Here is a 115,343-nt window from a genome sequence, read left to right on the forward strand (position 1 = left end):
TCAATCGCCGGGAACTTCGCCAGGTAGGTCGCGTAGAGCTCGCGGCCGAAACGATCGATGTCATGCGGCCATGCGGCAACCAGGCTGACGGGATTGTCGCTCAGGAACGACAGCGCGATGATCAGCCGCCCGTCGTCGACCAGAAGCCGGCTCGCCGGCTTCTGGAGGGTGACGTTGCGGCCCTTGAGATCGGTCAGCGACAGCCCAGCATGCGCCGAACTCGCGACGCCTACCACGATTAGCATGGCAAGGAGGCTAAACATGCCAAGCATGTAGCGTCTCGTCGAATGGACCAATCTCGTCACCGCATTCATCTCCATCACCATTTATAGGCAAGCGTTGCCATGACGGTCCGACCGGTGCCGTAGAAGCATTGCGCGGCGGAGGCGCAAGCAGCGACATATTCCTTGTTGAACAGGTTCGTCACGTTGACCGCAGCTGTCAGGCCATTGAAATCAGGATTGTTCTGGCCGAAGTCGTAATGTACTGCCGCGTCGAACAGCGTGTAGCCAGGCACCTTCATCGCGTCGGTATTCGTGGCGTCGCCGTAAGTGCCGCCTATATAGCGCGCGCCACCGCCAAAACCGAGGCCGGCAAGCGGGCCATCGCTCAGCGTATAGTCGGCCCAAAGGTTTGCCATGTGCTCCGGCGCGCCAACGGGGGCGTTGCCTTCCACATTCGCGACGTTGCTCTTCGTGACCTTGATGTCGTTGTAGGAGTAAGACGCGATCAGGTTAAGGTTATCCGTCACCGCGAACTTCGCTCCCAGTTCGACGCCGCGCGAACGGACCTCACCGGTCTGCGTCTGGCACACCGTTGCACTGCAGCCCATGCTCGTTCCGGTGCCCGGATGGGCGGTGTCCGTCGTCAGCACGTTCTGCTGGGTCAGGTCGTAGAGCGCAACGGTAAAGAGCGCGTCCATGTTCTGCGGCTGATACTTGATGCCGACCTCATACTGCTGGCCCGTCGTCGGCTTGAAGTTGACGCCGCCGTAGCCGGTCCCGGTGGTCGGGTCGAAGGAGGTGGAATAGCTGGCGTAAGGAGCGATGCCGTTATCGAACTCGTAGAGAAGACCGGCTTTCCAGGTGAAGGCGCTGTCGGTCGTCTCGGAATTGCTTGTGACATTCGAGGTGAGATTGGTCGTCGCATTGTCGATGCTGGCCCAATCCTGGCGGCCGGCGAGAACGAAGGACCAATTGTCCAGCTTCATCTGATCCTGAATATAGACGCCGGTCTGCCGGCGCGTCTGGTCCTGATGCCCGGTGAACTTGACGTTCGGAGCGGCCTCGTACACGGGGTTGAGGTAGTTCAGATAGGTGGTTGCGCCGTTTCCATAGGTCGCGCTCGCGTCCACCTGCTGGTAATCGAGGCCGAACAGGACGGTGTGCTCCAGCGCGCCCGTATTGAAATCCGCCTGCGCCTGGTTGTCGACGGCCAGCGCGTTGAACTGTTCGACATAATGGGTCGACTGGCGCGAAAGGCACAGATAGCTCACGCCGCCGCAGCTCGCGGCACTTGCCCATGGGGCGCCCGGCGCGACCGAGTAGGCCTTGAACTCGCTCTCATCATGCATGAAGCGCAGGTTCTGCCGAACCGTCCAGGTATCGTTCAGGTGCTGCTCGAACTCGTATCCCAGCGTCGCCTGCGTGCGCTCGAACTGGTTGTAGTTCGGATTGCCGCTGAAGAAATCATAGGGGATCTGGCCGTTCGGGTTCGTCTGCAGGGTGCCGAGCGCCGGCATCCAGTTCGTCAGCGCAGCGTTCGGATCGCGTGTATAGCTCGCCTTCAGGGTCAAGGTCGTGTCGTTGTCGGGCGCCCAGGTAACCGATGGAGCCAGCGCGACGCGCGAGCTGTCGGAATAGTCGAAGCCGAGATCGTATTGGGTGGCGATGCCGGTGAGCCGGTAGAGAAGCTGGTCATTGCCTTCAACCGGCCCGGTGAAATCGAAAGCCGCTTCAGCGCGACCATTATTGCCGAAGCGCGTCAGCACCTCGTGAGAGGCTTCCGCTTCCGGCTCCTTGCTGACCAGATTGACGAGGCCGCCGGGATTGCCGGAGCCGTAGAGCACCGATGCCGGTCCGCGGGTGATATCGATACGCTGCAGGAAATATGGATCGACCGACGGCACATTGTAATTGAGCCCCGTCGGCAGCCTCAGACCATCCCAATAATGGATGTAGTTTGCTGCTCCCCCGAAACCTCCGAAGCCGCGGATGAAGACGCTGTCGAACCGGTCGCCGGGTCGCGAGCCCGTCGTGACGCCCGGCTCATAGCGCAGTGCCGCTGCCACGCTGGTCGCGCCGCGCTTCTCGATGTCTTCTTGCGTCACCACGGAGACTGACTGAGGCGTCTCGATGAGCGGTGTATCGGTCTTTGTACCCGAGCGCGAACGCTTGGCGATCGGACCCTTGTCCTTCGCGCCATCGGCCGTGATGGTGATCTTCTGCAGATCGGTCGCCGTCTGTTCTTGCGCCACGGCGGTGGCCGCTCCGAGAATGGCGGGCGTGACGACCGCTGCGCGGAGGAGAATTCGAATAGAAACCATTATGTCCCTCAGTCACCCACGAGGCATCTGCTGTCCAGTCCAACGACCGGAAACACACACTCGTTTAAAATATGATGGAATTAATCATGTTTATTCTCTATACGGCGAAGGGGATGTCCGGCCACCGCGAACTTGTTTGAAAAAGCCTCAATCTCGTTTGCAGAACACACGGTGGCGGTGCGGCATCAAAAAACGGGACTGGTTCGATGAATTCGCTCGTCAAGGCGCAGGATTTTTTTGATCACTTGCAGAAGGAGAACCAATCCTTCCGCCTGCTCGCATCCAACCGGCAGGGCGAGGATACGCTTCTGCGCGGTCGCTTCCAAAAGACACAGATCCGCAGCGGGCTCACCGTTCACTATTCCGACGTCACCAATCTTTGCGACCTGCGCACCGAAACCGAAGCGCCGCCGCATCTTGGCATCAAGCTGTTCTTCCAGGGCGGCGTCAGCGCCAGTATCGGCGACAAGGATATTCCGATGGCGCAGCAGCAATCCGGTTCGGGACGCTGGGTGCCTTCCGCCACGCTGTTCTATCAGAAAGAACGCGAGGTCTTTCGCCGGCGCGCGGCGATCGGCGATCGGGTGAGGAAGCTAACCATCAAGATCTTCCCGGAATGGCTGGAATCAGGGGATGTGCTTGGCGGGTCCGGCGCCGATGCGCTGAGGCAATTCACCGCGACCACACTTGCGGCCCAATCCTGGAAGCCGAGCGCTTCGCTGATCGCGCTTGCGGAACAGGTGATCAACCCAGCCGGTGTCGAGACCTATCTATCGCGCCTCTATATGGAAAGCCGCATCCTGCAGATCATCGCCGATGCTTTCTCCCAGGTCACGAATACCGGCCATGCCCAGCCCGAGCCTCACAGCCTCAGCCCCGTCGAACGCCAGCGCCTGAAACGCGCGGAAGAGTTGCTTGCGGTCGATGGTCCCCCACCTTCCGTCGATGCGCTGGCTGCCGAGGTCGGCGTCGGCGTCAACACGTTGCAACGCCTGTTTCACACCGCCTATGGGACGACGGTGTTTCACTATATACGCAAGATCAAACTTGATCAGGCGCGCGTGGCGCTGGAAACCGGCAAGCTGACCATCGCGCAGGCAGCATTCGTCGCCGGCTATTCAAGCGCCGCGAATTTCGCCACGGCCTTCCGCAAGGTCTTCGGATTTTCGCCGAAGGATGCGCGCTCGAGATAGGCTTGGCGACAGTCAGGCTCTCTGCGGCTGGCGCGTGTCCTGCGCCTCAAGATAACGATAGCGTGCGCCAGGATGGGGCGCCTCTAATCGCGGGCCATGGCCGAACAGCTTTTCGCGCAATGTGCCCTGACGATAATCCCTCTTGTAGACCCCGCGTTTTTGCAATTCCGGCACGAGCAGATCGACTGCGTCCTCGAAGCTCTCGGGCGTGATGGCATAGGCGAGATTGAACCCGTCGACATCGGTATCCTCGACCCATTCCTGCAGCAGGTCGGCGACCGTCTGCGGCGAGCCGACGAAAACAGGGCCGAAGCCGCCGACGCCGACCCAGTCGGCCATTTCGCGCACCGACCAGACCTTGTCGGGGTCGATCGTCGTGAATGTTTCGACAGCCGATTGCACCGCGTTGGTGTGGCGGTGGCGTAGTGGCTCATCGGGTGAGAACTGGCCGAAATCGATCCCAGTCCAGCCTGAGATCAACGTCTGCGCGCCTTCGAAAGAGGCGTAGCGGCGATAGTCATCGAACTTCTTTTTCGCTTCCGCATCGGTCTCGCCGAGGATCACGGTCTGCAGATTGAAGGCGAGGATCTCGCGTGGATTGCGGCCGGCGCGCTCGGCTGCCTCCCGGACATTGGCGACATAACGCTTTAGTACCGGCTTTGAGGGAGCGGCGACGAAGATGCACTCTGCATGTTCCCCCGCGAAATCCTTGCCGCGGCTGGACGCGCCGGCCTGGTAGAGGACCGGCGTGCGCTGTGGGGAGGGTTCGCTGAGGTGGATGCCCGGCACCGTGAAATGCTTGCCGGAATGACCGATCGGGTGGACCTTCTCCGGATGCGTGAAGATGCCGGCGGCGCGATCGCGAACGACGGCGTCATCTTCCCAGCTGCCCTCCCAGAGCTTGTAACAAACCTCCAGATATTCTTCCGCCAGATCATAGCGGTCGTCATGCTTGGTTTGAGCGGATTGACCGATGTTGAGTGCACCGCTGTTGAGGTAGGAGGTGACGATGTTCCACCCGACGCGGCCTTTTGTGAGATGGTCGAGCGTCGATATGCGGCGGGCGAAGGTGTAGGGATGTTCGAAGGAGAGCGACGCCGTCAGTCCGAAGCCGAGGTTTTCAGTCACATAGGCCATGGTCGGGATCAGCTGCAGCGGGTCGTTGACCGGCACCTGCGCGGAATGGCGCAGTGCCGCGTCGACATTACCGTGAAGCACATCATAGACGCCGAGGACGTCTGCGATAAACAGGCCATCGAACTTGCCGCGCTCCAGCGTTTTCGCCAGATGCACCCAGTAGTCCATGTCCTTGTAGGTCCAGGACTTATCGCGCGGATGTCGCCAGAGACCTGGTGACTGGTGTCCGACGCAGTTCATGTCGAAGGCGTTCAACCTGATTTCACGGCTCATGTCATTCTTCCTGCGTATTGTCTGGGCGCCCGCCGATCAGGCGCCGCCGGTCTTTCGGTTGATGAAGCTGAAGGCGAGCACGGCGAAGATGAGCGTGCCGGTGCCAACCTGCTGCCAGTAGAAATTCAGCCCGGTGAGGAGCAGCCCGTTGGCGACGATGCTCAGCAGCAGCACGCCAAGCACCGTGCCGGCAATATTGGGCCGGCCGAGCGGCGAAAGCGTTGTACCGATGAAGGTCGCTCCGATCGCGTTCAAGAGAAACGCGTTGCCGGAGGAGGGGATGTAGACGGTGACAGTCGCCGTCAGGATCAGGCCGGCAATGGCGGCGACAATCGCGGTCAGGATGAACGTCACGGCGACATGCCGGCCAAGGCCGATGCCGGAATAGCGCACGACGCTCGGCTGGATGCCGATCGCCAGCACCACGCGGCCAAAGCGTGTGCGGGCGAAGATGAACGCGGCGGCGGAAATGACAAGGATCGCGATCAACAGCGGCAGCGGAAAGCCTGATATCGTGCCGTGGCCGATGAAGCGGAAGGTGTCGGGCACGCCCGATGGCGGCAGATAGACCGGGTTGCCGCCATTGGTCAGCAGTTGCTGCACGCTGCGACCGATGAACAGCGTGCCGAGCGTTGCCAGAAACGGCGAGACGCCGATGCCTGAGATCAGCACCGCGTTGAAGGCGCCGACGATCGCGCCGGCGGCGATGCCGCCAAGCAGACCGATCGCAACCGGCTGTCCGGCAAGGACCAGCGAGACGAAGGCAAAGCTCGCGAAATCGACTGCCGTGCCAACCGAGAGATCGATACCGCCGGCCGATACCGCAAAGGTCATGGCCACGGAGACGATCGCAAGCAACGTGAAGCTATTGACGAGAAGGCTCTGCAGATTGCCTGCAGTCAGAAATGTCGGCGTCGCCGCGGAGAAGGCGGCAAAGACCGCGATGAGCGCCAGGATCAGCCCGTATCGCGCGAGACCGGAGAGCACACGGTGGTGCCAGGGCGCGACGGGAGCATGGGAGGCCGAAAGCGACATGGTCAAATCTCCCGCTTGCGAAGCAATGTGGTTGCCGAGACGACGATGAGGATGAGAATTCCCTGGACGCCGCTGACCAGCGTGCTGGAAAGGTTGAGGAGCTGGAAGCCGTTGACAAGGAAGCCGACGAGGAGTGCAGAGAGCAGCGTGCCAGTTATCGTCGGCACAAGTCTGCGGGAGAACACCGCGCCTAGAAGCGCCGTGACGACAACAGGAAGCAGCATCTCGCTGGAGCCTGTCGTGCTGCCGCTCAGATAAGACACCGACAGAATGCCGGCGATACCGCCGCACAGGCCACTCGCCAGGAAGGCTCCTGCCAGCAGGCGCTTCAGCGGCAAGCCGGCAGCGCGCGCAGCATCGGGGAATTCGCCGATCGCATAGAGCCGGAGGCCAAGCGGTGTGTATTGCACGATCGCGGTCACCACGGCGGTGAAGCCGAGGAGCACATAGGCAAGCACAGGAATTCCGAAGGCATCAGAGGCAGATAGTGCGGTCAGGAAATCGGTGGACGCTGGAACGACCGTATTCTGCGTGAGCACCAATTCGAGGCCCGCCACGACGTTCATTACGGCAAGCGTCGCAAGCAGCGGCACGATGCCGGCGAAGACGACGGCGGCCGCATTGACTGCGCCGATCGCCAGCCCCGTCAGCAGGCTTGCGGCAACCGCCGCCGGATCGCCGTAGCCAAGCTGCGTTACCGTCGCGTAGACGGCGGCGCTGAGGCCCATATTCGCGGCGAGTGAGAGGTCGATACCGCCGGTGACGACATTGGCGCCGCCGGCGACAAGCACGATGGTCAGGCCGATCGCCAGCACGCCCGAGATGGCGGACTGGCCGAGCACGTTGCCGATATTGCCGATGCTCAGGAAGTAGGGTGCGGTGAGCGAAAAAACGGTGAGGATGACCGCGAAGGCGATCAGCGAACCGAAGCGCAGCGATGCCGCCGCCAGATTGCGGGCGGAGCGCTCCTTGCTGTGTTCCGCTTTAAAGTCGGCCAGATCGCCGATGTGGATATCAGCCGACATGGCGCAATCTTTCCGAGGCGCCGGTCGATTCCGCCAGCACTTCATCCGTTGTGGTTTCCGAAGAGATGAATTCGCGCGTCACGCGGCCGCGAAACAGCACCAGGATCCGGTCAGTGATCCCAATCAGTTCCGGCAGGTCGGAGGAGAGAACGATGATGCCGGCGCCGCGTTCGGCAAGCTCGCCGATCAGCGTGTAGATCTCGACCTTGGAGCCGATGTCGACACCGACGGTCGGCTCGTCGAGCAGGTAGATTTCCGAGTGGCGGCTCAGCCACTTGGCTATCGCCACCTTCTGCTGGTTTCCGCCCGATAGCGTGCGCACCAGCGCATCGCGGCCAGCGGTCTTGATCTGCAGGCGCTTGATGAGATGGTCGCTGTCGCGCCTCTCGCGCTTGCCGTTCAGGACACCCAGATTGGTGTAGCGATCAAGGCTCGCGAGCGTGATGTTTTCCGCAACGCTCAGATCGAGCGCGACGCCGTGGCCGCGGCGATCTTCCGGCACCAGGGCGATCTGCCTGACGACGGCGGCCTGTGGCGTGCACGCTCTATCTGCCGCGCCCGCGACCTCGATGTGACCGGACTGCGCACGCTCCAGCCCGAAAAGCGTGCGCACGAGATCCTTGGCGCCCGAGCCGAGCAAGCCGGTAATTCCAAGCACCTCGCCGCGTTGGACGGTGAAACTGACGTCTGAAAAGCGGTTCGCGGCGGTCAGACCCTCGACCTTGAGGAGTTCTTCGCCGAATTCTACCCGTCGCTTGGGAAACATGTCGGCGATATCGCGCTCGACCATCAGTCGCGCGATGTCGTTGGCCGATGTCTCGGCAATCGGTGTGGAGGCCACGTCGATGCCGTTGCGGAGCACGGTGACGTGGTCGCAGAGCTCTTCGATTTCGTTCAGATAATGCGAGATGTAGATGATGGTGACGCCTTCGTCGCGCAGGCGACGGATCAGGCGGAAAAGGATATCGGCCTCGCGCCGCACAAGCGCCGCGGTCGGCTCGTCGAAAACCAGCACCTTGGGATGATCAAGCAATGCGCGGGTAATCTGGACGATCTGCTTTTCGGCGGTCGACAGCTCCCCGATCAGGGCGTGCGTGGGCAACTTGATCCCGAAATAATCGGCGAGCGTCTCGTTTGCCTGCCGCTGCATCTTACGGCGATCGAGGAATGGTGTTCCCGGAAGTCGTGGCTCGCGACCCAGAAACAGCGCCTCGCCGACGGTGAAGGTCGGAACGAGCAGGCGGTCCTGGTGGATGAAGTGGATGCCGTGGGTTTCGGCTAGATGCGGCGTCAGATGACCGATCCTCTGGCCCTCGATCTCGATCGTGCCTTCGTCTCGTTGGTGCAGGCCGGCGAGGATTTTGATCAGCGTCGATTTCCCCGCGCCGTTTTGCCCCACGAGGCCGTGGATCGTGCCGTGCTTGATCGCCAGCGATGCGCCGGCCAGCGCCTGCGCGCCGCCGAAGCGCTTCACGACGCGGTCGAAGCGGATGATGTCGTCAGGCCGCTTGGCGGGCTGCGGAGGAAGTATTGCCGTCATGTCGGAAACCCCAGTGGAGACGAGGGTGACGCGGCGGTGCCGCATCACCCGTCCGCAATTCAGCCGATGCCAAGCTTCTTGGTGACGTCTTTGACGTTCGCCTTGTTGGCGAGCAACGCCGGAACATAGGTCTCGCGTGGCAGCGTCTGGCCGGCCAGCAGCTTGGCGACATTGCGGATTGCCGTACGGCCGATCTCGGCGGGCTGTTGCGCAGCGTTGGCGCCGGCCGGTGAGTTCGGGTCTGCGACGAGCTGCAGGACCTCGGGGCTTCCATCCACGCCGTAGGTACGGATTTCGGTGCGCCCGGCAGCGGACAGCGCCTGGGTGGCGCCAAGCTGGGGAATATCCCAGGCCGACCAGATGGCCTTGATCGAACCCTTTTCCGGGTACTTGTTGAGGATTGCGGTGATCTGGGTGAAGGCGTCCTGAACTGTGTTCGGGATCACGTCGCGCAGTTCCGGCTGGATGATCTTCACTTTCGGGAAGTACTTCACCACGTTGACCAGCTGGTCGTAGCGGATCGCGCAGGGCGTCACGCCGTAAAAACCGTTGAAGACGACGATGTTGCCCTCGGCGCCGATATCGGAGACCAGCTGCAGTGCCAGATCCTTGCCGATGCCCCAGTTGTCCGACGTCGTGTTGTTGATCGAATTGGTCGAGCCGACATCGACGGTGAGAACCGGAATGCCGGCGTCGCGCGCCTTCTTCAACCAGGGATCGATGACGCTGAGCGTGCCGAGAATCTGGACGATCGCATCGGGCTTCTGCGCCACCAGCGTCTGCAACTGAGCGACCAGCTTTCCGTCGTTGCGGCCGGCATCCACCGCGATCGGCTCGCCGCCAAGGCGCTTCACTTCCTCGATCTGGGCGTTATAGGCCTGCAGGTCGAAATAGTGGTCGGTACCCGTGGCGCTGATGGCGATGCGCTTGCCCTTCAGGGAAAGGCCTTCTTCGTCTGCCGCGGCTGCGGTGCCGGCGCTTGCGAGAAGGCTGGTGCCGGCGAAGGTCGCGCCTGCCACGGCGGCGAACTTCAGGATTTCGCGACGGCCGAGGCCGGCATTGGTGTGTTCAGTCATTTTGTTGTCCCTCAATAATCAATATCCATAGAATATGTAGATTAAATGGAATTGAGAGAAACGCTTTTCCAAAAGCCGAGGTCAGGAGGAAATGAACCAGAGGGAAGAAGGGCTACGGATAGGCGTTTTCGACGGCAGCGTTCAGGTTGACCAAAGCGAGATACAGCGTGGAAATTGGCGGGCGAATCCGGATCGGCCGCCGGCGGTTTCGAGGCGCTCGGAAGCTCAGCCGCCGTACTCGATGATCTCAAGGCCAGCATTGTAGTCGGTCGCATAGACAAGGCCTGAGGCATCGACGAAGACGTCGGCGGACTGGATGACTTGTGGACGCCCTGGGCGCTTGTCGGTCATGATTTTCGGCGCGGCGGGCACGAGCGCGCCGGTCTCGACGGGGCGATAAGGATCGGAGATATCGAAGGCGCGGATGCCGGCATTCTGCCAGGTCGCGAAGATGAGCGTCTCGGACACGAACGAACCATGGCGGTTCTCATGAAGATTATGCGGCCCGAAATGGCCGCCCTTCTTGGTGTAGTCGACTTCATCAGGGATGGGGAAGGTGGAGATGCTGACCGGGTTGGAAGGCTCGCGGACATCGAAGATCCAGGTGTGTTTGCGGCCGTCCTCTTCACCATCGGCCACAGCCTCGTCGGCGACGACGAGCAGGTTGCGCCCCGGCAACGGTAAAGGCGAGTGGGTGCCGCCGCCATAGGGCGGAGACCAGTTGCGGTGCGCGATTAACTTCGGCGCGGCGTGGTCGGATATGTCAAGCAGCGTCAACCCGCCATCGCGCCAGCAGGCATAAGCCGTGTTGCCGGAAACCAGCGCGTGATGCAGCGCATAACGTTTGCCCTCGGGTGCCGTGGAGGTTTCGCCGGCCGCGCGGTTCATGCCCGGGAGCCACCAGCGCCCGACAATTTCGGGGCGTGTCGGATCGGCGAGATCGATGGTCACGAAAATGTAGTCTGAGAAGCCGTCGAGGAGCGCCGATGCATAGGCGTAGCGGCCGCCGACGTACCAGAGGCGATGGAAACCGACGCCCTCGACATCCAGTTGACCGATCCTGCGCGGCGTGTGCGGCGTCGAGATATCGTAGACAGTCATGCCGGCTGTCCAGGAGCGGTTTTTCTTGCGGCCGGCAACGGTCTCGCCGATTGATTTGGTGTAATAGTCCTTCTCGCTGGAAAACGTCTCGACATCGGCGAAGAGATCGAGTGCGTTGATAACGAGCAGCAGATCGTCATGCGTCTGCAGATGAATGTTCCAGGTGTTTGCGGGAGCTGGGATATAGGTAACCGCGCCGGGCCGCTTGGGATCGCGTACATCGACGATCGAGAAGCCCTGCGACCAGGGATGGGCGACATAGGCATGTCCCCGATGCACCATCAGCTGCAATCCGTCGCCACGTCCACCAATGTCGGAATGCCCGATCAGCTTCATGTTGCGGGCGAAATCAGGGCGTGGGAGGTCGAGGCTGTCAGCCATGTGGTCACCTGTAAAATGTGAATTGAAAATAAAAAAGCGCCGTCTCGATGGGCGGCGCTCGATTGTTTCGGATGCTTAGTTTAGCGGCTGGATCCACGGAGCGGTCGCGGCATCACTCTTCAGGAAGGCGGGGAACTTCTGCTGCAGGTCTTCGATCCTGGTGATCTTGTTGCTGATGAGATCGTCGCGGGTCACCAGCGTCGGCTTCAGGAGCACGGAGCGGCCCGGGAACTGGCCGGCGATATCCAGCGATACGGCGCGGACCGAGACTTCGCCGACGACGGCGGCGTTGGTGGCGGCGGTGGCAACCCATGCGCTGTCGGGTTCGATCATCAGCTGGATATCGGCCGTCGAGGTGTCGACGCCGTAGATCTTCACCTTGTCGGCGACGCCGAGCTCGTCGATCGCCAGCTTTGCGCCCTTGGCGAACTCGTCCCAGGGCGTGAAGATCACCGAGATGTCGGGGTTGGCGCGAAGTACCGCCTTCGTCTGGTCGGCCACGGAGGCCGGAACCGTATCGTTGACCACGCCCCACACGGCTTTTTCCGTCAGATTATGCTTGGCGACGAAATCCTTCCACACGGCATAGCGGCGATCCAGCGGCGCGAAGCCGGCGACATAGACGGCGCCGCCGACGAAGCCGTCGCCCTTGTCCTTGACCGCCTGCTCGAGCACGAGGCTCGCCATGTCCTTGTCGCTTTGCTCGATCTGCGGGATCGCCGGGTTGTCGAGGTTGACGTCGTAAGCCACGACCTTGATGCCGGCATCGAGAGCCTTCTGCGCGACGTCCTTCAGCACCTCGGGACGGCCATTGTTGATGATGATGCCATCGACGCCGAGGTTGATCGCTTGCTCGATCAGCGTGCGTTCCGTGTCGTTGTCGTTGCGGGCCTGGGAGATCGTCGTCTTGATCCCGAGCGCGTCGGCCTGCCGCTTGACGCCCGCCTCGAAGGCCTGCAGCCAATCGCCCCCGCCGAGATAGCTGACAACGGCGATATTGACCTGGCGCTTGTCGAACGGCGCCGGCGCGCCTTCGATGCCGGTTGCGAGGCTGGAGCTTGCAAGCAGCACGCCCGCGATGAGCGCGGCGGCAAAGGATTTCAGTGTGGTCTTCATAAGTCAGCCTCTCCTTGGGCTATGGCGTGTGATAGTTTTCGTTCACGGATTGGTTCGGCCGAGGCCATAAGTGAGCGCGAGCGCGCCCGCCAGCACGGCACCCTTGACGAAATCCTGGGTGTAGTAAGGCGCATTGAGCATCGTCAGGCCGTTGAGCAGCACACCGACGAAGACGGCGCCAACGATGGTGCCGAGCGCGTTCGGGCGGCGAAGGCCCATGACCGTAAAGCCGATCAGCGAGGCGGCGACGGCGTCCATCAGAAGCGATCCGCCCGATGACACGTCGCCGCGCCCGACGCGGGCAGCAACGATGATGCCGCCGAGCGAGGCCAGCGTTCCGGAGATCACATAGGCCAGCGTCTTGAGGCGCGTGGTCGACGCGCCGGCGAGACGGGTGGCGACCTCGTTTCCGCCGGTGGCAAACAGCAGCCGGCCGATGCGCGTGCGCTCCGTCAGGATGTAGAGGACTAGGGCGACCAGGATCATCAGCACGACGGCCACTGGAACGGTGCCGGCGATGCTGTAGCGGCCGATCAGCAGGAAGCGCGGATCGTAGACGCCGGGTGCCGTCGAGCCATCAGGCAGGATGAGGCCGGCCGAGATCGAACGACCGGCCGTCGGGATCAGCTGCAGGCCCGAAAGCAGGAACATCATCGACAGCGTCGCCAGAAGATCCGGCACCTTCAGCCGCACGATGACGAAGGCATTGATGAGGCCGATGAGCGCGCCGAAGGCGAGCACCAGCGGGACGGTTGCGAAAGCGTCGAGCCCGAGCACGATCATCGCATAGCTGGCGGTCATGACGCTGGAGGCGGCGACCGCACCGATCGAGAGATCGAAGCCGCCGACGGCGAGCGTGACCGTGACGCCCGCGCCTAGAATGGCAACCACTGACACGGCCTGCAGGATGCTCATCAGATTGTTGATGTTGATGAAGGCGGGCTGTGCGGCGGTGAAGCCGATCACCAGCGCGATGAGGAGCAGGAAGACCGCGCCGGAGCGGATCACCGCAGCCACGCGGCTCAGAAACGGACCTGTGCCCTGCGGCGAAGGTGTCTCGCCAATGGATTCATCCTGAATGGAGCTCATGCTGGAATTCCTTCGGCAGCAGGTTTGTCTTCGTGCACTTGCGCGGGGCGGACACTGTGATGATCGATGACGAGGATGCGGTCGGCGATCTCGAAGGCCTCTTCCGGATCGGAGGTCGCGATCAGCGTGGCGCGATCGCTCCGTCCCCTGATGGCTTCGATGATGTCCTGCCGGGCGCCGACATCGACGCCCTGGAATGGCTCGTCGAGCAACAGCAGCCGGCTCGGCTCAGCTTCCCAGCGAGCGAGAACGGTCTTCTGCTGGTTGCCTCCGGAAAGGGTCCATATCGATGCGTCGGGGCCGGAGGTCTTGATGCGCAGTCGCTTGATCGCCTGCTCCGCCTCGCGTGTTTCGCGGTTGCCCCACAGGAAGCCCTGCGGGTACCATTTGCGCAGGTGCGGCAGGCTGATCGTCGCGGCCACGCTGTTTCCCGGCCATGACGGCGGCATCAGGGAAGAGTGATGTCGATCCTCGGCGGCCATGACGATACCGGCCGCAATGGCAGTTGCGGGGCCGTTCGGTTGGTACGGCTGCCCATCGAGTGCCATCGTTCCCGAGGCAAGCGTTCCCGTCCCGAAGATGGCTGACAGGAGCCGGCTTTTGCCGGCGCCGAGCACGCCGGTGACGGCGACGACTTCGCCCTCGCGGATGGATAGGTCGAATGATGTGCTGGTGGCGAGAAGCTTGATATTCGCCATCTCGAAAATGACGCGGCCATTTTGCGCACCTACGTCCGGCCGCGCCGCCTCCAGTTTTCGTCCGATCATTGTCTCGATCGCGGCGCTGAAGTCGATCGGTCTTTCGAAGGCGCCGACCACACGGCCACCGCGCATGACCAGCGCCCGATCTGCGATCGCCTGCAGGTCGGCGGTCCGGTGCGAGATATAGAGAACGGCGAGACCCTGGGCGCGCAAGCGTAGCAGGATTTCGAACAGCCGCTGGCTCTCCCCGATCGACAGGCTGGCCGTTGGTTCATCGAGGATCAGCATGTCCGCCTTGTTTGAAAGGGCACGCGCAATCGCCACCAATTGCCTATCGGCGGCGCCGAGGTCGGCGAAATCGCGATCAAGCGGCAGTTCAAAGCCTGCGGCATCCAGCATGGCCTTTGCCTGCACGCGAATAGCTCCTCTTGAGACGAAGAACGGCTGGCTGCGGTCGGCGAAGCGATTGAGGAGCAAGACATCGGCGACCGTCAGCCCCGGTGCGCCGACCAGATCGGTCGATTGGTGCACGGTCACGATACCGCGCGCTGCTGCTTGCGCCGGCGTCCGCGGCGCGAAGGGTCGACCGTCAATGGTCACCTCTCCGCCGTCGGCGGAAAGCACGCCGGAGAGGATTTTCACGAGTGTCGATTTGCCCGCGCCGTTCGCGCCCATGAGAGCCACGATCTCACCGCGGGCGATCGATAGGGAAGCGCCCGACAGCGCGCGTGTCGTGCCAAAGCTGCGGGTCAGATTTTCAACGGAGAGCAGAGACATGGATGAACTACTAGTGAAGGGGAGCCGAGAGGCGAAGTTAGGGAGCATCGCTCTGATTTAAATGAATTTTACGCGCGCTACTTCGTCTTGAACGGCCCTCAAAAACCCGGTTTCATTGACGCCAAGTTGCACCGGAACCCGGTGTCGCGACAGGCAAAGTGTTTCCCGCCCCACACGCAAATCGCACAAAGTTTTTCCCGTTCAGCAGAAATATCGGAGCAATTTGTCTACTAAAAACGTAGAAAATATACGCTAATGAAAATGCGGGAGAAAAGCCGCGGATAAATTGGATCTTTTTAGGAGCGCATCATGAAGACCTTCAGCCGCCTGGCGCTTTCTGCCGCCGCGATCTCATTCGTCGCCTTGAGTGGTGCTCACGCCGAAGGGTTGGCTGGCGCGCCGGCGCCATTCGACAAGGGCGGCGTCAAGCTTGCCCTGATCAGCTACATCTCGGCAGGCGACTTCTTCCAGGCCTATCAGGCTGGCGCACAAGCGCAGGCGAAGGCGCTCGGCATTGACCTGCGCGTCTTCCCCGGCCGCCAGAACGCCGCCGAACAGCGCGAGCAGATCCTGCAGGCCGTCAATCTCGGCGTTCAAGGGATCGTCGTTGACCACGGCTTGCCGGAATCGCTTGGTGACGTCGTGCAGCAGGCACTCGACAAGGGCGTGAAGGTTGTCGCTTTCGACGTCAATCTGAACAACCCCAAGATACCGCAGGTCGAGCAGAGCGATCATGAGCTTGCCAAGCAGGCGCTCGAACAGGCGGTGAAGGAAAATGGCACGAGCTTCAACGCCGGCTATGTCTATGTCGCGGGCTTTGCGCCGCTCGACCGCCGCAACGAGGTCTGGGAGAAATTCAAGGCCGATAACAAGGGCGTTGTCGAGAAGGCGCGCTTCGGCAATGTGAGCGACACGACCGCGACATCGACGGCGGACCAGGCGAAGGCGGCACTGACGGCCAATCCCGACATTAGCGTGGTCTTCGCTCCCTATGACGAGTTTGCGCGCGGGGTGAAGCTGGCGGCCAATGATCTCGGCATCGCATCCAAGCTGAAGATCTATTCGGCCGATGTTTCCACCGCCGATATTCAGGAGATCACCGAGGAGGGAAGCCCGTGGGTGGCGACCGTCGCGACCAATCCTGCTGTTGTCGGCGCCGTATCCGTTCGCGCGGCGGCCCTGCAGATCGCCGGTGAAGACGTTCCCCACAATATCACCGTGAAGCCGACCCTGTTGACGCAGGCGGCGCTGCGGTCGGCCAACGTCAAGACGATCGAGGATCTGGCGAAGAAGCTGCCCGAGTTCAACACCAGCGACGTGGTGACCGCTCCCTGGATCCCGGCAAAGCTTTTCTGACGCAGGCACGCCAGTCCGGCAGCTCGCCTGCCGGACCGCTCTATTTTCAATGGGAGTTTTCGATGAGCCAATCCAATGTCATTCATGTCGCCGCGCGAGGCGCGACAAGGACCGAGCTTTTCGCGCGCGCGGAGGAGATTTCAGCTGACCTCGCGAGCCGAGGCGCCGAACTCGACCGTGACGGCCGCCCGCCGCTCAATGAGATCGTCAAGCTCAAGAATGCCGGGCTGCTTAACGCGCTGCACGCTCAAGCGATAGGTGGGGGCGGCCTTGACTGGGTCGACGGTTTGAAGCTCGTGCGCATTCTCGCCCGTGGAGAAAGCTCGATCGGGCAGCTGCTCGGCTATCACTTCGTCAACAGCCAGTACATCTACTGGGCGATCGACGACGCAGGTCGTGCCAATGCACTTGGCACTGAAACAGTAGCCAAGGGACTTTACTGGGGTGCTGCCGTCAATCCTCGCGATCCGGGCCTCACGCTGACGCGACGCGGCAACGGTTATGTGTTGAACGGCCGCAAGTCCTTCTCCACCGCGGCGCGGATATCCGACTACATCAACGCCAATGCCACGCTGGACGGAAAGATCGCGAGTTTTGCGGTTCCTACCAATCGGCCGGGCTATATCGCCAACGACGACTGGGACAATATCGGACAGCGACTTTCCGACAGCGGCAGCGTCGAATTCCGGGACTTCCCCGTTTACGAGGAGGATTTTATTGGGGCACCAGCCGAGGCGGGAGCGGCCCCCCCGGTGCTTGCGAGCTTCAACACACCGCTGATCCAGCTTGTTTTCGTGAATTTCTACCTCGGCAGCGCCGAAGGCGCTCTTGCGCAAGCAGTCGACTATGTCAGGACGACCACACGCCCTTGGGTCACATCGGGCGTCGCCAGAGCACAGGACGATCCCTATATCCTTGAGCGTGTCGGAGAGTTTACTGCTTCAGTGAAGGCGGCCGCTGCATTGGCGGATCAGGCGGCCGGCGCGGTTCAGGCGGCGCTGTCTCGTGGTGCTGATGTCACGGCGCGCGAGCGCGGGGAAGTGGCCGCTGAAGCCTATGCCGCCAAGGTTCACGCCACAAATGTGTCACTCGACATCACATCCCGCGTCTTTGAGCTGACCGGCGCCCGCTCGACGGCTGAATCCTATCGTTTCGACCGTTACTGGAGAAATGTCAGAACGCACACGCTGCATGATCCCGTTTTCTACAAGGCCAAGGAAGTCGGTGAGTTCGTTCTCAACGACAAGATCCCCGAAGTCAGCCTCTATAGTTAGACAGTGGTCCTAGCGACCCTCGGTAGCCCCGTCGCTTGCGGCGGGGCTACCTGCGTCGGTCAAAGGGCGCCGCTTCGCGGCGGTAGCGCCCCGTTGAGATGATAGTTGCCGACAACATGGTATTTCCAGCGCACCGGATCGTGCAGCGTGTGGGTCCGTGCATTGCGCCAGTGGCGGTCGAGGTTGAGACCTGTGCTCGTGGAGGCCGTGCCGGCGAGTTCGAAGAGCGCGTTGGAGGCGTCTAATGCGATTTCCGATGTCAGGACTTTCGCCGCTGCAACAGCGAGCGTCGCAGCAACGACGTTTTCTTCGGTCGTATCGATCTGTGCAATGTCGACCTTGTTGCCGGCACGTTCGACCAGGGCGGAGGCCGCTTCCAGCCTGATCGCAAGTTCCCCGGCCTTGGCGATGGTCAAAGGATCATCTGATGCTCTTTCAACACCGCTGTTGGTCCATGGCCGCGATCGGGTCTTCACGAAATCGACCATTTCTGAGAAGGCTGCGCGCGCAATGCCGAGATCAATCCCCGCATGGATGATCTGCCCCACCGAACCGATCGTCGTTGGACGCTCGAAACCTTTATGATGGTGCACGACAGCATCGGACGGGACGTAAACATTATCAAGCAACGTCGTACCGCTGCCGGTCGTCCGTTGTCCAAAACCATCCCAATCATCAAGGATTTCCACACCCTCGCTTCCTTTTTGGACGAAAGACATGGTCAGTTGATCGTTCTCGTTCAATGCGAAGACCGTGATCCAGTCGGCAAATATGACGCCGGTCGAATAGAACTTTCGGCCATTGATGCGATAACCGAGCCCATCACGGACAATTCGGGTATTGTAGTCTCCAACGGTTTTCGTGCCACGCTCCGACAGCGCGTTGCCGAACCGGTCGCCGGCAAGTGCGCGTGCGAAAAAGAAGCGTTTCTGTTCTTCCGTGCCGTCCGTTCGAAGCGCTTCGAGAATATAGAAATGGTTCTGGGGGATCTGGCCGATCGATGCGTCGGCCTCGGCGAGAATGGCGGTCACCTCGGCAAGAACGCTGTTTGAAACATCTATTCCTCCGTATTCGTGAGGAACAGTAATCGCCAGAAGACCTGCGCGTGACAAGGCATCCAACTCATGGTGAGGAAGCAAGCGCTCCTGATCGCGCAGGGAAGCTTCGGTTTTGAAGCGATCCGCCAGCGTCCGCGCGGCCGAGATCGCTTCTTCTTCGCTGGCCAGATGCGCCGTGGCGCCCCCAATTGCGTTTATCTGATGTGGTATCTTGTCCATCTCTCTCTCCAAAGCTGAGGAGATAGGGGTGCAAGATGTCTCGATTAAAAAGAAGAACATTAAATCTATAAACTAATGGACCAATGAAATGTCTTTGCGCTGCACATGGCATCTCAACCGGCGACAGTAAGGCCAAAGGGTGGCTGTTCGCGCACGCCGGGGAGCTCACCAAGTTCCCACGCCTTTCGGTTGCCGGCGTCACGAACAATTTCTGCGATTGCGCCGAACTGAGAGGCCAGAGGATTGGTCTTGCGCCAGACCATGCCGATCGTGCGGAAAGGACGGGGCTCCAGCAGGCGAAACACACTCACATCCGCCGAGCGTGTCTCCGTTCGCACCGCCATCTGCGGCAGCAATGTCACTCCGATGCCGGCGCCGACCATTTGCACCAGCGTGGTCAGCGAGCTCCCTTCCATGAGTTCGCGCGGCGGCGCGGCGGCGATGTTGCAGAAGGAGAGCGCCTGCTCGCGGAAACAATGTCCTTCCTCCAACAAGAGGAGACGCATCTCATGCAGCATCTCCGAACTCGGCACGGGTTTGCCTGCGTCCTCGATAGGCCGGACGAGAACGAACTCCTCGTTGAAAAGCGGAACCTCCTCAAGCGTCGTCTCTGATACGGGAAGGGCAACGATTGCTGCGTCCAATCTCGCCTCGTGCAGGTCCTCGATCAACCGCTGGGTCACCGCCTCGCGCGGGCGTGGATCAAGCCCCGGATAGCGCTGGGTGAGCGTCTTGATCACATCGGGCAGTAGATAGGGGGCGATCGTCGGAATGACGCCGATGCGAAGCCGGCCCGAAAGCGTCGTCTGCGTGGCGCGCGCCAGATCGGCGAGATCGTCGACCGAACGCAGTATGGCGCGTACGCGCTCCGCAAACTCCTCGCCGAGACTGGTCAGACGGATCTGCCGGCCACCGCGTTCCACCAAAGGAGCGCCGATCAAAGCCTCGAGTTCGCGGATTTGCACGGATAGCGCCGGCTGCGAAATCGCACAGGCATCGGCAGCGCGGCCAAAGTGCCCCAGCCGTGCTAGGGCCTCGAAATAACGCAGGTGCTTCATGGATAAGCCAATCATAACCAAAACCTATCAGTGCGTTCAGAATATACAATTGGAATTTATCGACCGGGTCCCTTAATTCCTTTTTCGGGACTTGAGCCAGACAGCTGGTTCGTTGACCCCGCGCAGCATTTCTTGCGCAAGGAACACTTGGCACGCGACGCCAACCCGAGTTCGAATTTTAGGGAGAGTGAACGTGGACACAAAGACACCATCGGCCGGCAAGTGTCCGGTCATGCACGGCGGCAATACGGCGCTTGGCAAATCCGTCACGCAGTGGTGGCCGAACGCGCTGAACCTGGACATTCTGAGCCAGCACGACACCAAGACCAATCCACTCGGCAAGGATTTCAATTATCGCGAAGAGCTGAAGAAGCTCGACGTCGAGGCGCTGAAGAGCGATCTGCGCGCACTGATGACCGAAAGCCAGGAATGGTGGCCGGCCGACTGGGGCAGCTATGTCGGCATGATGGCCCGCGTCACCTGGCACGCGGCCGGCTCCTATCGTGCGGCAGACGGCCGCGGCGGCGCCAACACCGGCAACCAGAGGTTCGCTCCGCTGAATTCGTGGCCGGACAACGTCAATACCGACAAGGGCCGCCGCCTTCTCTGGCCGATCAAGAAGAAGTACGGCAACCGGATTTCCTGGGCCGACCTGATCGCGCTCGCGGGCACGATCGCCTATGACGTCGCCGGCTTGAAGACCTTCGGTTTCGGCTTCGGCCGCGAAGATATCTGGCAACCGGAAAAGGACGTTTACTGGGGTGACGAGCAGGAGTGGCTCGCACCGAGCGACGGCCGCTACGGCGATGTCGCCAAGCCGGCCACGCTTTCGAACCCGCTGGCAGCCGTCCAGATGGGGCTGATCTACGTCAACCCCGAGGGCGTCAACGGCAAGTCCGACCCGCTCGCCACCGCCGCGCAGATGCGCGAAACTTTTGCCCGCATGGGCATGGATGACGAAGAGACCGTGGCGCTGACTGCCGGCGGTCACACCATCGGCAAGAGCCACGGCAACGGCAACCCCGCCGATCTCAGCGCCGATCCTGAAGCGGCAGGTCCGGAATCCCAGGGTCTCGGATGGTTGAACACCAAGGGTCGCGGCATCGGCCGGAATACCGTGGTGTCGGGCATCGAGGGGGCATGGACCACCGAGCCGACCAAGTGGGACAACGGCTTCTTCGAAATGCTCTTCAAGCATGAATGGCATTTGGTGAAAAGCCCGGCGGGCGCCACCCAGTGGGAGCCGATCTCGATCGCCGACGCCGACAAGCCGGTCGACGTGGAAGACCCGAGCATCCGCCTGAACCCGATGATGACGGACGCCGATATGGCACTTCGGGTCGACCCGATCTACCGTGAGATCTCGCTGCGCTTCCGCGACGATTTCTCCGCATTCTCGGATGCCTTCGCTCGCGCATGGTTCAAGCTGACCCACCGCGACATGGGCCCGAAGGCGCGCTACATCGGCCCGGATGTTCCGGCGGAAGACTTGCTTTGGCAGGACCCGATCCCGGCAGGCAGCACGAGCTACGACGTCTCAGCCGTCAAGGCGAAGATCGCCGCATCCGGCCTCTCCCTCGCCGACCTCGTCAGCACGGCATGGGACAGCGCCCGTACCTTCCGTGGTTCGGACAACCGCGGTGGGGCCAACGGCGCCCGCATTCGGCTGGCGCCGCAGAAGGATTGGGCCGGCAACGAGCCTGAACGCCTCGCCCGTGTTCTGGCCGTGCTGGAGCCGATCGCTGCCGCAAGCGGCGCTTCGGTTGCCGATGTGATCGTTCTTGCCGGTAACTACGGTGTCGAACAGGCAGCCAAGGCTGCAGGGTTCGATATCCAGGTGCCGTTCGCCGCCGGTCGTGGCGACGCCACTGCAGAGCAGACTGATGCCGAGAGCTTTGCGCCGCTTGAGCCGGTCGCTGACGGTTTCCGCAACTGGCAGAAGGAGCACTATGTGGTCAGCGCCGAGGAACTGCTCCTCGACCGCGCCCAGCTGATGGGGCTGACCGCGCCAGAGATGACGGCTCTCGTCGGTGGCCTGCGCGTCATCGGCGCAAACCACGGCGGCAGCAACCATGGCGTCTTCACATCGAAGGTCGGTGCGCTCAGCACGGATTTCTTCGTCACGCTGACGGACATGGACTATTCCTGGGTCCCGACCGGCCGCAACTCGTACGAAATCCGTGATCGCAAGACCGGTGCCGTGCGCTTTACCGCGACCCGTGCCGATCTCGTCTTCGGTTCGAACTCGGTGCTGCGCGCCTATGCCGAAGTCTACGCCCAGGACGACAGCAAGGAGAAGTTCGTGAAGGACTTCGTTGCTGCGTGGACGAAGGTGATGAACGCTGACCGGTTTGATCTGACCGCCTAAGGCGCAGGGTCTACTTACAGACCTCGAAAAGAACCTCCCCGCTTGCGGCTTCATGCGGGGAGGTTTTCCGTTTCATGGGTCGGATATCGTCGTGTCTATCGACGTAGAGCTGCCCGTTAGCCTTTGCCACCACTTGCTGGCTGCACCGCCGATTTGACGGTGCTTTTGTCCTTGCTCGGCGATGCCTTATGCGCGGGATCTGTGCCTGCATGCTCGCGTGCATGGGCTTCGGGTCCAGCAACGATCACACCATTCTGATCTTCGTCCACATGCTCTTTCGCCCGGCGGTTTGTGACGTCCTTGGCCATCGTCTCGGTCTCCTTTCGCGATACCTCGCACGTAAATGACCGGCAACGAGCCTTGTTCCATGCGGCCGCAGAAAGCGTCGACACAAGGAGGTGGCCGTTTGCTTAGGAATATGAGACGTTGCTTTTGCACCGGGTTGCTCAGCCTGGTCGGAGGTCGTCTTCCGAGACGTGCGAAATGCAGCAGGGAGGAAATAATGCCAGATGCAAGAATGATGTCCCAGATGGCTGAAAAGGCGGGTTTTATCGCTGCTCTCGATCAGAGCGGCGGATCGACGCCGGGCGCTCTGCGCCTCTACGGCATTGCGGATACCGACTACGGCAGTGAAGATGAGATGTTTCGCCTGGTCCACGAGATGCGCGTTCGTATCATGACGGCGCCGGCATTCTCGGGCGACAAGGTGATCGGCACCATTCTCTTCGAGAGAACCATGGACGGTGACGCCAAGGGCAAGCCTGTTCCCGCGTTCCTGTGGGAAGACCGTGGTGTCGTCCCGTTTTTAAAAGTCGACAAGGGGCTGGCAGCCGAAGTCAATGGCGTTCAGGTCATGAAGCCAATGCCGGAACTCGACGGTTTGCTGGAGCGGGCCGTCAAGAAGGGTATCTTCGGCACCAAGATGCGCTCCGTGATAGCCCAAGCCAACCGGGCCGGTATCGCCGCCGTCGTGCACCAGCAGTTCACCGTGGGGCAGCGCATCATTGGCCACGGCCTCGTTCCGATCATCGAGCCTGAGGTCTCGATCAAGAGCCCGACCAAGCGCGAGGCGGAGGTGATCCTGCGCGAAGAAATCCTGCGCGAACTTGACGCCCTGCCGGCGGATCAGAAGGTCATGCTGAAGCTTACGCTGCCAAGCGTCGACGACTTTTACAAGCCGCTTGTCGACCACAAGTCGGTCATCCGCGTTGTCGCCTTGTCAGGTGGCTACAGCCGGGCCGAGGCTTGCGAAAAGCTGAGCCAGAACCACGGCATGATCGCAAGTTTCTCAAGAGCGCTGGCGGAGGATCTGCGTGTCACGATGAGCGACGCTGAATTCGATCGCTGTATGCAGGAGGCAATCGATCAGATCTATGCGGCAAGTGCGGTGAAGTGAGGTCGAGGCGGCCATGATTTCGATTGTCTGATGGTCAGGAACAAGGGCGTTCGATCCACTGGGGATTGCTTTCCATTCGATCGAACGTCCGACCCTCTCCCTATCTGGCGCGGCTTATGAGTTGTCATCTCGCTTACCCAAGCATCCAAAGTTGAGTGGCTAGAAGGCTGCGCGCGCCAAGGTTATTTTCTTCGCAAAATCACGAAAGTTTCATCCCCGGTTTGTGAATGCTTAACGTCACAGATGATGTAAGCGCCCGACAAAATTGCCGGGGGTGTGTCGTGACCTTTCTCTCAAACTTGAAAATTTCCCATCGCGTGATGCTGCTTGCCTTGGTCGCACTGATCGGGATTGTCGCGATTTCCGCCATCTTCATCGGTCAGCGACAAGTCGAAGCCCGCTATCGCCAGACCGCCGACGGTTTGGCAAGGCAGCAACGTGATGTCGCAACCGCGCGGGACGATATTCGCGATACCCTGCTATGGGAAAAGGAATTCCTTCTTACGCGGCAGCTCGGCACAATCGAAGATTTCGACAAAGCCCTCCAAAGGGCCAACTCGGTGATTGATCGGCTGAAGGGTGATGCGCAGCCCGATCAGGCCGCCAAGCTTGAGGCTTTGAGTGGCGCGCTGCGCGCCTATGCCGGCACGTTTTCGGCACTCGTGGCAAAGGACAAGGAATTGGGACTTGATCAGTCCCAGGGTCTCGAAGGCGCCATGCGCGAGGCTGTGCACTCAATCGAAGGCCAGCTCGAAGGCGTGGCGGATGCCGAGCTGAAGGCCAGCATGTTGATGATGCGGCGACACGAGAAGGATTTCATTCTGCGCCGAAATCCGGATTACCTTGCCAAGCACACCGCCGAAGTCGCGACGTTTACCGAATTGATGAAGAAGGCGTTCCGGCCCGGCGCACAGCGCATGCGCGCCGCCGAAGCGCTCGCGGTCTACCAGAATGCGTTCCGGCTTTATGGCAAGGCGACGCTTGAGGAGGCCTCCGCGCGGGACGCGGTTAGCGCTGCTTATTCAGCGGTGCAGCCGGTGCTTTCTGACATCATCGAAAGCTACGCAGCGGCGCAGACCGCGACGCTGGCGCAGAATGATCGCGTCGGCCAGCGCAACATCACGCTCGTAATCGCGTTGATCGCTGTTGCGATCGGCCTCATCCTGGTCAGCGTATGGCTGATAGGCCGCTCGATCAGCGCGCCGATCCTGATGATCACGGCGGCGATGCGTCGGCTGGCCGACGGAGAGACGCAGCAGACTGCGCCGGGTGCCGCAAGGCGCGACGAAGTGGGTGCCATGGCGAAGGCGCTCGAAGTGTTTCGGCAGCAGGCGATCGCTGCTGCTGCACTCGAGGCAGAGGCCGTCGCGGCGCGCCGGGATGCGGAGGCTAACCGCGTCCAGATGCAAGAGCAGGCAGAAGCGCTCGCACGCGAACGGCTGCTGCAGGCAACAGGCGACCTCGGCGCCGGCCTGAAGCGACTGGCGTCCGGCGATCTCTCCTTCCAGCTTGTCGAACCATTCGCACCGGATTTTGAGAGCCTGCGAGGCGATCTGAATGCGACGTTGGGACAACTGGCCGAGGTGATGGGCGAGATTATGCAATCCAGTCATTCTATCGACAACGGCACCCAGGAAATCAGCAGCGGCGCAAACCAGTTGGCGCAACGCACGGAGCGCCAGGCGGCCTCGCTTGAGCAAACCGCCGCAGCACTCGACGAGATAACGGCCAATGTCTCGAATGCGACGAAACGTGTTGAGGATGCCCAACAGGTCGCGCGTGCGGCCAATGACAGCGCGTCGAAGGGGGCCGTCCTTGTCGATGAGGCGGTCTCCGTGATGGAGCGGATCGAAGGGTCGTCGAAGCGGATCGCAAGCATCATCGCGACTATCGACCAGATCGCTTTCCAGACCAACCTGCTGGCGCTCAACGCCGGCGTCGAGGCGGCTCGTGCCGGCGAGGCCGGACGGGGGTTCGCTGTCGTGGCACACGAGGTTCGCGAACTGGCGCAGCGATCCGCCAATGCCGCCAAGGAGATCAAGGCTCTGATCGACGGCTCCACGCTTGAAGTCGAAGAGGGCGTGCGCGCCGTCAGGGACACGGGCGAGGCGCTTCACGGCATCGGCAGGCACGTCGTCGCCATCAACCAGCATATGGAAGCAATCGCCCTGTCCTCGCGCGAACAGAGTATCGGTTTGGTCGAGATCAACACGGCGATGAACGGCATGGATCAGGACACCCAGCAGAACGCCGCCATGGTGGAGGAGAGCAATGCTGCGTCCGCCGTGCTTGCCGGCGAAGCCAACCGGCTGCGCGAACTCGTCTCGGTATTCAAGGTCACCGTCGATGACCGAAACGAGCCCTCGACGGCCCTGCGATTGGTCGGCGGCCGGCGTTAAGCTACGCCGGATTGCTCCTGGCTCTGATCGCAAGCAGAGGTGGGCTCGAACCAACGCCTCATACGCGCTCACGCGCCCCGATGTACTCTTCGCATCGGCGTGATATAATGGTTACCTTGGTGATGTCCGCTGTCGATTGTCCAGATGGAATGGTCACATGAGCGATGCCGAGACCCTATTTGGCGCCCTGCGACAGACGGCTGACGCAGAGGCTGTCGCATTGATCGAGGCCGCTGTCGCCGATGGCGTCGATCGCGATCTCAATCGTATCAACGTGCTCGCCTTTGCTTGCAGGCACCAACTTAGCGAGGAGCGCACAATCGAAGCATTTTTGCATGCGGCTCGGCTCGGCATTTTCGACATGACGTGGAATGTACTTTGTCCGGGCTGCGGCGGGGTGCTCGATACAGGGGCAAGCCTCAAGGGTGTTGTCCATGATATCTATCATTGCGGGCTTTGTGCCGCGGGTTATGAGCCGACGCTTGATGAGATGGTCGAGGTGACGTTCACTGTGAACCCACGAGTGCGCCGCATCGCGGCCCATGATCCCGATCTTTTGCCGCCTCTGGAATATTATCGGCAGATGTTCTTCAGCTCCGGTGTCGATCTGCCTGATAATCTCGAAGAAAAGTTCGCGCCCATTCAATTGGAGATGATCGACCTGTCTCCGGGCGAAAAAGCCTTCGTCTCGTTTCAGTTGCCGGCCCAGTTCGTCATCATCTTCGACGCTGTCACGCACTCGGCGCAGTTCATAGATGTAAAGGGCGATCCCACCAGCGAGCGTCAGTCGCTCTCGATGGTCATTACCCAAAGCCATGCGCTCAACGAGACCGTCACGCTGCGTCCCGGTCTGCTCCGGCTCGCGCTTGAAAACCACACCGACCGTAGAGTGGTGCCGAATGTCTGTGTCGCCGGCGATGAGTTACATGATCTGTTGGGACGCAGGCGGCCGTTTCTCACGGCCAAGCGTTTGCTGACGAACCAGAGCTTTCGCGACATATACCGAACCGACACGCTCGACGTCGATCAGCGCCTGAAGATCACCAGCCTCACCTTCCTGTTTACCGACCTCAGAGGATCGACAGCACTTTACGAGCGCGTCGGCGACATTGCGGCATTCGATCTCGTCCGATCGCATTTTCGCGTTCTCAACGAGATTGTCGCGTCCGAAACCGGCGCGGTGGTCAAGACGATAGGCGATGCCGTGATGGCGAGCTTTCCGACGCCCGATCGTGCGGTGGCGGCGGCCTTGCGGATGCGAAAGGCCATGTTGCGCCTGAACGCCGAGCACGGTGCCGACGATCTTCTCTTGAAGATCGGCATCCATGAGGGCTCGTGCCTCGCGGTCAATTTGAACGATCGCCAGGATTACTTCGGCCAGACGGTCAACATCGCCTCACGCGTTCAAGGTCTCGCCGATCCGAATGTCATCATGACAACGGAGGCGGTGGTGCACGACAGCCGTGTCTCGGAGATGCTGCGGGAGCGCAGCGTTCATTCGGTGTCGCGCATGGCCGCGCTGCAGGGCATCGGCCGCGAGGTCAAGATTTTCGCGCTGTCGTGATCGCCGACCGCTTATCCTGTTGCGGAAGGGCGCTTCAGGGCCTCGGTAATTTCGGCGCGCGCGACCCCGATCAGTGTTTCCATTGCGCGGCGTGCATTGTCAGGATTGCGCATGCGGATCGCCTCGAGCACATCCTGGTGCTTCTGGATGGCCTGCTCGTGAGACTGGCTGGCGCGGTTCGTCAGCCGGAAACTGGCAAGCAACGCCGCGCGGATTGCGCTGGCGAATTGACGATAGACCCAGTTGCCGCTGGCGTTGATGATCGCCGTGTGAAACTCGAGGTCGGCCCTGCTCCACTCCTCGTTATCGCGCGCATTCGCATCGACCATGTCCTCGAATGCCTGAGCGATCCGGGCGAGCTGCTTGGCAGTGGCCTTGGCTGCCGCTTGGGCGGCAGCGGCCGGCTCGAGCAACTGGCGCGCATCGATCAGCGAGGTGTAAAACGCCTCGTCCCCGCCGATTGAAAGCATCACGTCGAGAACCAGCGGGTCCAGGTAGTTCCAGTTTTCTCGATGGAGCACGATTGTTCCAGCCCGAGTGCGCGAGCGAACCATGCCGAGCGCGCTCAGATATTGCATGGATTCGCGCAGGCTCGTGCGACTGACGGAGAATTTCTCGGTCAATTCTGCCTCATTGGGCAAAGTCGATCCTTCGGCGAAATCGCCCGCAACGATCATATGGACGAGGCGCGATAGCAGGGTTTCGCGAACACTTCTCTTTCCGCGGGATGCGATCTCTACTCCGCCTTCCGTCAATTTCCTGTCTGTTTGCGTTGTCGCCACAGATTTATCTCCGATTCTTTCAGTTCCAGCTTGCTGCCGACGCCAGACCAGTCAAGCGTGCGCACCAAAAAATACGATTTATAGGCGAAACGGCGCTCCGTGCGGATATGTTTAGCACAGGATACCGCACTAAAAACACATCTTACGAAAAATAAATCGTATTTATATTGACATTGGTAAGACCAAGAATATGGTTGGTGGCGCTGGAGGAGGCGGGCGGGTCCGCATTCCTCACCATCTGATCTCAAGGGAGGGAGCGATGAAGCTCATTACGCGCGCCACAATGCTGGCACTTGGAACATTCGCCGCAGCGGGGCTATCGCCCGCCTTCGCACAGGACAAAGACCTGAAGGTCGGTGCAATCTACATGGACGCTCAGGGCTTTTATGCCGGCGTTCGCAAGGGTATCCAAACGGGTGCCAACGAAGCCGGCCGCAAGCTCGATGTTATCGAGACGAATGCGCAAGGTGACGCCAGCAAGGAATCGTCTTTCATCGATTCGCTTATTTCCTCCGGCGTTCAGGCGATCATCGTTTCCCCGGTTTCTGCCGACGGTTCCTCGCGCGCCATCCGCCGTGCGCATGACGCGGGCATCCCCGTCGTCTGCTACAATACATGCCTGAACGACGCCGACATGAAGGAGTACATCTCCGCTTATGCCGTCGGCGACCCCTATGATTTCGGGCACAAGCTTGGCGAAGCCGCCGCCGATTATTTCATCGCCGAGAAAAAGGACGCACCGAAGATCGCGGTTTTGAACTGCGAATTCGTCGAGGTCTGCGTGACGCGCCGCAAGGGCTTCGAGGAAGCGCTGAAGGCCAAGGTGCCGGGTGCTCAGATCGTCGCCAACCAGGAAGGGGCGATCCTCGACAAGGCTGTCTCCGTCGCCAGCACCATGCTGTCGTCGAACCCTGATATCGATGCCTTCTTCGGCGAAGCCGGCGGTGCGACCCTTGGTGCGGCGCGTGCCGTCAAGAGCCAGGGCAAGACCGGCCAGGTCGTGGTCTTCGGCGGCGACATGACGACCGAGATCGCCCAGGAACTGTCCGACTTCACGGTCATCAAGGCCGTCGTCGACATCTCGGGCCAGGGCCTCGGCAAACTGGCGCTCGCCCAGGCGATCAAGTCCGTTGATGGCCAGGCGCCCGCCGACATCAAGGTTCCCTACGACATCGACGTTTACAAGTCTTCAGAAGACGGCAAGGCTTGGCTGAAGGCACACGCCGACGGCATTCCGTGAGGCTTCGGGCCTGAGTTTCACGACAATCGAGGCCGCCAGGCGACTGGCGGCATCTTTCATCGGTGGAAAGTTTCATGACACAGACATCACTTGCGCCCAACCTCGCTCACCGCCCGATCGCATCCATCAAGGGATGCACGCGCCGCTATCCCGGCGTGCTCGCGCTTGACAATGCGACATTCCAGGTGGCCGGCGGCGAGGTTAGAGCGCTGCTCGGCAAGAATGGCGCGGGCAAGTCGACGCTGATCCGCATGCTGACCGGCGCGGAAATTCCAGACAGCGGCACCGTCGAGGTCGATGGCGAGGAACTGCGCCACTCTGGCTCCGGCCGTGCACAGGACGCCTTCGACAAGGGCGTTCGCGTCGTCTATCAGGAACTCAGCCTTGTTCCGGGCATGACGCTCGCCGAAAACCTGTTTCTTGGACGCTGGCCGCGAAAGGGTGGTGTCATCCAGTATGCCGAGATGGAGGCGCAAGCCTGCGAGGCGATGGGTCGGCTCGGTCTGGAGAGCGCGCCCAACACGCTGGTCGCAAGCCTGAGCCCGGCCGAACGCCAACTGCTTGAGATCGCCCGCGTTCTCCTCGGAAAGCCGAAGCTCGTCATTCTCGACGAGCCGACGAGTTCGCTTGCCGCTGCCGAGGCCGAGAAGGTCATGGCCGCCGTGACGCGCATTGCCTCGGAGGGGATTGCCGTCATCTATGTCAGTCACCGCATGAACGAAATCCGCCAGATCGCGCATTCGGCCACCGTCATGCGCGACGGACGCATCATCGACACTGTTGACGTCAAGGGTGCCGATACGCGCGAGATCGTCCGGCTCATGCTGGGCTCGGAAGGATCGCAGGCCGCGGCGCTGGAAAACAGAAGCCAGGAAAAGACCGTGCTCGAGGTTCGCAACCTCGCGCTGGCGCCGAAGCTGAGTTCGGTCTCGTTTCACCTGAAGGCCGGCGAGGTTCTCGGCATCGCCGGGTTGCTGGGCGCAGGCCGCACCGAACTGCTGCAGGCGATCATGGGTGTGCGGCGCCAGGACCAAGGCGAGGTGCTCGTCGACGGCAAGTCAGTCCGGCCCGGTCACTATAAGCGCATGCTGTCGCGCGGTTTCGGCTACACGCCGGAAAGCCGCAAGGAGGAGGGTATCGTCCCGCTTCTCGGCGTCGACGAAAACACGCTTGCGACGAACTTTTCCGGCGTCAGCAAGAGCGGCGTTCTTTCGGCGAAGATGATGGCCGAGGCGACGCGCAAGGTCATTGAACGCCTGCACGTCAAGACGGCGCGCACTGACACGCCGATCGGCACGCTGTCTGGTGGTAACCAGCAGAAGATCGTCATCGGCCGCTGGGTCTGTGCCAACAGCCGCGTTCTGCTGCTTGATGAGCCGACCAGGGGCGTCGATGTGGAAGCCAAGGCGCAAATCTATGCCATCATTCGACAGTTGGCTGCCGAAGGGCGCAGCGTCATCTTCGTCTCCAGCGAGATCGAGGAGCTACCGCTCGTCTGCGACCGCGTGGTTGTCTTGCGCGACGGAACGCTCTGCGAAGAATTCAAATCACCAAACATCGATCAGGACGCCTTGATGGCTGCCTGCATCGCCGGACATTGAGGGAGAGACGCCATGTCACTCGACCAGGCTGCAACGTCAGCATCATCAAGCAAGAAGTCGGGCTTCAGCTTTTCCCAGCACATGAACGAGCTGAGCCTCTTCGTCGCCATCGTCGTTCTTTATGTGGTCTTCACATCGACAGCCAATGGCTTCCTGTCTTTCAACAACCAGATCAATATCCTGCGCGACGCCGCCACGATCGGCATCGCTGCCTGGGCAGCGACCCTGATCATCATCGCTGGCGAGATCGATGTCAGCGTCGGGCCGATGGTCGCGTTCATCTCGGTGGTTCTTGCCTTCCTTCTACAGTGGGGCGTGCCAACGCCGGTGGCCTTTGCACTTTCGATCGTCATCGGCGCATTGCTTGGCTCGATTGCCGGCGCGCTGCGCGCTTACTTCGACGTTCCCTCGTTTGTTGCAACGCTTGGGCTATGGAGCGCGCTTCGAGGAACGGCATTGTTTGTGACCGACGCGCTTCCCGTTTCGATCGGCCGTAACGATACGCTCGACGCGCTCGACCGCTCCGTGCTCGGCATCCCGCCGGCCGCCATCATCATGCTGGTATTCTTCGCGATCTTCGCCTTCGTCAGCCGCAAGACCGCCTTTGGCCGCTCCGTCTTCGCGATCGGAGGCAATGCGCATGCGGCGTTTTTGAGCGGCATCAGCGTCTCGAAGATCCGCGTGGCGCTGTTTGCGATCGCCGGCGCGATGGCCGCCATCTCCGGCATCCTGCTCGTTTCCCGCTTGGGCTCGGGTAATGCCACTGCGGCGAACGGGCTCGAGTTTGACGTCATCGCGGCCGTTGTCGTCGGCGGCACGTCGCTCTCCGGCGGGCGCGGCTCGATGCTCGGCACGCTGCTCGGCGTTCTCGTCATCACGCTTATCGGGAACGGCCTCGTCTTGCTTGGCATCAATCCGTTCTTCCAGCAGGTCGTGCGCGGTCTCATCATCGTCATCGCGGTGCTCGCCAATATCCAGGCGATAAAGCGCAGCATGTCGCGCAACAAGGGCTGATGCGATGACGGTGCTCGATCTGAAATCCGGATCGCTTTCGCTTCGCGTCTCTTCCAAGGGAGGCCTGGTCCTGGGCTTCTGGAAGCAGACGCAGGGCGAAAGCGTGCCCTTGCTGCGCGCGGCGCCGTCATCAGAGGCAGACGCACTTTCCTCCGCCTGCTACCCGCTTGTTCCTTTCGGTAACCGCGTCCGCGACAACGGCTTCGTATTCGAAGGTGAGGAGTATCGGTTCGAGCCGAACACCGAATGGGACAAGCATTATCTCCACGGCGAGGGCTGGCAGGCCGATTGGACGATCGACCGGCAGACCGATGAGATGGTCGAGATGAGTTTCGCCCATCGCGGCGGCTCAACACCTTACGTCTATCGCGCAAGCCAGCGCTTCGCACTCGACGCATCCGGCCTGACTATGACGCTGACGGTCGAAAATCGTGGCGACCGGGCCATGCCCTTCGGTCTCGGCTGGCATCCTTATTTCCCGATGACGCCGAAGACGACGCTTCAGGCGCGGTCGCAGAAATTCTGGACCGAGGTCGAGGGTTGGCTGCCGGGCGAGCGGACGGATATCCCAACCGATCTTGACTTCAGACAACCGGCTGAGCTGCCACATCGCTGGGTCAACAATGGCTTCGAAGGCTGGGACGGCAGGGCGACGATTTCCTGGCCCGAGCGGCAGACCGCGTTGAAGCTTGAGGCTGATCCCATCTTTAAACACGCCTTCGTCTTCGTGTCCGATACCGGCTTCGACCCGAGCTTCAAGCGCGACTATCTCTGCTTCGAGCCGATGACGCATCTGGCGGATGGCCATCACCTCGCCGATCTTGGTGATCTGAAGGTGTTGGCGCCGTATGAAAGCCTCTCGGGCAGCGTTCGGCTGCGCCCCGAGGCCATTTGAGACTATCAAGACCGGAGTTGGTGAATGTCTGCGAAAGACCGTTACGACTACATCATTATTGGCGGCGGAAGCTCCGCCTGCGTGGTCGCGGCCAAACTGGTGCGAGAGGGGAAGGCCAGGGTTCTCATGCTTGAGCGGGGGCCGGCCAAGGCGAACCCGATCATGCATTTTCCCGCCGGCTACATGAAGTTTCTCGCAAAGGACACTTATCTCGCCATGCATCAGACCAAGCCGCAGCCGCAGCTTGACGGGCGCGGACCGATCGTGCCGCAGGGCAAGGTTCTGGGCGGCGGCAGTACGGTTAATGCCATGGTCTACATGCGCGGCCAGGCGGCCGATTTCGATCTGTGGAACGAGCTTTCCACGCCTGAAGGATCGAACGACGATGCCTGGTCGTATCAGGACCTGTTGCCGTACTTCAAGGCACAGGAAGACAATGACCATCTCGCCGGCGAGTTTCACGGCGTCGGCGGCCCTCTGAAGATCTCGCATCTCGGCCACACCAGCCCGATGACGCGGACCTATGTGAAGACGCTGCAGGGTATGGGCATTCCCTACAATCCGGATTTCAACGGCGCCCGCCAGTTCGGCGTCGGCTTCATGCAGCACACGATCGACTGGAGGACGCGCAAGCGCTCGAGCGCCGTGGACGCCTTTTTGGCGCCTTTAATGAGTGATCCGCTTCTAACGATCGAAACCGGCGCCACCGTCACCTCGCTTGATATGGACGGCGACCGAGTGACCGGCGTACGCTATGTGCAAAAGGGTACGCCGAAGCGCGCGCAAGCCGGAAGCGAAGTCATCGTGGCGGCCGGCGCCTACCAGACGCCAAAGCTGATGATGCTGTCGGGTATCGGGCCGGAAGAGGAGCTGAAGCGTCATGGTCTGAAGACGACCGTCGCCCTGCCCGGTGTCGGCAAGAACCTGCAGGACCACTACGAGTGCCCCGTCGTGGCGACCACGAAGGGATCGTTCGGCTATTACGGGCAGGATCGCGGCTGGCCGATGATCAAGGCCGGGTTGCAATATCTGATGTTCAAGTCGGGCCCGGTGTCGACCACGGGCGTCGAAACCTGTGCTTTTTACGATCCTGACGGCAACAACGAGCGGCCGACCATCCAGATGTTTTGCGTGCCGACCGTCTACCTCGATCGCGATGTGATGGGCACCGATCCGGGCGACGGGGTGACGATCAACTCGCTGCTGCTGCGTCCCAAGGCACGCGGCTCGGTCACGTTGTCTTCGAGCGACCCGTTCGCCAACCCGATCGTCGACACGCAGATTTTCGCGCATCCCGACGATCTGAGGCTGACGATGGCAAGCTTCCGCTTTGCCCGCACCGTGCTCGACGCCTCGCCAATAAAGGAACTGATCGACAAGGAAATCTTTCCCGGCCCCGACGTCAGCAGCGATGAGGGCATCGCTGCCCATTGCAAGCGCACCGTCAAGACCGGCTACCATCCTGTCGGAACCTGCAAGATGGGTGCCGACAGCGATCCGGAAGCCGTGCTCGACATGCAGTTGCGGGTCCGCGGCACGCGCGGCCTGCGCGTTGTCGATGCTTCCTTGATGCCCACCATTGTCAGCGGCAATACCAACGCGGCCGTTCTCGCCGCCGCCGGCAAAGCCGCCGACCTCATTCTCAGCTAAAGCGAGTAAGACCATGAAGATCACCAAGCTCACGACCTATATCGTCCCGCCGCGCTGGCTGTTTTTGAAGATCGAGACCGATGAGGGTATCGTCGGCTGGGGTGAACCCGTGGTCGAAGGCCGTGCGCTCACCGTCCAGGCGGCGGTGCACGAACTCGAGGACTACCTGATCGGCAAGGACCCGTTCCTGATCGAGGATCACTGGACGGTCATGTATCGCGGTGGCTTTTATCGCGGCGGCGCCGTCCATATGAGCGCGATCTCGGGCATCGATCAGGCGCTGTGGGATATCAAGGGCAAGGCGCTCGGTCAGCCCATCCACTCGCTGCTGGGCGGCCAGGTGCGTGACAAGATCAAAGTCTATAGCTGGATCGGCGGCGACCGGCCGGCCGACGTCGCGCGCAACGCCAAGGATGTGGTCGCGCGTGGCTTTAAGGCGATCAAGCTCAATGGCTGCGAGGAGATGCAAATCGTCGACAGCAACGAGAAGATCGACAAGGCCGTTGCGACGATCGCGACGATCCGCGAGGCGATCGGGCCGAATGTCGGCATCGGCGTCGATTTCCACGGCCGCGTGCACAAGCCCATGGCTAAAGTGCTCGCCAAGGAGCTGGAGCCCTACAAGCTGATGTTCATCGAAGAGCCGGTCTTGTCCGAGCACCGCGAGACGCTGAAGGAAATCGCCAATCATTGCTCGACGCCGATCGCGCTTGGCGAGCGTCTCTATTCGCGCTGGGATTTCAAGTCTGTGTTGTCCGATGGCTACGTCGATATCATCCAGCCGGATCTGAGCCACGCTGGCGGCATTACCGAATGCCGCAAGATCGCGGCGATGGCGGAAGCCTATGATGTGGCGGTCGCCCCGCATTGCCCGCTTGGTCCAATCGCGCTTGCGGCCTGCCTGCAGGTCGATGCCGTCAGCTACAATGCCTTCATCCAGGAGCAAAGCCTCGGCATTCACTACAACAAGAGCAACGACATCCTCGACTACATCTCTAATAAGGAGGTGTTCCACTATGCCGATGGTTTCGTGTCTATCCCGCAGGGCCCCGGCCTTGGCATCGAGGTGGACGAGGCCTATGTGATCGAACGTGCGAAAGAGGGGCATCGCTGGCGCAACCCGATCTGGCGTCACGAGGACGGCAGTTTCGCCGAGTGGTAAGGGTGTCCGTCATGTCCAATCGTCTGCTCGACAAGCGTATAATGATTACCGGCGCAGCGCAGGGCATCGGCCTTGCGATTGCAAAGGCATTCGCGCGCGAAGGCGCGAGCCTGTTTCTGATCGATCGCGATGAGGCGTTACTCCAAGAAGAGACTGCGAAGCTTACGGATGAGGGCTATCGCGTCAGCGTGCGCTCGGCCGATATCACCGATGCCAGGGCAATTGTTGCGGCCGTCAGCGCGGCGGAAACCGAGATCGGGCGCATCAACGCGCTGGTCAACAATGCTGGCGTCAACGTGTTTTCCGAGCCGCTGGAGACCAGCGACGAGGAATGGAACCGCTGCTTCGACATCAATCTTAAGGGCGCATGGAACTGCTCGAAGGCGGTTCTGCCTGGGCTGATCGAACAAGGCGGAGGCGTGATCCTTAACATCGCCTCGACCCATGCCTTTACCATCATCCCGCATACGTTTCCCTATCCGCTGGCAAAGCATGCGCTGCTGGGCATGACCAAGTCGCTGGGGCTCGAATATGCGCCGAAGAACGTCCGCGTGAATGCGCTGGCGCCCGGCTATGTCGCGACCCAGAAGGTCATCGATTATTGGAATGGATTCCCCGATCCTGAGGCGGCAAAGGCCGAAACGATGAAGTTGCACCCCGGTGGACGTATCGCCACCCCGCAGGAGATCGCCATGGCGGCCGTATTCATGATTTCGGACGAATGCCCGTTCATGAACGCCACCTGCCTGACGGTGGATGGCGGTCTGAGCGTCCAGCAGCATCCTGCCTGAGCCCGGTTCGCGTAAACACCTTGCCTAAGCATCGGGCGGTAGCATAGACCTGTGTCGTGTCAAACGTCAGCGGGGCGATATAAGCCCCGGGAGAAAATCCCCGATATGAATGATCATGCGCCGTCCGATATCTATGCAGTTGCTGACATTCATGGACGCGCTGATCTGCTTGAGGTTCTACTGCGCCACATTGCCACCGTCGCTGAGGAACGCCGATCAAAACCAATCGTGATTTTCCTCGGTGATCTGATCGATAGAGGCCCGCAAAGTCCAGCTGTGCTTGATCTGGTCGCCTCGACACTTGAGCTGTACCCCGGTTCGCAGCTCATCCTCGGCAACCACGATTTTTATCTGCGCTCGTTGCTTCGCGGGGAATTGTCTCCGGCGGACGCCGTCAACTGGATGGACTGGGGAGGGGTGGCAACCCTCAGCGCCTATTCGCGGCGGCCGGTGCCTGATTTCAAGGCTATAGCCGCAGACATACGAAGCGCTTTCCCACATCACGCTGTTTTGCTCGATAACGCGCTGACCTATAGGCAGATCGGCGGGTTTTGTTTCGTACATGCGGGAATACGCCCCGGTCTTCCCCTCGCCGAACAGGACGAATACGATCTGCGCTGGATCCGGGCGGGCTTTCTCGACCACATTGACCCTTTCGACCATATGGTCGTGCATGGTCATACGATCACAAACTCGCTGCGCCCGGAAGTTTATGACAACCGTATCGCGCTTGATACCGCAGCCTATAGGACTGGTCGTCTGAGTGCTGCTGTTATTCGGCAAGACAGACTGTCGCATTTCATCTGCACGGCACTGAGCGCGCGCGGGGAGATCTCCGTTGAAGAGTGGGGTGCGAGCATTGTAACTCGCGCTGCTTCCTGACCAGAAGCGATGGTTCTTAAAGATCGGTCGCAGGGCCGGCCGATCCTGTGGGATGCGCAATAAATGTCCCATTCGCGGTCACTTCGTCGCTCGTGGGGAGCTTTCAGCGCGAACTGCCGGACGGGCGTTAAAGTTTACTTAGCCACCGTGATTGGTGCGCTAACGACCACAGGAACCGACTGGCAGCTTGGAACTTTATCCCGACAAGGTTGTTGGAAGGTTGTGGATCACGCTTGATCTCGCCTAAAACGATCTGGAGTGCGCACTTCCGCTTTTGACCTGGGTCTTTGGCCCTGGGGCTCATGCCCTTTCAGGACATAACGGAGGAGAAAATGATGTACTTGAAATCAACGATTGCCATACTGGCCGCCGGCTGCGCCAGCGTCCTCGTTCCACCGCAGGCAGCGGCGTTTGACGTCGGAGGATCGAACGGGATCAGCATCAACGGCAATGGCGGCGGGCTCAACGTGTCCATCGGCGGCGCCAACGGCGTCAATGCCACGGTTGGTGGCGGTTCGAACCTCGCCAATGTCTCCGTCGGCGGGGCCGGCGGTGTGAACGCTGATGTCGGCGGTAATTCGACCGGCGGCCTTGGCGTGAATGCGACAGTTGGTGGCTCCGGTGGCATCAACAGCGCCACAACGGTCGGCGGCAACAATTCGTCCGGTGGCCTCGGTGTTGGAACGACAGCAACGATCGGTGGAGCAAGCGGCGTCAACGCCGATGTCGGCGCAACCGTCGGCGGGTCCAGCATCGCGAATGTGGATGCCGTGGTCAATGTTGGTGCGGGTGACAACACGCTTGCCGATGTCAACGCCAATCTCGGTGTTGGCGGCACCTCCGGTGGTAGCGGCACAAACAGCATCGTCGATCTCGGAACAAACGCCAACATCGGCGGCGTGAATGGCGTCAACGCAGATGTCGGTGCGACGGTTGGCGGATCGAACCTCGCGACTGTCGGCGCTATCGCCAATGTTGGGGCGGGCGACAATACGCTCGCCGACATAAACGCCAATGCCACGGTCGGTGGGGGCTCAACCGGAAGCGGTTCGACAAGCGGCGGTCTAGTTGACACTGACGTCACCGCGAGTATCGGCGGTACGAATGGTGTGAACGCTGGTGTTGGTGCAAACGTTGGCGGGTCCGGCCCCAGTGTCGCTGCCATGGCCAACGTCGGTTTGGGTGATAACACGCTAGCCGAAATCAGCCTCGCAATCCCCGGTTCCGGATCGGGGGGCACGGATCCAGGTACACCAGGTGTCCCCGGTACGCCTGGAACACCTGGCAATCCCGGAGGCCCCGGCGCAACCAATCCCGGCGATGATGCCAATGGCGATACCGGCGGCGACCGCAGCCGCAGCCTGGCGATGATCAACGACATGTCCGCCAGAGACCGCGCCAAGGCCAAGGCTAGCTGCAAGGACGTTGTACGCTCCGGCGGCTTCGAGGCAGGCCTCGTCAGCCTCTGCAAAATGGTGATGGCAAGCCGCTGATTTCGCTGAAAGTCACAAGGGCGTCGGTTTCGACGCCCTTTCTGCGTTCACTCGAACAGGTCTGGATGATCCGCTTCGATCTGCGGCAGGTCCGACAGAATGCCGTTGAGGTGCGCGCGCATGGCAGCCACCGCGGCGTCCGCATCGCGTCCGTCGATGGCCGTGATGATGGCCTCATGCTCGGTGATCAGCCGCATCATGGAATCGGGGTGGCGAAGCTGCAGATTGCAGACACGGTCCATATGCGCCTTGATGTCGGCGATGGCACTCCAGGCAAGACTGCAGCCGGCGCCCTCCGCGATCGCGATATGGAACTGCTCGTCCTCGCGGCGGAATGCGTTGTGGTCATGTGCTTCCATGGCCATCCGCTGCTTGCCGATGATCGTGTCGATCCGGCGGCGCGTCCAGCTGTCGAAGGTCTCACTTGCGCGGCGTGCAACGGCGGTCTCCAGCGCCTCGCGCACGAAGCGCGCCTCCATCATCTGCCGCGCCGAGATGCGAACGACGACCGTGCCCCGGTTTGGGCGCACATCGACCAGCTTTGATCTCCCGAGCGCGATCAGGGCTTCGCGCACCGGTTGGCGCGAGACACCCATGCGGGTGGCGATCTCCTGCTCGGAAAGTCGCGTGCCCGGCGCCAGTTCCAGCTTGATGATCTGCTCGCGCAGGTCACGCTCCACTTGGGCCGCAGCGGTTTCGCCGGTCTCAATCTTCAAGGATTCGAGGTTCATGTCTTTCGTCGCCGTCATGCGTTGACATCCAATTTAAACCACCATACAGTACCATACAATTCAAACGCAACATAAATCCGGTGGTCTGAAACCGGATAAAAAGGGAGGGCCGACACGATGTGTCGGCTTTAAGGGGAACGTGCTGTCCAATTTCATTGCGCCTGATTCCGGTGATCCGCGGCTGAACATTAAATCCCGCTACCAGATGCTTGTCGATGGCAAGTCGGTAGATGCCGCGTCTGGTCGCACGATTGACCGTGTCAGCCCCGGTCACGCGGGCGTCGTCGTTGGTACCTGGCCGGAAGCCTCGGCCGATGATGTCCGCCTGGCGGTTGCGGCTGCCCGCCGGGCCTTCGATACAGGCCCATGGCCGCGCATGTCCGGTGCGGAACGCTCGCGGCTCATGTTCAAGGTGGCCGACCTGATCCTCAGAAATCAAGAAGAACTTGCGCTGGCCGAAAGCCTTGAGGTTGGCAAGCCGATCGCCCAGGCGCGCGGCGAGATCGGCTTCTGCGCCGACCTCTGGTCCTATGCCGCCGGTCAGGCGCGCGCTCTGGAAGGCCAGGCCCACAACAATATCGGCGACGATCGCTTAGGCCTGGTGCTGCGCGAAGCCGTCGGCGTCGTCGGCATCATCACCCCCTGGAATTTCCCGTTCATCATCGCCTCCGAGCGCGTGCCGTGGGCGATCGGCGCCGGCTGCACCGTCGTCCTCAAGCCGTCCGAATTCACCTCGGGCACGTCGGTTCGCATGGCGGAACTGGCGCGTGAGGCCGGTATTCCCGATGGCGTCTTCAACGTCGTCACCGGCTACGGCGATCCGGCCGGCCAGGTGCTCGCCGAAGATCCCGGCGTCGACATGGTGGCCTTCACCGGTTCGGTGCGCGTCGGCACAAAGCTTGGCGAGATCGCCGCGCGCAGCGTCAAGCGCGTCGGGCTGGAACTTGGCGGCAAGGGGCCGCAGATCGTCTTTGCCGATGCGGACCTTGAGGCTGCCGCCGATGGCATCGCCTATGGCGTCTACCACAATGGCGGGCAGTGCTGCATATCAGGCAGCCGGCTCCTGGTTCAGGAAGGCATACGCGACGCATTGATGGAGCGCCTGCTCGACATCTCGCGCAAAGTGACATTCGGCGATCCGCTGAACGATCGCACCAAGATCGGCGCGATGATCTCCGAAGCCCATGTCGGCAAGGTCCATTCTTACGTGGAAGCCGGCATCGCATCCGGTGCCGAACTGCTGCTCGGCGGCGAGCGCGTCGGCAAGGACAAGGGCATCTATTACGCCCCTACCGTGTTTTCCGGCGTGAAGCCCGAGATGTCGATTGCCCGCGAGGAGATTTTCGGACCGGTGCTTTCGACCTTGACCTTCAAGACCGCGGACGAGGCTGTCGCGCTCGCCAATGCCAGCGAGTTCGGTCTTTCCGCCTCGGTCTGGTCCACCAATCTCGAAAACGCCATGCAGAGCATCCGCCGCATTCGCGCCGGCCGCTGCTGGATCAACAGCGTCATCGACGGCACGCCGGAACTGCCGATCGGCGGCTACAAGAAAAGCGGCCTCGGCCGCGAACTCGGCCGCTATGGCTTTGATGAGTATTCCCAGTTCAAGGGCGTGCACGTGACGTTCGGGCGACCGGCGCCGTGGTTCGGCTGACAGGGAGTTAAGGGATAGGGCGTTTCGCTTTGGGAGAAGGCGAGACGTCTGGGAGGAAAATCTCGGCCGGCGTGATCTTTGGTCGGAGCCCGCCAGCCGAGACTTGGGTCTTTCGACCCGCATTGCACATCCAAAGGGAGGATACGCAAATGAAATTGACCAGGTTGAAAACCGCAGCACTTGCCGCGGGTATCGCCACGATGATGACATCTACGGCATTGGCCGCCGACGTCAAGGCAACGATGATCATCTATCTCGATCCGAGTGTCCAGTTCTTCAACCCTGTGGTGAAGGGCGCCAAGGACGCGGCGGCTCAATTTGGCGTCGATCTCGACGTGCAATATGCCAATAACGATCCGGTTCGCCAGAACGACCTGATCGAAAGCGCGACGGCAGCAGGCGTCGATGGTATCGCCGTCGCCATCTCGTCGTCGGATGCCTTCGACGAGAGCATCTGCGCGGCGGTCAAGGCCGGCATCGTCGTCATCGGCTTCAACAATGACGATCTGGAAGGCGCCAAGGGCAATTGCCGCCAGGCCTATGTCGGCATGAACGAATTTTCTTCCGGCTACGAGCTCGGCAACCGGATGATCAAGGAATTCGGCCTGAAATCCGGCGACGTCGTCTTCAACCCGCGCGAGATCCCCGAGGCCAGCTTCGCGGTCGCGCGCGGTGGCGGCATCGAGAAGGCGATGAAGGAAAACGGCATCAAGGTCGAGACAGTTCGCGCCGGGCTTGATCCGGCCGAGGCGCAGAACATCATGGCGCAGTTCCTGATCGCCAACCCGGGCGTCAAGGCCGTGTTCGGCACGGGCTCGGTCACTTCGACCGTCGGTGCCGGCGCCATCAAGGATGCAGGTGTAAAGGTCCCGTTCGGCGGGTTTGACCTTGCGGTCGAGATCGTCAATGCGGTCGAGTCTGGTGCGATGTTCGCGACCATGGACCAGCAGCCTTATCTCCAAGGCTACTACCCGATCGCGCAGATCGCGCTGTCGAAGAAGTACGGACTGACCCCGACTGACGTCGACACCGGCCAGGGCGCCTTCCTCGACAAGTCGCGCATCAGCTCGGTCAAGCCGCTGATCGGCAGCTTCCGCTAACCGCGTTTCGTGGGGGCCTGCCGGCCAGGCCGGCAGGTTCTCCGTCTCCAATCGATCGAGTACCAGACCGTGACACCAATTCTTGAGACCAGTGCCGCGCCCCGGTCGCGGACGCAGAAACAACCGATGATCCGGCAGATCATGGCAATGCCGGCAGGCGCGATCTTCCTCGTCTTCATGACGCTGCAGATCGTCTGCATCGCAGGCGCCTTGCTCTATCCTGATCAGTTCCGCTACCTTTCGCCACAAAACCTGACGATCCTGATGAAGGCGATCCCTGTGCTGGGCTGCCTGGCGCTCGGCGCCGGCGTGCTGATGATCGCGGGCGAATTCGACCTTTCCATCGGTTCGGTCTACACCTTCACCGCCATCTTGATGGCAAGCCTTGTCGGCGCCGGAATGAGTGCCTTCATAGCCGCGCCGCTCGGCGTCTTGGCCGGGATCATGATCGGCCTCTTGAACGGCCACATCACGCTGCGCTTCGGGCTGCCGTCCTTTATCGTGACGCTTGGCGGCCTTTTGTTCTGGCGCGGCGCGGTGCTGCTCTATAACGGTGCGGTTCAGGTTCGCTTCGATCCGGAGCCGATCTTCACCAGCCTGTTTTCCGGCACGCTGCTTGGCATCAATGCCGCTTTCATCTGGATCGTTTTATTCGTCGTCGGCTTCCACTACCTCGTCCATCGTCACCGCTTCGGCAACCATGTGTTCGCTACCGGCGGCAATCGCGGTGCGGCCGAGGCGATCGGCATCAACACCAACCGCGTCAAGCTGGTAGCCTTCGCGATCGCCGGCGGCATGGCGGCGGTGGCCGGCATCATTGCAACCGCGCGTGTTGGCAGCGTGCAGCCGGGGCAGGGCGCCGGACTGGAGCTTCAGGCGATCGCGGCTTGCGTCATCGGCGGCTTGTCGCTTCGCGGCGGCCGGGGCTCGATCATCGGCATCTTCCTTGGCGTGCTCTTGATTCACACCATCACCGACGTGCTTTTGCTGCTGCGTGCGCCGGGCTTTTATCTCGACATGTTCATCGCGACGCTGATCGTGCTGGCCGCCATCTTCAACCATCTTATCGAGCGGCGAGGTCTTGCGTGATGTCGGCCCCCAATCTTCTTGAACTGCACAACATTTCGAAAAGCTTCGGCGCGCTGACCGCGCTGCGCAATCTGAGCTTCCATATCGGCGAAGGCGAAGTGGTGGGGTTGCTCGGTGACAACGGCGCCGGCAAGTCGACAACAGTCAATCTGATCTCAGGCATCCACAAGCCAACGGACGGCTATCTGAGCGTCGACGGCAAGAAGACGGCGTTCACCTGCCGGTCGGACTCCGCCGATGCCGGTATCGAGACCATCTATCAGCATACGGCGCTGGTGGATTCGCTTTCGATCACCCGCAACATCTTCATGGGCCGCGAACTTACCGATCGTTTCGGCTTCCTACGTCAGCGTGAAATGCGCGAGATTGCCATGGAGGTGTTGCAAAACGCGGTGCACATTTCCGGCATCGATAGCCCCGATACACTCGTCGGCAATCTCTCCGGCGGCCAGAAACAGGCTGTCGCCATCGCCCGCGCCGTTTATTTCAAGAAGCGCGTGCTGCTCCTCGACGAGCCGACGTCTGCACTGTCGGTGCGCGAAACTGAGGCGCTCTTGAACCAGGTGCTGAAGCTCAAGGCGGAAAACGTCTCGAGCGTGCTCGTCACCCACAACATCTACCACGCCTATCAGGTCTGCGACCGCTTCGTCATCATGAGCCACGGCACCAAGGTGTTCGATGTCGACAAGGCGGACACGACGATCAACCAGCTGACCGAATATGTCGTGCTCACCTGATCCCACCCAACACACAGAAGGGGCATCGCCCGTGACCATTTCAGTATCAGTACGCCAGGTCGTCGGACCCGAAGATACCGCACGGCGCAACACGCAGGGTCTGCGCGACGGTTTCGTGATCGAGGATCTGTTTCGGCCAGGTGAAGTCAATCTCACCTACAGCCATCTCGATCGCATGATCGTCGGCGGTGTCATGCCGCATACGATGCCGCTTGAGATCGCTGCCATTGCTGAGACCGGCACAGAGCGTTTTCTCGACCGGCGCGAGGCCGCCATCGTCAATATCGGCGGCGCGGGCATGGTCAGCGTCGCGGGCAAGGCTTACGAACTTGGCTTCCAGGAGGCGCTCTATGTCGGAATGGGCGAGGGCGCCTTGAGCTTCGCCAGCAAGGACCCGGCGGCGCCGGCGCTCTTTTACGTCTTGAGCGCGCCAGCGCACCGCACATATCCCACGGTGCACATTACGGGCGAGATGGCGAGGAAAGTGATCGTGGGCTCGGCGGAAGAATCCAACGCCCGCACGATCAACCAATACGTCCACCCCGATGTCTGCGACAGCTGCCAATTGCTGGTGGGGCTGACGAGGTTCGAGCCGGGTTCGGTGTGGAACACCATGCCGGCACATGTTCATGATCGCCGCATGGAGGTTTATCTCTACTTCGGCATGCAGGAGCAGACACGCATCTTCCATTTCATGGGCGAGCCCAGCGAAACGCGGCATGTCGTCTTGAAGAACCACGATGCCGTGCTGTCGCCCGGCTGGTCAATCCACTCTGGCGCCGGAACCGGCCGCTACGCCTTCATCTGGGCGATGGCTGGCGATAATATGAGCTTTACCGACATGGACAAGGTGCCGATGGAAGACCTGCGATGAGCCTGTTCGATCTCACCGGCCGCTGGGCTATCGTCACCGGCGCCAACACCGGCATCGGCCAGGCTATCGCGGTTGGTTTCGCGCAGGCGGGCGCCGATATCGTCGGTGTCGGCCGCTCGGCAATGGACGAGACAGCGGACGCGGTCATATCGACGGGGCGCCGGTTCGTATCGCTCAAGGCGGACCTGTCCGATACCGGGGAGGCGAGGGACGTCATCGAACGCGCCCTAGCCGCCGGCGCCTCGCCCGATATCCTCGTCAACAATGCCGGCATCATCCGTCGCGCCGATGCGCTGGAGTTTACGGAAGAGGATTGGGATGCGGTCCTCGACACTAACCTGAAATCCGTCTTTTTCCTCTGCCAGGCTTTCGCGAGGGCTGCATTGGCACGACAGTCGCCGGCAAAGATCATCAACATAGCTTCGCTTCTTTCTTTCCAGGGCGGCATCCGCATTCCGTCCTACACGGCGGCGAAGAGTGGGCTGGCCGGGATCACCCGGCTGATGGCGAACGAGTGGGCCTCGAAGGGCATCAATGTGAACGCCATTGCGCCCGGTTATGTCGAGACCAGCAACACCGAGGCGCTTCGCGCCGATGCCGAGCGCAGCGCCGACATCTTGAAGCGCATTCCGGCCGCCCGATGGGCCAAGGCGGAGGATATGGCCGGCACGGCGGTTTACCTCGCCTCGCGCGCTTCCGATTATGTTCATGGCACGGTATTGCCAGTCGATGGCGGCTGGCTTGCCCGATAGGAGATTATGATGGCCGATCACTACACACTTCCCGATGACATCACCTGGACAGAAGTCGCGCCCGGCAACAATCGCGCCGTGCTATCGCATCGCCCCGAGGCGATGCTGGTCGCTTTCCGCTTTGAGCCAGGTGCGATCGGCGCGCTGCATTCGCATCCTCACACGCAGGTAAGTTATGTCGCAGAGGGTGCTTTCGACGTGACAATTGACGGAGTGACAACCAGGCTCGATGCCGGTTCCAGTTTCATCGTCGCGCCGAACCTTGTTCACGGCGTGGTCGCACTGGAGAAGGGACTATTGATCGATACCTTCACGCCAAGGCGCGATGACTTCCTGTAAGGCGGGGGGCGACGCTCGACCTGACAGGGTCTAGGCCGATTGTCTAAGAATGATCTCGGCATTCAATAGGACCTGCTCGGGCACGCTCAAAGCCGATCCCTCTGTTTCCTGGTCGAGCTTTTGCAGCAACAACTGCATGGCAATGCGGCCGATGTCGTTGTAGCTCTGCGCGACGGTGGTGATCGGCGGGCAGGCGTAGCGCGACAAAGGGTGGTCGTCGTGGCCGGCGATGCGCAAGCTGCAGTCGGGCGTGCGGCCGATTTTCACGCCTGCCTGAAAGGCTGCTGCGATGGCGCCGAATGCCACGCGGTCATTGGCGCAAAGAACGGTTGCGGTCGGGAAGCCCCCGCCTTCGAGAATGCGCTTCGTTTCTTCATAGCCAAATTTCTCGAAGTCCCAGCCCGCCGCCTTTTCGATCGGCAGCACGATCGGCTCCATCCGAAGTTCGGTCATCGCCTCGATATAGGCCGTCTCGCGGGTCGACGCGTTGGTGTTGACCGACGGCATGCCGAGATAGCACGGCGGCTCTCCGGATCGGCACAGATAGTCAACGATCAGTTGAAAGCTCTGGCGGTTGTTGGTGCCGACAAAGGGAGAGACGTCGTCCAGTGGCGAGTCAACAAAGATCAGCGGGATCGACGCAGACAGCGCAAGCAGGGTCTCATGGTGTGATTGCACGCCAAGCGGGGCAATGATGGCACCTGCGACGTTCATCGACTTCAGCGTTTCGATGGCGCGTGCTTCCATCAGGGCATTGCCATCCGACGACAGCACAAAGGCGAGAAAGCCGGCATCATTGGCGATGAGCTCGACCCGGCGCGTCAGCGCCATGTAGAACGGGTCGGTGGAGTTGGGAATGATGATGCCGATGATGTTGCTGCGTCGGCGATTGAGATTGACCGCAAAGAGGTTGGGACGGAAGCCGCTCTCCTTGAGGGCAGCTTCGATGATGTCGCGGGTCTTGCGCCGCACGGAGCCCGGGTCGTTGAAGTACTTCGAAACGGTCGGCCGCGATAGGCCGACATACTCGGAAAAGTCCTCCATGGTTCTGATCGGCCTGTCTGACAAACGCGCGTCCCACTCATTCTTATTTAATCGATTGAAATATTTGACGCATTTCAATCAAAACTTTTGCGCCGGTGCAAGCCGCGCCTTTAGGCGCGGCAGGCTTCGAAGTAATCTTCCAACACGCGGTCGACGGCGGCAAGCGCTAGCGAACGTGCGTCCGGCTTGACCTTGCCGTCGCGCACGCCGACATAGGCGCCGGTCAGATACTGGTTGATCAGGGTCTCGGGGATCTGCACGCCATCAAGCAATGAGAATAGTGCCTTTACGGCCGCGTCGATCTCCGGCTGCGGCCAGTAGTAGCGAATACGGTCGCTGTAGCTGAAGTGACGCTGAATGTGCTTATCGTCGTCCGAACCGTGATAATATTTGTCCCAGTTCTTCGGATCGGCCGTCAGAACGCGCTCGATAGTGGTGATCAGCGTCTCCTTGCGCTTGTCTGGAAACAGGAACTCAGCGATCTGGTCGAGCCCGTAATAGGCTTCGCGCAGTGCAAAGGTCAGGCCGGGGCCAACTTTCAAAATAGCGAAACCATCCATGACGAGCTGTCGAAGCATGTCGCGGGTCTGGTAGTCGGTGGAGTGGGCCTCAAAAACCATGCCCGGCATGTCTGAAAGCGTGGCGCTCAGTGCAGCCGCTTTTTCCGGAGCGTAGGCGATGACGTTTTCATTGCCGAATTCCACGCCAGGCTGGACAACCGCGCCAACAACTCGAGTGAAAGCGTCGGATACGCCAGCGGCCACGAAAGCCTGGCGGTGAATGGCGATGGTTTCGCGCGCGGCTTCCGGCTTGGTCACCTCAAGTTCTTCGATCTCTTCCATAGCGCCGCCGGGGATCGGCACTTCGGTGCCGACGATGTAGACAGGCTTGATGCCGTCCATGCCCTTCAGCGCCGCCTCGGCCACGGCAGCGAGCTTGGCAGCGCGCTCAGCGGTGATCGCGTCGGGCAGGGCAACCGGCTCGCCGGCGCAGCCCATGCTGGTGTCGAGATGCAGTTTGGTGAAGCCGGCCTTGGCGAAGGCCTCGATCATGGTGGAGGCTTTCGCCATTGCCTTATCAGCCGGCAGGCTCTTCCATGGATTGGGACCGAGATGGTCGCCGCCGAGGATCAGCTTCTCAAGCGGGAAACCAGTACTGGCGGCGATCTTTTCCACGAAGGCGCGGAAATCGGCCGGCGTCATGCCGGTATAACCGCCATCCTGGTTGACCTGGTTGCAGGTGGCTTCGACGAGTAGGTGGGCGCCCTGCTTCAGCGCATGCAGCATCGATGCCTCGATAACGAGGGGATGGGCCGAGCAGATCGAGGGAATGCCCTTTACGCCGCTGCCGTGGCGCCATTGTGCGATATCCGTGAGGTAGCTTTTCTGCATGTCAGGCTTGTCCTTGCGCTTTAATCAGGGCGTCGAGTTCGGCTTGGGTCGATGCGCCTTCCATCGGGCCGGCCTTGGTGACGGCGCGGGCGCCGGATGCGTTGGCGTAACGCAACGCTTCGGCGGGATGCATTCCCTTCAGCCAGAAGGTGACGAAGGTCGCGCCGAAACAGTCGCCGGCGCCGGTGGGATCTACTTCCTCGACTTTGTAGCCCTCGAGATTGATCTGGGTGGTCCTGTCGAAGTAGCTGGAGCCCTTTTCGCCGCGCTTGATGACGATCGCCTTGATGCCCTTGGCGAGCAGTTCGGCGACCGCCTCCTTCTCCGTCTTTGCCTCGGCGAACAGGAAGAGTTCCTCGCCGCTCGGCATGAATAGATCGGTCACTGAGAGCACGGTCTGCAGCGCCTCGCGCATGCCCGGGCTATCGAGGATTTCAGGGCGCAGATTGGGATCGAAGGACACGGTGCCGCCGGCGGCCTTGATGCGTTCGACTGCTGACAGGATACTCCTCACCACGCTCGGGGCATAGAGAGCGGTGCCCATGACGTGCATGTGGGTGCAGCCGTCGATCAGAGCCAGCGTCTTGTCCGATAACTCGATCTCACCGCATGCGCTGTGGCGGATGTTGAAGACGAAGGCGCGGCTGCCGTCCTCGCGGTAGCGCACGAAGGCGCTGCCGGTTGTGCCATGTGCAACGATCTCGATGCCGGAGACATCGACGCCGTCCGCGGTCAGGCGGTTGATGTTGACCCAGCCGAAATCGTCATCGCCGACGCGCGAGATGATCGCGCAATCCTGGGCGAGCTTGCCGACCTGATCGATGAAGATGGCCGGTGCGCCCGAAGGAAAAGGACCGATCAGCGGCACGGCTTCACGAAAGCCGTTGCCGCGATTGGTAGCGACGATTTCGACCAGAATTTCGCCGATGGTGAGGATTTTCGACATTTCATCTTGCTCTTGAGGATTACTGCTTGGCGCGCTTGGAGCGCACGTCGAGATAGACGGCGACGAGGATGACGAGGCCCTTGACGATGAGCTGGTAGAAGTAAGGCACTGACAGCATGTTCATGCCGTTGTTGAGCACGCCGATGATGAGCGCGCCGATCAGCGTGCCGATCATGGTGCCGACGCCGCCGGCAAGGCTGGTGCCGCCGAGGACGGCTGCTGCGATGGCGTCGAGCTCGTAGCTCATGCCCGCGTTGGTCTGGGCCGAGAACAGACGCGAGGAAAGCAGGATGCCGCTGATCGCCGCCATGATGCCCGAGATCATGAAGATGATGATCTTCAGGCGATCGACCTTGATGCCGGAATACAGAGCTGCCTCGCGGTTGCCGCCGGTCAGATAAGCGCGTCGGCCGAACTTGGTCTTGCTGAGCAGGATGTGGTTGAACAGGAAGAGTACCGCGACGACCCAGATGACGATCGGGATGCCGATGAAGCTCTGGGTGCCAATGGCCGTCCAGGTCGGCTCCATGATCATGGCAGGCGCGCCGTTCGTCGGCAGGCTGACCATGCCGCGATAGATGCCCATCGTGGCCACCGTGACGATGAAGGACGGCAGCAGGAATTTCGCCGTCAGCACGCCGTTGGCGAGACCCAAAATCGCGCCGGCTGCGAGCGTCAGGACGAGTGCTGGAACGAAGCCCATACCGAACGCGAAACATTGCGCGCCGACCATGCCGGCGACCGCGATGATCGATCCGATCGACAGGTCGATCTCACCGAGCAGGATCACCCAGGTCATCCCGAAGGCGGCGATCGCGATGACCGAGACCTGTTGCAGCACGTTCAGAAAGTTGGCAACGGACATGAACCGTTGATTGGTGATCGAAAAGATCACGCAAAGGACGATCAGCGATAGGAAAATACCGCCATACTGCTTCATTACCTGCCGGAATGCGGCATTGGCTGCGTGTCTGTCGCTCATGATACAAATCCCGTAGCAAAGCTCATGATCTTCTCCGGTGTCATCTCATCGCCGGCAACGATGGCGGTGGCCCGCCCTTCGCTCATGACGACGGCGCGGTCGCTCAGGCCGATGACTTCGGGAAGTTCGGACGACACCAGCAGGATTGCCGTGCCTTCCGCCGCCAGTTGGCGGATGATCTTGTAAATTTCAAACTTGGCGCCGACATCGACGCCGCGTGTCGGCTCGTCGAGGATGAGGATCCTCGGCTTGGTCAGCAGCCACTTGGCCAACACGATCTTCTGCTGGTTGCCGCCGGACAGTGATCCCGCCGAGGTCTCGAGCGACGCCGTCTTGATGGCTAGCCGGCCGACTTCCACCTTCGCGTCGTCGCGTTCGCGGCGGCGCTTGAGGAAGCCGAAGGGGCTGGAATAGTTGTCCAGCGCCACCATCGAGATGTTACTCTCGACGCTGTGGCTGAGCACCAGCCCCTCTTCTTTGCGGTTCTCGGTGACGAAGCCGATACGCCGGTTAATGGCATCGACGGGGGAGGTGATCGTTACCGCGCTGCCGTCGATCGAGATGGTGCCCGATGTCGGCTGCGTCATGCCGAAGAGGGTCTTCATCACCTCCGAACGGCCGGACCCGATCAGGCCGAAGAAGCCGAGGATCTCGCCCGGGCGCACATCGAAGGAGATATCCTCAAACTCGTCGTGGCTGGAAAGCCCGCTCACTGCCAGTACCGGCTTTTCGTCAAGCGCTGGAGCCGGCACGTCGCGCGGAGGGTAAATCTCATTCATGTCCCGGCCGACCATCAGGGCGATCAGTTCGTCGATCGTGGCTTCGGACTTATCGCGCGTGGTGATGTAGCTGCCGTCGCGCACGACGGTGATGTCGTCGCTTAGCCGCATGATCTCTTCCATGCGGTGCGAGATGTAGATTACGGCCACGCCGCGCGCTTTCAGTTGCGCGATGATCTCGAACAGGATCTCGGCTTCGCTGTCGCTGAGCGAGGACGTCGGCTCGTCGAGGATAACGACCTTGGCGTCGATGCTCAGCCCCTTGGCGATCTCTACCAGCTGGCGCTGGGCGATCGACAGGTCGCCGACGCGCTCCTGGACGGATATCGGCAGCTTCAGATCGGCGACGATCGCCGCGGCCTGGCGCACGAGTGCCTTGTCGTTGATGAAGCCGGCCCTTGTCGGCTCGCGGGTCGCGAGAATATTCTCGGCGACGCTCAAATTGTTGCAGAGGCTGAGTTCCTGGAAGACGATCGTCAGGCCCGCTGCCGCCGCGTCCTGCGGGTTGGCCGGCGCATAGGGCTTGCCGTCGAGAAGGATCGAGCCCGATGTCGGCTGGTAGACGCCGGCGAGGATCTTCATCAGCGTCGATTTTCCGGCGCCGTTTTCACCGAGGATCGTGTGAACCCTGCCGGGACGAACCTTCAGCTGCATGTTCTTCAACGCGGTCACCGCACCGAAGACTTTCGTAATGTCCTTGATCTCTAGGATCGCGTTGTCGCCGCAGCTTTGCATGGCGTCACCTTTCACCAAGAGCCGCAGGCATCGGGCGGATGCGTGGGGCGCTCTGACTTGTCGCGAGGATATCGCTGCTTTCCGGCGGCCAGCCCTTCAAAAGAACCCGGCCGCCGGAAGGAGCGGTCACTGTGCGAGACTTGGGACCTTCGCACAGTGCGCCTTGGGAGGACTTTACTGCTTCTTGACGTAGACGCCGGGGACGATCGGCTGCTCAGCAGGCACGTCTTTGCCGGCCTTGAGGTCCAGCGCGGTATCGACGGCGAGCTTGCCCATCTGGTCCGGGAACTGCTGGATGACGCCGACCATGTCAGGATCGCTGTCGACCGCCTTGATCGCCTCAGGCATGCCGTCGAAGCCGATGACCTTGACCTTGCCAGTGAGGCCGGAAGACTTGACCGCAACGGCTGCAGCAAGAGCCGCGTCGTCACCGAAGCCGAAGATGCCGTTGATGTCGGGGTTTGCCTGCAACATGTTCTGCGCGACGGCCAGAGCCTCGGCGCGGGTGATGCCGGTCTGGATCGACACGATCTTGATGTCAGGGTGCTTGGCAATGGCTTCCTTGAAGCCGTTGACGCGGTTCACGACCGACTGGACCAGCGGATAGTCGATGATCGCGACATTGCCCTTGCCGCCGAGCTGCTCAGCCATCAGTTCGCCGGCCTTGACGCCACCGGCGTAGTTGTCGGTGCCGATGTAGGATGAAACCTTGGCGCCTTCGACCGGAACGTCGACAGTGATAACCTTGATGCCGGCTGCCTCAGCGCGGGCGACGGCTGCGAGCGCGCCCTTGCTGTCGACTGGCGACATGATGATGACGTCCACGCCCTTGACGATGAAGTCTTCGATGTCGGCAAGCTGCTTGTTCAGATCCTGATTGGCGATCGCGATCTCGACGGAGACGTTCTTGGCCTTGGCTTCAGCGGTGACCGCCTTTGCGAGCTCGTTGTAGAAAGGATGCTGCTGCGTCAGCAGCGACGCGCCAATGCCTTCTGCCTGCGCGGTAACGGCGGCGAGCGTGAAAGCGGCGGAAACGAGCAGCGACTTTGCGATGCGAGAAATAATCAATTTTTCCTCCCGGAAACCTATCGAGGCTTGTGCTTGGGACCGCCGGACCTGGCCGCCTCCTGAGCCAACCGACGTCGCCTATTCATCATTAAACTTTCCGCGCGTCAACTTTAAAATCGATATGCGTTAAATTAGGTGAGGATTGCGCGTGTTTGTTTGTGCCGCTCATGCCGATGCACGCGCGGCTTGGTTCCGCGTCGTTAATACGATAACGGGATAAGTATCCTCAGCGCTTCAGGCGGTCGCTGGCCATCGGGGCGGCACAGCCTAGAAACTTGTTACGAGGTTCATCTGGATGGCGTTGGAGCGCAGGCCTTTGCCGAATTCGCCGGAATAGTTCAGCGTCAGCCGCGCCGACTTTGAAAGCTTCGCGGAGACGCCGATCTCCGCCACGACGGAATCGCGGGGCATCTCGGTACCTTCGATTATAAAGGGCGAGCCACCAGAAAACGCCATACGCGAGTATGGCGTTACATCGCCTGCGATATGCCGCCAGCCCAGCAATCCGGAAACGGAGAGGGGCAATTCGTTCTCCGGCCAATCCATAGCCCAGCGCAATCCGACCGTCGAAGAGGTGATTGCGGCGTTTGCGCCGGCTGCAGAGAGTGCGGCGTCGCCACCCTTCTCCTCAAAGCTATCAGTGTCGAGATTGATGTAGGCGAGACTTGCGTAGGGTTGAACTTTGAGCGCGTCCCACTCGTAAGTCCATGAAAGATCGGCAAAGACCTGGCTGGTGGCGCTCGCATAGTTTGCCGATAGGTGGTCCGTAAATGTGCCGAATGCGATATCGCGCTGCGTGGATGCGTCATTGTGTGCGTAGATGGCGCCTCCGGCCAGTTGCACCGGGCCGATATCGCCCATGGCGTAAAGCCCGGCGTAATAGGAGTTTGCGTCGACCTGAGCGAACGATTGTTGACCAAAGCCGACCACACCGCCGACACGCCAGTGATCGGACACTGGTGCATCGGCCCCGAACAGGGCGCCGTCGACGCGGGTGTCGATCCCGGCTGCGTTGTTGCCTCCCGACAGGACGTTGGACGACAGAAGTCCTGAGGTCCAGAAGGTGACGTCGGTCTCCCGCTGGTGCGGCCCCCAGGCGATCTCGTCGAGAATCGCTTCCCGCGGAAAGCGGCTTTGCCATAGCAACGCGCTTTTGACAGAGGCATGGGCTTCGCCGCTCAGCTGCGCAAAGGCACTCGCGGCCGTGGCGGAATCAAGCGACAGAACTGCGTCGTAGACCACACGGCCCGATCCCATCTGTTCGACGGCCGCAGCGGCAGCCCGGCCATTTGCCGTATTTGCAACATCAGCGAATTGGACGCTGTTGCGGTCCAGTCGCATGTCGATGGTGGTGACGTCGTATGTCAGGGTTGGCGACAGAAAGGCGAAGTCGCTTGTCACAGTGTCGAACGTACCGGCAATGCTGCCGCCGGTCAGGATCGTGTAGCTGGTTGCTGCGGCGTAATTGCCGGTCGCTGCCTTGACGGCAAGCGTTCCGCCCTGGATGGAAACGGCTCCCGTGGCATCGACCTTGTCGGAGACGCCTCCCGTCGCAATGTCGACCTGGTAGGTGGATCCGGCGGCGAAGGTTACGTCCCCATTGACGCCAAGCGTTGCAATCCCTGGCCCTGGCGCCAATACGCCGCCTGCATTCACTAGGATGCCGCCGACATTGCCGCTACCAGAGAGAAGGCCGCCGTCGTCTATGCTGACGGCGCCCGATATGGTGCCATCGTTGACGAGCGAGCCGCCGGAAACAATTGCCGCGCCTGAAATCGTACCGGTGTTGGAGAATGTCCCGGCATTGTTCTGGAGTGCTGCAATCGTTCCGTCGTTTGCAGCCATTCCTGAATTCGTCACGGTAGCGGCCGTCGCGCCGCTGTTGTTGACGAAGGTGCCGGCAGCGCCGACATCGACATTCGCCAATGTCGCATTGTTGACGACGCTGCCTCCGGCCACTGTCGTTGCGCCCGTAACCGCTCCACCCGTATTATTGGTGAATATCCCGCCGTTGTTCTGGACGGAGGCGATCGTTCCGGCATTGGTGACCGTCCCGGCATTTGTAACGACGCCGGCTGTCGCGCCGGTGTTGTTGACGAAGGCTGCCGCGGCAGCGACATCAGCATTGGTGATGACAAAGTTGTTCGTCACCGTTCCGCTTTTGACGGTGGTTGTTCCTGTAATCGTGCCGCCGGCATTGTTGGTGAAGCTGCCGGCGGTGTTGGTCAGGCTCGCGATGGTGCCGGCATTGGATGCCGTGCCGGCATTGGTGACAGCGCCTGCGGTGGCCCCGCTGGTGTTGGTGAACGTGCCGGCTGTGCCGACATCGACGCTATTGAGGCTGGCATTGTTGGTGACGCTGCCGCCGGCGATATTCGTGTCACCGGTAACAGTTCCGCCAAAATTGTTGGTGAACGTCCCGGCGTCGTTCTGCACGGAGGCGATCGTCCCGGCATTGGTGGTGGTCCCGGAGTTTGTGATGGCGCCGGCGGTGGCGCCGGTGTTGTTGACGAAGGCTGCTGCCGCGGCGACATCAGCGTCGGTGATAACGAAATTGTTGGTAACCGTTCCGCCTTCGACGATGGTCTTCCCTGTTATAGTGCCTCCGGCATTGTTGGTGAAGCTGCCTGCCGTGTTGGTGAGGCTTGCGACTGTACCGGCATTGGACGCTGTGCCGGCATTCGTGACCGTTGCGGCGGTGGCCCCACTATTGTTGACGAAGGTTGCGGCCGCGGCGACATCGGCGTCGGTGATGACGAAGTTATTCGTGACCGTTCCGCCCGAGACGGTCGTTTTTCCCGTCACGGTGCCATCGTTTGTGAAACTGCCTGCAGTGTTTGTGACGCTGCCAACGGTTCCCGCATTTGATGTCGTGCCCGCGTTTGTCACCGCGTCGATGGTCGCTGCGCCATTGTTGACGAGCGTTGCGCCGGTGGAGACGTTGACCTGGCCTGTGGTGCCGTTGTTCGTGAGTGCGGTTCCTGTTGCGACAATGGCACTGCCGAGCGTGCCGTTGACTGAGACAATGCCATTGTTGAGATTGAGCTGTCCGTTGAGTTGGCCATCGAGGGACAGGCTGCCGCCATCGAGACTGACGTCGGAGTTCATCACGCCACCGCTGTTGATGCTGACGCTGCCTGATGTGATCGTTGTGCCATTCGTGCTGGTCAAAACGCCGGTATTGCTGATGGTGACGTTGCCGCCATTCACGTCCAGATGACCGACGGTCGCATCATTGGAAACTTGTGGAGACCCCGCGTCGACGTGTGCTGTATCGTTGGCGTCGGGCGCGGTTGGGGTCCAATTCGCCGCGTTACTGAAATCGTTGTCTGTTGCCCCGGACCAGGCCGATTGCGCGAAGCCATGCGCGGGCAGCGCGATGGACGCCAGTGCCGTAAACAAGCCTAGACGGCGATAGAATGCCGGGAGTAGTTGTTTCATCTGCAGGCCGACGCTTAGCGGGCACCCACCTGATGTCGGCGGGATGATCAATAATTTCTAGCGCCCACATGGTTAACGAAGCGTTAACCATGTGGGCGCGTATCGCCATTCGATGGTGAATATCTTTTTCTCGAGCCCCTCTTTTCGCTTTTCGCGATATGGGCCGATGTATCCCGCGGAAGTCTCCACTCGGCTTGCGGAAACCAACTTTGATCCCGACGAAAAGACGCGCGAATAATCACAAACAGACGCCGGGGATCGGCAGCGTGATTTCCGGATCGACGTCCGCAAGCAGGCCCGGCGCTTCAGACGGTCCCTTACAACGCAACCTCATCGTTGCACAATCTGCTCAAATGTTGCTGATCCGCCTTATTTCCATACAGGCATCCTCCAAAGCACCGGCCCTGGACACGACTGCCCTCTAGCAAAAACCGTTGAGCTTCAGGATCCCGTATGCTTCGATTGTCGCCCGCAGGCGATCTTCTGATTTGCGGTCACCACTGTTCGCGTCGGGATGATCGGCTTTCAGGCGCTCTTTATATCGGCTTTTGATCTCTTCAGACGTTGCAACCTGTTCGAGCCCCAGGACTTCGAACGCCTTGACCTCAAGTGGTTTGAGCTTGATCTGCGGTGCTGCTGCCGCCGCGTGGGACCTGTTCGCTATCCCTCGGGCTCTGAGTGATTTCGCTGATCCCGACGGGATAGACGACGGTAGTGGAGCCTCGCGGTGTTCCCGATCGGTCCTCACCCCGCGCGTGGCAATTTTACCCGCAGCTGCGTCAAGCTGGTACCGCGCGACGACGGGATCCGAATGGCTGGGATAGAAACTGTAACCCTTGGCGTAAATCTTTGAATGCTTCACACAGAAAGACAGGTAAAGCCCCTCTGCGGCGCTCCCGACCGGCGCTCTTTGGACACCAGGGCTATCGCAGCCATCCCACTGGCACCGGGGCGCGCTCGGTTGGGCTGGTTTGTCGCTGCTACTGCGGATAGGCCGAATGCCCACGAAAATCTTCGAGTCTGTCATCCGCGCGTTACATGGCGGGTGCTCTTTTCTAAGCAAGCTTCAACGCTCATCTAGTTGAAGATCAGTTCGAGATTTGTGATCGCCGAATGATCGACGTAACCCTTGAGCGTAAACGGAATGATTTGCCGATATGCACTGAACTGAGGCTGCCTGCGGTTTGAAGATTTGTACTAAAGTTGTTCGCCGGCGACCCGCCAACGCCATAGAATCTCACATGATTCGATCGAAAATCATATGATAAGTCGGCTCACGCGCAACGTGTGAATGACAATCGAGGAGAAGGCGTAAAACGACTCGGTGAACTTTCCGCGCGGCGCGAGGGGCCCCGAGGCCTTGCTTCGAGACCGCAATCTTGTTGATGTTGCCGCGGTGTTGAATGGTGAACAGCAGCTATTTGATAATCGCCGTCTATCGAAGAAGGGCCGCAAGGCTCAGCTGACCGAACGAATTCAGCAACTCTCGAAACAATCTGATGGTCTCACAGCCCAACAGTATGGCAAGCTTGAAGCAATAAGGATCATCGTAAAGGAACTTGCCAGTCTCGAGCCGCTCCTCGACCAGGGCATTATACCGACAACTCGGGTCTACGCTTTGCAGAGGGACGCTGCCGATCTAGACGGCGAGCTTGGAAGCTTGATTGCCTCAACTGCCGAGACCAACGGCGAGATTGCGGAAACAGGACTACAAATCATTCAAGTCGACGATGATCAACGAACCGAGATATCAGATCAACTTCGCCAGGCCGAAAGCGAGCTAGGCGAATATTCCGAACGTCTTGTCGCAGCAGAAGACGAGATCAGGCAAATGGACATTAAGGCACCCCAGGCTATTTCCAAGATTGCTGCAGATTCGACCGAGGACCAAAAAAACGGCCAGACGTACTATAGTTTCGAGTGCTCGTTCTCGATACCAAATGGGCAAGACTTGGTGAACTCGCGCCACTCGCGGGAATGCCGATGGAAGCGTTCGTACACACCGATGAGCGTACGGCGCTCGCTTATCTCGCTAAGCCGTTCACTGACCAGGTGGCGCATGCATTTCGAGAGGAATGATTGGACATTTGCCCAGTCAAGTGGCCCTGCAATGATGATCGCCCCGAATGGGCATCAGACGTCGTGTTAGGCATCAGTTGGGCTCTTTGAAACGAACCCCAACCCCACCACCTTCGCTCGAAAGAAACAGGACCCCGCCATTTTCCAATGTCATTCGAATGAGCTTCAGGTTGGCGGCTGTGATGGAAGGTACTCCATTCTCGGCTTCGGCACGTCGTATCGTTGAAAGTCCCACACCCGCTGTCTCGGCGAGATCTTCCGCCGACCATTTAAGAAGCGCTCTCGCCGCTCGTATCTGAGCCCCGGTGATTTCGCTCATATTTTCCAATTTCTCATTGAAACATTTTCGTTCATATGCAACATTTAGGTTCAAGCGGCCGCATCGGTGTTTTCGCCACCGGATGCGGCCTGCCAAAACCTAAGCTGTCAGGAGCTCGGATCATGGCTGATTCCGACAATAGCAGAACTTTATCAACCGTCACGCTGGCTTGCCGTCTTTCTTCACTCTTGTCGTAGCGGGGTAAAAGTGGAACTCCGCCAACTATCCCTTTTCCGAGCTGTTGCCGAGGAGCTTCACTTCGGTCGTGCTGCGATCAAGATGAACATCGCCCAGCCAGCGCTCAGCAACCATGTCATGGCGCTGGAGAGGGAGCTTGGATGTCCGTTGTTCATCCGCTCGACACGTCGGGTCGAGCTGACGCGGGCAGGGGAGACGTTCTACGATCGTGCTGTTCGCATCCTCAGCGAGATGGAGCTGACGACCGAGCTGACACGCGCCGCAGGCGGAAGTCGCATCCGCCAGATCAAGATTGGTACTGTCTATCCAGCCACCATGGGCATGCTGCCCCTGTTCCTCGGCAAGATCGCCCGCAAGTTCCCCGATGTCCGCATCCATATCGCCTCGGGAAACACCGGAGACATCATCCGCGGGCTGGAGACCGGACAGCTCAACCTCGGCTTCATCAGGCCGGTCGAAAACATCGGATCGCTGCGCTTCTTCTCCGTCGCCCATGAACGCTATCTTTTGGCTGTTGCCGAGAGCAATCCTCTGGCATCACTCAATGAGATCTCGATCGAAGACCTACGCGATCAGAAGATCATTGCCTTCAACCGGCAGAACCTCTCCTTCACCGAGCGGTACTTTAATGAGAAGTTCGAGGAATACGACCTGACCAAGAACGTTGCCTATAGCTGTGACGACACCTATTCCCTGGTCTCTCTCGTCTCTGCCGGTCTTGGCATCGGTTTCGCACCCGAGTGGACGACCGATATCCCGAACCGCAGCTTCGTGCTCAAGAAGGTGAAGGGAATCGACTTCAAGATCGGGCTTGGCATTGCATGGTCGAAGGAGGATCCGACCGCGTCCCGCGATGATATCGTTGACATCGCGAAATCGATGGTGCGGCAGGGGTGATGTTGCCTTCACTTCACCGGCAAAATGCAAAACTGCATTGGAAATGCGATCGCATCAATGCCCCTAAATGTCAGCGGCAGCGCCTTCACGCACGAACCGACGTCCGGAGTGCTTCGTGCTAGGCTAAGGAACTAAGATGAACACCCCACACAATGAGTCACGAGATCTGAATTTACGGCCCGTTGTCGGTCTTTTCAAAGCATCCCGGAACCGGTTGTCGAGCAGCTCGCGATCACTGCGATCAAAAGACATCGCGACCTAATGAAAATCGCAGAAGCATCGGGCGCTTCTTCGCCTGCAAGCACAAGCATTAGCTCTTTCTGAGATAGCGGCCGCCGACGCAATCGTCCGCTATGATTGCGTGCTGGACACGGAAGACGGCGAGGAAGTCGAAATTCTTCTCGGAAGCCTTATTCGGGAAGCAGTCTTGGAGAAGATTGTTCGCTAGGGTGCGTAAACGACGCGAGGCCCGCCGGTCACCGCAGGCCTTTTTGATGTGATAGTCGCACGGTGCCGTCCGATATATCTTTAATTATGCGTTGTAAGTGGTCAGATATTTTGTCGCGAGATGCGCTTCGATTGCTTCTGAACCACCTTTCGTTCCATAGCCGGAGTCCTTTACTCCACCGGACGACACCTCGGGAATTGCCAGGCCGTTGTGGTTCACCGTCAGCATCCCTGCGTCTATGGATTGACCAAGGTTGTGAAAGGTCGCATCCGCGAAGGTTAGGGAATCGAACTGGGTTCTGTTGGCGGAAAGGCCGTTAGTTCCCCTGCAAGACGTCCCCGTCAGAAACGTCGTCGAGAGCTTGATTATCTATGTTGCAACCGCCCTACGCCAGATATTGACGCGTTCTAAACACGCCAACCGTTCTCCCCGGGTTAGCGCAGCGTTTCCTGCCCCGTGATCACCTTCGAATTGCTTGCCACCTCAAATCCTGACAGTTCCTTTCCCAGGCGACGATCGCTTTGGCTCGAACGATGGTTGGGTGACGCCCAGATGCGACAACAAGGCGACGGCCTCGTGGGGTGACGTCACGACAGCGGTTAGGCAATGACCGCGGCCAAGACCACCCAGCACCGTTTCAAATGTAGCCCGTTTAGGAGCCGTCGACATCAACCTCGTAGCTCGCCCCCTCTATCGTTTCGCTGCGCAAATCACATTCGTCACCTCTGATGGGGCCGCTGGAGATAAAGTTGCAGATGGATCATCGCTTCGCAAATGAAATCGAAAAATCTCAAAATATCAATGCCTTAAGCTTGATGCTTGAGCCGCATATCGAGGCGATGGAGGAGTTGAGCCACCTCCCCGGTCCAGTCGTTGAAGGGTTTAGAGGGCTTGGCATCTTCCGGATGTTCGCTCCGAAGCAATTTGGAGGCGAGGAACGATCTTTTCCGGAAGCTCTCGCGCTGATCCGAGATATCTCGAGAGTAGACGCTTCGATGGGCTGGGTGGCATCCATCACAAGCGGTGGCTGCCTTGTCCTTCCGAAGCTCCCGATGGCTTCGCTTGAACACATTTATCGGAACGGTCCTGATCAGATTGTGGCGGGCTCCGCCTTGGCAGCTGGAATCGGACGGCGGGTAGAAGATGGCTGGCGCATCACCGGGCGCTGGCCGCTGGCGAGCGGTTGCATGGCCGCGGATTGGATTTTGACTTGCTTCAAGGAAGAGAAGCCCGATGGACCGGTAACAAAGGCAATGTTGCTTCCCGCAGAAAAAGTACGCGTTGATCAGACATGGCGAGCCATGGGACTTCGGGGGACCGGGAGCCACCACTTGCAGGTCGACAACGTTTTTGTTCCGGACGACTTTGTCTTTTCGATCGCCGAAGGGGAGCTCACAATCGACAGCGCGCTCTACAGGCGGCCACCGCATCTTTTTGCGCTCATGCACGGCGCTGTCCACCTGGGACTCGCTCGCGCGGCGATGGACGACGTCATTGAGATCATGAAGCCCGCCGAAAGCGGCCCAGCACTCCTTCGTCGTCAAAGTGCGTATTTTGAACTTGGATGGTGCGAGGCCAAACTCAAGGCCACCCAAGTAGCTCTCGACAGACAGGTGGACTTGGTGTGGGGAGATGTTGTCCACAACACGCACAGTGACGCCGCCTCCCTGCCGAACACAATTCAGCTAGGCGTCCACGTCGCGACCGTGGCCCTGGAGATCGTGCGAAAATGTTTCGAGCTGGGTGGTAGCGCTGCGGTTTACGAAGACTGCCCGCTACAGCGGCGACTTAGAGATATTCAGGTTGCGACACAGCATGGACTCATCCAACGTGCAAACTTCATCACCGGCGGCAGGGCTCTCTTCGATGAGGCCGCGTCTAACAGCGGTGGCAATGCGCTCTTCGCGTCGAATGGGTGACTTTGGATGGCTCCAGGCATTGAGGAGACTTTAGCTTGGGGCCGACACAAAGCCGGCCAAACCTGATGTCGTTAGTCCGCGTTGCTCTGCGCCAGTGCAAAGCCGGTATCCTCAAGAGACATCTCAGCTCCACTCATTCAGTCGATTCTATCGATCCGGATTCGCTGCGTCACCAAGGGATGCGAAGTTGCATGTGGTATGGCTTCCAACCAACTCTGTTCGATTGGTCTCCGCGATCGGCGGGGAGGTAGCGTCGGAAGATGACAGTGGTAACTCAAACCGCATATTCCGTAATTCTGATGAATGAATGATCCGGGACAATCATTGGGCATCAGCAACGTCCGCGCCGTTAATTTCGATAGCGCGCGCGTTCTGATCAATCGATAGCCCACGGTGCACAATGACCCAGCGAATTCACTACCGCATCGAGACGCCTCGAGCCAGCATTGCCGTTGAAGAAGTCGGGCGCGGAAGCCCGATCCTTTTCATTCATAGCGGCTCCACAACGCGAGCTGTCTTTGCGAAACAGTTCGAAAGCAGGTTGGCCGAAGAGCATCGGCTCATAGCATTCGATCTGCCCGGACATGGTGCGTCGTCAGACGCGTATGATCCCGCCAGAACCTACGTGATACCGGGGCTCGCCAACACCGTTTTGGATCTGATCGCCTATCTCGGTCTTTCCGACATTATATTGGTCGGGTGGTCGCTTGGCGGGGAAATTGCGATCGAGGTCGCTTCTAGGTTCGATGATGTTCGGGCGTTGGTACTTTCCGGCACAGCTCCCGCCGCAGAGTATTACACTCAAGGGTTAAAGCCGCCGCCGCGAGTAGCTCTGTCAAGCAAAACGATCTGGTCGGCAGAGGACGCATCAGAGTACATCTCGACGTCGCTCGATCCCTTGGCGGTCCCGCTAATGCGGCAATCCGCCGTCCGTACGGACGCGCGGTTCCGCGAAATACTCGTGACTGGCATGCGTGACGGATTGAGCTGCAACCAACGCGAAGTCGTCCAGAACAGCCCTTTTCCGATAGCTGTCATAAACGGAGCCGATGATCCCATAATCGACCTCGACTATGTTGACAGTCTCGTGATTCCGAACTTATGGGCCCGCCAGTGTCTGCGGATACGCCATGTCGGTCACGCCCCGCATTGGTCGGCACCGGACGTATTCAACCAGCTGCTTAGAGGCTTCGCTCATGATCTGAACGAGGGCTACTCAGGATATCCCAGATACGGCCACATGGCCAACCTTTGGAACAAGGCCGGATGACGGCCCAACCCGGCGTCCGCTCTTTCGTCGGAATGAATGGAACCCAACTCCATGATAGAAAGGGAAACCAAGTGACTGACATTCTCAAGAAGATCGAAGCGTACAAGCTCGAGGAGATCGCCGCCGCGAAACAGTCCGTCCCAATGGCGGATCTCAAGGCAAGACACGCCGATCAGGAAGCGCCACGTGGCTTCGCGCGAGCCCTCGCCAGCAAGAAGGAGGCCGGAGAATTTGGCCTTATAGCGGAGATCAAAAAGGCAAGCCCGTCGAAAGGGCTGATACGACCTGATTTTGATCCACCCTCGCTCGCGGCGTCTTACGAACGTGGGGGCGCAGCGTGTCTATCGGTGCTCACGGACAAGCCAAGTTTCCAAGGTGCTCCGGAGTTTCTTGCCGCGGCTAGACAAGCCTGCTCGCTGCCTGCACTTCGGAAAGACTTCATGTTCGACGTCTACCAAGTGAACGAGGCCCGAGCTTGGGGAGCGGATTGCATCCTGCTCATCATGGCGTGTCTCTCGGATGACGGCGCAAAACGTCTCGAGGACGAGGCATTCAGCCTCGGCATGGATGTGCTGTTGGAAATACATGACGAATGGGAGATGGAGAGAGCGTTGAAGTGCACTTCGATGCTTCTCGGAATCAATAACCGCGATCTGCGCACCTTCAACGTCGATCTCGCCACGAGCGAGCGTCTCTCAACACTCGTCCCGGACGACCGAATTATTGTGGCGGAAAGCGGGATTCTGGATCACAGTGATTGCGTCAGGCTGAAATCATCGTCAGACATCACGACCTTTCTCGTAGGCGAGAGCTTAATGCGCAAGAGCGATGTGGCCGCTGCGACAAGGGAACTACTCGGCGAATGATGCTTCCCGACGAACGATGCGGTACCCTGTTACATACGAAATGAGCCAAGGCGGTTTTGAAATCGCCTGCGAATGGCGCTGATGGATTTTTGGCTTCATGGGCTCTGCCCTTTTGAAGAAGTTACCTGAGGTCCACAATGTACGAAAATGGCATCGCTTCCCTCTTCGCCGCTGCCGCCGATCGGGCGGCGCGGTTCCGGGAGAAAATTCGTGACCGGCCGCAGCGGCCATCCCAAGACTACGCTTCTTCGCTGGAAGCGTTCGACGAACCGCTGCCCGAGCACAGCAGCTCAATGCAAGATGCCCTGGAAGAGCTTTGGGAAAAGGCAGAGCCTGGTCTGCACATGCCGACCGGGCCGCGATTCTTCGGTTGGGTGATGGGTGGATCACATCCCGTGGGAGTAGCTGCAGATTTTATGGCTTCGGCGTGGGGGCAGAACGCAGGCAATCATATGGCTGCCCCTTCTGCCGCCGCCGCGGAGACAGTTGCTGCCCGCTGGCTGCTTGAGCTTCTTGGTTTGCCTCGTGAAAGCTCCGTAGGCTTCGTGACTGGTGCGACTGCTGCGAACTTCACCTGCTTGGCCGCGGCGCGCAGTTCGCTTTTGCGAGGAGTCGGATGGGATGCCGACGCCAGAGGTCTATTTGGCGCTCCTCCGATAACCGTTGTGATCGGCGACGACGCCCACACCACGATCTTCTCGGCGCTGCAATATCTAGGACTGGGACACGAGCGTGTCGAACGAATTCCGACCGATGAAGATGGCAGGATCGATGTAGGCGAGTTCACAACCCGTTTGGGTCAGTTGAAAACTCAAGGCGCCCTGATCCTCGTGATTCTTCAAGCCGGGCAAATCAACACGGGGGCCTTTGACAATTTCGACGAGTTAATCCCCTTGGCCAAGAGCGCAGGAGCTTGGGTGCATATTGATGGAGCATTTGGCCTGTGGGCTAGGGCTTCAGTCAACAAGAGGCATCTTGCTACCGGCGTAGAACGTGCGGACAGTTGGGCCACCGATGGTCATAAATGGCTTCAGGTCCCGTACGACGGTGGCTACGCGTTCGTTCGCGATGAGCTTTCGCACCGTCGCGCGATGACCATGTCGGCGAGTTATCTGCCCGTAGCCTCAGACTACGAACGCGATCCCGCACAGTACGTCCCCGAATTGTCCCGACGTGCCCGTGGCTTTGCCACCTGGGCCGTTATCAAACACCTTGGACGGGATGGAGTGAGCGCGATCGTAGAGAGGAATTGCGATGCCGCGTCTGAGATGGCTTCGATCCTGTCGGGCGAGCCCGGTATTGAAGTCCTGAACACCGTTGTATTGAACCAGATTGTCGTCAGCTTCGGCGGTGGTGTAGCGCTGGACGGAGACTCGCTTACCGCAAGGGTAATTCAACTGATACAGGAAACCGGCGAGGTTTTTGCGGGAGGTGCCCGCTGGAAGGGGAAATCTGTTATGCGGATTTCGGTCACCAACTACCTTACGGACGTCGAAGAGGGCCGCCGTGCCGCACAATCCATCATCGGCTCTTATCGGGCGGCAGTGAATGGTGGTTAGCTGGGTCGACTGATGACCGCTGTCGCGATGAAGCCATCTATCCGCTGAAGCAAAAAAGGGCCGTTGCCCCTAGAATGGGAATTGCGGGCTCGCGTAAAAAGCTCAGCTCTCACCCTGGGCTGAGCACCGACCGGCGGGCATTAGGAGCGCGGCTATGAAGGCGCAGGTGGCGGCGACCACAATGCCAGCGAATGCCCAGTGCAACGACTTGTCGAAAACCAACTGTAGCTCGCGAACGGAAGCGAGCGTGCTTAGACCGTTGGTCTCGCTCAACGAAGCGTGGATCAACGCAGACAATCGCCCATATCCATAGCGATCGATACCGATATTTATGATCGATCCTAAGGCCGTGGCTCCCAGGGTATTTCCAAGCGTGCGCGCAAACATCACGGATGCGGTCGCCGATCCTCGCAACGACCACTCAACACTGTCCTGAACTACGGCTATGCTTGTCAGACTGAGTAAGCCCATACCAAACCCCATCAGAAAAGCTCCCGTCGCCGCGACCGCCGGATGAGTTGCGGGATTGAGGAAAAGCAGTAGCAACGCGCCTGCCGGCAGCATCAGACTGCCTCCTTGGAGGGTATTGCGGATGCCCACCGACTTGTAGAAACGCCTCGCAAGAAATGTAGACAACGGCCATCCCACGATGAGAGCTGCGAGAGCAGTGCCAGAGACCATGGGCGATCGCCCCAATACGCCCTGAACATATAGAGGGAGTACGGTCGTGATGCCGATCAATGCAATACCCGCGAAGAAGTTCGCCGCGATGCTGGTTGCGATAGGGCGCTTACCCCAGAGAGCGAGTGAGATGATCGGTTCGGCTGTCCTTTGTTCTGCTCTGATGAACAATGCGCCACTCACGACGCACGTTAAAGCCAAGCATGCCAAGATAGGTCGTCCGGCGTCAAACTCGGTAACAATGACGAGCAAAGTCACCATTGCTACTATAAATAGCAGCATGCCGGTGTAATCGATGTGAGAGTAGCGTCGCGGTGGGTTCTCGCGCAGAAAAATGCCAAAGCCGACAAGCGCTAAAATACCGATTGGTATGTTGATCCAGAAAATCCAAGCCCAGTTTAGCGCATCGACGATCAACGCGCCGGCTAGAGGGCCGATGACAGCCGACGCCGCCCAGACACCGGCGGCTAGACCTTGAACCCGTCCACGTTCCTCCAATTTGTATAAATCGCCCACGATCGTGATCGTCAGGGGCTGAATAGCTCCGGCTCCAATGCCCTGTAGCGCGCGGAACGCAATGAGAGATAGGAGAGACGAAGCGAAACCGCAAAGAAGCGAGCCGCCGAGAAACAAAGCGATACCGATCATGAGGATGGGTCGACGGCCGTGGATATCGGCAAGTTTCCCATAAATCATCATGGTCGTGCACTGGGCAAAGAGGAAGGCGGCAAAGACCCAGCTGTAACGTGAGAATCCCCCAAGCTCGCCAACTATGTTTGGCATCGCTGTGGCGACGACTGTCGCTTCGGTCGCGATCATGAACGTCGCTAGTAAAATTGAAGCGACGACGAGATTGCGATTGGTAGATGTGGTGATGCCAGGCATGGTGGGCTTTCGAGTAAAAAAGCGTGACGGCTTTCGAATGGCGTGATTGTTGCCTAGAGCGCTCCGAGCTGAGCTGGGGTTTCAGCGAGACGGCAGTCGTGTCTGATGCGCCTCGTATCCGCCATAAATCGGCTGATAAGAGGTGTTCATTGACTCACGACGATGTGGGAGGCCCGCACCAGTCCACGGAGCCGAAGAAATCGGTGACGACGTTGCGAAACTCGTCGGGCTCTTCAGAAAACAGGAAATGTCCGGAATGCTTGAATTCTACGAAGATCGCCTTTTCGATCCCTTCAACCAGGCATCGGCTCGCTCGCGGCGGACACACCCAGTCATAGGAACCGACCATCACTAGCGCTGGCGCGGAGATACGGTCCAATGCGCCTCTGAGATCGTACTTGGGGGCCAGTTCGGTCATGAAATGCTTCATCATGTCGATATTAGGTAGCGTCGATCGCATGAGGCGTGCCGTGAGCCGCTCGTTAGCGGGACCCGCGTAGTAAGGTCCGACTTTCTCGAAGAACTGAAATACGGTCTCTCTTGTAATGTCGCCTCCGAAGAGCCGCGAGGCCGCCTCCAATGCCTCCGGCGAAGCACGATCGGCAAGTGAGGGGGCGCGTGTCCCAGGCACATCCTCGATCGGAAGGACCGTTGGCGATGTTCCCGCCAGCAATAGCCCCTTTGCGAAGCCCGGGTAGCGAAGCGCGATGTGCAGGGCAACGAACCCGCCTGCGGAGTGACCAAACACAAAAGGCTTCGTCACTCCCAAGTTCTGCGCCAACCCTACGACATCGTCAGCCATTTGCTCCAGCGTAGCCGTCTCGAGCGGTGATCTCTCCGATCGTCCCTGGCTACGTAGATCGACATAAATAACCTGTGCAAGGTCCGCCAACGGTCCTAGCCCATCCCGAAGATACCCATGATCGAAGCCAAGGCCACCATGAAGCGCGATGATAACCGGTTTTTCTCGGAGCACGCCGTCGATGCTCTCAAGCGCTGATCCTTGGACATCAAAGAAAAGGGCTGTCCCATTCACGGTCGAGTACACTGCTGAGTTCCTTCACATCAATTATTGTGAAGACGTTCCAGCTTCGGCGTTTTGTAGCGATGTCAAAAACGTGCGCGGCGGGTTGCAAACGTAACGGGAGAGCTACCCACGTCCTTCTGGTGGAGATAATTTCGTCGGTTTCCGAGTGCTAAGGCCCTTCGCTAGGATTGCCGAAGCCAAGCCAGAGAAACGGGCTGTCGTCTCTCAGGTGCACGTGGCTGTCTTGATGCTCGCGGGAGAAGGCCTGATGAGACATGCGCGCTGACTGAGAGGGCACGACCAAGAAGCACGCCATCACTATTCCGCATAGTGCGATTGCCACACCAGCCGTGTATGAACATGGGAAACTGATCGCTCTGCCGAAGCTGTCTGCACCTTCGATTCGCCGTACGTGATCCCGGTAGTCACTGCAGTTCATGCATCCTCCATCTCGGTTTTCGGAAAGCTGGAGCGTTTTTGCTGCCTGGCTATTTAGAAAGCGGGATTTAGCGGTTACATTTGCAACACGAGAAACCTATCGGGATTGGTCCCACATCAAGGGGCATCGACCGGTTGCCGAGCACTCACGCCGGGAACATCCTGCTGACGTAGCAAACTCGCCGAAATTGTCGTCCAATCGACGATAATGTAGTACCTTCGAGGGAACGCGCAGCTAGTTCTTTTGAGCTGGTGACGCGCGGCAGCGCGAAGATTGCCGTCGATAGACGTCAGAAGCAAGTTGCGCGGTACCCATCAGGCGATGAACGTCGACGTCGCCACACCGATTTCTGGCCGTGCCTAATGCAGCGTTGATACGCCTTTTTGTCGGTCGGTGCTTGCAGGCCGCTTTTCGCTGTCACTCGTCAATCAGGCAACTTCAGTTTTGTATTCTGAACGCTTTTCAGGTATCTGCCTTCTTAGTTCACGGGAAGGTTCATTGCATGGAAGTACACGATCGGACGTCATCGGTATTGAAGGATCACTTCGACCGAAACCGGACGAATCTAAGTCGCTCGGAGCTAGTCGTTGCCGAGCATCTCGTTTCCATGCCGATCGACGTTCTCATCTTTCGAAGTGCCGAAGAAATCGCTGCCGAAACAGGTACCAGCGATGCGACCGTCATCCGCGCGGCTCGTCGATTGGGCTTCAGCGGACTGCCGGAGCTGAAGCGTATCTGCAGCAGGGTCATGGCGCAAACTCTTCCTACGTCCGAACGACTCGAGCATCGGTTTCGCGCGACGGGGGAGAATTTGACCAACGTTGCCAAGCAGATGTTCGAAGCTGCGCGGGAAGTGGTCACCGCGACCGAAGAGCAGTTTGACGAAAACGAAGTCTCCCACGCGGTGTCAATCTTGGAGCAGGCAGACACTGTATGGTGTCTGGGTATCGGGACCTCGGAAGCAGAAGCAATCCATTGCTCTGTAGCGCTCAGCAGGGTGGGGCTTCGGACACGCTGTTCGGGTGCATCCGGCTTCACTCTTGCTAACCAGCTCCTCGACTTGCGCCGCGACGACGTCGTCGTGATGTTTCATGCCCTTCGGGACGCTGATGAACTCAAACTCGTCGTACGCCAAATCTCAGAGATCGGATGCAAAGTCATTTTGATATGCGGCGTTCAGCTGAAGGCCACTTATGAGGGCATGGTCTCGGCTTTGATCACATGCACGAGCACGCCGTCGAAGTTAGCCAGTTGGAGCCTTGGAGCGCTCGTGATCGCTGACATTCTTTCTTACGGTGTGGCGGTCCGCAATCAGAAGCAAGCGATTGACAGCAAGGCGCGTCTATCAAAATTGCGTGCCGCGATCAGCACCAGGTGAAAGTGGATGCTGACCGTAGATTTCGTGCAAATAACATGATTATTATAGTTATGTTTATTGAAATGCATGCTGCAATAATGTAGTGCTCACGACATTGTCGCGCTGGCCTCTGGTTGTCGCGATAATGACCGAGGGATTCGAGCCGCTTGCAGCCGGCCAAATGAATTGATCAAGGGCTGGTTACATGCCGGCTCGAGTTCGGCTTGTCGTTATCGATCCGACAGGCATCCTTGTTGCCAATTTCCAATCCGGCGGGAAGTAGTCGCTTCCGCGCCCGGGATACCTGTGTTGTCTATGTCGCCGAGGGATTTCAATGATTTATAGACAGAGCCGATTGATTTTCACTTTGCTTGCGACTTCAGCCATGTTGCCGTGTGTCGCGCTCGCACAGGAAGCCAAGGACGACGAAGCGGCGACTATTCTAGATACGATCGCCATCACAGGCAATTGGCTGGACAAACCAAACGCTGAGAAAGTCCTGAAGCATGCGGGCGCACGTACGATTGTCGATCAACAGCAGATCGAAGAAAGCGGGGCTCAGAATGTCCGAGACGCGTTGAGGTTGGTTCCTGGGGTCCAGGTGCAGGATAGTAACGGGACTGGCGGCAGCGATGTGTCGCTGAATTTGGGAGTTCGCGGCCTTACATCCCGTCTTTCCCCGCGTTCGACGGTGCTGATGGATGGGATCCCGTTGTCCTACGCCCCTTATGGGCAGCCTCAGCTTTCTCTATTTCCGCTCGTCTTGGGAAACGTCGATACGATCGATGTCGTCCGTGGCGCGGGGTCCGTGCGCTATGGCCCGCAGAACGTCGGCGGGATTATCAATTTTGTCACGAACCCAATCCCAGAAAATTTCACCGCTAGGTTCTCGTCCGGCGCTGAAATCGCAGGCAACAACGGCAACGTGAAAGCAACGCCCAGCGTCCTCATCGGCGGTACGAACGCTGATGGCTTGGGTGGGGCTATTCTTTATTCCGGGATCCATGGGGAAGGATATCGCGATAGCAATGACCGATCGGATATCGATGATATCATATTGAAGGGAAGTTATGAGCTTTCCGATACTGACAAGCTGAGTGCCCAGTTTCATCATTACGAGGGCGAGGGCAAAATGCCAGGCGGCCTGACGACCGCTGAGTATGACGCTGATCCATACCAGTCTACCAAAAAGTACGACAACTTCACCGGTCGTCGGAACGACATCTCGCTACGATATCAACATGATGACGGTGAGAACAACTTCGAGCTACTCGGATACTACGTCAACTCATTTCGCGGCAGCAATGTGGAGCAACAGGGTACAGGCGCGAGCGCTGGCCTATATCGCCTCACCTCCGCTCCCCGAAGCTACGAGTATTATGGTATCGAACCGCGATACTCGCGCCTATTTGAATTCGGCGGAATCTCGCAGGAAGTCACCATTGGGTACCGATATCTTTGGGAACAGAGTTCGGAAGTAGCAGCGCGGACAGGGTTCTACAACAGAGCCACTGGGATCAATCCCAACAACCTGAGCATGAACACCTATCAAACGAGTGATGGGGGGACGACCGCACATGCCTTCTATATCGACGACAAAATCGAGATCGGCAACTGGACGATCACGCCCGGCGTACGATACGAAATCATCAATACGCATAATGACATAGTAAATATCGGCACGACGACCACGTCGGTCAGCCGGGAAATTGATGCGCGCGAAGTTCTCCCGACCCTTTCGGCTTCCTACCAGGTCAATGATGCGTGGACCGTCTTTGCGAACGTCGGCGTTTCGTTTGGGCCACAGCAGTACAGCCAGCTCGCATCCACCACTGACGGCCTTCATCCTGAGAAGGCGACGACCTACGAGATTGGCACCCATTATGAGGGTGACAGCTTTAGTGCCGAGTTCACCTTGTTCAATATCGACTTTGACAAGGAACTTTACCTTGGCCGATCGATCGTCGGTGAAGGGATATGGACGGACCTCGGCGCTACCCAGCACCGCGGCGTCGAAGCAGCCGCGCGCTACGATCTGGGGAGTGTCACGCCTATGCTCGAAGGCTTGTCGTTGAGCGCGAGCTATACCTACACAGAGGCGACCTACAAAGCAGGCGCATTCAAGGACCGCGACCTCCCCTTCTACTCGCGCCAGGTAGCATCCCTTGGTGCCGGCTATCAGTACAACGACTGGGCATTCAATGCCGATGTCACGGCACAGACCAAACAGCACTCGCCCGGAACGGCTACCGACGGCGCGACGTACGTCACCGATGAAGATCCAACTGGTCGGCTGGGCGATATCCCGGGTTACGCAACGGTGAACCTCCGCGTTGCCTACCAACCGCAAGACAAGGAGAATGCACCGAAGTTTGCATTCGGTGTAAAAAACCTTTTCGACAAGGAGTACTTCACCCGCGCCACCGACAACAATGGGGGCAAATTTGTCGGACAGCCGCGCACATTCTTCGTTAACGCATCCATCGCCTTCTGATAACGAAATAGTTCGGTGCCGCATGGTGCCGAGCTTTCGCTCTGTGTAGGCAGGACATCTTCTTGACCGAATTTTCGAACTCGATCTCTCGCCGCCGGTTCTGTGCCGGCCTTCTGGCCGCCGGGACAGGGGCCATGGTGCTCCCAGCTCCGGCAACGGCGGCTGAATCCCGGACGATATCCCATCGCGCCGGGGTAACGGAGATATCGGGACGTCCAAGTCGAGTAGTGGCGTTGGAGTTTTCATTCGTCCAGGCCCTGGACGCCCTCGACGTTGCGCCCGTGGGCATCAGTGACGACAACCAGCCTGGTCGGATCGAGCAACTGCTGGGTAAGAGGATTGCTTACGGCTCGGTTGGAACACGGCTCGAGCCAAACCTCGAACTTGTCAGCGCACTCGGCCCTGATTTGATTATAGCCGATGAAGTGCGCCACTCGGCGATTTATGCGCAGTTAAGCGCCATCGCCCCGACGATCGTTTTGAACAGTTGGGAAGGCGACTATCCGACGATCCGGGAGTCGGTGGTAGAAATTGCGGATGCTTTAGGCGACAGGTCAAGAGGAGAGCGTGCTCTAGCTGCGCATGACGCGGTAGTTTCAGCCCTGATCGCTAAAGTGCCGAAAGACGAGAGCCGCAGGTTTCTTTTGGCGGTGGCGACCACCGATTCAATGAGCCTTCATACGTCGTCGTCCTTCACAGGGTCGATATTCAAAGCAATGGGCCTGACGCCAGCTCTTCAGTCGTCGAGTGCCGTTGAAAGTGGGGCCAGCCTCGAAAGGTTGATTGCAGTAAATCCCGACGTTCTTCTCGTTGCGACAGATGATGGAGGCACGGTCTTCGATCAATGGAAAACAAACACCGCATTTGCGAATATATCTGCGGTCAAGAATGCGACCGTGTTCGAAGTGAACCGCAATCAGTTTGCGCGCTTCCGAGGCCTTAAAACCGCGGAGCTGATTGTCCGCGACGTCCTTTCAAAAGTCTATCATGCTGGATGACATCCATTGAGGTATGTGGATGTCCGGACCAGCACAGCCTTGAGGAGCCGTCTAATCGCGGTGGCGGCATTGCTCGGACTATTGTTGATAGTTCTAGCGGCCGCGATCTCGTTTGGTGTTGCCAACCTTCCCCTCTCGCGCGCCCTGGCGCTATTGCTTTTCCCCGATGGATCGCCGGACAGTTCACTCGTTTGGGAGGTAAGGTTGCCCCGCGCCGTACTCGGGGTTTTGGTTGGGGCTAATCTGGCTGTCGCGGGTGTGTTGATCCAGACTCTCACAAGAAACGGATTGGCATCCCCTCAGACATTTGGGATCAACGCGGGTGCTTCCTTGGCCATCGTGGCATGCCTGATCGCAATTCCCGGGATGCGCGGGTGGGGTACCGTTTGGCCGGCATTCGCCGGCGCCGCGGCGGTTGGTATCGCGATGTGGTCACTGTCGTTATCTCGGACAATGACCGATCTCAAGCTTGCCTTAGCTGGAATTACGATCCAGCTTGTCCTTTCCGCCTTGGTCCAGGCGATTTTGATCTCGAACAACGCTGCGCAGGATGTCGTCTATTGGCTCGCCGGCTCGATCAACGGAGCACAATGGTCGAAAGTCTTGATCGTTTTGCCGTTCAGTCTCATCGGTACTGGAATTGCGATTTTAGCCGCTCGACATTTTGGCGTGTTGGCGCTGGACGAGACAACAGGTACCTCGTTGGGGCAAAACTCCCGTCGCGTGGGCGGCCTCGCCGCTTGTCTGATCGTCATCCTGGCGGGATCGGCAGTATCAGTAAGCGGGCCGATAGGTTTTATAGGCCTGCTCGTGCCTCACATGGTTCGAAAGATCGCGGGAGGTGACCACCTGAACTTGGTCATTTTTAGCACTGTAGGCGGCGCGCTTCTTCTCAATGTTGCAGATATCTTAGGGCGAACCGCTGCGTTCCCGGCCGAAATTCCGGTGGGGATCGTGACGGCGCTCATAGGCGCGCCAGCGTTCCTTATTATTTTGTGGAAGGGCAGGAGGGCATGATCAGCGGCCTCTGCTCTTTTAGAGAATCGCGCGTACTTTGGGTATGCACAGGCGTCCTTGGACTTACCCTTGCCGTGGCCGTTCTGTCGATGACAGTTGGCGCTGTCACGCTCAGTGTCGCCGACGTGTTCAACGCATTCGGTGGGGGAAAGAACGAATTTATTGTCATGCAGTATAGGGGACCTCGGGTTGTGGTGGCGATGTTGGCTGGCGGGTCGCTCGCAGTGGCCGGCGTGTTTCTTCAGGGAGCGCTAAGAAACCCACTCGCATCCCCAGATGTCGTCGGAGTTACGAAATGGGCGGGCTTAGGTGCGTTCTTGGTGAGTGTCTCGACGCCACCTAGTTGGGCCGTATGGGCTATTCCGATCGGGGTCATCGTCGGTTCGCTGTCTGGTTGCTTGATGCTTTTTGCGATCGGCCGCCTCCTGGCCGGAGGAATAGCCGGATTTGCGTTGGCAGGAGTTGCGCTGGGCCTTTTTGCACATGCCTTGGTTCAGTACGTAATGGTCCTGTTTCCCAGTCGAGCGGACCAATCAATGGTATGGCTCGCAGGCAGTGTTTATGGCAGCACATCGTCCGACGTGATTGCGCTGTCGTGCTGGGTTATTGCTTGTCTGCCGCTCATATTCGTTGGCACTAAACACCTCGATGCAGGAGGTTTTTCCAATGAAACGCTGATCAGCATCGGGTTGTCGCCGACATTGCTGCGAGGGGGGCTTGTCGTCGTGTCGGTGCTATTGTGCGCGGGCAGCGTGGCGAGCGTGGGCAGCATCGGGTTTCTCGGACTACTCGCTCCGCATGCGGCGCGCTTGCTTGTAGGCTCTCGACCGGCGGCCTTGGTTACCACTAGCGCGCTGTTGGGAGCACTGATCCTGACGACTGCGGACCTGCTTGGCAGAATCGTTGCACTACCCAACGAGATACCTGCCGGGATCGTTGCCGCGGTCATCGGTGGACCCTATTTGATCTTTTTGCTTTTCCGAGAGGCCAAATCAGATTGACCCACGATAACGAACCGAGACTGTCTGGTCACAATCTCAAGCTTGGCTATGCTTCGAATGTTGTCCTCGAAGACATCGATATCGTCATTCCCGATGGCCGCATCACCGCGTTGGTCGGCGCGAACGGTAGCGGAAAATCGACGCTTCTCCGCACGCTGGGACGTGTAAGTCCTCCACTTTCGGGCACGGTCTGCCTCGACGGAAAGGCAATCGCAACATTGGCGGGTCGCGACGTCGCTCGAGCGTTGGCGCTCCTTCCGCAGAGCCCGGTCTCACCGGAAGGTCTTACGGTGCGTCAGCTTTGCCGCTTTGGCCGGCATCCGCATCGAGGCATTCTGTCCCGGCCGAGCTCGCGGGACGAAGACGTTGTCGCAAATTCTCTCGATGCGACTGGTCTGACCGCGCTGGCGGAGCGGCAACTGGACCAGCTTTCCGGCGGTCAACGGCAGAGGGCGTGGATTGCCATGGCGTTAGCTCAGGAAACGCCCATCCTTCTTCTCGACGAGCCGACGACCTATCTGGACATCGCCCATCAGTTTGAAGTGCTCGAGCTACTAAAGCGCCTCAATCGCGACCATGGCCGAACAGTAGTGATGGTCGTCCACGATCTCAACCATGCTGCAAAATATGCGGATAACGTCGTCGCTGTAAGCGGAGGCAAAATTCTTGCACACGGTAAGCCTGCAGAGGTTTTCACCCCTCGGCTGATCAAAGCGATATTCGGCATTGAAGCAATGGTCATTGAACATCCGATTGACGGCACTCCGTTGTGCCTCCCTTTTGTTGCGTGAGGTCGCCAGGCTTCGGCGGGAGTTTGGGTAAAGTTCGGGAGCTTGAAGGTGGACTTCGCCCACCAAAGATGGGACGATAGCCACATGTTTCACCTTGTCGACTTGGCAGCGTTTGCCCTCATCGCAGATCTGAAGAGCATTTCGAGCGCCGCTCGGTCGCTCAATATGCCGAAGTCCTCAGTAAGTCGCGCGTTGACGCGATTGGAGGCCACCATCGGGAGGGTTTTGATCGAGCGGTCTACCCGGCAACTTCGTCTGACTGAGGCTGGGGAGATGTTTCACAAACACGCGCTCAGAATTCTGGATGAGGTATCTGCGGCGGAGAAGGCAGTGGACGTGCTGCCGGCATGCCCCTTTATGTCCGCTGAGGCTCCGCGGGACCGGAGTGCGGACTGAGCTAATTAACAGCATCACATGTAGGGTTAGCCGCGTGCTTTTGTGGCAGCACGCGGCTCAATTGAATACCCCTTCCCGTAAGAGGGGTCGTTATGGGATCGCGATAATACTGCTACTTGCGCGGAGCAGGAGCGTTTTCAGCGAACGCAGGCAGGGTCTCCAGCCGGCTAAACACATCCGAGATGTTCGGCCACCGTCCTAGATCGAACCCGAGACGCTTCGCCCCTATCGCTTGCGGATATAGAAAGATGTCCGCGACAGTCGGAATGCTGTTGATCGCGAAGACGCTTCTTCGGTTCTGGTGTAGCAGTCGCTCCACCGCGTCGAGACCTACCCCAACCCAATGTCGGTTCCAAGCCGTTGTCGATTGGGAGTCGGCGTTGAACGCGTCGGTTAAATGCAAGGCCACGCGCGGCGTAAGGAGCGCGTGTATCTCAGATGCGATGGACAGAGCGATAGAACGAGCCAGCGCGCGCTCAACCGGTGCGGTTGGCAGAAGAGCCGGATCGGGTCTCAACTCATCGAGGTACTCGATGATAGCGAGGGACTGAGTGATCAACAAGCCGTCGTCAGTCTCTAGTGCTGGCACTAGTCCTAGCGGGTTGATGCGCCGATAGTCGCTCTTTCGACTTTCAGCCTCGAGCCCAAGAATGCCGATCTGTTGAGTTTCGACAGAGAGGCCCTTGAGTGCCAAAGCGATCCGGACACGTGACGCGGCCGATGATACCTCGTTGAGATACAGCTTCATCTGGGGGGCCTCGCGCTAGAACAACAGTTCGCTTGCGGCAGTGTAGCTATTGATTGCTTGTTTGCCCGGCTGAACCGCTGCCACGAGGCCATTCAGAGGGGAGGGCTCGTTCGAGGTGATGTCGTAGATACATGGCGCGGCGAGAACGGTAATGGCAAGCAGACAGATGATTGCGATTTTCATGGTTCACTCCTTGGGACGGGCCAGATGCCCGTCCGCTTCTAGTTTGAACGATACACGGCTAGCTCAGGCCAGGTTCAGTTCGACGTTGATGTTTCCGCGCGTCGCCTTCGAGTAGGGGCAGGTCTGATGCGCTTCCTCGACGAGAACGCGTGCGAGTTCGGGTTCAACGTCGGGCAGGCTCACTCGCAGCCGTGCCTGGAGAGCGTATCCGCCGTCGCTCTGACCGAGATCGACCTCCGCATCGACTGCAGTGCCAGCCGGGAGAGCAACTTTACGCTTCCCAGCTGCAATGCCGAGAGCGCCGATGAAGCAAGCGGACCAGCCGGCGGCGAAGAGTTGCTCCGGATTGGTGCCGGCGCGACCGCTTCCCGGAGGCGAAAGCTTAATGTCCAGGGCGCGATCGTCACTGAGCGCCGCGCCTTCACGGCCACCGGTCGTATGCGTCCGTCCAGTGTAAAGTACCTTGTCGATCTTAGTCATTGCGAACTCCTCATTCGAGCCGCAGTTGTGCGGCGTTGTTGACGAGAGAGTATTGAGTGACCGACGTATCAGGCATGTTTCCGGAAACATGCTATTTTGTAACGAACAGTAGCGAAGCGCCCGAGACGCTGCGGCCGAGGTCTCTAAAGCTATCGGGCTGGCAGGTGCACTTCCGCTACGAGACCGCCACCCTGACGGTTTGCCAGGCGCATCGTTCCACCGAGCGCGGTAGCAAGTTGCTGAGCGATTGCAAGCCCGAGCCCTGACCCGCCGGTATCTCTGTTGCGCGATTGCTCGAGCCTGAAGAATGGCTGAAGGACGGCCTCGATCTGGTCCTCTGGGATGCCCGGACCGCGGTCGCCTATCGAGATGACAATCCCATTGCTTTGGTCCCGGACTGCTCCAACTTCCGCACTGCCGCCGAACTTCAAGGCATTGTCGATGAAGTTCGTAAGAATGCGTCGAAGCGCGTGAGGTTTTGTGATCGTCGTACCGCTGGCCAGATCGGTGAACGTGACCGCTTTGCCCGTGTCCTGGTAATCGTAACAAATACTCTCGATAAACGAGGCAATGTCTATCCTTGTAGCCTTCTCACCGTTCCCGTGCGAACTCCTGGAGTATGCGATCCCGTCTTGAACGAGCTGCTCCAGCTCTGCCAGATCGTTTAACAGTTTCGCCTTTTCGGGACTGTCGTCGGAGAGGTCTGCTCTTAGTCGCATGCGAGTAATAGGCGTCTGGAGGTCATGTGATATTGCTGCGAGTATCTGAACTCGCTCCTCGAGATAATGGGCAATTCGCTCGCGCATTGCATTGAATGCCTTCGCAGCATGCGCCACCTCGGTTGGTCCCCGGTCGCTCAAGGCCGGCCCGCGTTTCATGGGGTCCAAGGCGTCCGCCGCTGCGGCCAGATCGGCTAGCGGACGGGAGGCTTGCCGAACCGCAAGCCACGCCAGTATTGCGATGAAGACCATCTGCAAGGAAAACACCCAAGGCAACCAAGCCGCCAGAGGCATGATCGCGCGGGGCGTTATGTCTATTGTCAGAGGAGTGCCGTCCGATAGTTTCAGATGAGCCTGTAATCTCTCCACGTTGCCGGGGATGGATTCCATCCGTATCGGGAACTTGTGATCTATTGCGGCCCCTATAGTGTCCGCAATCTCAGCACCCTTGACGCTCTTGTCCGGAATTCCAGGCTGACCGGAGCCAAGAACAAACCGATAGTTTCCACGGCTCAGCGGGTCGGTGAGGTCGGAGCGTTTGTCTGCAGGGAGACGGTCGAGAACTGCTATGGATGTGGCGACATCGGTTTCAAGAGTGCCGAGCATCACCGCCTTTGCGGACATATATCGTTCGACATAAAGCACACTGAATGACAAGCCGTAGGCGACCGCCAAGCCCAGCAGCAGAATGAGAAACATTCTGGACCGCAAACTGCTAGGCAACAGCATCCGCAGCGGTGAGGCGGTCATTCCGGTAATCCCGACTCGACTGGCACTGAGAAGACATAGCCTTCACTGCGGACCGTCTTTATGTAAATGGGTTCGCGCGCATCGTCACCGAGCCGTTGTCTAAGGCGACTTACCAGAAGATCAATCGACCGATCGAATATCTCCGCATCACGACCCTGTGTGAGGTTCAACAGCTGGTCGCGGTTCAGAACCCGCTGAGGATGGTCGATGAAGACCCTGAGCAGGCGGAACTCCGCGCCGCTGAGCACGATGGCTGTACCACTCTCATCGAGGAGATTGCGGGCGACCGTGTCCAGCCGCCATTCACCAAACCTCAATATCTGCCCTAGCTCCGATACCTGGAAATTCGGCGGTAACATCCGCGTTCGCCGCAGGACAGACTTGATGCGGGCGAGAAGCTCGCGTGCCGCGAATGGTTTGGCGAGGTAGTCGTCCGCGCCCATTTCCAATCCGAGAACACGGTCCATCTCGTCGCTGCGGGCGGTCAACATCAGGATAGGGGTAGCTTTGTGCTTGCCGGATCGCAGCTCGCGGCAGAGTATCAATCCGTCGTCGCCAGGCATCATGACGTCCAACACGATCAAGTCGACGACGTTCGATTCCAGAAAGGTGCGCATCTGGCGACCGTCACCAGCGACAGTAGCGCGGAGGCCGTTTTTCTTTAGATAGCCCGAGACCAATTCCCGGATCTCATTGTCGTCGTCGACGATGAGTATGTGATCGACATGCTCCATGGTTCTACCCCGTAACCTTTGCTGATGATCCTGCAACTTCCATGCTCAAGCCTGCCAACCCGCAAACGCGACGAGCGCCAACGACATAAGCCGATAACGCTGCATACCTCTTCACGGATTTGTTATTAGATGACGGCGATGTATCTCAGATGTGTCGCGCGCGACGCAAAATGAATGCGTTTGTAACATTCCGGCATCCAGATACAATTTGATACAAATGTCTAGACGCGTCCGGGCTCAAAAATTTGTATCCGTCTGCTGTGTGGGCGTTGGCTGCTACGTTGCGATACAGTTTGCAGCTGAACCCGACACATCCCGGATACGTCGTTACCCCCATCTAGTGTGAAATTGTTGCTCTCGGGCATCAGATCAACTGCATAAGGGAAACGACTATGACACTTCTCATCATTGCTTATCTCGGGGGTGTGCTGACAATCTTCAGCCCATGCATCCTTCCCATACTCCCGTTTGTCTTTTCCCGAGCAGGGCAGCCATTCGTCCGAAGCACGCTTCCAATGCTTCTGGGAATGGTGCTGATGTTCGGGGTTGTTGCATCGCTTGCGGCCGTAGGCGGAAGCTGGGCAATCCAGGCGAACGAATATGGTCGACTTGCAGCGCTGGTCATCCTCGCGCTTCTCGGCGTAAGTTTGCTTTCGACACGGGTCGCCAATGGTCTCACGAAGCCGGCCGTTGATTTCGGCAACAAGCTACTCAACACCACCGGCACCGCCCCAGCTACGGCATGGAGTTCTCTTGTACTTGGGCTCGCGACAGGATTGTTGTGGGCTCCGTGCGCGGGACCGATCCTTGGTCTCGTGCTGACCGGCGCTGCCCTCAAGGGAGCCAATATCCAGACGACTCTGCTTCTCGTAAGCTATGCGGCCGGTGCTGCCTCCTCTCTCGCTGTCGCTCTTTTGGTTAGCGGCAAGGTATTTCGAGCCATGAAGGGGTCGCTGGGGGTGAGCGAACGGATACGGCAGGCCTTGGGCGTAGCTGTTCTGGCAGGCGTTGTCACTATCGGATTGGGCCTGGATACCAGTATCCTGGCGCGGTTTTCCTACGCCAGCACCGGTGTCATTGAACAGGCTCTCCTGAACACGATCCACGGAACGCCCACCCAGACTGAACAGGCCTCAAACGGCGAAGCTGCGTCGGTTGTTGCGAATAAGGCCGTGCCCTTCAAGAGCGATCTGCCAAACGAGGGGCGCGCACCCTCTCTTGACGGTGCTGTCCAGTGGCTGAACTCCCCGCCACTCACCGCGGCGGATCTACGGGGCAAGGTTGTTCTTGTCGACTTCTGGACGTACTCATGCATCAATTGCATACGGACGGTTCCATACGTCCGTGCGTGGGCTGAGAAGTACAAGGATCAGGGTCTGGTCGTTGTCGGCGTCCATGCACCGGAATTCGCTTTTGAGAAGAATGTCGATAACGTTCGCAAGGCTGTAGCCGATTTCCAGATTGAATATCCAGTAGCTATCGACAACGATTTCTCTATCTGGCGATCGTTCAACAACAACTACTGGCCTGCCCACTACTTGATCGATGCCGCCGGCCAGAGCCGATACAGCCACTTTGGCGAGGGGAGCTACCGTCAGACCGAAAAGGCTATTCAGGATCTCCTACGAGAGGCGGGCCGGGCCGATGTGTCGAACGTATCGTCCAAGCCCAGTGCGAGCGGAGCCGAGGTCAGTGCCAACTTGGCGACCTTGCGTTCCGGCGAAACTTATGTCGGTTACAGCCAGGCATCCAATTTCGTGTCGCCCGGCGGTCTGCAGGCGGATGAGAGACATGACTACGCGCCAGGCAATCCCGGGCTTAACGAGTGGGGGCTTTCGGGCGCTTGGACTGTTGGGGGCGAGGCGGCGAGCCTGGACGAGGTGAACGGTGGCATTACCTACCGGTTCAGTGCCCGTGATCTGCATCTCGTGTTAGGGCCTGGCGCAGATGGTAAGCCAGTCCGATTTCGGGTGACGGTCGATGGTGAGCCTCCTGGAGCCGACCACGGCACAGATATCGATGCTGAAGGCAACGGAGTTGTGACCGAGACAAAGTTGTATCAGCTCGTGAGACAGATGGGTGATGTCGCGCCGAGAACCTTTGAGATTAAGTTCCTCGACACCGGCGTCCAGGCATACGCTTTCACCTTTGGCTGACCAACCAACTAATGGCCTAACAAAGCTGCCGAGCAGCGCTCATGCCGCGACCTCAATATGATCTCGGCCCGAGTTAAAGCCGATTTCGAAGGTGGCGTCGATCGCGGAGACAATCATCGTCTCCGCGATATCGCGTTGGTCCTCGTTCGTGCTAAGAACCGCAACTATCGAGCTTGCAGCCGCCGCGCGAGTATATATCTCGACCTTGGCGCACGGCGCAAATTCACTGGCGCACTCAACTCCACGCACCACATCAACAGGCGGCTCGCCATCTAGCGTGTGCTTCGCATCCGACACTATGAGTTCGAAAATTGGAATGCCGTCCAATCTTTCCTTGATGTCATTCACTTGAAACGGACGCGTCAAAAACTCGATCTTTACCATTCAACTGGTCCACCCGCTGGTTTCGATTGCGAGCACCATCTTCATGAAGCGATGTGACCGGAATGTTTGGCCGGTTCAAAATGTGACTTCAGATGTAGCGTATGGCAATTCTGTCGACCAGGCTCCGCTCTGTTTCAGATGTAACCTGATTTCTGGGCAAAGTTTGTCGTGCTAAAAACCGCGAAATGGATAGCATTTGAGCCGCCTCAGTTGCCCGCATGGCACCACCGTTTGGCCTCTCTCAAAGCAGAGAGATGCTGTTAAGTTATTGTTTGTACTGAGGAAAGGTCGCCAATTTTTAGAGTTGACGCATCGAAGCGGTCTCGTGCCGCATCCGGATGCAATGTTTGCTATGTGCTAGCTGGCACTGATTTACGGGCTGAGTAGCTAAGAACTACCCCTCTATTCGTCTGGACACGCTCACGTGTTTTCGAGCTAATCCATCATCCTCAAAATCCCAACTCCTTGCCGTGAGAAGATTCGCATGTTGGCTAGAACAATGACCGTTCGGGAACAGAACGCGACCCGGATGGCTTTTTTCGTCCCCGGGTTTTGCATGGGGGCCTGGGCTCCACTGATCCCATACGTGAAGCTGCGGCTCGGCATCGACGACTGGGCGCTGGGGGCGTTGTTGCTCTGTCTGGGATTGGGCTCGATGTTTACTATGCCGTTCGCAGGAGTGTTGGCACATCGCTTCGGCTGCCGCCGCGTGATGCTTATCTCAGGTCTGGTGGTCTGTGTGGCGCTCTCGATCCTCCCCATTGCCCCGACTGTCGCGTACACGGCCGCAACACTTCTGGTTTTCGGAGCAGCTATCGGCGCAGCTGACTGCGTGGCAAACGTTCAGGCAGTAATTGTAGAGCGTGACAGTGGGAAAGCTATGATGTCGGGGTTCCACGGCTGCTTCAGCGCTGGTGGTCTTATAGGAGCCGCTGGCGTTGCGTTACTGCTCTCCATCGGTTTCTCTGTCAGCACTGCCACATGGGCCGCAGTTGCACTTGCATTGACCGTCACCGCCGCTGCCGTCCCGTATTGCCTGACATATGGTGGCGAAGCCGGACAGGCGTTCGCGATGCCGCGGTTGGCCATTTTGCTCATTGGTATTTTCGCGTTGATTGCTGCGCTGACTGAAGGCGCGGTCCTCGATTGGAGCGCGGTCTTCCTTTCAGGTTCCAAGGCGATGGCAGTCGAGCACGCTGGTGCAGGATACGTGGTCTTCGCACTGATAATGACCTTCGGTCGACTTTTCGGCGACATCGTTGTCAACAAGCTTGGCTCACGCACGGTCGTTGCACTTGGAGCAGTACTTTCCTCTGCCGGTCTTTTGATTTCCGTCGTGGCTCCCACCTGGCATTTGTCGCTTTTGGGCTTTGCCTTGGTAGGCGCGGGTGTCTCTAATCTGTTCCCGGTGTTGGTTTCCATGTGCGCTCGGCAAAAAGTCGTTCCCGAGAATGTCGCCGTCCCAGCTGTTTTGACTCTTGGCTATGCGGGCATTCTGATGGGACCGGCCATAATCGGCTTCCTTGCAAACTTTATCGCTTTGTCTGGCACCTTCGTCCTTCTGAGTCTGCTTTTGCTCTGTATCACCGCTTTGGCGAAGAAAATTTGAGAGCTGTCGTCGCGAGAACAGTCCCACCCGACGACGTAACCTGAATTGGGACACCCAAGGAAATCGGAATGAGAAAACAAGCAATTTTGGCGCTGGCTCTGGCCACCACCATGGGCCACTACGCATCGGCTTCGAGCGATGGCGCGTGGAACGCCCTATTTGCAAAAGTGAATGGAACCTGCATTGGCCAATCCGGATTCGACACACCTGAAGCTTCTGCCCCGGTCGTCTTTGACGACGCAACGGGAAAGATCGCGGTGCTACTACGCGGCTCTGTTGGCCGTGGTAAGGCGAAGACGATGAGCAGCGTTATATGTCTCTACGACAAAAAGACGGGTCGTGCCTCCATCGCCGAATACCGTTGGCTCGGCAGATAATTAGATTCTGAATTGCTTGAGCTGAGCCTGCGCCAAATTGTCGGCGCAGGCTTCTTTGCAGGGGTAGGTTACTCGGCCGCATCCGTGGCCGGATTGGGCGCGCCTTTTGCCCTGTGAATGCGTTCGACCGCTTGTGCAATCCCTGCGCCGTATGCCGGGTCGGCTTTTGTGCAATTGTCGATATGCCGTTGAATTGTCCGGTCGGACGCACCGTAGATCGCGCGGGCGGTGTTCTCGAACAGAACCAGCTGTTGGGCTTCAGTCATCAGTCGAAACAGATCGCCAGGTTGCGAGAAATAATCGTCGTCGACCCTGTGGTCCCAACGCGCAGCAGCTCCGTCGACTTTCAGCGGGGGTTCCGAGAAATCTGGTTGAGCAGACCATTCGCCATAGCTGTTCGGCTCATAGGACAAAGTACGTCCGCCATTGCCGTCGATCCTCATCCCGCCATCGCGGTGATAGCTATGAAACGGGCACTTTGGAGCATTCACGGGGATCTGTGAGTAATTTACGCCGAGGCGGTGACGCTGAGTGTCGCCGTATGAGAAAAGCCTGCCTTGAAGCAAGCGGTCTGGCGAAAAGCCGATCCCAGGAACGATCGAGCTCGGAGCGAACGCTGCCTGCTCGATCTCCGCAAAGAAGTTTTCCGGATTGCGGTTCAGCTCCATTACGCCGACTTCAATGAGGGGGAAGTCCTTCTTTGGCCAGACCTTTGTGATGTCGAACGGGTTCAAGTGGTACGAGTTAGCCTCGTCTTCGGTCATGATCTGCACGAAAAGCGTCCAGCGCGGGAAGTTTCCCGCCTCGATGTTGTCGAAGAGATCGCGTTGGCTGCTCTCTCGGTCACGACCGATGAGATCGGTTGCCTCCTGGTCAGTGAGGTTTTCGATGCCTTGCTGGGTCCGAAAGTGAAACTTGACCCAGTGGCGCTCATTCTGTGCGTTGATGAAGCTGTATGTGTGGCTACCAAAGCCATGCATATGACGCCAGCTTTTGGGAATGCCGCGATCACTCATCACGATCGTGATCTGGTGAAGCGCTTCAGGGAGGTTGGTCCAGTAATCCCAATTGTTTTCAGCGCTTCTCATGCCGGTGCGTGGATCACGTTTTACGGCGTGGTTAAGATCGGGGAACTTTAAGGGGTCGCGGATGAAAAAGATCGGTGTGTTGTTCCCGACGAGGTCCCAGTTGCCCTCCTCGGTATAAAACTTCATCGCGAAGCCACGGATATCACGCTCGGCATCGGCGGCACCGCGTTCGCCGGCAACTGTCGAGAAGCGGACCATCATCTCCGTCTTTTTGCCGACCTCAGAAAATATCTTGGCGCGTGTGAACCGGGTGATGTCATGTGTGACGGTAAATGACCCGAATGCGCCAGCACCCTTGGCATGCATTCGACGCTCGGGAATGACCTCACGATCGAAATGCGCCATCTTTTCGAGAAACCAGACATCTTGCAACAGCGCGGGACCGCGTGGACCAGCCGTAATAGTGTTGTTGTCGTCGGGAACAGGTGCACCGAAGGAGGTGGTGAGTTTGCTCATAGTTGCCATCCGTTAGCGGGGTGAAACGGCCAAAAAAACCGACCGCCAGAACCTGCGCGGCAGATGTATAATAAGTCAATAAATACAATAACTTGAAGAGGGTAAAATGTATTGTATTGTAGCTCTGCGGTTTGGGCCTCTCTGGATGCAAGCTTCTGAAATTTGGAAACTTTTCACAATCTGCCCAGTAACCTGAAGTTCAATGAAAAGCGTTGTAACCAGTCCTTTGTACTGATTTGCGTATTGTATCGACTCTGACAAACTCGTTCGTGCAGACGAATTGCTGTGTGACCCTCATCGCCCTCGGACGACCTTCGTCGACGGAAAGGCCAGCCGCCTAATATAGTTGATGCGAGCGTCGCCTTTTGATCCGGGCGTTGACGCATGTCGCGTCAACGCAAATTGATGCTGTCACTTGCAACATCTTCGAGGTCCGTTTCTAGTTGAGGGGTGACGGCTCGCATCGGTCAGCTCCGCCCGGCGGCAGCCTTTCGCTCAAGGCAGAACGTAACCACCAGCCTTGTACAATTTGTACCATTGCTCCCGAGTCAACTTGATGTCCGCGCCAGCGACCCCGTCTGCCAGGCGCACGGGATTGGTCGTGCCGAGCACAACCTGCATATTGGCTGGATGTCTTGTGATCCATGCAACGGCGATAGCCGAAGGCGTCACGCCATACTCGGCGGCGATCTCGTCCAATGCCGTGTTCAACGCGCCGTAGCTCTGTAGATTGCCTAGAAAAATCCCACCCGTTAGCGCGCCCTGGAAGGGCGACCATGCTTGAAGGGTAATCGAGTTCAACCGGCTATAGGTGACAACCTCACCATCGCGATCAACCGATTGTTCGAGGTTCGCCATGTTCGCAGAGAGGCCGGAAGCGATCGATGGTGCATGGGCGACACTAAGCTGGATTTGATTGGCGACGAGCGGCTGGTTGACTGCGATTTTCAAAAGCTCAATTTGGCCAGGGGTGTGATTGGAAACCCCGAACTTTCTGACTTTGCCTTCTGCTGAAAGCTGATCGAACGCCGTCGCGACTTCTTCGGGTTCGACCAGTGCGTCCGGTCTATGTAACAGGAGAACGTCTAGATAATCCGTTTTCAGCGCTCTCAACGAGCCGTTCACGGAATCCAAAATGTGTTCTTTAGAAAAGTCGAAAAACCCATTCCTGATACCGACCTTGCTCTGCAACACGACTTCACTGCGATCTTGCGCAGTCAATTGGACCGCTTCGCCAAACAGAGTCTCGCATCGGTGCGGCGATCCACCGTAGATGTCCGCATGATCGAAATAGTCGATCCCTAATGCTCTAGCTGAATCAAATAGTTCACGAATGGATGGCGAATCCATTTGCGATATCCTCATCATTCCGAGAATGATACGTGATACACGGACATCCGAGCTTCCAAGCGTGATCTTTTGCATTTGACCTCCCTGTCATTTAGCGCAGCACCACAGCTTCTAGCACCCTGCGATCACATCGCAACCTTGCAATTGTAACGTTCCTTGTCGCGCCTATAACCGTTTCGACACAGCGATCTTCCATAACGCCCGCAGTGAAAATCTTTGCGCTAGAGGCATCAGATGGTTGCGATTCCCATATCTTTTGACAGGGCTCGGCGGAGGTACGATGTTATTATTGTCGGCTCAGGCGCATCTGGATCGGTGATCGCACGACGTCTATCGGATGATCCCAACATCAACGTTTTGCTCTTGGAAGCAGGCGGTATGGAATACCCGGCCGCGGTGGATGACGCTGCAAGGTGGACGGAGAGCATAAGCGGACCGCAGGATTGGTCTATTACCACTAGGCCTGCACGAGGGCTCGGTGGCCGATCACTACAGATGCCAATGGGCCGGATGGCGGGAGGCAGCACGAGCATCGGTGCGATGATCTGGGCGAGAGGACACAAATCAGACTGGGATCGGGTTGCAGAAGCAACAGGGGACGCTGAGTGGGGCTATCCAGCAGTTCTGAAGGTATACGATCGCATCGAGAATCATCATGGCTTGACGGACATCGGTCGGGGAAAGGGTGGCCCGGTTGACGTGTACCAATCACCTGACAACGATGAATTGTCGTCGGCGCTGTTGGACGCCGCGAGCAAAATCGGAGTTCCGCGTTTCCTGAATCCCAACGGCTTGATGATGGAAGCAGCAAACGGCTGCGCCTTATCGGAAACTACCGCACAGGCCGGCAAACGGATCACCATTTTCGGCTCATATCTCCAAAAGGCACTACACCGGCAAAACCTGACGATTCTGGCCAATACTCCCGCTCGCCGGGTGCTGATCGAAGGAGGCCAGGCCGTCGGCGTTGAGGCAATGTTCAATGGAGAAATCGTCCGCTTCAGCGCGATGACCCAGGTAATCCTGTCGGCCGGAGCTCTAAATACCCCGCGCATCCTGTTGCAATCGGGCATCGGCGACATGAGAGAGCTGAAACGAGTAGGAATTCGTTTGACTGCCCATCTCCCCGGGGTCGGCAAAAACCTGCAAGATCACCTTTACGTCCCAACCCTCTATAATCGAGGCTCGCTAACGGCTCCCGCCGGAAATGGGATCGGCGCAACGATGTATATAAGCGCAAACTCACACGCAGGCGGCCCCGATATTGAGATCACTAACAGCACCATGCCGCTCGTCAGCCCGGGAGTGCGACATTCCGAACATGAGCTTCAGTCCGCCTCGGTGTTGCTGACAGGTCTTCTGCGCCCCAGAAGTAGGGGATCGGTAAGTCTGACCGGATCCGATGATGAACTTGACGTTCACACGAATATCTTCAGCCAGCTGGAAGACCTACGATCCGCGCGGATTGCAGTACGATCGACGCGCGAGCTCGCGAACCAAGCGTCGCTGAAAGTCCTGCTTGACGCTAGCCTTTCCCAACCTTTTCGCAGCGACGCCGATCTGGATAGTTTTATCATGCAAAATGCCATCACGCTGGGTCATCACGTTGGTACCGCTAAAATCGGTCGTGACGAGATGGCAGTCGTCGACAGCAAGCTACGTGTGTACGGCATAGATAACTTGATGGTGGCTGACGCTTCTATTTTCCCGCAGGTGCCGACAACCGGTCCGATGGCAGCGTGCACTGTGATTGGAGAGCGTGCTGCTGAGCTGGTTCGTAGTCGGATAACCGGTGGAGACGAACCGACATACGATAACAACGATGTCGAGACACGTTTCTCCTGGTGAAATTTCGCTAGCGGCGATGGGGCACTCGGCAATGAGTTAGCTTTGCGAAATTAGTGAAAGGACCGGGCATGAGAGCAGCGATCATGCAGAAAATCGGAGCGGCAGCCGTTCTCGCATACACCGACTGGCCTGATCCCCCGCTATATCCCGGTTGGGTTCTCATTGAAGTCATGGCCGCCGGGGTGAATTTTCGCGACACGGGTGTGCGGCGCGGTGCCTTCTGGGAAGAAATGCAGTTTCCCCAGATACTTGGCATAGAGGGCGCTGGCCGGGTTTTGCAAGTGGGCGAAGGAGTGAGCGCCTTTTTGCCCGGCCAGCGCGTGGCATGGGCGCAGGGATTTGCAAGTTATGCAGAAAGGGTCGCGTTGCCTCAGTCTGCGCTGGTGCCGATTCCCGATGAGCTGGATTACCGCACTGCTGCGGCTATCATGACCCACGGACTTACAGCCAACTATCTAACAAATACGTTCTATCCAGTTCAGCCGGGTGAAATCGCCCTGGTTCACGCTGCCGCAGGCGGCCTCGGACAGCTCGTTACACAGTTCATTAAATTGAACGGCGGTGTGGTGATCGGACGTGTTTCGTCTTCTGAAAAAGGGGCTGTTGCTCGGGAGGCTGGGGCGGACCACATAGTCGTGGATAGCGGAAAAAGTTTCGTGGAAGAGGCATTGGATTTCTCCGGTGGATTGGGAGTCCATGTCGTTTACGATGGTTCGGGACCGTCGACTTTTGCGTCGTCGATAAAAAGTCTTCGGCCTTCCGGCACTCTTTGTTGGTATGGCGACGCCCTTGGTACCCCGCGCGCTTTTGACATCGCGGCACTTCCGAATGGCATCAAGATAGGTCACGCCGTGCCTCCCAACTACACCCTGACGCCCAAGCTTTACAGGATCCTCTCTCGGCAGCTTTTCGACTTGGTCTGCTCGCAAAGGCTCAAAGTGAGGATCGGGAAGGAATACCCGCTTTCCGATGCCGCGCAAGCACATGCAGATATGGAGAGCCGAACGTCGACAAGCAAATTATTGCTAATTCCGTAGTTTGAGCGTCGGTGTCCCTAGCGTTAGGTTTCGAGTTCGATAGCTCGAAGCGAAAGGTCAGCTGACAGGATTACGAAGGTAACTTGAGGCTGTGAAATTGTAATCAACACGTTTTGAAGGCTGCTCAGCATGCAGAGATGAAAACTGAAGATCAAGCCATCGTCTCGAAAGAGCAATCGCCATCGTCGGTCTGCGGTAGACAGCCCTCCGAAGCCGACGGACTTGAGGCCTTCGACTTTTTATACGGCTGGGAAGGAAGGCCGCCAAATCTCTGTGAGCGTGTCAAGAGATGGCTCGTCCGCCTCGCAAAAGCAGCGGTGAGCCTCTTTTCAAAAGCTGACTGAATCCGAGGCCTCGCTATCGGCAAGCAATTCGGACGGCGTCGACTGCTGCTAGCCGGTTCATGCCTGCCAAAGTGCCAAACTGGATCAGCGCTATGTCGGTATTGCGGAGGATGTAATCTCGGTTTTCGAAAAACTCTGCTCTCAATTGAGTGATTACAATCCGAACGACGACGCGGATCAGGATCAGGTCGAACAGAATATCGATCTCCTCTTCGCGCAACGCAAAGACAGAGTGAAAGGGTGTTCGTCACACCGAAATCCCAAATCCCCTTCACAACAGCAAGATTCGATGCGTTGATAATTGTGCTGTTACCGTTGAACACTCGATGAACTTTCGGACGCTAACTGGAATACCTCGCAGTTGAAAGCAGGCGGGGCGTACCAATCTACGGCACGCCCCGCGGAAACATCTCGGTGCTGAGTAGCTCAATCGGGATAGCGGCGCTTGAACCACATGTTGGCAGATTGATCGCCTGCCAAGGGGAAGCCCGGTCCTTTAGGGCCGGGAGTTTTCCACCGTGTACTGGCTTACAGAGCGAAGCCGCCGTCGATAGTCAGGCTAGCACCTGTCATGTACGAGGACTCATCGCTGGCGAGATACGAAATCAGGCCTGCAATTTCCTTTGGATCGGCAACTCGCTTCATCGGGCTCATATCGGAAAGCATTTCGATAGCACCGGCGTTGATGTCCGTGTTGGTCGGGCCAGGCTGTACGTTGTTGACGGTAATCTTACGCGGCGCGAGGTCTTTTGCCAGACCCTTTACCATCGCTGCGACGGCGGCCTTCGTGAACTGATAGACACTTGCACCCGGGCCCGCGGTGCGGATAGCCACGTTGGAGCCAATCGTGATAACGTGGCCGCCGTCCTTCATTTGTGCTACCGCTGCCTGAACCGACAGGAATACTGCACGGACGTTGATGTTCAGCATCAGGTCCAGGTCCTCTACGCTGACTTCTTCAACAGATGCCATCTTGAAGATACCAGCATTGACCACCACGGTATCCAGCTTGCCGAACTTGCTTACCGCGGAGCCTACTGCGCTGCGGATCGCGTCGGCATGTGCGCTGTCTGCCTGAATAGCGAGAGCTTTTCCGCCTGCGGCTTCGATCTCAGATGCAAGCTCGTTCGCCTTATCAGGACGAGAAACGTAGGTAAATGCGACAGCAAAACCGTCCGCGGCTAGGCGCTTGACGGCAGCAGCCCCGATACCACGTGCGCCACCAAATACGAGTGCAGTCTTCTGAGTTGTGCTTACTTCAGTCATCGTCATATTCTCCATTGTTGACAGTTCAGTCCATAATTGGCTAAAAAAAGGCCACTTGGCATTCCAAGTTCTAGGTGGCTCGCAGCCGCTCAGTTGCGAAACGAGCCGTCGACCGTAGATCGTCTAGCCCTCCGCCACCTCGCGCTGCGAGCTGAAGTCCGCTCATTGTCACTTGAACAAAGGCTGACGACTCATTCGGGTCTAGGCGACGACTGATTTCGCCGAGTGCCTGACCTTCGATTATTCGCTCGGTAACTCTTTTACCGATTGCTTGGCTCACTCTCGAACGAAGCGCTACTAGCTCTTCATCCATCACGCCGAACTCTCCTACCGATCCAATGCCCATGCATCCGAGGTTCCGAACCCGCTCATCTTCGGCAACCAGGCCAGTCAGAAGGTTCTCAATGCCCTGTAGAGGCGATGGCGTATCGTTAAGACGCTTGAGATGGGCTGCGGTAACGTTGCGCTGGTATGTAGTAAGCGCCTCGATGTACAGTTGGCGTTTATCGCCGAAGGCATTGTATAGGCTTTGGCGGCCTATTTTCATTGCTTCCAACAAGTCGTCGGTCGATGTCGCAGCGAAACCCTTCGCCCAAAACACGGCCATTGCTTTTTGTAAAGCTTCGTCTCGGTTGAATTCTCTTGGTCTAGCCATGAGAGAAAGCTAAGGGTTATAGACTGATCTGTCAATAACGGGCATCCCGGTTTTTTGTATCATATTGTAGCAACCTAAGCGCGTAAGCTTGGCGCATGGATGACCGATCATTGCTGCCCGGGCAACCAGGAGGTGATCAAATGCAGATCGAACGTGGATTTCTAAGTTCTCACGCTGTCAATCGCTCAACGCAGTTAAACGAGCGAAGCAATGTCTCGCTAGGAGACAGCTTCACAGGGGCATTGGATCGCAAGAACGCTGACAGTAGTCGTGTAATTGCGCCGCCATCGATGCCTGATGATCTCGTGGCGTCGCAGATCGGGATTGAGGCGACCATAGATGATGAGACCGACGCCGAGGTCTCCGCTAAATCCCGGCACAGTTCGCTGGTCACGGAACTTTCGAAGATCGCGAGCATGTCGCCAGCTGAGATGATGCGCGCCCGATATTTGGCCGCTCACGGACTGACTGAAGAGTCGCTGCGAGGTATGTCGAGTGATGATCGGGCCGCGATCGAAAAGGATATCGCCGATAGCCTCAAGCGTGAGTTATCCGACAAAGCGGGTGCAAGCGCTACCTCTGATCTACCTCAAGCCAGCTATGGTAATGACGACAGTCGCGGCGGACAGGGAGACGACGCCGGCTAGTCGTGTTAGTCCGGTTTGGAAAGCCGCAATGACGCTACTCGTCAGCACGTCAACAGGTGGGGTGCGTCCGAACAAAAAAAGGGGCCATTCGTTCGCTGGAACGAATGGCCCGTAAATGGAAGAACGAAACGCCCGTTCTTCGAGGGGAACGGCACACAACGGTTAGGAGCGCTGAACGCCACGCTCACTCTGGCAAAAGCTGGCTCCGGCGCAATGGCGAAAATACAGCCAACGCCGCAGAAACGGTTACATCGATAACGAACCAATTTCCGATGTAGTTCGACGGAAGACATCTCCCGATTTCTGAAACCTCCCCAAAACTTCCCTGTGAAAAAAGGTCTCTCGCGGTTGGTTGGAAGTCGACCCTCCGCAGCAGAATAGCTAGCAAATGGGAAGGAACTCCAATGCGAGTTTATTACGATCGGGATGCTGATCTCAATCTCATCAAATCCAAGAACGTTGTCATCGTGGGCTACGGCTCTCAAGGCCGCGCTCATGCTCTTAATCTCAAAGATAGCGGAACAGACAACATCGTGATCGCGCTCAAGCCGGATTCTTCGACGAAGAAGAAGGCAGAGGCGGACGGCTTCAAGGTGATGACAGTTAGCGAGGCCGCCAAGTGGGGTGACCTCTTGATGATGGCGACACCTGATGAGCTCCAGGCGGATATCTACAAAAACGAGATCGCCAACAATCTTCGCGATGGCTCGGCGATCGCATTTGCCCACGGCCTAAACGTACATTTTGGCCTTATCGAGCCAAAGGAGTCTCTGGATGTGGTAATGATCGCTCCCAAGGGACCGGGCCATACTGTCCGTAGTGAGTACCAGAAGGGTGGTGGAGTGCCGTGCCTCGTAGCTGTCCACCACAATGCTTCAGGCAACGCGTTGGAAGTAGCGCTTTCCTATGCATGCGGCATCGGAGGCGGAAGAGCCGGCGTGATTGAGACCAATTTCCGCGAGGAATGTGAGACCGACCTGTTCGGCGAGCAGGTGGTTCTCGCCGGAGGGCTTGTCGAGTTGATGAGGGCGGGATTCGAGACGCTTGTCGAGGCAGGCTATGCACCCGAGATGGCATACTTCGAGTGTGTTCACGAAATGAAGCTGATCGTGGACCTCATCCATGAGGGCGGCATCGCTAACATGAACTACTCCATTTCCAACACGGCAGAATGGGGTGAGTATGCCTCCGGCCCTCGAATTATCACTGCCGAAACCAAGGCGGAGATGAAACGCGTCCTGGAAGATATTCAAACCGGAAAGTTCACCTCCGAGTGGATGCAGGAATACAAGGCTGGCGGGTCTCGCTTCAAAGGCATCCGCCGATTGAACGACAGCCACCAGGTCGAAGAGGTCGGCGCGCGTCTCCGGGCGATGATGCCGTGGATCGCGAAAAACCGACTTGTTGATAAGTCGATCAACTGACTTGAGAGGTGGGCGAACAACGCGTTCGTCCACCCAGCAATCCTGTCCGCGTTAGCGCAAGATGTTGGACTTTGCCAAATCGATGACTTCGTTTCCGCGGCCGTTCAACACGGCCTTGGCCATCCACAGACTGAACCCTGCAATCTGGTCTGCATTTAGTTTTGGTGGCATGACCAACTCGCCATGATTGGTGACCACATCCACAAGCGCCGGACCGTCGTGATCCAACGCTTTCCTTATGGCGGCCTGCAGCTCTCTACCGTCCTCCACCCGAATACCCAGTACGCCAGCGGCGGACGCCATGCCGGCGAAGTTTGGGTTCTTCAAATCTGTGTTGCTCTCAACTAAACCCGCAGCCTTCATCTCCAGGTCGACGAAACCAAGTACGCCGTTGTTGAATATCACGACTTTCACCGGGAGGTCTTCTTGTGCGAGCGTCAAGAAGTCCCCCATGAGCATCGCGAATCCGCCGTCGCCGCACAGCGCAATCGCTTGTCGCTGCGGGAACGCTGCCTTCGCTCCGATTGCCTGGACCATGGCATTGGCCATTGATCCGTGCACAAACGAACCCAACAGTCTCCTGCGGCCGTTCATTTTTAGATATCTGGCGGCCCAAACCGTTGGCGTCCCCACATCGCATGTAAACACAGCATCTTCGTCTGCGGATTCACTGATGACCTTAGCCAAGTACTGCGGGTGGATTGCGGTGCCGGGCCTCTCAATCTGCGCCAGGTCATCCAACGACTTTCGAGCCTGGGCATAGTGGCCTTGGCAGCGATCGAGATGTTCTCGCTCATGCTTTGGGTCTAATCGTGGGAGCAGTGCGTCTACGGTGGCCTTGACGTCTCCTACCAGACCTAGCGAGATCGGAGTCCGCCTACCGAGGCGCGTTGGATCAATATCTATCTGAATTATCCGGGCGCTTTCCGGATAGAATTGGCGGTAAGGAAAATCCGTTCCGATCATAAGGAGAGTGTCGCAGTCCTTCATCGCGAAATACCCGGATGAAAAGCCGATTAGGCCGGTCATGCCGACATCATAGGGGTTGTCCCACTCTATGTGCTCCTTCCCGCGGAGGGCGTGGACGACCGGAGCTTTCAGCTTTTCAGCAAGGCTGACAATCTCGCGATGCGCTCCAGCACAACCCGCTCCCGCCAAGATCGTCGTTTTTCCCCAATCGTTGATAAGTGCGGCTGCCCGATCGAGCTCGGCGTTGTCAGGAACAACTACCGGCCTGGCGGGAACCAACCACCTGTCAGACCGAGGGGTCTCGACCTGTTGCATGGCGACATCGCCGGGGATAACCAAAACAGCGACGCCGCGCTTTCCAACTGCCTGCCTGATCGCCACATCGAGAAGCCTCGGCATGACGGATGCTGTTGAGACGAGTTCCGTGTAGTGGCTGCATTCCAAGAAAAGCTTCTCTGGATGGGTTTCTTGGAAGTAGCCGGTTCCGATTTCCGAGCTGGGGATGTGGGCCGCGATCGCGAGCACTGGAGCGGCACTTCTATGGCAGTCAAACAGCCCGTTGATGAGGTGCAGATTCCCTGGACCACAACTGCCAGCACAAACGGCGAGCTCTCCGGTTAGCTGCGCTTCCGCCCCGGCGGCGAACGCTGCCGCCTCCTCGTTGCGCATGTGGACCCACTCGATGGTTCCCTTCCGTCGGAGGGCGTCGCTGAGCCCGTTCAGCGAGTCACCTGTAACGCCATAGATCCGCTTGACCCCAGCTGCGTGCAGGGTGTCCACGATTACATCGGCTACCAATTGCTTCGACATCACGTACCTCTCGTTCGCTTGTGGAAAGCAGTTTTGTACGAGATGGGGGTTCCGACTTGGCGGTCAATAGACTGATACAAGCCGAAACAAACCGCCATGGGACGTCCAAAGTGTGTCATCTGAGAAGGCCGGTTTGATAGACAGACCGATCTGTATAGTGTTAGTATCGATGTATAGGAGGCTAATAATGATCGCCGGAACCATGACGAAGGCGCAGACGCCCGCTCGCGAGCGCATTCTCGCAGCTGCGGCGAAGCTTTTCTATCATCAGGGGGTACGCGCTACGGGGATTGATCTCATCATTTCCGAGGCTGGCGTGGCGAAGATGTCTTTCTACGCACATTTCCCGTCGAAGACCGACCTAGTCCGGGCCTTTCTCGACCGACGGCACGCTTATTGGATGGACATGTTCACCGGTGAGGTCGAACGTCGGCTCCAAGACGAAGGATTGAAGGCGCTTGGTTCCGCGCTTCTCGTTTGGTTCTCTAGCGGTGATTTTAGGGGCTGTGCTTTCATCAACACTTTCGCGGAGTTTGGCGAAGAATTTTCGGAGCCTGCTCAACACAAAGCAGAGCTGGAAGACTACATTCGCACCGTCGCATCGAGAACAGGTCTAACGAACTTAGATGCTGTAGCTTCGCAGATTATGATTGTCATCGAGGGAGCAATCATCCGGGCACAGATGGGGGCTTCCGCGGGTTTGGACAAAGCTCTCGCATCAATTTTCTCACAGATTTCCGATGCTTCCCGCGCAACTCACCAAATCAACTCCAGCATTGGAGGTTAGTCAGCGAGCCAAGTTCACTCGAGCTTCTATCCGATAATTACATTTGAAATGACAACTGGAGGGTCTGAAATTTTAAAGGAACGAGCCGCTGTTCTATTGTCGATGCAGCCTTTCAAAAGGTTGCCGAAAGTTTAAAGGCTCTCAGTTGTTAGCTCTTCGAGTGTGTTGCTTCAATGTAGTCCTGAGCCGGGTTAGTCGGCGAAGTAGGGATGCAGGCTTGAAGGCGCAGTTACTCGACCGCTGGAGCGAGATGGAGGGCTTGAGTTGTCGATAGGAGGTTAGGCTACGCCTGGCCAGCTGAGGAGATGCAGGCATGCCCGAACCTTTGGAGCAGTTGACACCATCTCCCTTGCTCGGGGGCGTCGCAAATCGGCGGGTTGGAGTAGAGCCTTTAAGCGACCTGGGCGGGTTGCTGCGCGTCGCGCGAGGTTGGATTTTGGGAGAGGGGAGGCGATAATGTCGGTTATCAAGGACGATTTTTGGCTTCCCGAGGATGCGGATGCTGAGCAGGAACGGCGTTCCTCGCGCCCGACCTTGAGGAAGAGGCGGCTGTCATACGGCGTAGCTCGAATATCCGAACTGTTTTTCCAGAGCGCCGTTCGGCGTGGGTTGGGAGCTTTGTCATGGCTTCAGCCCAAGTCTCTCAAATCCAGATTCTTGATCATCCCGTTGACAGGCCCGCTCGCGGCGTACGCTGCATTGATAGCCTTCGGAGATCTTCAAGCGCCTCAATGGACACTCGGGACTTTTGCGGCATCAACCTTATTTGTCGTGGTGACGACAGGTTATCTTGTTCGCCAGATGCTTCGTCCGCTAAGCGACATTGCAGCGGCGGCAAACAGGCTGGGAATTCATGGTAAGGTTGAAAGACTGCCGGAGGATGGCCCATGCGAAGCGCTAATGGCGGCCAAGGCGTTCAACTCAATGTCGGAAAGGGTTAGTTCGCAGGTTGAAGAGAGGATTCGGCTTCTCACGGCATTCTCTCACGATATGCAAACTCCGATCACGAGGATGCGCCTGCGCGTGGAGTTGGCTGATCAGTTTCCCGAGCAGGAGAAGTTGCTCAGAGACTTGCGAGAAGCCGAGCGGCTTGTGAGAGACGGCATAGCTTATGCACGCAACTCGCACCTGAGTCATGAGAAGGACATGCCGACCGATTTGCGTTCGTTCATCGAGAGCGTCGTGTTCGATTACCAGGACACCGGCCGGGACGTCACCATAGACGGTAAGATTAATGGGGTGCGAACAGTAAAGCCCGCAGCTTTGCGCCGCATTCTGTCAAACTTCATTGACAACGCTTTGAAGTTTGCGGGAGCGGCGGAAATAAGGGTTTCCAAATCGGTAAACGGACAAACTGTCATCGCCGTTATGGATCGTGGACCGGGGATAGCTCCGGAGCTGATAGAATCCGTCAAACAGCCTTTTGTTAAACTTCGCCAATGCCTTGGGGATAATACACCCGGAGTCGGGTTGGGTCTCGCCATTGCACAGCAGCTAGCAAGTGAAATGAACGCTACGCTGATGCTCGAGAACCGCCCTGGTGGCGGGCTTGCCGCACAGATCGTTTTTAAAGCCGATTGATCGAACTTAGATTGTATCGAACTGTGTCACGGCCTTGATGGAAACAGTTCGTTGCAATTCAGCCCAATCTCGAAATAACCGCGATACATCGTGGTGTTCTTCTCACGGAGTAAGCTAGCTGAGCGATCGCGCTCCTCCGTGGTTTCAACATCCGAGGCTCGACATGAGCGAATTGCCTTCTCATACACAAGTCTATCGCAAGTTCGATAGCGTGCTTGACCGCTCAATCTATGAGCCGCTGCCTGACGACTGGATTGTCGGCATGACTGACGTCGTTGGATCAACAGAGGCAATTAGGCAGGGCCGATACGAGGACGTCAATTTTCTCGGAGCATCAATCATCGCATCAGTCGGGAATGCGATCGGCTCTTTCGATTTTCCGTTCAGTTTTGGGGGCGATGGTGCGACTTTCGCACTGCCGAGTGCCCATCAGCTCAAAGCAGTTGCGGCACTTAGGCAGGTCGTTGCACTCTCTGAACAGAGCTTCAATCTCGAGATGCGCGCAGGCGTGATCCCTTTGCGCGACATTCGCAAGAATGGTCGGGATGTTAGTATCGCAAGGTATGCTGTCTCACCTGACGCGACATATTACATGTTCGCGGGGGGCGGCGTCCGCTGGGCGGAACAACAACTGAAAAGGGGTGAATTCTCGGTGGGGCTTGGCGATGAAGAGTTGCGTCCGCCCAACCTCGATGGCCTGTCGTGCGAGTGGAACCCGTTCGAGAGCAAGCGCGGAGTTATCCTTTCGTTGCTCGTAGAGCCCATGGACAGCACCTCCGATCTCATCTTCAGCCAGATCGCGCGTCAAATCATCCAGGTCTTCGAAAGTGCCGATGGTAATGCGAGCCCGGTTCCTCTCCGTGTTCCTGCGCGGAAGGATGGCCGCAGAAGCATTGATGATAAAACTTGGGCTGTCGTCGCTTCTAATTCGGATTACCGAAAGTTCGACGATGTCCTCAGATTGACTGTCGATTGCACGCCCCAGGAAGTCGAACAGATCGAGGCGATACTACGACGCGCTGTCGCATCGTCACTGGTGCGCTACGGCCTTCACCGACAGTCCCATGCCATAATGACCTGTCTCGTCCCGGGTGGCGGTGAAAATTCTCACCTTCACTTTCTCGACGGAGCGGACGGTGGATATGCACGTGCCGCAGCAATGATGCGGCTCAACGGATAGCGCGAACGAATAGTAGCATCAAGGGATCGCACGGATGAGATTATCGATGCACCGACACGGAAAAATGGCCATCCTGCACGGAATTGTCCGCCTTTTGCCGGCTAGAATGGTCAAGGCTCTCGGCGGCTCCAGACACCACATCGAACAGGCGGGGGCGATCTGCTATAGAAGAGCAGTGTCAGGCATTGAGATTCTGTTGATCGGCAGCCGCCGCAACGGGCGGTGGGGCATCCCCAAGGGTGGAATCGACAAGGGCGAGCGTCCCTGGCATGCGGCCGCGCGAGAGGCCTTTGAGGAAATTGGTGCGCTTGGCACCTGCGAGATGGAGCCTGTGTCGCACTTCTTTTACGCCAAAGCCCGAAAGCACGTTCCCACGCGTGTATCGGTCTTCATGTTGGAAGTCGGCGCAATGGCAACCTCCTTCCCGGAGAAGGGCCAGCGTGCATCGATGTGGGTAACTGTAGAAGATGCATCCGAGTACGTTTGGAACGATGGTCTCAGAGACATAATTTTAGGATTACCTGAAGCCCTTAAAAGACGGGCGGCCGTGGTTGAAGGCAGGCCACCTATGCTGTCTGCGTCAAATGGCAAAGGCTAACGGCATCTCTGGTCGGCAGCCCCCTTTTTCTCCGAGACCGGTTCGGGTTGACGGTCGGAACCTGGGCCGAAGTAGGGGTGTAACAGCCAGGCAGCGTAGCCATAACTGATAAATAGCCGACGAAACCAAGACTGTTTGGGAGCGGGCCTCGTGGGCGTCTCGCTCAGTTCGGACGTGGCTTTTTCATCACGCAGGTAGAAGTCGAGATCGGGCAAAAGCAGTCCGTTGACCGTAACAAGTCTAATTGAAGCGGCCGGCTGGGAAGGAGATTTGTCCATTTTGTTGATGACCCCCGGAGAAGTGGCAAGATGACTTCTCGGACCGTAGTCGCTCGGTCGATCAACACGATTTGAAACCGCGCCTGAATGGTTACATCTGCGACTGAGCATCCATTCGACGACTTCCGATAGATTGCTCGATTGAGCGCCACGATCGACACCATATGGCTGGGGTCATTGCAGGTAATTGGGGCGTTTCGAATGGATTAAACATGATGCAAACGGGTGTGTCGCCAGTGGGTTAGCTGACATTGATGCGCTGCTCGTTGTTCCGCTGAGGGGCCGTCGGCTGATCGGGTCTTTGTAAGGAATCTTCTTTGAGGCTGGGAGATCCCACCGCCTCTAAACCCCCGGCGAACATTGGCACAGTAAAAATCTCAGCTGTCCGAAGAGCGATGGTCGAACATGGCCGCCCCACACGGATTTCGAACAACCTGTTTCACTTGTCATCGTAAGTCGTGGCTTTGAAACGAGGGCGGCGAAAGACAAATCTAGAATATCGCGAGGACGACGTAGCTCCATTGTTTCGGGAGCAATTCGAAAGGAAAGCATCGTCATGGTCAAAGCAAAAATCCTCAATGTAGAGACGTCGCACGGTACCGTTGCAGTCGAAACGACTCCCTCGAACGGACCAGACGTAGTCCTGATCCATGGGAATTCCTCGTGCCGCGCGGTGTTTGAGAAACAGCTACGCTCTCAAATCGGAGAGGATTACCGCCTCATCAGTTTCGACTTGCCGGGGCATGGGGAGTCTAGCGACGCGACCGACAAGCAGCGGACGTATCCATTACCAGGTCTTGCCGATGCGAGCTTGGAGACGCTGAGGGCGTTAAACGTCCACAACCCTGTTCTTTTAGGTTGGTCGCTAGGCGGTCACATCGCTATCGAGATGGTATCTCGCGGGAATGATTTCAGAGGACTCTTCTTAACTGGAGCGCCACCCGTCGGCGCGAATATAGCTGAAGGCTTTCGAGGTAACCTGCTCAAGGGTCTCGCGGCTAACGGGCCATTTTCGAGGGAACAAGCAACGCAGTTCGTCGACAGGGTGTTTGGAAGCGAGGCGACAGATCAATTAATTGGTGCCGCTATGAGGACCGACGGTGATTTTCGAACGACACTGTTTTCGCAAGCGCGCATTGCCGAGAAGAGTAACCAGCGCGAGGTGGTCTGTTCCACCAAAATTTTGACGGCAGTGGCAAACGGAGACTCGGATCCGATCGTCAACCTCGACTATGTCGATGGCGTGCCATACGGTAACCTCTGGCGCGGAGAGTGCTTCCGAGTTCCTTCTGCCGGGCACGCTCCGTTTTTGCAGAACGCCGGGGCCTTCAATCGTTATCTGCGCGAGTTCCTTGCAGACCTCGATAGCGAATAGCATGAGGCGGACGGGGAGGGCGTAGTAGGAAGACCCCTATAAGAAGAGGTCGGCAGTGGGATGATACCGCTGCCGACCTTTGAGTCTACTGCTTGGAGGTCCACTCGCTACAGCTGGGGTTCGTCACGCCAGACCGCTGGAAACAGATCTCTCAGAGCGTTGATCTTTGGTTGCTCGACGAAGGCGATGTAGGGCTGCGTGGGGTTGTTCACCAAGTAGTTCTGGTGATAGTCCTCGGCTTGGTAGAACGTTTTTCCCGGCTCCATCGTTGTGACAATTTTCGATGCGAAAGAATGAGCCTTGTTGAGCTGGTCGATGTAGCTCGTAGCCACCGCGGCCTGTTCCTCGTTTTGAGGGAAAATAGCAGATCGATATTGATTGCCGATATCTGCTCCCTGCTGATCTAGCTGAGTTGGATCGTGCGCGACCGAGAAGAATATTTGCAGGAGCTTGCCGTAAGTGACCTTATTCGGATCGTAAACAATATTAATGGCTTCGGCATGCCCTGTGGTGCCTGTTTCCGTCAATTCGTACACGGCGGTCTGTGCACTGCCGCCGGCGTACCCCGCCTTGGCTGAAATTACGCCATCCACGTGCTGAAAGACACCCTGTGTCCCCCAGAAGCAGCCCCCAGCGAACACGGCCGTTTGCGTTGATGACTTCTCCACGATGTCGCTCAGCGGAGCGGGCAGCACCTTGGGCTGCTCGGCCGCCGACGGATAGCCCGTAAACCAGGTTGAATAGAATACAACGACTGCAGCGCCAGCCGCGGCTAGCGGCAGTACACCGGTGGTCTGCTTGAGAAGCTTTTTGAAGTTGAACATGGTCTTTTCCTATCCGAAAGTGAAGACGTAGGCACTCACGCCAGCGTCAAGGAATCTGATTGTGAAGGTACGTTTGGTGGGAACGCCGCTTTGTCGGACGAGTTGGTAGAGGCGCGTCTCTGTGACGGTTCCCACACCGTGCTCGTCGATATCCGCGCCGTGATCTTTGCCAGGCGGCGCGCCGTCGATCAGGACTTGGAACCGAATCTCCTTCTTTTCAGGTCCGCTGCCCATTACCAGGTGGAGATCGCGAGCATTGAACCGGAACGCGATCTCGCCAAATGACCGATCAAGGACGGCGGAGTCCGCGCCGACAGTCCACTCGCCTGTTAGTCCCCAGCCATTGAGATTAAGGCGATCCCAATAATACTTCTTCGGGGTGTCCCGCGCCGCACCGCCAATGGAAGCGAAGTTCCGCGCCTGCTCGTAGCCAAGGTAAGTTTCATCAGATAGGGCGGGTTGAGCGCTCGCGGCGATCTCAGCGCCGGTGGCTGCTGAGGGAGATGAATACTCCGGTGATGGTCTGGAGCCAGCCTCGCGGATCAGGTCGCGGATGGCTGCTTCCATCTCCTCGTAGGATCCCTCGCCAAACTGGTGATGGCGAATTCGACCCTCCGCATCGATCAGATAGAGCGCAGGCCAATACATGTTTTCGTAGGCCCGCCAAATGCGGTAGTTGCTGTCTAGGGCTACCGGGAAGTCGATCTTGAAATTCTCAACTGCATCCCGGACGTTATCCAGGCGCTTTTCGAACGCAAACTCAGGAGCGTGGACGCCAATGACCTCAAAGCCCATGTCCTTATATTTGTCCCGCCACGCTTTCACATAAGGCAGGGTACGGATGCAGTTGATGCATGAGTACGTCCAAAAATCGATGAGAACGACTTTGCCTTTGAGCTTATCGAGCGACAAGGGTTGAGAGTTAATCCAATCTGTTGCGCCGGCGATGGACGGGGCAGGACCCTCGACGGGCAAGGCACTTCGAAAGGACGCTCGGATGTTCGACGTGACTTCGGTGTTGCCTGTACGGCTTTTCGCGGCGGGATTGCCCGGTCCGCGAACGTCAGACGCTGCAGCAGAATTCAAGGGGATTACTGCAAGTAGCGCAATAGCCGCAATCGCCGAAGATGCACGGTTAGACGCAGAAGCAGCGAGATGGCGAACTGGTACCAATCGCGTTGTTGCAATGACTTGCGTAAGAACAACGCAGAGGTTGATCAATGCTAACGGCCATAAAAGAGCGTTGATGCTTATCGGTGTCATTTGAGAACTCCTTCGTTGAAAGGAGCTCACACCCTGGAAGTATCCTCAATGTGTCGAGTTGGGTGCGGTTTTGTAACGTAATGCAAATCTGCGCCGCCGCGGAACCGCGGCGCTCCGCCGCCGATACACTGAAATGCAAATCTAAGCTGTTCCGGAAATATTGCGGATACAAGTATGCCGCTGAATACGCCTGACGACGCGACCGATCGGTATGCAGCGGAAGCGATAACTAAAAACGAATTCCGGCCCGGCGTGTCTGGCGTTTGGCGTCGGTAAGGCTATCCGAGGATCACCCCTCCCTCCTCGGATAGCCACCCAATTCCTCCGGGCTAGCCGAACCTATTTGGCCAGGTTGATGCCCGGCTTGGGAAGCATATTTCCCTCAAGGCCCCACTTTTCATCATCTGCCGCGGGGAGACCCGGTCCTTCAGGGCCGGGAGGAAAGCGGCCATGGTCAGCCTAAGGCGGCAGCCATCCGCAGGAGGACCGACCCCAGGGCAGCTGGACTACGCAGATCGAATTGAGTTCTACCGGCTGTTGACGCCTCGAACGATCCGGGTTCCCATTGAGGTATTCCTCCGTGATCCCCTGTTTTGCCTTATTCTTCCGAAACTTCCCGCCCGTACGTTGGCTTGCGATCGCCATCGTTCATCCATGCAACACGCTCTGCATGGGCGGTGTAGCAATGGCTTACGGCAACGGCAGAAACAAAGACCTCGTCAAGAGGATGGTTGAACTCGGCACCCTGCCGATTTCGGCAGAGCTGTCGGACCTGCGCACGCGAATATTGTCAGCAATCGAGGTCATGGCAAAATCGATCTGGCCAGACGACATTTTGATGCCAATCCCACACGGGAAAGACATAGACGCAGTGATGCTAAAGGTGCAATCCGAGTTGTCGAAGTCGGGTCTCAACAGTGTGTGGGGCGAAAAGGCTAGGCTTCTTGCAAAAGCCGCGGTGTTGGAGCAGTGGAACCGTGCGCAGCGTCTTCTGTTCGGCAAACTCAGGAACATCGGAGCGCTTGGCGACACGCCTATGGCGGACGGAACAATGCGACTGGTCATTCTTCCGGAGCAATTCTCCCGGTTGCTGGAGAAAGACGATATCGACCAGTTACTCACTGTGGCCGCGAGCCGCGATTTTGCAGGAACGCTTCGGCTGTTCCGTAACCTTGCCTCTAGTGATTGCGGTCTTCCGGCAATCCAAGCCGAGGCGCTGCGCGCGATGACCGCATCGGTCCGCGATCGATTTGGATGCCCGGAATGGAAACAAGACGCGACCATCCAGTTGCATCTCGATTATCGCTGCCTTCGTGGAGGCAAGGCGGCTCTTGCGTCGATACTCGGTTCCTTGGGATCTACTCTGGCGCAGAGGTCCTCGATCAAACTCGATCTCGCCCTGACTGGTGTTTCCCCGCGCCAGGATCCAATCTCGGTGCCGTTACGAGTTGTCCGCGCCGTTTCGCGGACCATCAGCCGTCATGGTATTGGTGACATATCGGTCGGCTCGCTTTTGACCGAACTCGCCCCGTCGCATGTCCGCCCCAAGATGGTTGTTGTCCGAGCGCCAGCGGCCCCGACTGTTGCCGGCTGCCGCACTGTGGTCGCCGAAGACTTCGGGTTTACCAACACCTCCAGCATCGTGGTTTTGCGAAGCCGTGCGCCCATCGGTGAAGAGGCTCTCTCCCGGATCAGCGGACATAACGGCGGCGACGTCAAGAAGCTGACCAAGGCCCAGGCGAAGCTGTTTCTCGAAAAACATGTCACTGGCGACGATGTAGAAGTGTTGGAGACTGCGCAGTTCGACGGCCGCGACTTCCTGAGCCGCGTTAGCTCACATGGCGCCAAGGTCGACAGGTTACGGTCGGAGATCGACCGGCTGTACAACCGGCTCGACCGCATCCGGTCGGAGATCAACGTGGTTTCCAGCGTCGAGGCAGGGGCGATCGTTCCTGAAGTCGCCGCCATGCCGGATAATCCCCGGTACATGGCAATGCATTCCCGCTTCTTTCGTCTGCTAGCGGCCGTCGGTCGTCTTAAAGAGGCGCGCCGCGCTGTCTACCGTACAGTGGCGGGACTGAAGAAGTCGTGGTTCGGCTATGTCGCGCAGAGAAAGGCAGACCTCGCCGCCAAGCACGACGCCGTGGTGGTGACGGAGGACCTCGACATCCTGGCGGTGCCGACCGACCATCCCACCTACAAGGGACGGACGTTCAACAAAATGATCAATAACGGGTCGAAGGGGCAGTACATCCTGCGATCCAAGAATACTCTCACCTGGAGAGGTATCGGCTCGGTTAAGATACCGAGCTTCTACACGAGCAGCACCGACTGGAGAATGGAAAGGTCGACAAGTATCAAAGGCGCGGGGAAGTCTTTCGGGCAGCGTCTGATGGACGCGTCTGGGACGCCGACCTGCACGCCGCTGAGATGATCGGCCGCTACCTTTTCCTCAAGCCAAAGTCTGAGACCATCGTCGCGGCATTGGCCGCTTAGTGACAAACGTTTCCCGCTGCCGGTGGCCGTGGCCACCGGTGGTCGGGAAGCCCGGCCCTTCAGGGCCGGGAGTGTTCACCCTCACGTCCAGAATGGCCTTGGGATCGCGTTGGTCGACGAATAATCGCTCTTTTATCCTCGCAAGAACGGATCACCGCGCGGCCGTTCGTTCCTGCGGTCGACGTTACCGAACAACTCGTTTACCCCAACCGCCGTCCATCTCAGCTTACCCGGATATTCGTGCAGAATTTCAAGGCGGCTTGCGAGAAGTTCGGCTAGTGGGTGGCAAACTTCTCGAAATCACAGAACAGGGCTGCTGGATCCGCGGGAGCGGTGGCCAGCTCCTGTAGGAGCTGTTCGTCTTAGACAGCTCGAAGCATTCGGCGATGGGAAGCCGACTGAGTGCTAAAGAGAAAGACGTCACGGGCAAAGAGATTCAGCATGGCTTCAGCCTCCTCGATTGCCCACGGAGATGATCCACCGAAGTTTTTCGTCTTCGTCCACCACATTTTCTCTATACATTTGACGCTCCCAGTTCGGTTGTTAACCGTCACTGTAGTCATCGAGCCCGTGCGGAAAATCGAAATCATCTAGGGCAGACATAGTCTCCGGCTATGTACCGCTGACGCAGCGCCGTCAAAGTTTGAAGGCGCGAAATTGACAGCTCATAGCGCCGAAGAGGGCATCGGTTGCGCGATGCCCCCAGTCTCAGGTCGCTAGACGTCAGGCAACCTGCGCGATCAGCTCGATCTCCACGCATGCGCCCAAGGGCAACTGCGCCACTCCGAAGGCGGAACGAGCATGGCGACCTTTGTCGCCGAATACCTCGGCAAGCAAGTCGCTTGCACCGTTCGTAACCAAATGCTGATTATCGAAATCACCTGTCGAGTTCACCATCGAAGTCAACTTAACGATCATCTCCAACTTGTTGAGGTCGCCGCTCGCGTGATGGAGCGTGGAAATCAGATCGATCGCGACTGCCCTCGCAGCTTGAGTACCTTCCTCTATTGAAACCCTGTCCCCAAGCTGCCCGGCCCAGACGAGACCACCACGCTTCGCAAGATGTCCTGAGAGGTAAAGCAGCTTTCCCGATCGAATGTAGGGGAGATAAGAGGCGGCCGGCACCGCCACGTCACCAAGTTCTATATTTAGGTCTCTCAGCCGGTCGTAAACGCTCATTGCACCGATCCTTTGTCTGTCTTATTCGGCTGCCTGATTGGCCGCGACTTTTTTCGCAAAAGCTTTTCCGTTCGGGCTCAGTCGAATACCCTCACGCAGATTGCGCCAGGGCAAATCTGCAGGGTTCGCCGAAAACGGCCCCGGTGCTTCGACCACGATGATCTGTTCTGCTATCGCAGAAAAATCAGCGCGAAAATGAACCGAACTCTTATTTACCAGGATGCTCATATTTTCGGGCTCGATGCCGACTGCGCGATACATGTTTCTATCTAGCAGCTGAGCTTTGTTCGATGTGACCACGATGCGGACACCATCGATTTTCAACTGAGCCGATGGACCGAGCTCGGCCTGCTTTCCGTGCATCATAGGCCCTCCGTAGACGAGCTTTCCGTCAGAGAGATTTTCCACCGTGAAAGTTGCGACAAGAGGCGTGTCACCTGGTACTTGTGCGCAGCCGCCGAGCGCGATCTCGATCTGCGCACCAACGCCGGCTTTATGGGCTGCAGCCGCTGCAACAGGATCACACACCAATCCGAGAGCGGCATTTTTTGCTCCGTTCCGGAGCAATGACTTCAAAATCCCGGTGGTACTGGAGGTCCCTCCAACGCCTGGATTGTCCTGCGTATCTGCCAGAATGACGGGTTTTCCTGCGGACGCCGCAACGTGCATCGCGTGAAGCACCGCGTCATCGGGCTTCTCAAACTCGACGCTCCAAGCAGTCTCGGCATCCAGGACGCGATTATACAATGCCCCAACAGCGGTATCGATTTTGCCGCTATCGTCGTCATATCCCCATACGGTAGGACCACATTCGGCGAAGTCGGACGCAGGGAATCCGGGTGCAAACGACAAGGAAAGAACGTCGGTTTCGAGTTCTTCCAGAAAATCGTACATGCCTCGTGCTGGTTGCAGCATCGTCGACATCGCATTGACAGGGATGAGGAATGGCAATCTCCGCGATGCCAGCGCCAAGGGCTTGCCCGACGCTTGCAGGTGGAGGAGAAGTTTGCCGCACGTACTCCAGTCTCTGCCATATCCACGTGCGGATAGGTCCGGTAAGCGACGACGGCGTCCGCAACGCTCCACAGAAGGTCGGTGACGTTCGCGTGGGAATCCAGCGAGACGACGATTTTTACGTCCGGTCCCACAATACTGCGAACGCGTGATACTAGCTCACCTTCTCCGTCGTCGAGGTCCTCGGTTACTTGCGCACCATGGAGATCGAGATAAATCGCATCGTAGGTGAGATTCTTCACACCTTCGATGATTTCCCCGGCAATACGCTCGTACGCATCGGTCGTCGTATGTGCTGAAGCACCTGCGCCCGCCCAGACGACCGGCGTTACGGAATGGCCAAGCCCCGTTACATGCTTGATGAACCCTCCGATGGGGATATTGACATCTGCAAGCTTCAGGACGTCTTGTCCGTGAGCCATCGACGGAAAGTCTTCTCCGTTCAAGAAGCTTGCATATGTCGCCTTCGTAGGTGCGAACGTGTTGGTTTCGTGCTGAAAGCCGGCAATCAGGATGTTCACGGTAATTCCTTTCTTTAGGCGAAAAAATGCGTTTTCCGAAAGCCGGTAATTCAGCGGAACGATATCGCTGGTGTCTCAAAGTCCTGAGAGGCCGTCGGTTGATGAGAGGATCATGAGCCGAGTTCTGTGTTCCATCAATAGCAATTTAAGTGTAGAAGCGTTGCCTGCAGGGCAACGATGGAGTGCGACATGCGGGAACTCAACCAAGCAAGGCTCAGGTATTTCCAAGCGGTTTTCGAACGGAGATCAATTCGCGGAGCCGCAGATATTCTGAATACCGCGCCATCGGTGATAACCCGCCAAATATCGCTGCTTGAGGACGAAATCGGGCATGTGCTGTTCGAACGCCAAGCGCGCGGGATGAAACCGAATGAGGCGGCACAACATGTCATGGATTATGTGAGAGGTTGCCGCGACCACCGTCACCAACTCAGCGAGCGACTGGATGCGATAGACAGGCTCGACGAGGGCTCGGTCCGCATCGTCCTCAGCGAGGGCTACGTAGACCACCTCGTGCAGCAGGTCATTGGTCCGTTCTGCTCTGAGCATCCGCGATTGAACGTGACGCTCGAGGCACTTCCTGTCCGGAAGATTATGAGCGAACTTGCGGAGGACAACGCTCACCTGGGATTGGCCTATAATCCTCAAGCTGAGGCGCAGATCAACTTCGTCGCGACCGTAGCTGCTCCGACAAAGCTTCTCGTTCGCGCTGGGCACCCCCTGACGCGAAGCAGTTCAGTTCCGCTGCTCGAGAGGATGGCCGAGTTCCCACTCGCGCTGATGCCATCGGGATACGGAGTTTCCCAACTGATCGAAGCGTTGCAATACTCGGAACACATAACGTTTCGCCCGGCGTTCACCAGTGGCTCCGTCGTTGCATTGAAGCAGTACGTTAAGTCCACTCAGGGAATTGCCTTTATTGGAGCCGGAGTTGCTGTGGCGTCTGACGTTGCGACCGGCGAGTTGGCACTGATAGATATCGACCACCAGCTTTGCCAGTCAGCCAAGTTGCGTCTCATGGTAAGGAGAGGGCGTGCTCTCCCGCCCGCCGCCAGCCGCTTGCTCTCCAACATCAAGGGCAAGCTCTTGTCTTTTGGCGGCTAAGCCCGGGAGGCGACATCAGCAAAATCGCGACTGGTTACCCGGTTGCAGATAATCTTGTTCTTGTAATCGTATGTAGAACGACGTCCCTCCGACAACCAACGATACAAAAAGCTACCGTTCGAGACATACCACAGATACATCGGCCCAGCAGATAACGGGGGTACTTTCCGATCTCAAATGGAGCATCCCGATGTCATCCTCTTTAATGAATATGAACCGTCGCAATTTCATGGCCACGGCGGCTATCGCCGGGGCGGTCACAATGATCAACCCCGCGCTTTCCTTTGCGACCGGCGCATCTTCAGACGAAATCAAGCCTTTCAAGGTGAACGTCCCTGATAGTGCCATCACCGAACTCAAGCAGCGTTTGGCGATGGCCAGGTGGCCGCAAAAGGAAAATGTCGCGGACGACTCGCAGGGCCTTCAGCTTGAGCAGTTCCGTTCCCTCGTCGATTACTGGCAGAATGGCTACGATTGGCGGAAGATCGAGGCAAAGCTCAACTCGCTTCCAATGTTCATCACCGAGATCGACGGACTGGACATCCACTTCATTCATGTGAAGTCAAAGCACGAAAATGCAATGCCGCTCATTATGACTCACGGATGGCCAGGCTCCATCCTAGAGATGATGAAGGTCATTGATCCCTTGACCGACCCGACTGCTCACGGCGGTAAGGCAGAAGACGCATTCCACTTGGTGGTTCCATCGATTCCCGGCTTTGGCTTCTCTGGAAAGCCAACGACCACTGGCTGGGGTTCGGATCACATCGGCCGGGCATGGGGAACCCTCATGAACCGCCTTGGGTATGAGAAGTTCGTCTCCCAGGGCGGCGATTGCGGATCAGTCATCTCGCAGCGTATGGCTCACCAGAACGTGCCAGGCCTTCTTGGTATCCACCTCAGCATGCCGGCCGTTGTGCCCAAGGACATTGCCCACAGCCTGGCCGCGGGTGATCCGCCGCCCGCTTCGCTTACCAGCGAAGAAGTGGCGACATACAAGCAGCTCGCTGATTTCTATCGTGAAAATTCTGCCTATGCCGCCATGATGGTTTCCCGCCCGCAGACCATCGGCTATTCCCTCGTCGACTCGCCGGTCGGTATGGCAGCGTGGATGTACGACAAGTTCGTAACTTGGACGTACAGCAACAAGCAGCCGGAAAAGGTCCTCACCCGAGACGAGATGCTCGACGATATCTCGCTGTATTGGTTCACTGAGACGGGAACGTCGGCCGCTCAGATCTACTGGGAAGACAAGACAAACAACTTCAACGCTCTCGACAAGATTCCGTCGGTACCCGTTGCGGTCAGTATCTTTCCAGGCGAAATCTTCCAGGCACCGAAGTCGTGGGTGGATCGCGCGTACGGCAATCTGATCTACTTCAATAAGGTCGCTAATGGCGGCCACTTCGCCTCCTGGGAGCAGCCGGTTCTGTTCACGGAAGAAGTACGCGCGGCATTCCGGTCGCTCCGCTAACGACGAGGTGCCTGCGACCGCTGCTCGCGCGGCCGCAGGCACCGCCTAATCCATGGTCATCCTTGTGGCCGACTTCGAGCATCGCAGTGAGGACAGACGGATGAAGAAGCCGATCCCGCTATTTCTGGTCGTCTTTCTCTTTGGCGGTAGCATCATATGCAATCGCGTGACGCCGCTCATCCTTGGCCTGCCGCTCTTCTTCGTGTGGACCATCTTTAGCGTAGTGCTGATCTTCGCGATGATGTGGCTTGTGTTCCTATCGGACCCACAAAACAAACGGCAAGACACGGACCACGACGGCTGGCTTGGCTGAAGCCTGATTGGTGCTCAGCCATCTTCCATTTTCATGCCCCTACAAAAATCCGGTCTAGAAATATAGGCCCATAGCGGAGGTCATAGCCTTGCGTAACAACACAAATCCCGGCGGCGTGGATAGATCGTCGCGACGCTTATTGCTGCTCTTCGGTGTTTTCCTGATTGCGATGAACTTGCGCGCTCCTTTCACGGGCGTCGCTCCGTTGCTCGACATGTTGAAAGCCACCTTCGATCTCAATGCAGCCCAGGCCGGGCTCTTGATCACACTACCCCTTCTGGCATTCTCCATTGTCTCACCGTTCGCAGCGAGCCTGGCTACCCGTTTTGGGCTAGAACGTACGCTGATGATGTCGCTGATCATTATTGCCGGCGGGATATTCGTAAGGTCTTCAGGATCAGGTATTGGCCTTTACATCGGAACCGCGATCATTGGTGGCGGGATAGCGATCGGGAACGTGCTTCTTCCAAGCATTCTCAAGCGTGATTTTCCCGAACGAGTGGCATCGCTGACTGCCGCGTACGTTCTCGTCATGGGCTGCACTGCTGCAGGCTTGTCGACTTTGGCGGTTCCGTTCGCGCATATGGAAAATTCGGACTGGAGACTGGCTCTAGCGGCATCCGTGCTGCTTCCAATTCTTGCGGCCCTCGCGTGGTTGCCCCAACTGCGTTCCAGCGGCCCAACCACGATGTCCAATAAGAAGGCGGCAGGGCAGGGCCGCATATGGCATTCACCTCTGGCATGGCAGGTCACGCTGTTTCTCGGGCTTGATTGCTTTCTGTACTATGTTGGGGTGAGTTGGTTGCCCGCTATCCTACGCGACGCTAGCTTCACTGAGGCACAAGCGGGTTCGATGCATGGGGTACTCTTGCTTTCCACGGCATTGCCTGGATTGGTGCTAATTCCGCTAGCGCCGCGAATGAAGGATCAGCGCCACGCGGCCTGCCTGCTCGCCCTTTCGATTATGATCGGCCTGATGGGACTGCACATTTTGCCGAGCCTCGCCGTATTGTGGATCGTGTTCTTCGGCTTTGGCGCTGGTGGTGGACTCATTCTCGCATTGTCATTCGTCAGTTTGCGGACAGTGAACGCCAGCGACGCGGCAGCATTGTCAGGAATGTCGCAATGCATCGGATATCTGCTCGCCGCGACCGGGCCGACATTGGTAGGCTCAATCCATGATGCGTCGGGCGGCTGGGGTACCCCCCTTATCGTATGTGCTGCTCTCAGTATCGCAATGGCCGTCGTAGGTCTGCTCGCAGGTCGAAATGTCCAAGTCACGCTTGATGTGGCTTCGCGACCAGTGAGGGTGCGGTAAAGAGTAATAAGGAAGCTTGCCGGGCGGAGTGGATCTGGGTTGCCAGATTCGCTCCGCCTTTGCTTTACTTGGAAAAAGCCTCTCGTTTAAAGTTAGTCTCTTCCCCAATCTGCTAGTTTTTGCCCATTGGACCGAACTGTCCAGCGTAGTCGCATCGCGCCTAGCAGAAGCCTCAACTGCGTAGAGGAAGCTATGTGTTTTTCGATCTTCGAGGTTTAGTTGACCGAGGCGTCTTCAGCGAGTTCGGCTATTCGGATTTTCGTGTGGAAGCGCCCTCTTGAGAGAACACCTCCACGTTGCAATTAGAAAGTCCGAGCTACTGCGTCGGGCTTGGCCGACGCCACGATTGGCCGGAACACGAGTCCCGGTCGATGACGTCTGCCAAGGCGGACGACCGCATGCCCACAGAACAGTCTCGTTACATGGACATCGGAACCCTTTGTACCGATCGGCACATCGGGGTGCGGGCGGCGGTAGCCAATCTTCGCCGCTTTGATTGTCCGATGAACG

92 protein-coding genes and 5 pseudogenes (1 of these 97 only partly in view) are annotated in these 115,343 nt (G+C 58.4%); 54 read left to right on the forward strand and 43 right to left on the reverse strand.

All coding sequences use genetic code 11. The features are described 5' to 3' along the window. Both QTL96_RS24500 and QTL96_RS24505 read right to left on the reverse strand, forming a co-directional pair. Positions 1-272 carry the beginning of an ABC transporter substrate-binding protein gene (locus QTL96_RS24500; protein WP_289729538.1) on the reverse strand. It extends 814 nt beyond the left edge of the window, so 272 of the gene's 1,086 nt are visible here — the first part of the coding sequence; it begins with the start codon at positions 270-272; its stop codon lies off the left edge, out of view. Between the two features lie 47 nt (positions 273-319). Then, positions 320-2,545, reverse strand: coding sequence for a TonB-dependent siderophore receptor (locus QTL96_RS24505; RefSeq protein ID WP_289729539.1), 2,226 nt, complete (start codon positions 2,543-2,545; stop codon positions 320-322). Positions 2,546-2,751: 206 nt separating this feature from the next. Here QTL96_RS24505 and QTL96_RS24510 point away from each other — a divergent pair, with 206 nt between their 5' ends. After that, positions 2,752-3,738 (forward strand): AraC family transcriptional regulator, encoded by a 987-nt coding sequence (locus tag QTL96_RS24510; protein WP_289729540.1) that lies wholly within the window; start codon positions 2,752-2,754, stop codon positions 3,736-3,738. Positions 3,739-3,750: 12 nt separating this feature from the next. Here QTL96_RS24510 and QTL96_RS24515 read toward each other — a convergent pair whose 3' ends face one another. The 9 genes from QTL96_RS24515 to QTL96_RS24555 form a co-directional block, all read right to left on the reverse strand. Then, complete coding sequence (locus tag QTL96_RS24515) at positions 3,751-5,148, reverse strand: LLM class flavin-dependent oxidoreductase (protein ID WP_289729541.1); 1,398 nt, start codon at positions 5,146-5,148, stop codon at positions 3,751-3,753. A 36-nt stretch (positions 5,149-5,184) separates the two neighbouring features. After that, positions 5,185-6,183, reverse strand: coding sequence for an ABC transporter permease (locus QTL96_RS24520; protein WP_289729542.1), 999 nt, complete (start codon positions 6,181-6,183; stop codon positions 5,185-5,187). A 2-nt stretch (positions 6,184-6,185) separates the two neighbouring features. Then, positions 6,186-7,208: an ABC transporter permease gene (locus tag QTL96_RS24525; RefSeq protein WP_113199756.1), complete on the reverse strand. Its 1,023-nt coding sequence runs from the start codon at positions 7,206-7,208 to the stop codon at positions 6,186-6,188. Then, positions 7,198-8,748, reverse strand: coding sequence for a sugar ABC transporter ATP-binding protein (locus tag QTL96_RS24530; RefSeq protein WP_289729543.1), 1,551 nt, complete (start codon positions 8,746-8,748; stop codon positions 7,198-7,200). Before QTL96_RS24530 ends, QTL96_RS24525 begins: the two co-directional genes overlap by 11 nt. A 59-nt stretch (positions 8,749-8,807) precedes the next feature. Further along, positions 8,808-9,824 carry a sugar ABC transporter substrate-binding protein gene (locus tag QTL96_RS24535; RefSeq protein WP_289729544.1) on the reverse strand — a complete coding sequence of 339 codons (1,017 nt, stop codon included), beginning with the start codon at positions 9,822-9,824 and terminating at the stop codon, positions 8,808-8,810. Positions 9,825-10,049: 225 nt separating this feature from the next. Continuing rightward, positions 10,050-11,306, reverse strand: a complete 1,257-nt coding sequence (locus tag QTL96_RS24540; RefSeq protein WP_289729545.1) for a hypothetical protein — start codon at positions 11,304-11,306, stop codon at positions 10,050-10,052. 75 nt (positions 11,307-11,381) lie between these two features. Continuing rightward, a complete protein-coding gene (locus QTL96_RS24545; RefSeq protein ID WP_113008585.1) occupies positions 11,382-12,422 on the reverse strand; it encodes a substrate-binding domain-containing protein in 1,041 nt (346 codons plus the stop codon). Between the two features lie 42 nt (positions 12,423-12,464). Next, positions 12,465-13,511, reverse strand: a complete 1,047-nt coding sequence (locus QTL96_RS24550; protein ID WP_289729546.1) for an ABC transporter permease — start codon at positions 13,509-13,511, stop codon at positions 12,465-12,467. Next, the gene (locus QTL96_RS24555) at positions 13,508-14,989 is read right to left on the reverse strand and encodes a sugar ABC transporter ATP-binding protein (RefSeq protein WP_289729547.1); all 1,482 of its coding nucleotides are present in this window, start codon (positions 14,987-14,989) and stop codon (positions 13,508-13,510) included. Before QTL96_RS24555 ends, QTL96_RS24550 begins: the two co-directional genes overlap by 4 nt. Positions 14,990-15,298: 309 nt before the next feature. Here QTL96_RS24555 and QTL96_RS24560 point away from each other — a divergent pair, with 309 nt between their 5' ends. Continuing rightward, positions 15,299-16,345, forward strand: coding sequence for a substrate-binding domain-containing protein (locus QTL96_RS24560; protein WP_112941162.1), 1,047 nt, complete (start codon positions 15,299-15,301; stop codon positions 16,343-16,345). Between the two features lie 62 nt (positions 16,346-16,407). Then, the gene (locus QTL96_RS24565; RefSeq protein ID WP_112972874.1) at positions 16,408-17,619 is read left to right on the forward strand and encodes an acyl-CoA dehydrogenase family protein; all 1,212 of its coding nucleotides are present in this window, start codon (positions 16,408-16,410) and stop codon (positions 17,617-17,619) included. A 59-nt stretch (positions 17,620-17,678) separates the two neighbouring features. On the opposite strand, the gene QTL96_RS24570 is transcribed toward QTL96_RS24565, so the two are convergent. Continuing rightward, positions 17,679-18,896, reverse strand: coding sequence for an SfnB family sulfur acquisition oxidoreductase (locus QTL96_RS24570; RefSeq protein WP_289729548.1), 1,218 nt, complete (start codon positions 18,894-18,896; stop codon positions 17,679-17,681). Between the two features lie 113 nt (positions 18,897-19,009). Next, positions 19,010-19,969, reverse strand: a complete 960-nt coding sequence (locus QTL96_RS24575) for a hydrogen peroxide-inducible genes activator (protein ID WP_112941165.1) — start codon at positions 19,967-19,969, stop codon at positions 19,010-19,012. A gap of 178 nt (positions 19,970-20,147) precedes the next feature. Between QTL96_RS24575 and katG the strand changes: the two genes are divergently transcribed. Next, entirely contained in the window at positions 20,148-22,322 is a 2,175-nt protein-coding gene (katG, locus tag QTL96_RS24580) for a catalase/peroxidase HPI (RefSeq protein WP_289729549.1), read from the forward strand. A gap of 116 nt (positions 22,323-22,438) precedes the next feature. On the opposite strand, the gene QTL96_RS24585 is transcribed toward katG, so the two are convergent. Continuing rightward, positions 22,439-22,630 carry a hypothetical protein gene (locus tag QTL96_RS24585; RefSeq protein ID WP_289729550.1) on the reverse strand — a complete coding sequence of 64 codons (192 nt, stop codon included), beginning with the start codon at positions 22,628-22,630 and terminating at the stop codon, positions 22,439-22,441. Positions 22,631-22,824: 194 nt separating this feature from the next. Between QTL96_RS24585 and QTL96_RS24590 the strand changes: the two genes are divergently transcribed. From QTL96_RS24590 to QTL96_RS24600, 3 genes are all read left to right on the forward strand, one after another. Further along, positions 22,825-23,718, forward strand: a complete 894-nt coding sequence (locus tag QTL96_RS24590) for a fructose bisphosphate aldolase (protein ID WP_113199746.1) — start codon at positions 22,825-22,827, stop codon at positions 23,716-23,718. Positions 23,719-23,999: 281 nt separating this feature from the next. Next, complete coding sequence (locus QTL96_RS24595; protein WP_354669145.1) at positions 24,000-26,117, forward strand: HAMP domain-containing methyl-accepting chemotaxis protein; 2,118 nt, start codon at positions 24,000-24,002, stop codon at positions 26,115-26,117. Positions 26,118-26,274: 157 nt separating this feature from the next. After that, complete coding sequence (locus QTL96_RS24600) at positions 26,275-27,681, forward strand: adenylate/guanylate cyclase domain-containing protein (protein ID WP_113199744.1); 1,407 nt, start codon at positions 26,275-26,277, stop codon at positions 27,679-27,681. A gap of 11 nt (positions 27,682-27,692) precedes the next feature. Here QTL96_RS24600 and QTL96_RS24605 read toward each other — a convergent pair whose 3' ends face one another. Beyond that, positions 27,693-28,463 carry a FadR/GntR family transcriptional regulator gene (locus QTL96_RS24605; RefSeq protein ID WP_112941171.1) on the reverse strand — a complete coding sequence of 257 codons (771 nt, stop codon included), beginning with the start codon at positions 28,461-28,463 and terminating at the stop codon, positions 27,693-27,695. Positions 28,464-28,722: 259 nt separating this feature from the next. Between QTL96_RS24605 and QTL96_RS24610 the strand changes: the two genes are divergently transcribed. The 9 genes from QTL96_RS24610 (at position 28,723) to QTL96_RS24650 (ending at position 39,191) form a co-directional block, all read left to right on the forward strand. Next, on the forward strand, positions 28,723-29,703 hold the full coding sequence (locus QTL96_RS24610) for a substrate-binding domain-containing protein (protein WP_018897696.1): 981 nt from the start codon (positions 28,723-28,725) through the stop codon (positions 29,701-29,703). 74 nt (positions 29,704-29,777) lie between these two features. Continuing rightward, the gene (locus tag QTL96_RS24615) at positions 29,778-31,304 is read left to right on the forward strand and encodes a sugar ABC transporter ATP-binding protein (protein WP_289729551.1); all 1,527 of its coding nucleotides are present in this window, start codon (positions 29,778-29,780) and stop codon (positions 31,302-31,304) included. 12 nt (positions 31,305-31,316) lie between these two features. Next, complete coding sequence (locus tag QTL96_RS24620; protein WP_112536412.1) at positions 31,317-32,318, forward strand: ABC transporter permease; 1,002 nt, start codon at positions 31,317-31,319, stop codon at positions 32,316-32,318. Between the two features lie 4 nt (positions 32,319-32,322). Then, positions 32,323-33,213, forward strand: a complete 891-nt coding sequence (locus QTL96_RS24625; protein WP_289729552.1) for an aldose 1-epimerase — start codon at positions 32,323-32,325, stop codon at positions 33,211-33,213. Between the two features lie 24 nt (positions 33,214-33,237). Next, a complete protein-coding gene (locus QTL96_RS24630) occupies positions 33,238-34,863 on the forward strand; it encodes a GMC family oxidoreductase N-terminal domain-containing protein (RefSeq protein ID WP_289729553.1) in 1,626 nt (541 codons plus the stop codon). A gap of 13 nt (positions 34,864-34,876) precedes the next feature. Then, positions 34,877-36,025 carry a galactonate dehydratase gene (gene dgoD, locus QTL96_RS24635; RefSeq protein ID WP_112941176.1) on the forward strand — a complete coding sequence of 383 codons (1,149 nt, stop codon included), beginning with the start codon at positions 34,877-34,879 and terminating at the stop codon, positions 36,023-36,025. Between the two features lie 11 nt (positions 36,026-36,036). Next, positions 36,037-36,816, forward strand: coding sequence for an SDR family oxidoreductase (locus QTL96_RS24640; protein WP_289729554.1), 780 nt, complete (start codon positions 36,037-36,039; stop codon positions 36,814-36,816). Positions 36,817-36,921: 105 nt separating this feature from the next. Continuing rightward, complete coding sequence (locus QTL96_RS24645; protein ID WP_289729555.1) at positions 36,922-37,698, forward strand: metallophosphoesterase; 777 nt, start codon at positions 36,922-36,924, stop codon at positions 37,696-37,698. A 335-nt stretch (positions 37,699-38,033) separates the two neighbouring features. Then, entirely contained in the window at positions 38,034-39,191 is a 1,158-nt protein-coding gene (locus QTL96_RS24650) for a hypothetical protein (protein WP_289729556.1), read from the forward strand. A gap of 47 nt (positions 39,192-39,238) precedes the next feature. On the opposite strand, the gene QTL96_RS24655 is transcribed toward QTL96_RS24650, so the two are convergent. Further along, a complete protein-coding gene (locus tag QTL96_RS24655) occupies positions 39,239-39,940 on the reverse strand; it encodes a GntR family transcriptional regulator (protein WP_162704984.1) in 702 nt (233 codons plus the stop codon). Between the two features lie 121 nt (positions 39,941-40,061). Between QTL96_RS24655 and QTL96_RS24660 the strand changes: the two genes are divergently transcribed. The 7 genes from QTL96_RS24660 (at position 40,062) to QTL96_RS24690 (ending at position 46,467) form a co-directional block, all read left to right on the forward strand. Next, a complete protein-coding gene (locus QTL96_RS24660) occupies positions 40,062-41,576 on the forward strand; it encodes an aldehyde dehydrogenase family protein (RefSeq protein ID WP_289729557.1) in 1,515 nt (504 codons plus the stop codon). Positions 41,577-41,725: 149 nt separating this feature from the next. Next, the gene (locus QTL96_RS24665; protein ID WP_112820326.1) at positions 41,726-42,676 is read left to right on the forward strand and encodes a substrate-binding domain-containing protein; all 951 of its coding nucleotides are present in this window, start codon (positions 41,726-41,728) and stop codon (positions 42,674-42,676) included. A 69-nt stretch (positions 42,677-42,745) separates the two neighbouring features. After that, on the forward strand, positions 42,746-43,765 hold the full coding sequence (locus QTL96_RS24670) for an ABC transporter permease (RefSeq protein ID WP_183795221.1): 1,020 nt from the start codon (positions 42,746-42,748) through the stop codon (positions 43,763-43,765). Next, complete coding sequence (locus QTL96_RS24675) at positions 43,765-44,502, forward strand: ATP-binding cassette domain-containing protein (protein WP_016554332.1); 738 nt, start codon at positions 43,765-43,767, stop codon at positions 44,500-44,502. Before QTL96_RS24670 ends, QTL96_RS24675 begins: the two co-directional genes overlap by 1 nt. Positions 44,503-44,533: 31 nt before the next feature. Next, positions 44,534-45,376: a 5-dehydro-4-deoxy-D-glucuronate isomerase gene (kduI, locus tag QTL96_RS24680; protein WP_289729558.1), complete on the forward strand. Its 843-nt coding sequence runs from the start codon at positions 44,534-44,536 to the stop codon at positions 45,374-45,376. Continuing rightward, on the forward strand, positions 45,373-46,128 hold the full coding sequence (gene kduD, locus QTL96_RS24685; RefSeq protein ID WP_112941181.1) for a 2-dehydro-3-deoxy-D-gluconate 5-dehydrogenase KduD: 756 nt from the start codon (positions 45,373-45,375) through the stop codon (positions 46,126-46,128). Before kduI ends, kduD begins: the two co-directional genes overlap by 4 nt. A gap of 6 nt (positions 46,129-46,134) precedes the next feature. Then, positions 46,135-46,467, forward strand: coding sequence for a cupin domain-containing protein (locus QTL96_RS24690; protein WP_112941182.1), 333 nt, complete (start codon positions 46,135-46,137; stop codon positions 46,465-46,467). 30 nt (positions 46,468-46,497) lie between these two features. Here the strand turns inward: QTL96_RS24690 and QTL96_RS24695 are convergent, their stop codons facing one another. The 8 genes from QTL96_RS24695 to QTL96_RS24730 all read right to left on the reverse strand — a co-directional run bounded on the left by QTL96_RS24695 (position 46,498) and on the right by QTL96_RS24730 (position 57,880). After that, positions 46,498-47,511, reverse strand: coding sequence for a LacI family DNA-binding transcriptional regulator (locus QTL96_RS24695; RefSeq protein WP_112941183.1), 1,014 nt, complete (start codon positions 47,509-47,511; stop codon positions 46,498-46,500). A gap of 110 nt (positions 47,512-47,621) precedes the next feature. Beyond that, positions 47,622-48,902, reverse strand: a complete 1,281-nt coding sequence (locus QTL96_RS24700; protein WP_289729559.1) for a D-tagatose-bisphosphate aldolase, class II, non-catalytic subunit — start codon at positions 48,900-48,902, stop codon at positions 47,622-47,624. A gap of 1 nt (position 48,903) precedes the next feature. Then, positions 48,904-49,848: a sugar kinase gene (locus QTL96_RS24705; protein ID WP_289729560.1), complete on the reverse strand. Its 945-nt coding sequence runs from the start codon at positions 49,846-49,848 to the stop codon at positions 48,904-48,906. Positions 49,849-49,867: 19 nt separating this feature from the next. Continuing rightward, entirely contained in the window at positions 49,868-50,830 is a 963-nt protein-coding gene (locus QTL96_RS24710) for an ABC transporter permease (protein ID WP_289729561.1), read from the reverse strand. After that, the gene (locus QTL96_RS24715) at positions 50,827-52,344 is read right to left on the reverse strand and encodes a sugar ABC transporter ATP-binding protein (RefSeq protein WP_289729562.1); all 1,518 of its coding nucleotides are present in this window, start codon (positions 52,342-52,344) and stop codon (positions 50,827-50,829) included. The genes QTL96_RS24710 and QTL96_RS24715 overlap by 4 nt, the downstream gene beginning before the upstream one ends. 174 nt (positions 52,345-52,518) lie before the next feature. Continuing rightward, a complete protein-coding gene (locus tag QTL96_RS24720; RefSeq protein ID WP_289729563.1) occupies positions 52,519-53,412 on the reverse strand; it encodes a substrate-binding domain-containing protein in 894 nt (297 codons plus the stop codon). 267 nt (positions 53,413-53,679) lie between these two features. After that, positions 53,680-56,853 (reverse strand): autotransporter domain-containing protein, encoded by a 3,174-nt coding sequence (locus tag QTL96_RS24725; RefSeq protein WP_289729564.1) that lies wholly within the window; start codon positions 56,851-56,853, stop codon positions 53,680-53,682. 421 nt (positions 56,854-57,274) lie between these two features. Further along, entirely contained in the window at positions 57,275-57,880 is a 606-nt protein-coding gene (locus QTL96_RS24730) for a DnaJ domain-containing protein (protein WP_289729565.1), read from the reverse strand. A gap of 357 nt (positions 57,881-58,237) precedes the next feature. Between QTL96_RS24730 and QTL96_RS24735 the strand changes: the two are divergent. Continuing rightward, a pseudogene (locus QTL96_RS24735) lies at positions 58,238-58,932 on the forward strand (HlyD family type I secretion periplasmic adaptor subunit); the annotation flags it as partial. A gap of 73 nt (positions 58,933-59,005) precedes the next feature. On the opposite strand, the gene QTL96_RS24740 reads toward QTL96_RS24735, so the two are convergent. Next, entirely contained in the window at positions 59,006-59,251 is a 246-nt protein-coding gene (locus tag QTL96_RS24740) for a helix-turn-helix domain-containing protein (RefSeq protein WP_289729566.1), read from the reverse strand. 207 nt (positions 59,252-59,458) lie between these two features. Between QTL96_RS24740 and QTL96_RS24745 the strand changes: the two genes are divergently transcribed. Together QTL96_RS24745 and QTL96_RS31305 are read left to right on the forward strand one after the other, a co-directional pair. Further along, positions 59,459-60,346, forward strand: coding sequence for a LysR family transcriptional regulator (locus tag QTL96_RS24745; RefSeq protein WP_289729567.1), 888 nt, complete (start codon positions 59,459-59,461; stop codon positions 60,344-60,346). Positions 60,347-60,526: 180 nt separating this feature from the next. Continuing rightward, positions 60,527-60,670: pseudogene (locus QTL96_RS31305) on the forward strand (transcriptional repressor TraM); the annotation flags it as partial. A gap of 208 nt (positions 60,671-60,878) precedes the next feature. On the opposite strand, the pseudogene QTL96_RS24750 reads toward QTL96_RS31305, so the two are convergent. Further along, positions 60,879-61,049, reverse strand: a pseudogene (locus tag QTL96_RS24750) (aldehyde dehydrogenase family protein); the annotation flags it as partial. A 500-nt stretch (positions 61,050-61,549) separates the two neighbouring features. Here QTL96_RS24750 and QTL96_RS24755 point away from each other — a divergent pair. From QTL96_RS24755 to QTL96_RS24770, 4 genes are all read left to right on the forward strand, one after another. Continuing rightward, positions 61,550-62,713 carry an acyl-CoA dehydrogenase family protein gene (locus QTL96_RS24755; protein ID WP_289729629.1) on the forward strand — a complete coding sequence of 388 codons (1,164 nt, stop codon included), beginning with the start codon at positions 61,550-61,552 and terminating at the stop codon, positions 62,711-62,713. A 400-nt stretch (positions 62,714-63,113) separates the two neighbouring features. Beyond that, a complete protein-coding gene (locus tag QTL96_RS24760; RefSeq protein WP_289729568.1) occupies positions 63,114-63,983 on the forward strand; it encodes an alpha/beta hydrolase in 870 nt (289 codons plus the stop codon). Between the two features lie 71 nt (positions 63,984-64,054). Then, positions 64,055-64,849 carry an indole-3-glycerol phosphate synthase TrpC gene (trpC, locus tag QTL96_RS24765; RefSeq protein WP_289729569.1) on the forward strand — a complete coding sequence of 265 codons (795 nt, stop codon included), beginning with the start codon at positions 64,055-64,057 and terminating at the stop codon, positions 64,847-64,849. Positions 64,850-64,986: 137 nt separating this feature from the next. Further along, a complete protein-coding gene (locus QTL96_RS24770; protein WP_289729570.1) occupies positions 64,987-66,408 on the forward strand; it encodes an aminotransferase class V-fold PLP-dependent enzyme in 1,422 nt (473 codons plus the stop codon). A 102-nt stretch (positions 66,409-66,510) separates the two neighbouring features. Here the strand turns inward: QTL96_RS24770 and QTL96_RS24775 are convergent, their stop codons facing one another. Continuing rightward, positions 66,511-67,974: an MDR family MFS transporter gene (locus tag QTL96_RS24775; protein ID WP_289729571.1), complete on the reverse strand. Its 1,464-nt coding sequence runs from the start codon at positions 67,972-67,974 to the stop codon at positions 66,511-66,513. Between the two features lie 154 nt (positions 67,975-68,128). Further along, the gene (locus tag QTL96_RS24780) at positions 68,129-69,022 is read right to left on the reverse strand and encodes an alpha/beta hydrolase (RefSeq protein ID WP_289729572.1); all 894 of its coding nucleotides are present in this window, start codon (positions 69,020-69,022) and stop codon (positions 68,129-68,131) included. Positions 69,023-69,942: 920 nt separating this feature from the next. On the opposite strand from QTL96_RS24780, the gene QTL96_RS24785 reads away from it, so the two are divergent. The 7 genes from QTL96_RS24785 to QTL96_RS31310 all read left to right on the forward strand — a co-directional run bounded on the left by QTL96_RS24785 (position 69,943) and on the right by QTL96_RS31310 (position 77,494). Further along, positions 69,943-70,818 carry a MurR/RpiR family transcriptional regulator gene (locus tag QTL96_RS24785; RefSeq protein WP_289729573.1) on the forward strand — a complete coding sequence of 292 codons (876 nt, stop codon included), beginning with the start codon at positions 69,943-69,945 and terminating at the stop codon, positions 70,816-70,818. 313 nt (positions 70,819-71,131) lie between these two features. Then, a complete protein-coding gene (locus QTL96_RS24790) occupies positions 71,132-73,291 on the forward strand; it encodes a TonB-dependent siderophore receptor (RefSeq protein WP_289729574.1) in 2,160 nt (719 codons plus the stop codon). 62 nt (positions 73,292-73,353) lie between these two features. Further along, entirely contained in the window at positions 73,354-74,289 is a 936-nt protein-coding gene (locus QTL96_RS24795) for an ABC transporter substrate-binding protein (protein ID WP_289729575.1), read from the forward strand. Between the two features lie 60 nt (positions 74,290-74,349). Then, entirely contained in the window at positions 74,350-75,306 is a 957-nt protein-coding gene (locus QTL96_RS24800) for an iron ABC transporter permease (RefSeq protein ID WP_289729576.1), read from the forward strand. Then, entirely contained in the window at positions 75,303-76,307 is a 1,005-nt protein-coding gene (locus tag QTL96_RS24805) for an iron ABC transporter permease (protein WP_289729577.1), read from the forward strand. The genes QTL96_RS24800 and QTL96_RS24805 overlap by 4 nt, the downstream gene beginning before the upstream one ends. Then, the gene (locus QTL96_RS24810; RefSeq protein WP_289729578.1) at positions 76,304-77,098 is read left to right on the forward strand and encodes an ABC transporter ATP-binding protein; all 795 of its coding nucleotides are present in this window, start codon (positions 76,304-76,306) and stop codon (positions 77,096-77,098) included. The genes QTL96_RS24805 and QTL96_RS24810 overlap by 4 nt, the downstream gene beginning before the upstream one ends. 84 nt (positions 77,099-77,182) lie before the next feature. Further along, entirely contained in the window at positions 77,183-77,494 is a 312-nt protein-coding gene (locus QTL96_RS31310) for a LysR family transcriptional regulator (protein WP_081619839.1), read from the forward strand. Positions 77,495-77,606: 112 nt separating this feature from the next. On the opposite strand, the gene maiA is transcribed toward QTL96_RS31310, so the two are convergent. The 5 genes from maiA to QTL96_RS24835 all read right to left on the reverse strand — a co-directional run bounded on the left by maiA (position 77,607) and on the right by QTL96_RS24835 (position 81,108). Next, the gene (gene maiA, locus QTL96_RS24815; protein ID WP_289729579.1) at positions 77,607-78,242 is read right to left on the reverse strand and encodes a maleylacetoacetate isomerase; all 636 of its coding nucleotides are present in this window, start codon (positions 78,240-78,242) and stop codon (positions 77,607-77,609) included. Between the two features lie 15 nt (positions 78,243-78,257). Continuing rightward, positions 78,258-78,425, reverse strand: a complete 168-nt coding sequence (locus QTL96_RS24820; protein WP_018896445.1) for a hypothetical protein — start codon at positions 78,423-78,425, stop codon at positions 78,258-78,260. Between the two features lie 63 nt (positions 78,426-78,488). Further along, the gene (locus tag QTL96_RS24825) at positions 78,489-78,905 is read right to left on the reverse strand and encodes an organic hydroperoxide resistance protein (protein WP_018896444.1); all 417 of its coding nucleotides are present in this window, start codon (positions 78,903-78,905) and stop codon (positions 78,489-78,491) included. Positions 78,906-79,054: 149 nt separating this feature from the next. Next, a complete protein-coding gene (locus tag QTL96_RS24830; protein ID WP_289729580.1) occupies positions 79,055-80,374 on the reverse strand; it encodes a HAMP domain-containing sensor histidine kinase in 1,320 nt (439 codons plus the stop codon). After that, the gene (locus tag QTL96_RS24835; protein WP_018896442.1) at positions 80,371-81,108 is read right to left on the reverse strand and encodes a response regulator; all 738 of its coding nucleotides are present in this window, start codon (positions 81,106-81,108) and stop codon (positions 80,371-80,373) included. The genes QTL96_RS24830 and QTL96_RS24835 overlap by 4 nt, the downstream gene beginning before the upstream one ends. A 392-nt stretch (positions 81,109-81,500) precedes the next feature. Between QTL96_RS24835 and QTL96_RS24840 the strand changes: the two genes are divergently transcribed. Beyond that, entirely contained in the window at positions 81,501-83,264 is a 1,764-nt protein-coding gene (locus QTL96_RS24840; RefSeq protein WP_289729581.1) for a cytochrome c biogenesis protein DipZ, read from the forward strand. Between the two features lie 39 nt (positions 83,265-83,303). On the opposite strand, the gene QTL96_RS24845 is transcribed toward QTL96_RS24840, so the two are convergent. Then, positions 83,304-83,648 carry a hypothetical protein gene (locus QTL96_RS24845; protein WP_289729582.1) on the reverse strand — a complete coding sequence of 115 codons (345 nt, stop codon included), beginning with the start codon at positions 83,646-83,648 and terminating at the stop codon, positions 83,304-83,306. A gap of 499 nt (positions 83,649-84,147) precedes the next feature. Between QTL96_RS24845 and QTL96_RS24850 the strand changes: the two genes are divergently transcribed. Together QTL96_RS24850 and QTL96_RS24855 are read left to right on the forward strand one after the other, a co-directional pair. Next, positions 84,148-85,257 (forward strand): MFS transporter, encoded by a 1,110-nt coding sequence (locus tag QTL96_RS24850; RefSeq protein WP_289729583.1) that lies wholly within the window; start codon positions 84,148-84,150, stop codon positions 85,255-85,257. A gap of 68 nt (positions 85,258-85,325) precedes the next feature. Further along, the gene (locus tag QTL96_RS24855) at positions 85,326-85,634 is read left to right on the forward strand and encodes a hypothetical protein (protein WP_289729584.1); all 309 of its coding nucleotides are present in this window, start codon (positions 85,326-85,328) and stop codon (positions 85,632-85,634) included. Between the two features lie 68 nt (positions 85,635-85,702). Here QTL96_RS24855 and QTL96_RS24860 read toward each other — a convergent pair whose 3' ends face one another. Both QTL96_RS24860 and QTL96_RS24865 read right to left on the reverse strand, forming a co-directional pair. Continuing rightward, a complete protein-coding gene (locus QTL96_RS24860; RefSeq protein WP_289729585.1) occupies positions 85,703-87,178 on the reverse strand; it encodes a catalase in 1,476 nt (491 codons plus the stop codon). Positions 87,179-87,673: 495 nt separating this feature from the next. Further along, the gene (locus QTL96_RS24865) at positions 87,674-88,603 is read right to left on the reverse strand and encodes an aldo/keto reductase (protein ID WP_289729586.1); all 930 of its coding nucleotides are present in this window, start codon (positions 88,601-88,603) and stop codon (positions 87,674-87,676) included. 159 nt (positions 88,604-88,762) lie between these two features. Between QTL96_RS24865 and QTL96_RS24870 the strand changes: the two genes are divergently transcribed. Both QTL96_RS24870 and QTL96_RS24875 read left to right on the forward strand, forming a co-directional pair. Next, a complete protein-coding gene (locus tag QTL96_RS24870; protein ID WP_289729587.1) occupies positions 88,763-90,376 on the forward strand; it encodes an FAD-dependent oxidoreductase in 1,614 nt (537 codons plus the stop codon). Positions 90,377-90,444: 68 nt separating this feature from the next. Beyond that, on the forward strand, positions 90,445-91,413 hold the full coding sequence (locus QTL96_RS24875) for a quinone oxidoreductase (RefSeq protein ID WP_289729588.1): 969 nt from the start codon (positions 90,445-90,447) through the stop codon (positions 91,411-91,413). An 872-nt stretch (positions 91,414-92,285) separates the two neighbouring features. On the opposite strand, the gene QTL96_RS24880 is transcribed toward QTL96_RS24875, so the two are convergent. Beyond that, a complete protein-coding gene (locus QTL96_RS24880; RefSeq protein ID WP_289729589.1) occupies positions 92,286-93,023 on the reverse strand; it encodes an SDR family oxidoreductase in 738 nt (245 codons plus the stop codon). A 70-nt stretch (positions 93,024-93,093) separates the two neighbouring features. After that, on the reverse strand, positions 93,094-93,678 hold the full coding sequence (locus QTL96_RS24885; RefSeq protein WP_289729590.1) for a TetR/AcrR family transcriptional regulator: 585 nt from the start codon (positions 93,676-93,678) through the stop codon (positions 93,094-93,096). A 140-nt stretch (positions 93,679-93,818) separates the two neighbouring features. On the opposite strand from QTL96_RS24885, the gene QTL96_RS24890 reads away from it, so the two are divergent. Together QTL96_RS24890 and ilvC are read left to right on the forward strand one after the other, a co-directional pair. Next, positions 93,819-94,325 carry a hypothetical protein gene (locus QTL96_RS24890; RefSeq protein ID WP_289729591.1) on the forward strand — a complete coding sequence of 169 codons (507 nt, stop codon included), beginning with the start codon at positions 93,819-93,821 and terminating at the stop codon, positions 94,323-94,325. Between the two features lie 404 nt (positions 94,326-94,729). Beyond that, a complete protein-coding gene (ilvC, locus tag QTL96_RS24895; RefSeq protein ID WP_289729592.1) occupies positions 94,730-95,749 on the forward strand; it encodes a ketol-acid reductoisomerase in 1,020 nt (339 codons plus the stop codon). Between the two features lie 51 nt (positions 95,750-95,800). Here the strand turns inward: ilvC and poxB are convergent, their stop codons facing one another. Next, complete coding sequence (gene poxB, locus QTL96_RS24900; protein WP_289729593.1) at positions 95,801-97,528, reverse strand: ubiquinone-dependent pyruvate dehydrogenase; 1,728 nt, start codon at positions 97,526-97,528, stop codon at positions 95,801-95,803. A 187-nt stretch (positions 97,529-97,715) separates the two neighbouring features. On the opposite strand from poxB, the gene QTL96_RS24905 reads away from it, so the two are divergent. The 5 genes from QTL96_RS24905 (at position 97,716) to QTL96_RS24925 (ending at position 103,327) form a co-directional block, all read left to right on the forward strand. Then, positions 97,716-98,315: a TetR/AcrR family transcriptional regulator gene (locus QTL96_RS24905; RefSeq protein WP_289729594.1), complete on the forward strand. Its 600-nt coding sequence runs from the start codon at positions 97,716-97,718 to the stop codon at positions 98,313-98,315. Between the two features lie 456 nt (positions 98,316-98,771). Further along, a complete protein-coding gene (locus tag QTL96_RS24910; RefSeq protein WP_289729595.1) occupies positions 98,772-99,896 on the forward strand; it encodes an ATP-binding protein in 1,125 nt (374 codons plus the stop codon). 163 nt (positions 99,897-100,059) lie between these two features. Further along, on the forward strand, positions 100,060-101,076 hold the full coding sequence (locus tag QTL96_RS24915) for a DUF3095 family protein (protein WP_289729596.1): 1,017 nt from the start codon (positions 100,060-100,062) through the stop codon (positions 101,074-101,076). A 64-nt stretch (positions 101,077-101,140) separates the two neighbouring features. Continuing rightward, positions 101,141-101,674 (forward strand): NUDIX hydrolase, encoded by a 534-nt coding sequence (locus tag QTL96_RS24920; protein WP_289729597.1) that lies wholly within the window; start codon positions 101,141-101,143, stop codon positions 101,672-101,674. An 834-nt stretch (positions 101,675-102,508) separates the two neighbouring features. After that, a complete protein-coding gene (locus QTL96_RS24925) occupies positions 102,509-103,327 on the forward strand; it encodes an alpha/beta hydrolase (protein ID WP_289729598.1) in 819 nt (272 codons plus the stop codon). 107 nt (positions 103,328-103,434) lie between these two features. Here QTL96_RS24925 and msrA read toward each other — a convergent pair whose 3' ends face one another. Both msrA and QTL96_RS24935 read right to left on the reverse strand, forming a co-directional pair. Continuing rightward, positions 103,435-104,151 (reverse strand): peptide-methionine (S)-S-oxide reductase MsrA, encoded by a 717-nt coding sequence (gene msrA, locus QTL96_RS24930; RefSeq protein ID WP_289729599.1) that lies wholly within the window; start codon positions 104,149-104,151, stop codon positions 103,435-103,437. 9 nt (positions 104,152-104,160) lie between these two features. Continuing rightward, positions 104,161-105,138 (reverse strand): annotated as a pseudogene (locus QTL96_RS24935) (thioredoxin family protein); the annotation flags it as partial. A 961-nt stretch (positions 105,139-106,099) separates the two neighbouring features. Here QTL96_RS24935 and QTL96_RS24940 point away from each other — a divergent pair. Beyond that, positions 106,100-107,848, forward strand: a complete 1,749-nt coding sequence (locus tag QTL96_RS24940; protein WP_289729600.1) for a hypothetical protein — start codon at positions 106,100-106,102, stop codon at positions 107,846-107,848. 785 nt (positions 107,849-108,633) lie between these two features. Here the strand turns inward: QTL96_RS24940 and QTL96_RS24945 are convergent. Together QTL96_RS24945 and QTL96_RS24950 are read right to left on the reverse strand one after the other, a co-directional pair. Continuing rightward, positions 108,634-109,089, reverse strand: coding sequence for a RidA family protein (locus QTL96_RS24945; RefSeq protein ID WP_289729601.1), 456 nt, complete (start codon positions 109,087-109,089; stop codon positions 108,634-108,636). Positions 109,090-109,110: 21 nt separating this feature from the next. Next, positions 109,111-110,624: pseudogene (locus QTL96_RS24950) on the reverse strand (M81 family metallopeptidase). A 189-nt stretch (positions 110,625-110,813) separates the two neighbouring features. Here QTL96_RS24950 and QTL96_RS24955 point away from each other — a divergent pair. The 4 genes from QTL96_RS24955 to QTL96_RS24970 all read left to right on the forward strand — a co-directional run bounded on the left by QTL96_RS24955 (position 110,814) and on the right by QTL96_RS24970 (position 114,833). Further along, positions 110,814-111,728, forward strand: coding sequence for a LysR family transcriptional regulator (locus tag QTL96_RS24955; RefSeq protein WP_289729602.1), 915 nt, complete (start codon positions 110,814-110,816; stop codon positions 111,726-111,728). 190 nt (positions 111,729-111,918) lie between these two features. Beyond that, on the forward strand, positions 111,919-113,202 hold the full coding sequence (locus tag QTL96_RS24960; RefSeq protein WP_289729603.1) for an epoxide hydrolase family protein: 1,284 nt from the start codon (positions 111,919-111,921) through the stop codon (positions 113,200-113,202). 100 nt (positions 113,203-113,302) lie between these two features. Then, a complete protein-coding gene (locus QTL96_RS24965; protein ID WP_289729604.1) occupies positions 113,303-113,515 on the forward strand; it encodes a DUF3311 domain-containing protein in 213 nt (70 codons plus the stop codon). 88 nt (positions 113,516-113,603) lie between these two features. Beyond that, on the forward strand, positions 113,604-114,833 hold the full coding sequence (locus QTL96_RS24970; RefSeq protein ID WP_289729605.1) for an MFS transporter: 1,230 nt from the start codon (positions 113,604-113,606) through the stop codon (positions 114,831-114,833). Positions 114,834-115,343: the final 510 nt, after the last annotated feature.

Origin of the sequence: Rhizobium sp. S163, assembly GCF_030380805.1 — a bacterium.
In the GTDB taxonomy this organism is placed as follows: Bacteria; Pseudomonadota; Alphaproteobacteria; order Rhizobiales; family Rhizobiaceae; genus Rhizobium.

What these genes read in the sequence shown, in the direction of transcription:
- QTL96_RS24505 (WP_289729539.1), bottom strand. Translation starts at nt 2,545, where the DNA reads ATGGTTTCTATTCGAATTCTCCTCCGCGCAGCGGTCGTCACGCCCGCC.
- QTL96_RS24510 (WP_289729540.1), top strand. Translation starts at nt 2,752, where the DNA reads ATGAATTCGCTCGTCAAGGCGCAGGATTTTTTTGATCACTTGCAGAAG.
- QTL96_RS24515 (WP_289729541.1), bottom strand. Translation starts at nt 5,148, where the DNA reads ATGAGCCGTGAAATCAGGTTGAACGCCTTCGACATGAACTGCGTCGGA.
- QTL96_RS24520 (WP_289729542.1), bottom strand. Translation starts at nt 6,183, where the DNA reads ATGTCGCTTTCGGCCTCCCATGCTCCCGTCGCGCCCTGGCACCACCGT.
- QTL96_RS24525 (WP_113199756.1), bottom strand. Translation starts at nt 7,208, where the DNA reads ATGTCGGCTGATATCCACATCGGCGATCTGGCCGACTTTAAAGCGGAA.
- QTL96_RS24530 (WP_289729543.1), bottom strand. Translation starts at nt 8,748, where the DNA reads ATGACGGCAATACTTCCTCCGCAGCCCGCCAAGCGGCCTGACGACATC.
- QTL96_RS24535 (WP_289729544.1), bottom strand. Translation starts at nt 9,824, where the DNA reads ATGACTGAACACACCAATGCCGGCCTCGGCCGTCGCGAAATCCTGAAG.
- QTL96_RS24540 (WP_289729545.1), bottom strand. Translation starts at nt 11,306, where the DNA reads ATGGCTGACAGCCTCGACCTCCCACGCCCTGATTTCGCCCGCAACATG.
- QTL96_RS24545 (WP_113008585.1), bottom strand. Translation starts at nt 12,422, where the DNA reads ATGAAGACCACACTGAAATCCTTTGCCGCCGCGCTCATCGCGGGCGTG.
- QTL96_RS24550 (WP_289729546.1), bottom strand. Translation starts at nt 13,511, where the DNA reads ATGAGCTCCATTCAGGATGAATCCATTGGCGAGACACCTTCGCCGCAG.
- QTL96_RS24555 (WP_289729547.1), bottom strand. Translation starts at nt 14,989, where the DNA reads ATGTCTCTGCTCTCCGTTGAAAATCTGACCCGCAGCTTTGGCACGACA.
- QTL96_RS24560 (WP_112941162.1), top strand. Translation starts at nt 15,299, where the DNA reads ATGAAGACCTTCAGCCGCCTGGCGCTTTCTGCCGCCGCGATCTCATTC.
- QTL96_RS24565 (WP_112972874.1), top strand. Translation starts at nt 16,408, where the DNA reads ATGAGCCAATCCAATGTCATTCATGTCGCCGCGCGAGGCGCGACAAGG.
- QTL96_RS24570 (WP_289729548.1), bottom strand. Translation starts at nt 18,896, where the DNA reads ATGGACAAGATACCACATCAGATAAACGCAATTGGGGGCGCCACGGCG.
- QTL96_RS24575 (WP_112941165.1), bottom strand. Translation starts at nt 19,969, where the DNA reads ATGATTGGCTTATCCATGAAGCACCTGCGTTATTTCGAGGCCCTAGCA.
- QTL96_RS24585 (WP_289729550.1), bottom strand. Translation starts at nt 22,630, where the DNA reads ATGGCCAAGGACGTCACAAACCGCCGGGCGAAAGAGCATGTGGACGAA.
- QTL96_RS24590 (WP_113199746.1), top strand. Translation starts at nt 22,825, where the DNA reads ATGCCAGATGCAAGAATGATGTCCCAGATGGCTGAAAAGGCGGGTTTT.
- QTL96_RS24600 (WP_113199744.1), top strand. Translation starts at nt 26,275, where the DNA reads ATGAGCGATGCCGAGACCCTATTTGGCGCCCTGCGACAGACGGCTGAC.
- QTL96_RS24610 (WP_018897696.1), top strand. Translation starts at nt 28,723, where the DNA reads ATGAAGCTCATTACGCGCGCCACAATGCTGGCACTTGGAACATTCGCC.
- QTL96_RS24615 (WP_289729551.1), top strand. Translation starts at nt 29,778, where the DNA reads ATGACACAGACATCACTTGCGCCCAACCTCGCTCACCGCCCGATCGCA.
- QTL96_RS24620 (WP_112536412.1), top strand. Translation starts at nt 31,317, where the DNA reads ATGTCACTCGACCAGGCTGCAACGTCAGCATCATCAAGCAAGAAGTCG.
- QTL96_RS24625 (WP_289729552.1), top strand. Translation starts at nt 32,323, where the DNA reads ATGACGGTGCTCGATCTGAAATCCGGATCGCTTTCGCTTCGCGTCTCT.
- QTL96_RS24630 (WP_289729553.1), top strand. Translation starts at nt 33,238, where the DNA reads ATGTCTGCGAAAGACCGTTACGACTACATCATTATTGGCGGCGGAAGC.
- dgoD (WP_112941176.1), top strand. Translation starts at nt 34,877, where the DNA reads ATGAAGATCACCAAGCTCACGACCTATATCGTCCCGCCGCGCTGGCTG.
- QTL96_RS24640 (WP_289729554.1), top strand. Translation starts at nt 36,037, where the DNA reads ATGTCCAATCGTCTGCTCGACAAGCGTATAATGATTACCGGCGCAGCG.
- QTL96_RS24645 (WP_289729555.1), top strand. Translation starts at nt 36,922, where the DNA reads ATGAATGATCATGCGCCGTCCGATATCTATGCAGTTGCTGACATTCAT.
- QTL96_RS24650 (WP_289729556.1), top strand. Translation starts at nt 38,034, where the DNA reads ATGTACTTGAAATCAACGATTGCCATACTGGCCGCCGGCTGCGCCAGC.
- QTL96_RS24655 (WP_162704984.1), bottom strand. Translation starts at nt 39,940, where the DNA reads ATGACGGCGACGAAAGACATGAACCTCGAATCCTTGAAGATTGAGACC.
- QTL96_RS24665 (WP_112820326.1), top strand. Translation starts at nt 41,726, where the DNA reads ATGAAATTGACCAGGTTGAAAACCGCAGCACTTGCCGCGGGTATCGCC.
- QTL96_RS24675 (WP_016554332.1), top strand. Translation starts at nt 43,765, where the DNA reads ATGTCGGCCCCCAATCTTCTTGAACTGCACAACATTTCGAAAAGCTTC.
- kduD (WP_112941181.1), top strand. Translation starts at nt 45,373, where the DNA reads ATGAGCCTGTTCGATCTCACCGGCCGCTGGGCTATCGTCACCGGCGCC.
- QTL96_RS24690 (WP_112941182.1), top strand. Translation starts at nt 46,135, where the DNA reads ATGATGGCCGATCACTACACACTTCCCGATGACATCACCTGGACAGAA.
- QTL96_RS24695 (WP_112941183.1), bottom strand. Translation starts at nt 47,511, where the DNA reads ATGGAGGACTTTTCCGAGTATGTCGGCCTATCGCGGCCGACCGTTTCG.
- QTL96_RS24700 (WP_289729559.1), bottom strand. Translation starts at nt 48,902, where the DNA reads ATGCAGAAAAGCTACCTCACGGATATCGCACAATGGCGCCACGGCAGC.
- QTL96_RS24705 (WP_289729560.1), bottom strand. Translation starts at nt 49,848, where the DNA reads ATGTCGAAAATCCTCACCATCGGCGAAATTCTGGTCGAAATCGTCGCT.
- QTL96_RS24710 (WP_289729561.1), bottom strand. Translation starts at nt 50,830, where the DNA reads ATGAGCGACAGACACGCAGCCAATGCCGCATTCCGGCAGGTAATGAAG.
- QTL96_RS24715 (WP_289729562.1), bottom strand. Translation starts at nt 52,344, where the DNA reads ATGCAAAGCTGCGGCGACAACGCGATCCTAGAGATCAAGGACATTACG.
- QTL96_RS24725 (WP_289729564.1), bottom strand. Translation starts at nt 56,853, where the DNA reads ATGAAACAACTACTCCCGGCATTCTATCGCCGTCTAGGCTTGTTTACG.
- QTL96_RS24730 (WP_289729565.1), bottom strand. Translation starts at nt 57,880, where the DNA reads ATGACAGACTCGAAGATTTTCGTGGGCATTCGGCCTATCCGCAGTAGC.
- QTL96_RS24740 (WP_289729566.1), bottom strand. Translation starts at nt 59,251, where the DNA reads ATGAGCGAAATCACCGGGGCTCAGATACGAGCGGCGAGAGCGCTTCTT.
- QTL96_RS24755 (WP_289729629.1), top strand. Translation starts at nt 61,550, where the DNA reads ATGGATCATCGCTTCGCAAATGAAATCGAAAAATCTCAAAATATCAAT.
- QTL96_RS24760 (WP_289729568.1), top strand. Translation starts at nt 63,114, where the DNA reads ATGACCCAGCGAATTCACTACCGCATCGAGACGCCTCGAGCCAGCATT.
- QTL96_RS24770 (WP_289729570.1), top strand. Translation starts at nt 64,987, where the DNA reads ATGTACGAAAATGGCATCGCTTCCCTCTTCGCCGCTGCCGCCGATCGG.
- QTL96_RS24775 (WP_289729571.1), bottom strand. Translation starts at nt 67,974, where the DNA reads ATGCCTGGCATCACCACATCTACCAATCGCAATCTCGTCGTCGCTTCA.
- QTL96_RS24785 (WP_289729573.1), top strand. Translation starts at nt 69,943, where the DNA reads ATGGAAGTACACGATCGGACGTCATCGGTATTGAAGGATCACTTCGAC.
- QTL96_RS24790 (WP_289729574.1), top strand. Translation starts at nt 71,132, where the DNA reads ATGATTTATAGACAGAGCCGATTGATTTTCACTTTGCTTGCGACTTCA.
- QTL96_RS24805 (WP_289729577.1), top strand. Translation starts at nt 75,303, where the DNA reads ATGATCAGCGGCCTCTGCTCTTTTAGAGAATCGCGCGTACTTTGGGTA.
- QTL96_RS31310 (WP_081619839.1), top strand. Translation starts at nt 77,183, where the DNA reads ATGTTTCACCTTGTCGACTTGGCAGCGTTTGCCCTCATCGCAGATCTG.
- maiA (WP_289729579.1), bottom strand. Translation starts at nt 78,242, where the DNA reads ATGAAGCTGTATCTCAACGAGGTATCATCGGCCGCGTCACGTGTCCGG.
- QTL96_RS24820 (WP_018896445.1), bottom strand. Translation starts at nt 78,425, where the DNA reads ATGAAAATCGCAATCATCTGTCTGCTTGCCATTACCGTTCTCGCCGCG.
- QTL96_RS24825 (WP_018896444.1), bottom strand. Translation starts at nt 78,905, where the DNA reads ATGACTAAGATCGACAAGGTACTTTACACTGGACGGACGCATACGACC.
- QTL96_RS24830 (WP_289729580.1), bottom strand. Translation starts at nt 80,374, where the DNA reads ATGACCGCCTCACCGCTGCGGATGCTGTTGCCTAGCAGTTTGCGGTCC.
- QTL96_RS24835 (WP_018896442.1), bottom strand. Translation starts at nt 81,108, where the DNA reads ATGGAGCATGTCGATCACATACTCATCGTCGACGACGACAATGAGATC.
- QTL96_RS24840 (WP_289729581.1), top strand. Translation starts at nt 81,501, where the DNA reads ATGACACTTCTCATCATTGCTTATCTCGGGGGTGTGCTGACAATCTTC.
- QTL96_RS24845 (WP_289729582.1), bottom strand. Translation starts at nt 83,648, where the DNA reads ATGGTAAAGATCGAGTTTTTGACGCGTCCGTTTCAAGTGAATGACATC.
- QTL96_RS24850 (WP_289729583.1), top strand. Translation starts at nt 84,148, where the DNA reads ATGACCGTTCGGGAACAGAACGCGACCCGGATGGCTTTTTTCGTCCCC.
- QTL96_RS24855 (WP_289729584.1), top strand. Translation starts at nt 85,326, where the DNA reads ATGAGAAAACAAGCAATTTTGGCGCTGGCTCTGGCCACCACCATGGGC.
- QTL96_RS24860 (WP_289729585.1), bottom strand. Translation starts at nt 87,178, where the DNA reads ATGAGCAAACTCACCACCTCCTTCGGTGCACCTGTTCCCGACGACAAC.
- QTL96_RS24865 (WP_289729586.1), bottom strand. Translation starts at nt 88,603, where the DNA reads ATGCAAAAGATCACGCTTGGAAGCTCGGATGTCCGTGTATCACGTATC.
- QTL96_RS24870 (WP_289729587.1), top strand. Translation starts at nt 88,763, where the DNA reads ATGGTTGCGATTCCCATATCTTTTGACAGGGCTCGGCGGAGGTACGAT.
- QTL96_RS24875 (WP_289729588.1), top strand. Translation starts at nt 90,445, where the DNA reads ATGAGAGCAGCGATCATGCAGAAAATCGGAGCGGCAGCCGTTCTCGCA.
- QTL96_RS24880 (WP_289729589.1), bottom strand. Translation starts at nt 93,023, where the DNA reads ATGACTGAAGTAAGCACAACTCAGAAGACTGCACTCGTATTTGGTGGC.
- QTL96_RS24885 (WP_289729590.1), bottom strand. Translation starts at nt 93,678, where the DNA reads ATGGCTAGACCAAGAGAATTCAACCGAGACGAAGCTTTACAAAAAGCA.
- QTL96_RS24890 (WP_289729591.1), top strand. Translation starts at nt 93,819, where the DNA reads ATGCAGATCGAACGTGGATTTCTAAGTTCTCACGCTGTCAATCGCTCA.
- ilvC (WP_289729592.1), top strand. Translation starts at nt 94,730, where the DNA reads ATGCGAGTTTATTACGATCGGGATGCTGATCTCAATCTCATCAAATCC.
- poxB (WP_289729593.1), bottom strand. Translation starts at nt 97,528, where the DNA reads ATGTCGAAGCAATTGGTAGCCGATGTAATCGTGGACACCCTGCACGCA.
- QTL96_RS24905 (WP_289729594.1), top strand. Translation starts at nt 97,716, where the DNA reads ATGATCGCCGGAACCATGACGAAGGCGCAGACGCCCGCTCGCGAGCGC.
- QTL96_RS24910 (WP_289729595.1), top strand. Translation starts at nt 98,772, where the DNA reads ATGTCGGTTATCAAGGACGATTTTTGGCTTCCCGAGGATGCGGATGCT.
- QTL96_RS24915 (WP_289729596.1), top strand. Translation starts at nt 100,060, where the DNA reads ATGAGCGAATTGCCTTCTCATACACAAGTCTATCGCAAGTTCGATAGC.
- QTL96_RS24920 (WP_289729597.1), top strand. Translation starts at nt 101,141, where the DNA reads ATGGCCATCCTGCACGGAATTGTCCGCCTTTTGCCGGCTAGAATGGTC.
- QTL96_RS24925 (WP_289729598.1), top strand. Translation starts at nt 102,509, where the DNA reads ATGGTCAAAGCAAAAATCCTCAATGTAGAGACGTCGCACGGTACCGTT.
- msrA (WP_289729599.1), bottom strand. Translation starts at nt 104,151, where the DNA reads ATGTTCAACTTCAAAAAGCTTCTCAAGCAGACCACCGGTGTACTGCCG.
- QTL96_RS24940 (WP_289729600.1), top strand. Translation starts at nt 106,100, where the DNA reads ATGGCTTACGGCAACGGCAGAAACAAAGACCTCGTCAAGAGGATGGTT.
- QTL96_RS24945 (WP_289729601.1), bottom strand. Translation starts at nt 109,089, where the DNA reads ATGAGCGTTTACGACCGGCTGAGAGACCTAAATATAGAACTTGGTGAC.
- QTL96_RS24955 (WP_289729602.1), top strand. Translation starts at nt 110,814, where the DNA reads ATGCGGGAACTCAACCAAGCAAGGCTCAGGTATTTCCAAGCGGTTTTC.
- QTL96_RS24960 (WP_289729603.1), top strand. Translation starts at nt 111,919, where the DNA reads ATGTCATCCTCTTTAATGAATATGAACCGTCGCAATTTCATGGCCACG.
- QTL96_RS24965 (WP_289729604.1), top strand. Translation starts at nt 113,303, where the DNA reads ATGAAGAAGCCGATCCCGCTATTTCTGGTCGTCTTTCTCTTTGGCGGT.